The 114,110-nt window shown below is 73.1% G+C and carries 99 protein-coding genes (1 of these 99 running past the window's edge); 34 read left to right on the forward strand and 65 right to left on the reverse strand.

Annotated features, from left to right (window positions below; translation table 11 throughout):
- Window positions 1-186 precede the first annotated feature (186 nt).
- From ABGB06_RS25020 to ABGB06_RS25050, 7 genes are all read left to right on the forward strand, one after another.
- The gene (locus ABGB06_RS25020; protein ID WP_347593148.1) at window positions 187-777 is read left to right on the forward strand and encodes a DUF3000 domain-containing protein; all 591 of its coding nucleotides are present in this window, start codon (window positions 187-189) and stop codon (window positions 775-777) included.
- A gap of 226 nt (window positions 778-1,003) precedes the next feature.
- On the forward strand, window positions 1,004-1,666 hold the full coding sequence (locus ABGB06_RS25025) for a response regulator transcription factor (protein ID WP_347593150.1): 663 nt from the start codon (window positions 1,004-1,006) through the stop codon (window positions 1,664-1,666).
- 229 nt (window positions 1,667-1,895) lie between these two features.
- A complete protein-coding gene (locus ABGB06_RS25030; protein ID WP_347593152.1) occupies window positions 1,896-3,158 on the forward strand; it encodes an HRDC domain-containing protein in 1,263 nt (420 codons plus the stop codon).
- 135 nt (window positions 3,159-3,293) lie between these two features.
- Window positions 3,294-4,508, forward strand: coding sequence for an acetyl-CoA C-acyltransferase (locus ABGB06_RS25035; RefSeq protein WP_347593154.1), 1,215 nt, complete (start codon window positions 3,294-3,296; stop codon window positions 4,506-4,508).
- A gap of 187 nt (window positions 4,509-4,695) precedes the next feature.
- A complete protein-coding gene (locus tag ABGB06_RS25040) occupies window positions 4,696-6,831 on the forward strand; it encodes a 3-hydroxyacyl-CoA dehydrogenase NAD-binding domain-containing protein (RefSeq protein WP_347593156.1) in 2,136 nt (711 codons plus the stop codon).
- A gap of 74 nt (window positions 6,832-6,905) precedes the next feature.
- Complete coding sequence (locus ABGB06_RS25045; protein ID WP_347593377.1) at window positions 6,906-7,262, forward strand: NTP pyrophosphohydrolase; 357 nt, start codon at window positions 6,906-6,908, stop codon at window positions 7,260-7,262.
- A 119-nt stretch (window positions 7,263-7,381) separates the two neighbouring features.
- Window positions 7,382-7,795, forward strand: a complete 414-nt coding sequence (locus tag ABGB06_RS25050; RefSeq protein ID WP_347593158.1) for a VOC family protein — start codon at window positions 7,382-7,384, stop codon at window positions 7,793-7,795.
- Between the two features lie 89 nt (window positions 7,796-7,884).
- Here the strand turns inward: ABGB06_RS25050 and dxs are convergent, their stop codons facing one another.
- The 9 genes from dxs to acnA all read right to left on the reverse strand — a co-directional run bounded on the left by dxs (window position 7,885) and on the right by acnA (window position 21,315).
- On the reverse strand, window positions 7,885-9,801 hold the full coding sequence (gene dxs, locus ABGB06_RS25055; RefSeq protein ID WP_347593160.1) for a 1-deoxy-D-xylulose-5-phosphate synthase: 1,917 nt from the start codon (window positions 9,799-9,801) through the stop codon (window positions 7,885-7,887).
- 177 nt (window positions 9,802-9,978) lie between these two features.
- Window positions 9,979-11,178, reverse strand: coding sequence for a sugar ABC transporter permease (locus tag ABGB06_RS25060; protein WP_347593379.1), 1,200 nt, complete (start codon window positions 11,176-11,178; stop codon window positions 9,979-9,981).
- Between the two features lie 116 nt (window positions 11,179-11,294).
- Complete coding sequence (locus ABGB06_RS25065; RefSeq protein ID WP_347593162.1) at window positions 11,295-12,110, reverse strand: ATP-binding cassette domain-containing protein; 816 nt, start codon at window positions 12,108-12,110, stop codon at window positions 11,295-11,297.
- Between the two features lie 106 nt (window positions 12,111-12,216).
- Complete coding sequence (locus ABGB06_RS25070; protein WP_347593164.1) at window positions 12,217-13,317, reverse strand: substrate-binding domain-containing protein; 1,101 nt, start codon at window positions 13,315-13,317, stop codon at window positions 12,217-12,219.
- 223 nt (window positions 13,318-13,540) lie between these two features.
- Window positions 13,541-14,728, reverse strand: coding sequence for an ROK family transcriptional regulator (locus tag ABGB06_RS25075; protein WP_347593166.1), 1,188 nt, complete (start codon window positions 14,726-14,728; stop codon window positions 13,541-13,543).
- Window positions 14,729-14,886: 158 nt separating this feature from the next.
- Window positions 14,887-15,813: a carbohydrate ABC transporter permease gene (locus ABGB06_RS25080; RefSeq protein ID WP_347593168.1), complete on the reverse strand. Its 927-nt coding sequence runs from the start codon at window positions 15,811-15,813 to the stop codon at window positions 14,887-14,889.
- A gap of 42 nt (window positions 15,814-15,855) precedes the next feature.
- Window positions 15,856-16,944, reverse strand: coding sequence for a sugar ABC transporter permease (locus ABGB06_RS25085; RefSeq protein ID WP_347593170.1), 1,089 nt, complete (start codon window positions 16,942-16,944; stop codon window positions 15,856-15,858).
- 40 nt (window positions 16,945-16,984) lie between these two features.
- Complete coding sequence (ngcE, locus tag ABGB06_RS25090) at window positions 16,985-18,397, reverse strand: N-acetylglucosamine/diacetylchitobiose ABC transporter substrate-binding protein (protein WP_347593172.1); 1,413 nt, start codon at window positions 18,395-18,397, stop codon at window positions 16,985-16,987.
- A 197-nt stretch (window positions 18,398-18,594) separates the two neighbouring features.
- Entirely contained in the window at window positions 18,595-21,315 is a 2,721-nt protein-coding gene (gene acnA, locus ABGB06_RS25095; protein WP_347593174.1) for an aconitate hydratase AcnA, read from the reverse strand.
- Between the two features lie 329 nt (window positions 21,316-21,644).
- On the opposite strand from acnA, the gene ABGB06_RS25100 reads away from it, so the two are divergent.
- Complete coding sequence (locus ABGB06_RS25100; RefSeq protein WP_347593176.1) at window positions 21,645-23,174, forward strand: UDP-N-acetylglucosamine 1-carboxyvinyltransferase; 1,530 nt, start codon at window positions 21,645-21,647, stop codon at window positions 23,172-23,174.
- A gap of 110 nt (window positions 23,175-23,284) precedes the next feature.
- Here ABGB06_RS25100 and ABGB06_RS25105 read toward each other — a convergent pair whose 3' ends face one another.
- The 3 genes from ABGB06_RS25105 to ABGB06_RS25115 are packed head-to-tail and all read right to left on the reverse strand — an operon-like array spanning window position 23,285 to window position 25,339.
- Window positions 23,285-24,208 (reverse strand): MauE/DoxX family redox-associated membrane protein, encoded by a 924-nt coding sequence (locus ABGB06_RS25105; protein ID WP_347593178.1) that lies wholly within the window; start codon window positions 24,206-24,208, stop codon window positions 23,285-23,287.
- Between the two features lie 17 nt (window positions 24,209-24,225).
- The gene (locus ABGB06_RS25110; RefSeq protein ID WP_347593179.1) at window positions 24,226-24,843 is read right to left on the reverse strand and encodes a cell wall protein; all 618 of its coding nucleotides are present in this window, start codon (window positions 24,841-24,843) and stop codon (window positions 24,226-24,228) included.
- A 22-nt stretch (window positions 24,844-24,865) separates the two neighbouring features.
- Window positions 24,866-25,339 carry a hypothetical protein gene (locus ABGB06_RS25115; protein ID WP_347593181.1) on the reverse strand — a complete coding sequence of 158 codons (474 nt, stop codon included), beginning with the start codon at window positions 25,337-25,339 and terminating at the stop codon, window positions 24,866-24,868.
- A gap of 349 nt (window positions 25,340-25,688) precedes the next feature.
- Between ABGB06_RS25115 and ABGB06_RS25120 the strand changes: the two genes are divergently transcribed.
- On the forward strand, window positions 25,689-25,964 hold the full coding sequence (locus tag ABGB06_RS25120; protein WP_347593183.1) for a hypothetical protein: 276 nt from the start codon (window positions 25,689-25,691) through the stop codon (window positions 25,962-25,964).
- A 31-nt stretch (window positions 25,965-25,995) separates the two neighbouring features.
- On the opposite strand, the gene ABGB06_RS25125 is transcribed toward ABGB06_RS25120, so the two are convergent.
- Window positions 25,996-26,853: a GNAT family N-acetyltransferase gene (locus ABGB06_RS25125; RefSeq protein WP_347593185.1), complete on the reverse strand. Its 858-nt coding sequence runs from the start codon at window positions 26,851-26,853 to the stop codon at window positions 25,996-25,998.
- A gap of 154 nt (window positions 26,854-27,007) precedes the next feature.
- On the opposite strand from ABGB06_RS25125, the gene ABGB06_RS25130 reads away from it, so the two are divergent.
- Window positions 27,008-27,583 (forward strand): Uma2 family endonuclease, encoded by a 576-nt coding sequence (locus ABGB06_RS25130; RefSeq protein ID WP_347593187.1) that lies wholly within the window; start codon window positions 27,008-27,010, stop codon window positions 27,581-27,583.
- 34 nt (window positions 27,584-27,617) lie between these two features.
- Window positions 27,618-27,818 carry a DUF3099 domain-containing protein gene (locus ABGB06_RS25135; RefSeq protein ID WP_347593189.1) on the forward strand — a complete coding sequence of 67 codons (201 nt, stop codon included), beginning with the start codon at window positions 27,618-27,620 and terminating at the stop codon, window positions 27,816-27,818.
- A gap of 10 nt (window positions 27,819-27,828) precedes the next feature.
- Here ABGB06_RS25135 and ABGB06_RS25140 read toward each other — a convergent pair whose 3' ends face one another.
- Complete coding sequence (locus tag ABGB06_RS25140; RefSeq protein ID WP_347593191.1) at window positions 27,829-29,121, reverse strand: Nramp family divalent metal transporter; 1,293 nt, start codon at window positions 29,119-29,121, stop codon at window positions 27,829-27,831.
- A gap of 116 nt (window positions 29,122-29,237) precedes the next feature.
- Between ABGB06_RS25140 and ABGB06_RS25145 the strand changes: the two genes are divergently transcribed.
- Window positions 29,238-30,119, forward strand: coding sequence for an isocitrate lyase/phosphoenolpyruvate mutase family protein (locus ABGB06_RS25145; protein ID WP_347593192.1), 882 nt, complete (start codon window positions 29,238-29,240; stop codon window positions 30,117-30,119).
- A 133-nt stretch (window positions 30,120-30,252) separates the two neighbouring features.
- On the opposite strand, the gene ABGB06_RS25150 is transcribed toward ABGB06_RS25145, so the two are convergent.
- Window positions 30,253-30,624 (reverse strand): SH3 domain-containing protein, encoded by a 372-nt coding sequence (locus ABGB06_RS25150; RefSeq protein ID WP_347593193.1) that lies wholly within the window; start codon window positions 30,622-30,624, stop codon window positions 30,253-30,255.
- A 311-nt stretch (window positions 30,625-30,935) separates the two neighbouring features.
- On the opposite strand from ABGB06_RS25150, the gene ABGB06_RS25155 reads away from it, so the two are divergent.
- From ABGB06_RS25155 to chrA, 5 genes are all read left to right on the forward strand, one after another.
- Window positions 30,936-32,492 carry a 3' terminal RNA ribose 2'-O-methyltransferase Hen1 gene (locus ABGB06_RS25155; RefSeq protein WP_347593195.1) on the forward strand — a complete coding sequence of 519 codons (1,557 nt, stop codon included), beginning with the start codon at window positions 30,936-30,938 and terminating at the stop codon, window positions 32,490-32,492.
- Window positions 32,489-35,116 carry a polynucleotide kinase-phosphatase gene (locus tag ABGB06_RS25160; RefSeq protein ID WP_347593196.1) on the forward strand — a complete coding sequence of 876 codons (2,628 nt, stop codon included), beginning with the start codon at window positions 32,489-32,491 and terminating at the stop codon, window positions 35,114-35,116. Before ABGB06_RS25155 ends, ABGB06_RS25160 begins: the two co-directional genes overlap by 4 nt.
- A 72-nt stretch (window positions 35,117-35,188) precedes the next feature.
- Entirely contained in the window at window positions 35,189-36,427 is a 1,239-nt protein-coding gene (locus ABGB06_RS25165) for an arginine deiminase (RefSeq protein WP_347593198.1), read from the forward strand.
- A gap of 115 nt (window positions 36,428-36,542) precedes the next feature.
- The gene (gene argF, locus ABGB06_RS25170) at window positions 36,543-37,541 is read left to right on the forward strand and encodes an ornithine carbamoyltransferase (RefSeq protein ID WP_347593200.1); all 999 of its coding nucleotides are present in this window, start codon (window positions 36,543-36,545) and stop codon (window positions 37,539-37,541) included.
- A gap of 109 nt (window positions 37,542-37,650) precedes the next feature.
- On the forward strand, window positions 37,651-38,913 hold the full coding sequence (gene chrA / locus ABGB06_RS25175) for a chromate efflux transporter (protein WP_347593202.1): 1,263 nt from the start codon (window positions 37,651-37,653) through the stop codon (window positions 38,911-38,913).
- Window positions 38,914-38,950: 37 nt separating this feature from the next.
- Here the strand turns inward: chrA and ABGB06_RS25180 are convergent, their stop codons facing one another.
- Window positions 38,951-39,619, reverse strand: coding sequence for a TetR/AcrR family transcriptional regulator (locus ABGB06_RS25180; RefSeq protein ID WP_347593204.1), 669 nt, complete (start codon window positions 39,617-39,619; stop codon window positions 38,951-38,953).
- Window positions 39,620-39,687: 68 nt separating this feature from the next.
- On the opposite strand from ABGB06_RS25180, the gene ABGB06_RS25185 reads away from it, so the two are divergent.
- Window positions 39,688-40,398, forward strand: coding sequence for an SGNH/GDSL hydrolase family protein (locus ABGB06_RS25185; RefSeq protein WP_347593206.1), 711 nt, complete (start codon window positions 39,688-39,690; stop codon window positions 40,396-40,398).
- Window positions 40,399-40,402: 4 nt separating this feature from the next.
- On the opposite strand, the gene ABGB06_RS25190 is transcribed toward ABGB06_RS25185, so the two are convergent.
- From ABGB06_RS25190 to ABGB06_RS25205, 4 genes are all read right to left on the reverse strand, one after another.
- Window positions 40,403-40,921, reverse strand: a complete 519-nt coding sequence (locus ABGB06_RS25190; RefSeq protein ID WP_347593208.1) for an isochorismatase family protein — start codon at window positions 40,919-40,921, stop codon at window positions 40,403-40,405.
- A 76-nt stretch (window positions 40,922-40,997) separates the two neighbouring features.
- The gene (locus tag ABGB06_RS25195; RefSeq protein ID WP_347593381.1) at window positions 40,998-41,723 is read right to left on the reverse strand and encodes a response regulator transcription factor; all 726 of its coding nucleotides are present in this window, start codon (window positions 41,721-41,723) and stop codon (window positions 40,998-41,000) included.
- Entirely contained in the window at window positions 41,720-42,925 is a 1,206-nt protein-coding gene (locus tag ABGB06_RS25200; RefSeq protein WP_347593210.1) for a histidine kinase, read from the reverse strand. The genes ABGB06_RS25195 and ABGB06_RS25200 overlap by 4 nt, the downstream gene beginning before the upstream one ends.
- Window positions 42,922-43,647 carry a hypothetical protein gene (locus ABGB06_RS25205; protein ID WP_347593212.1) on the reverse strand — a complete coding sequence of 242 codons (726 nt, stop codon included), beginning with the start codon at window positions 43,645-43,647 and terminating at the stop codon, window positions 42,922-42,924. Before ABGB06_RS25205 ends, ABGB06_RS25200 begins: the two co-directional genes overlap by 4 nt.
- Before the next feature lie 193 nt (window positions 43,648-43,840).
- Here ABGB06_RS25205 and ABGB06_RS25210 point away from each other — a divergent pair, with 193 nt between their 5' ends.
- Together ABGB06_RS25210 and ABGB06_RS25215 are read left to right on the forward strand one after the other, a co-directional pair.
- Window positions 43,841-44,656, forward strand: a complete 816-nt coding sequence (locus ABGB06_RS25210; protein ID WP_347593214.1) for a glycoside hydrolase — start codon at window positions 43,841-43,843, stop codon at window positions 44,654-44,656.
- 108 nt (window positions 44,657-44,764) lie between these two features.
- A complete protein-coding gene (locus ABGB06_RS25215; RefSeq protein WP_347593216.1) occupies window positions 44,765-45,268 on the forward strand; it encodes an RICIN domain-containing protein in 504 nt (167 codons plus the stop codon).
- Window positions 45,269-45,319: 51 nt separating this feature from the next.
- On the opposite strand, the gene ABGB06_RS25220 is transcribed toward ABGB06_RS25215, so the two are convergent.
- The 6 genes from ABGB06_RS25220 to ABGB06_RS25245 all read right to left on the reverse strand — a co-directional run bounded on the left by ABGB06_RS25220 (window position 45,320) and on the right by ABGB06_RS25245 (window position 56,763).
- Complete coding sequence (locus ABGB06_RS25220) at window positions 45,320-47,593, reverse strand: terpene synthase family protein (protein ID WP_347593218.1); 2,274 nt, start codon at window positions 47,591-47,593, stop codon at window positions 45,320-45,322.
- Window positions 47,594-48,080: 487 nt separating this feature from the next.
- The gene (mmuM, locus tag ABGB06_RS25225) at window positions 48,081-48,983 is read right to left on the reverse strand and encodes a homocysteine S-methyltransferase (protein WP_347593220.1); all 903 of its coding nucleotides are present in this window, start codon (window positions 48,981-48,983) and stop codon (window positions 48,081-48,083) included.
- Window positions 48,980-49,900: an LLM class F420-dependent oxidoreductase gene (locus tag ABGB06_RS25230; RefSeq protein ID WP_347593222.1), complete on the reverse strand. Its 921-nt coding sequence runs from the start codon at window positions 49,898-49,900 to the stop codon at window positions 48,980-48,982. Before ABGB06_RS25230 ends, mmuM begins: the two co-directional genes overlap by 4 nt.
- A 96-nt stretch (window positions 49,901-49,996) precedes the next feature.
- Complete coding sequence (locus ABGB06_RS25235; RefSeq protein ID WP_347593224.1) at window positions 49,997-52,858, reverse strand: BTAD domain-containing putative transcriptional regulator; 2,862 nt, start codon at window positions 52,856-52,858, stop codon at window positions 49,997-49,999.
- 213 nt (window positions 52,859-53,071) lie between these two features.
- On the reverse strand, window positions 53,072-54,424 hold the full coding sequence (locus ABGB06_RS25240) for a class I SAM-dependent RNA methyltransferase (protein WP_347593226.1): 1,353 nt from the start codon (window positions 54,422-54,424) through the stop codon (window positions 53,072-53,074).
- Window positions 54,425-54,717: 293 nt separating this feature from the next.
- The gene (locus tag ABGB06_RS25245; protein WP_347593228.1) at window positions 54,718-56,763 is read right to left on the reverse strand and encodes an APC family permease; all 2,046 of its coding nucleotides are present in this window, start codon (window positions 56,761-56,763) and stop codon (window positions 54,718-54,720) included.
- Between the two features lie 139 nt (window positions 56,764-56,902).
- Here ABGB06_RS25245 and ABGB06_RS25250 point away from each other — a divergent pair, with 139 nt between their 5' ends.
- Window positions 56,903-57,568: a TrkA family potassium uptake protein gene (locus tag ABGB06_RS25250; protein ID WP_347593230.1), complete on the forward strand. Its 666-nt coding sequence runs from the start codon at window positions 56,903-56,905 to the stop codon at window positions 57,566-57,568.
- 37 nt (window positions 57,569-57,605) lie between these two features.
- A complete protein-coding gene (locus tag ABGB06_RS25255; RefSeq protein WP_347593232.1) occupies window positions 57,606-58,274 on the forward strand; it encodes a TrkA family potassium uptake protein in 669 nt (222 codons plus the stop codon).
- A gap of 147 nt (window positions 58,275-58,421) precedes the next feature.
- Here ABGB06_RS25255 and ABGB06_RS25260 read toward each other — a convergent pair whose 3' ends face one another.
- The 7 genes from ABGB06_RS25260 to dut all read right to left on the reverse strand — a co-directional run bounded on the left by ABGB06_RS25260 (window position 58,422) and on the right by dut (window position 64,771).
- Window positions 58,422-59,210, reverse strand: coding sequence for a DUF3159 domain-containing protein (locus ABGB06_RS25260; RefSeq protein WP_347593234.1), 789 nt, complete (start codon window positions 59,208-59,210; stop codon window positions 58,422-58,424).
- Complete coding sequence (locus ABGB06_RS25265; protein WP_347593236.1) at window positions 59,207-59,641, reverse strand: OB-fold nucleic acid binding domain-containing protein; 435 nt, start codon at window positions 59,639-59,641, stop codon at window positions 59,207-59,209. Before ABGB06_RS25265 ends, ABGB06_RS25260 begins: the two co-directional genes overlap by 4 nt.
- Before the next feature lie 30 nt (window positions 59,642-59,671).
- Complete coding sequence (locus tag ABGB06_RS25270; RefSeq protein ID WP_347593238.1) at window positions 59,672-60,352, reverse strand: response regulator; 681 nt, start codon at window positions 60,350-60,352, stop codon at window positions 59,672-59,674.
- The gene (locus ABGB06_RS25275) at window positions 60,327-62,921 is read right to left on the reverse strand and encodes an ATP-binding protein (protein ID WP_347593240.1); all 2,595 of its coding nucleotides are present in this window, start codon (window positions 62,919-62,921) and stop codon (window positions 60,327-60,329) included. The genes ABGB06_RS25270 and ABGB06_RS25275 overlap by 26 nt, the downstream gene beginning before the upstream one ends.
- Before the next feature lie 133 nt (window positions 62,922-63,054).
- Window positions 63,055-63,363 (reverse strand): DUF6343 family protein, encoded by a 309-nt coding sequence (locus ABGB06_RS25280; RefSeq protein WP_347593242.1) that lies wholly within the window; start codon window positions 63,361-63,363, stop codon window positions 63,055-63,057.
- A gap of 84 nt (window positions 63,364-63,447) precedes the next feature.
- Window positions 63,448-64,212: a DUF3710 domain-containing protein gene (locus ABGB06_RS25285; RefSeq protein WP_347593244.1), complete on the reverse strand. Its 765-nt coding sequence runs from the start codon at window positions 64,210-64,212 to the stop codon at window positions 63,448-63,450.
- Window position 64,213: 1 nt separating this feature from the next.
- Window positions 64,214-64,771 (reverse strand): dUTP diphosphatase, encoded by a 558-nt coding sequence (dut, locus tag ABGB06_RS25290; protein WP_347593383.1) that lies wholly within the window; start codon window positions 64,769-64,771, stop codon window positions 64,214-64,216.
- An 85-nt stretch (window positions 64,772-64,856) separates the two neighbouring features.
- On the opposite strand from dut, the gene ABGB06_RS25295 reads away from it, so the two are divergent.
- Window positions 64,857-65,342 (forward strand): DUF3093 domain-containing protein, encoded by a 486-nt coding sequence (locus tag ABGB06_RS25295; protein WP_347593246.1) that lies wholly within the window; start codon window positions 64,857-64,859, stop codon window positions 65,340-65,342.
- A 20-nt stretch (window positions 65,343-65,362) separates the two neighbouring features.
- On the opposite strand, the gene ABGB06_RS25300 is transcribed toward ABGB06_RS25295, so the two are convergent.
- The 3 genes from ABGB06_RS25300 to ABGB06_RS25310 form a co-directional block, all read right to left on the reverse strand.
- Window positions 65,363-65,662, reverse strand: a complete 300-nt coding sequence (locus tag ABGB06_RS25300; RefSeq protein ID WP_049571160.1) for a DUF4193 domain-containing protein — start codon at window positions 65,660-65,662, stop codon at window positions 65,363-65,365.
- Between the two features lie 316 nt (window positions 65,663-65,978).
- Entirely contained in the window at window positions 65,979-67,190 is a 1,212-nt protein-coding gene (locus ABGB06_RS25305; RefSeq protein ID WP_347593248.1) for a HAMP domain-containing sensor histidine kinase, read from the reverse strand.
- A 115-nt stretch (window positions 67,191-67,305) separates the two neighbouring features.
- A complete protein-coding gene (locus ABGB06_RS25310; protein WP_347593250.1) occupies window positions 67,306-67,959 on the reverse strand; it encodes a response regulator transcription factor in 654 nt (217 codons plus the stop codon).
- A gap of 325 nt (window positions 67,960-68,284) precedes the next feature.
- Here ABGB06_RS25310 and ABGB06_RS25315 point away from each other — a divergent pair, with 325 nt between their 5' ends.
- Window positions 68,285-68,467: a hypothetical protein gene (locus ABGB06_RS25315; protein ID WP_347593252.1), complete on the forward strand. Its 183-nt coding sequence runs from the start codon at window positions 68,285-68,287 to the stop codon at window positions 68,465-68,467.
- Between the two features lie 81 nt (window positions 68,468-68,548).
- On the opposite strand, the gene ABGB06_RS25320 is transcribed toward ABGB06_RS25315, so the two are convergent.
- Window positions 68,549-69,376 (reverse strand): inositol monophosphatase family protein, encoded by an 828-nt coding sequence (locus ABGB06_RS25320; RefSeq protein WP_347593254.1) that lies wholly within the window; start codon window positions 69,374-69,376, stop codon window positions 68,549-68,551.
- Window positions 69,377-69,450: 74 nt separating this feature from the next.
- Window positions 69,451-70,578 carry a ferrochelatase gene (locus ABGB06_RS25325; protein WP_347593256.1) on the reverse strand — a complete coding sequence of 376 codons (1,128 nt, stop codon included), beginning with the start codon at window positions 70,576-70,578 and terminating at the stop codon, window positions 69,451-69,453.
- Between the two features lie 487 nt (window positions 70,579-71,065).
- Here ABGB06_RS25325 and sepH point away from each other — a divergent pair, with 487 nt between their 5' ends.
- The gene (gene sepH / locus ABGB06_RS25330) at window positions 71,066-72,142 is read left to right on the forward strand and encodes a septation protein SepH (protein ID WP_347593258.1); all 1,077 of its coding nucleotides are present in this window, start codon (window positions 71,066-71,068) and stop codon (window positions 72,140-72,142) included.
- 61 nt (window positions 72,143-72,203) lie between these two features.
- Here the strand turns inward: sepH and ABGB06_RS25335 are convergent, their stop codons facing one another.
- Complete coding sequence (locus ABGB06_RS25335) at window positions 72,204-73,034, reverse strand: sulfurtransferase (RefSeq protein ID WP_347593260.1); 831 nt, start codon at window positions 73,032-73,034, stop codon at window positions 72,204-72,206.
- A gap of 67 nt (window positions 73,035-73,101) precedes the next feature.
- Here ABGB06_RS25335 and ABGB06_RS25340 point away from each other — a divergent pair, with 67 nt between their 5' ends.
- Window positions 73,102-73,878, forward strand: a complete 777-nt coding sequence (locus ABGB06_RS25340; protein ID WP_347593262.1) for a VOC family protein — start codon at window positions 73,102-73,104, stop codon at window positions 73,876-73,878.
- A gap of 8 nt (window positions 73,879-73,886) precedes the next feature.
- Here the strand turns inward: ABGB06_RS25340 and ABGB06_RS25345 are convergent, their stop codons facing one another.
- The gene (locus tag ABGB06_RS25345; protein WP_347593264.1) at window positions 73,887-74,255 is read right to left on the reverse strand and encodes a DUF488 family protein; all 369 of its coding nucleotides are present in this window, start codon (window positions 74,253-74,255) and stop codon (window positions 73,887-73,889) included.
- A gap of 321 nt (window positions 74,256-74,576) precedes the next feature.
- On the opposite strand from ABGB06_RS25345, the gene ABGB06_RS25350 reads away from it, so the two are divergent.
- Window positions 74,577-75,311, forward strand: coding sequence for a uracil-DNA glycosylase (locus ABGB06_RS25350; protein ID WP_347593386.1), 735 nt, complete (start codon window positions 74,577-74,579; stop codon window positions 75,309-75,311).
- Window positions 75,312-75,463: 152 nt separating this feature from the next.
- On the opposite strand, the gene ABGB06_RS25355 is transcribed toward ABGB06_RS25350, so the two are convergent.
- Window positions 75,464-75,781, reverse strand: coding sequence for a MerR family transcriptional regulator (locus ABGB06_RS25355; protein WP_347593266.1), 318 nt, complete (start codon window positions 75,779-75,781; stop codon window positions 75,464-75,466).
- Between the two features lie 663 nt (window positions 75,782-76,444).
- On the opposite strand from ABGB06_RS25355, the gene ABGB06_RS25360 reads away from it, so the two are divergent.
- Both ABGB06_RS25360 and ABGB06_RS25365 read left to right on the forward strand, forming a co-directional pair.
- The gene (locus tag ABGB06_RS25360) at window positions 76,445-76,867 is read left to right on the forward strand and encodes an ATP-binding protein (RefSeq protein WP_347593268.1); all 423 of its coding nucleotides are present in this window, start codon (window positions 76,445-76,447) and stop codon (window positions 76,865-76,867) included.
- A gap of 77 nt (window positions 76,868-76,944) precedes the next feature.
- On the forward strand, window positions 76,945-77,121 hold the full coding sequence (locus tag ABGB06_RS25365; protein WP_347593270.1) for a type II toxin-antitoxin system Phd/YefM family antitoxin: 177 nt from the start codon (window positions 76,945-76,947) through the stop codon (window positions 77,119-77,121).
- A 62-nt stretch (window positions 77,122-77,183) separates the two neighbouring features.
- Here the strand turns inward: ABGB06_RS25365 and ABGB06_RS25370 are convergent, their stop codons facing one another.
- From ABGB06_RS25370 to ABGB06_RS25385, 4 genes are all read right to left on the reverse strand, one after another.
- Window positions 77,184-77,882, reverse strand: a complete 699-nt coding sequence (locus ABGB06_RS25370) for a thymidine kinase (protein ID WP_347593272.1) — start codon at window positions 77,880-77,882, stop codon at window positions 77,184-77,186.
- Between the two features lie 16 nt (window positions 77,883-77,898).
- Window positions 77,899-79,134: a nucleotide pyrophosphatase/phosphodiesterase family protein gene (locus ABGB06_RS25375; protein WP_347593388.1), complete on the reverse strand. Its 1,236-nt coding sequence runs from the start codon at window positions 79,132-79,134 to the stop codon at window positions 77,899-77,901.
- A gap of 62 nt (window positions 79,135-79,196) precedes the next feature.
- Complete coding sequence (locus ABGB06_RS25380; RefSeq protein WP_347593274.1) at window positions 79,197-79,787, reverse strand: DUF5998 family protein; 591 nt, start codon at window positions 79,785-79,787, stop codon at window positions 79,197-79,199.
- A gap of 109 nt (window positions 79,788-79,896) precedes the next feature.
- On the reverse strand, window positions 79,897-82,725 hold the full coding sequence (locus ABGB06_RS25385) for a GNAT family N-acetyltransferase (protein WP_347593276.1): 2,829 nt from the start codon (window positions 82,723-82,725) through the stop codon (window positions 79,897-79,899).
- Window positions 82,726-82,832: 107 nt separating this feature from the next.
- On the opposite strand from ABGB06_RS25385, the gene ABGB06_RS25390 reads away from it, so the two are divergent.
- Window positions 82,833-83,114 (forward strand): HPr family phosphocarrier protein, encoded by a 282-nt coding sequence (locus ABGB06_RS25390; RefSeq protein WP_347593278.1) that lies wholly within the window; start codon window positions 82,833-82,835, stop codon window positions 83,112-83,114.
- Between the two features lie 125 nt (window positions 83,115-83,239).
- Here ABGB06_RS25390 and ABGB06_RS25395 read toward each other — a convergent pair whose 3' ends face one another.
- The 3 genes from ABGB06_RS25395 to ABGB06_RS25405 form a co-directional block, all read right to left on the reverse strand.
- Complete coding sequence (locus tag ABGB06_RS25395; protein WP_347593280.1) at window positions 83,240-83,917, reverse strand: GntR family transcriptional regulator; 678 nt, start codon at window positions 83,915-83,917, stop codon at window positions 83,240-83,242.
- Window positions 83,918-84,107: 190 nt separating this feature from the next.
- Window positions 84,108-85,475, reverse strand: a complete 1,368-nt coding sequence (locus tag ABGB06_RS25400) for a pitrilysin family protein (RefSeq protein WP_347593390.1) — start codon at window positions 85,473-85,475, stop codon at window positions 84,108-84,110.
- Between the two features lie 80 nt (window positions 85,476-85,555).
- Complete coding sequence (locus ABGB06_RS25405) at window positions 85,556-86,935, reverse strand: pitrilysin family protein (RefSeq protein WP_347593282.1); 1,380 nt, start codon at window positions 86,933-86,935, stop codon at window positions 85,556-85,558.
- Between the two features lie 219 nt (window positions 86,936-87,154).
- On the opposite strand from ABGB06_RS25405, the gene ABGB06_RS25410 reads away from it, so the two are divergent.
- Entirely contained in the window at window positions 87,155-89,602 is a 2,448-nt protein-coding gene (locus ABGB06_RS25410; protein WP_347593284.1) for a DNA topoisomerase IV subunit A, read from the forward strand.
- Between the two features lie 113 nt (window positions 89,603-89,715).
- Here ABGB06_RS25410 and ABGB06_RS25415 read toward each other — a convergent pair whose 3' ends face one another.
- From ABGB06_RS25415 to ABGB06_RS25445, 7 genes are all read right to left on the reverse strand, one after another.
- Complete coding sequence (locus ABGB06_RS25415) at window positions 89,716-91,524, reverse strand: glycosyl hydrolase family 28-related protein (protein WP_347593286.1); 1,809 nt, start codon at window positions 91,522-91,524, stop codon at window positions 89,716-89,718.
- A gap of 52 nt (window positions 91,525-91,576) precedes the next feature.
- The gene (locus ABGB06_RS25420; protein ID WP_347593288.1) at window positions 91,577-93,220 is read right to left on the reverse strand and encodes a glycoside hydrolase family 13 protein; all 1,644 of its coding nucleotides are present in this window, start codon (window positions 93,218-93,220) and stop codon (window positions 91,577-91,579) included.
- Window positions 93,221-93,258: 38 nt separating this feature from the next.
- Entirely contained in the window at window positions 93,259-94,128 is an 870-nt protein-coding gene (locus tag ABGB06_RS25425) for a carbohydrate ABC transporter permease (protein WP_347593290.1), read from the reverse strand.
- Window positions 94,129-94,138: 10 nt separating this feature from the next.
- Window positions 94,139-95,095 carry a sugar ABC transporter permease gene (locus ABGB06_RS25430; protein WP_347593292.1) on the reverse strand — a complete coding sequence of 319 codons (957 nt, stop codon included), beginning with the start codon at window positions 95,093-95,095 and terminating at the stop codon, window positions 94,139-94,141.
- 1 nt (window position 95,096) lies between these two features.
- Window positions 95,097-96,461: an extracellular solute-binding protein gene (locus tag ABGB06_RS25435; RefSeq protein WP_347593294.1), complete on the reverse strand. Its 1,365-nt coding sequence runs from the start codon at window positions 96,459-96,461 to the stop codon at window positions 95,097-95,099.
- 93 nt (window positions 96,462-96,554) lie between these two features.
- On the reverse strand, window positions 96,555-97,592 hold the full coding sequence (locus tag ABGB06_RS25440) for a LacI family DNA-binding transcriptional regulator (RefSeq protein ID WP_347593296.1): 1,038 nt from the start codon (window positions 97,590-97,592) through the stop codon (window positions 96,555-96,557).
- 75 nt (window positions 97,593-97,667) lie between these two features.
- Window positions 97,668-99,785, reverse strand: coding sequence for a DNA topoisomerase IV subunit B (locus ABGB06_RS25445; protein WP_347593298.1), 2,118 nt, complete (start codon window positions 99,783-99,785; stop codon window positions 97,668-97,670).
- 456 nt (window positions 99,786-100,241) lie between these two features.
- On the opposite strand from ABGB06_RS25445, the gene ABGB06_RS25450 reads away from it, so the two are divergent.
- Window positions 100,242-100,472 (forward strand): hypothetical protein, encoded by a 231-nt coding sequence (locus tag ABGB06_RS25450; protein WP_347593300.1) that lies wholly within the window; start codon window positions 100,242-100,244, stop codon window positions 100,470-100,472.
- A gap of 189 nt (window positions 100,473-100,661) precedes the next feature.
- On the opposite strand, the gene ABGB06_RS25455 is transcribed toward ABGB06_RS25450, so the two are convergent.
- The 5 genes from ABGB06_RS25455 to ABGB06_RS25475 form a co-directional block, all read right to left on the reverse strand.
- On the reverse strand, window positions 100,662-102,293 hold the full coding sequence (locus tag ABGB06_RS25455) for an RNA polymerase sigma factor (RefSeq protein ID WP_347593302.1): 1,632 nt from the start codon (window positions 102,291-102,293) through the stop codon (window positions 100,662-100,664).
- Between the two features lie 276 nt (window positions 102,294-102,569).
- Window positions 102,570-103,550, reverse strand: coding sequence for a FadR/GntR family transcriptional regulator (locus ABGB06_RS25460; protein ID WP_347593304.1), 981 nt, complete (start codon window positions 103,548-103,550; stop codon window positions 102,570-102,572).
- A 109-nt stretch (window positions 103,551-103,659) separates the two neighbouring features.
- Complete coding sequence (locus ABGB06_RS25465) at window positions 103,660-105,813, reverse strand: ATP-binding cassette domain-containing protein (RefSeq protein ID WP_347593306.1); 2,154 nt, start codon at window positions 105,811-105,813, stop codon at window positions 103,660-103,662.
- 81 nt (window positions 105,814-105,894) lie between these two features.
- Window positions 105,895-106,635 (reverse strand): NUDIX domain-containing protein, encoded by a 741-nt coding sequence (locus tag ABGB06_RS25470; protein WP_347593308.1) that lies wholly within the window; start codon window positions 106,633-106,635, stop codon window positions 105,895-105,897.
- A 31-nt stretch (window positions 106,636-106,666) separates the two neighbouring features.
- Window positions 106,667-107,818, reverse strand: a complete 1,152-nt coding sequence (locus tag ABGB06_RS25475; RefSeq protein WP_347593310.1) for a DUF4192 domain-containing protein — start codon at window positions 107,816-107,818, stop codon at window positions 106,667-106,669.
- A 140-nt stretch (window positions 107,819-107,958) separates the two neighbouring features.
- On the opposite strand from ABGB06_RS25475, the gene ABGB06_RS25480 reads away from it, so the two are divergent.
- On the forward strand, window positions 107,959-110,157 hold the full coding sequence (locus ABGB06_RS25480; protein ID WP_347593312.1) for a RecQ family ATP-dependent DNA helicase: 2,199 nt from the start codon (window positions 107,959-107,961) through the stop codon (window positions 110,155-110,157).
- A gap of 49 nt (window positions 110,158-110,206) precedes the next feature.
- Here ABGB06_RS25480 and ABGB06_RS25485 read toward each other — a convergent pair whose 3' ends face one another.
- The 4 genes from ABGB06_RS25485 to ABGB06_RS25500 are packed head-to-tail and all read right to left on the reverse strand — an operon-like array spanning window position 110,207 to window position 113,163.
- Window positions 110,207-110,911, reverse strand: a complete 705-nt coding sequence (locus ABGB06_RS25485; protein ID WP_347593314.1) for a ribonuclease HII — start codon at window positions 110,909-110,911, stop codon at window positions 110,207-110,209.
- Between the two features lie 53 nt (window positions 110,912-110,964).
- Window positions 110,965-111,684 carry a histidine phosphatase family protein gene (locus ABGB06_RS25490; RefSeq protein ID WP_347593316.1) on the reverse strand — a complete coding sequence of 240 codons (720 nt, stop codon included), beginning with the start codon at window positions 111,682-111,684 and terminating at the stop codon, window positions 110,965-110,967.
- Between the two features lie 40 nt (window positions 111,685-111,724).
- Window positions 111,725-112,333: a YdbC family protein gene (locus tag ABGB06_RS25495; protein ID WP_347593318.1), complete on the reverse strand. Its 609-nt coding sequence runs from the start codon at window positions 112,331-112,333 to the stop codon at window positions 111,725-111,727.
- Window positions 112,334-112,380: 47 nt separating this feature from the next.
- Window positions 112,381-113,163, reverse strand: coding sequence for an NAD(P)H-binding protein (locus ABGB06_RS25500; RefSeq protein ID WP_347593320.1), 783 nt, complete (start codon window positions 113,161-113,163; stop codon window positions 112,381-112,383).
- A 60-nt stretch (window positions 113,164-113,223) separates the two neighbouring features.
- Here ABGB06_RS25500 and ABGB06_RS25505 point away from each other — a divergent pair, with 60 nt between their 5' ends.
- Complete coding sequence (locus ABGB06_RS25505; RefSeq protein WP_347593322.1) at window positions 113,224-113,655, forward strand: pyridoxamine 5'-phosphate oxidase family protein; 432 nt, start codon at window positions 113,224-113,226, stop codon at window positions 113,653-113,655.
- 80 nt (window positions 113,656-113,735) lie between these two features.
- Here ABGB06_RS25505 and ABGB06_RS25510 read toward each other — a convergent pair whose 3' ends face one another.
- A protein-coding gene (locus tag ABGB06_RS25510) for a vitamin B12-dependent ribonucleotide reductase (RefSeq protein WP_347593324.1) crosses the window boundary here: on the reverse strand, window positions 113,736-114,110 show its end. Its footprint extends 2,523 nt past the window's final position; 375 of the gene's 2,898 nt are visible here — the last part of the coding sequence; its start codon lies beyond the right edge, outside the window — the gene reads right to left on this strand; its stop codon occupies window positions 113,736-113,738.

The raw sequence follows: 114,110 nt of genomic DNA on the forward strand, positions 1-114,110 counted from the left end.
ACCCGGGGGCCCGCTGGGCACCCCCACGGCGCGGCCCCGGCAACCCCGCGCCCCGGTCACGGTCCGGCGCTCGCCCGGTCACGGTCCGGCCTCGCTGGTGTGGCTACCGTCGCGCGGCCGGATGGGCGCCTAGGGTTACCCGCCATGGCAGCGTCTCGTACCCCCACGGCGGAGGAGTCCGGAGATATGCACGACCCCGCGTCCGGGGCACCGCGCGCGTTCCGGCAGGCGGTGGCGGCGCTGGAGGCGGCCAGGCCCCGCCCCGAGGTGCGGATCGGGCCGCTGCCGGCGCCGCGGCGGATGGCGCCGTTCGCGTTCGCCCTCCAGGCGACGGTCGGCCTGGACGGCGAGGAACTGGCCGACGGCCGCTTCGTGTTGCTGCACGAGCCGGCCGGCGAGACGAGCTGGCAGGGCGACTTCCGGATGGTCACGCTGGCCAGGGCGGAGCTGGAGCCGGAGCTGGGTGCCGACCCGCTGCTGCCCGAGGTGGCCTGGTCCTGGCTGACCGAGGCGCTGGACGCCCGCGGGCTGGAGCGGTGGGAGCCGAGCGGCACGGTGACCCACGCCGGTTCCTCGTTCTTCGGCGGCCTGGCCGGCCGGCCGCCGAGCGCCGAGCTGGAGCTGCGCGCCTCCTGGACGCCCGCCGACCCGGCCGCCGCCGGGGCGCACCTGCTGGCCTGGTGTGGCCTGCTGGCGCAGTGCGCGGGGCTGCCGCCGGAGAGCGGCAGCCCCGCGGTGACGGCGCTCCCCCGCCGGCGCGGGCCGCGCCGGGTGTAGCGCGGACGGGGCGGTCCGGACGTCAGCACGGGGTGTGGTGGCCGGCCGGCCGGGATGACGAATCACCGGTTCGTGATCATTTCCTAAAGCCGCGGCCGGCTCCTGCCGAAGGATTCAGTGACCCTTACCATCCGGATCACACCGACTCATTCAGGAATTTCTGAAATCTTCCGATAAGTCGGCTCACATGGATCCTGTCCCCACCCCCCACCGTCCAGGAGGCCCGGTGTCTGTTCTTCTTGAGCACCCCACAAGCCTGGTCGCCTACCGCCCGAACAAGCCGACCGCCATGGTCGTCGTGGCCGACCCTCGTGTCCGCTCCACCGTGACCCGCCATCTGTGGGCCCTCGGCGTGCGGGATGTGATCGAGGCGTCGTCCATCGCGGAGGCCCGCCCCCGAGTCGCCAATCCCCGCGACATCTGCGTCGCCGACGTTCACCTCCCGGACGGGTCCGGGCTCACCCTGCTGTCCGAGACCCGGGCCGCCGGCTGGCCGAACGGGCTCGCCCTGTCCGCCGCCGACGACATCGGCGCGGTGCGCAACGCGCTGGCCGGCGGCGTGAAGTGCTACGTCGTCACCGGCACCCGGAACAACCTCGGCCCGCCCGTGCGGCACGGGGCGGCGCACATCGGCGCGGCGGCGGCCCGGATGCACCGTCGACAGCCCGGCGGGCCACGGCACCAGGGCGGCTATCGCGAGCTGTCGGGACGCGAGGTCGAGGTGCTGCGGCTGGTGGCGGAGGGTCAGTCGAACAAGGCCATCGGCGTCTCCATGGGGCTGTCCGCGCTGACCGTGAAGAGCCACCTGGCCCGCATCGCCAGGAAGCTCGGCACGGGCGACCGGGCCGGCATGGTGGCGGTCGCGCTGCGCACCGGCATCATCCACTAGGGCGGCCGCCGGGCGGGCGTCCGGCGCGTCCGCCGGCCGCGCGCCGGTATCCGGGCTCGCGCACGTGTTCGCCCAGAGTTCACACCGGGTTCGTCGCGACACCCGCCCGACCCCCCTGCCATGACCGTTTCCGCAGGTCATCGGCCGGTCCGGCGGGCGGTTGCCACGCCCCGCCACCGGTCCTACGGGGAGACGTTGTGCACCGTACGCACACAGTTACCCTTGACAGGTGACCGACGCTCAGCAAACCGCCGAAGCCTCCCCTGATCTCTCCACGCGTGAGCCGTCAGGACCGGCGCCGGTACCGCTGCTGACCCCCCGGGAGGGAGTGCCCCCGGTCACCGCCGACACCGACACGCTCGACCGCGTCGTGGCCGCCTTCGCGGCCGGCGACGGCCCGGTCGCCGTCGACGCGGAGCGCGCCTCCGGATACCGGTACGGGCAGCGCGCCTATCTGGTCCAGCTGCGCCGGGCGGGCGCCGGCACCGCTCTGGTCGACCCGGCCGCCTGTCCTGACCTCTCCTCGCTCGGCGATGTGCTGGCCCCCACCGAATGGGTGCTGCACGCGGCCTCCCAGGACCTTCCGTGCCTGCGCGACATAGGCATGGTCCCCACCCGGCTGTTCGACACCGAGCTCGCCGGACGGCTGGCGGGCTTCGCCCGCGTCGGGCTCGGGGTGATGGTGGAGACCGTGCTGGGCTACAGCCTGGAGAAGGGGCACTCGGCCGTCGACTGGTCGAGCCGGCCGCTGCCCGAGCCGTGGCTGCGGTACGCGGCCCTGGACGTGGAGCTGCTGGTCGACCTGCGCGACGCGCTGGAGGAGGAGCTGCGCCGGCAGGGCAAGCTGGACTGGGCCCTGGAGGAGTTCGCGGCCATCGCCGCCGCGCCCCCGCCCCCGCCGCGCAAGGACCCCTGGCGCCGCACCTCGGGACTGCACAAGGTGCGGCGACGCCGGCAGCTGGCCGTGGTCAGGGAGCTGTGGACGGCGCGCGACCGGATGGCGCAGCGCCGCGACCTGTCGCCCGGCAAGGTGCTGTCGGACGCGGCGATCGTCGCCGCCGCCCAGGCCATGCCCTCGGACGTCCGCACGCTGGCCGGGCTGCACGGCTTCGGGCACCGGATGGGCCGCCGCCAGCTGCAGCAGTGGCAGACGGCGATCGACCAGGCCAAGAGCCTGCCGGAGAACGAGCTGCCGCAGCCGGGGCAGCCGGCCGAGGGTCCGCCGCCGCCGCGGGCCTGGGCGGACCGGGACCCGGCGGCCGCGGCCCGGTTGACCGCGGCGCGGGCCGGGGTGACCGCGCACGCCGAGGCGCTGCGGCTGCCGCAGGAGAACCTGCTGGCCCCCGACGTGGTGCGGCGGCTGTGCTGGGAGCCGCCGGCCGAGCGCTCCCGCGAGGCGGTGACGACGGCGCTCCGCCAGCTCGGCGCCCGGGAGTGGCAGATCGAGCAGACCGCCGAGGTGCTGGTCGAGGCCCTCGGCGCCGACGCCTGACGCGGCCCCCACCGGCCCGAAGCGACTCCCTCCCTGGGTGGGCTTGCCACCCGGTTACCCGCGAGTAGCATGGGGGGTGGACATCGGGACTCCCCCTCCGTCCGGAGGGACCCCTCGTCGTGGAGGAGAGCCATCGTGCCGCGTAGCGTCAGGGACGTCGTCTTCGTCGACGGTGTCCGCACCCCGTTCGGCAAGGCGGGTCCGAAGGGCCTCTATCACGAGACCCGCGCCGACGACCTGGTCATCAAGTGCATCCGCGAGCTGCTGCGGCGCAACCCCCAGCTGCCGCCCGAGCGGGTCGACGACGTGGCGGTGGCGGCCACCACCCAGACCGGGGACCAGGGCCTGACCATCGGCCGCACCGCGGCGATCCTGGCCGGCCTGCCGAGCAGCGTCCCCGGCTACGCCATCGACCGCATGTGCGCGGGCGCGATGACCGCCGTGACCACGGTTTCGGGCGCGATCGCCTTCGGCGCCGCCGACCTCGCCGTCGCCGGCGGCGTCGAGCACATGGGCCGGCACCCGATGGGCGAGGGCGTGGACCCGAACCCGCGGTTCGTCTCCGAGAAGCTGGTGGACGAGTCCGCCATGTTCATGGGCATGACCGCGGAGAACCTGCACGACCGCTTCCCCCACCTGACCAGGGAGCGCGCCGACGAGTACGCGGTGCGCAGCCAGGAGAAGGCCGCCAAGGCGTACGCCGACGGCAGGATTCAGTCCGACCTGGTGCCGGTCGCGGTGCGCCGCACCTCCGAGGAGGGCGGCGAGACCGGCTGGGGCCTGGCCACCGCCGACGAGCCGATGCGCCCCGGCACCACGCTGGACGCGCTGACCGGGCTGCGGACGCCGTTCCGCCCGCACGGCCGGGTCACCGCGGGGAACGCGGCGGGCCTGAACGACGGCGCGACCGCGTCGGTCATCGCCGCCGAGGAGGTGGCCAGGGAGCTGGAGCTCCCGGTGAAGATGCGCCTGGTGTCGTTCGCCTTCGCCGGCGTCGAGCCGGAGGTGATGGGCATCGGCCCGGTGCCGGCGACGGAGAAGGCGCTGGCCAAGGCCGGTCTGACGATGGACGACATCGGCCTGTTGGAGATCAACGAGGCGTTCGCCGTGCAGGTGCTCGCGCTGCTCGACCACTACGGCATCGCCGACGACGACCCGCGGGTCAACCAGTACGGCGGCGCCATCGCCTTCGGCCACCCGCTGGCCTCGTCCGGCGTGCGGCTGATGACCCAGCTGGCCCGCCAGTTCGAGGACCAGCCGCACGTCCGCTACGGGCTCACGACGATGTGCGTGGGCTTCGGGATGGGCGGCACCGTCGTCTGGGAGAACCCGCACTGGGAGGGCCGGTGAGCGACGTTCCCGGTACCCCCGGCGCGGCCACCTGGCCGCGGACGACGACAGCCGCACGCGGCCGCGCGGGCGGAGAAGCGAACAGGGAGACGCCGGTGAGCGACGCACGCGCGGCTGCCGGGTCGCGGACGACGACGACAGCCGCACGCGGCCGCGCGGGCGGAGAAGCGAACAGGGAGACGCCAGCGTGAGCGACAGGACAACCGCGGAGACGCTGCGGGAGGCGGCCGAGCTGTTCCCGGGCGAGGTGGTCACGCTGGCGCAGGTGCGCCATCTGGACCTGCCGGGGGGTGGCGGCCGGTTCGCGCTGATCACCCTGGACAACGGCTTCGACCACACCAAGCCGACCACGTTCGGCCCGCGCTCGCTGGCCAACCTGGCGGCGGCGCTGGACCAGGTCGAGGCCGAGGCGGACGCGGGCGAGATCGTCGGCGTGGGGCTGACCGGCAAGCCGTTCATCTTCGCCGTCGGCGCCGATCTGAAGGGCGTCGGGATGCTGCGGCACCGGGAGGACGCGCTGGCCATCGGCCTCGGCGGCCACGAGGTGTTCCGGCGCCTGTCGGCGCTGGCGGTGCCGACCTTCGCCTACTACAACGGCGCCGCGATGGGCGGCGGCGTGGAGGTGGGGTTGCACTGCACCTACCGCACCGTCTCGCGTTCGGTCGGGGCGTTCGCGCTGCCCGAGGTGTTCCTGGGTCTGGTGCCGGGCTGGGGCGGCTGCACGCTGCTGCCGCAGCTGATCGGCGCGGACCGCGCGGTCACCGTCATCATCGAGAACGCGCTCAGCCAGAATCGCATGCTCAGGGGCCCGCAGGTGCACGAGCTGGGCATCGCGGACGCGCTGTTCGAGGCGGCGGACTTCCTGGAGCAGTCGCTGATCTGGACTTCGGCCGTGCTGCGCGGCGAGATCGAGGTGGCCAGGCAGGAGCCGGACCGCGGCGAGGCGTGGGACGCGGCGGTGGCGAGGGGCCGGTCCGTCGCCGACGAGAAGGTGCACGGCGCGGCGCCGGCCGCCTACCGGGCCCTGGACATCATCGCCCAGGTCCGCGACGGCGATCTGCCGGCCGGCCTCGCCGCCGAGCGGAACGTGCTGGCCGACCTGATCATGGGCGAGGAGCTGCGCGCCGGACTGTACGCGTTCAACCTGGTCCAGCGGCGCGCCAAGCGGCCCGTCGGGGCGCCGGACAAGCAGCTGGCCCGCCAGGTCACCAAGGTCGGCGTGGTGGGCGCGGGCCTGATGGCCTCGCAGCTCGCGCTGCTCTTCGCGCGCCGCCTCGAGGTGCCGGTGGTGCTCACCGACATCGACCAGGAGCGGGTGGACAAGGGCGTGGCCTGGGTCCACGAGCAGCTGGACATGCTGCTGCTGAAGGGCCGGCTCTCCCAGGACAAGGCGAACCGGCTGAAGGCGTCGGTGACCGGCAGCCTGGACCGGGCGGCCGCGTTCGCGGACGCGGACTTCGTCATCGAGGCCGTGTTCGAGGAGATGGGCGTCAAGCAGCAGGTCTTCGCCGAGCTGGAGGCGGTGGTGCCCGAGCACGCGGTGCTGGCCACCAACACCTCCTCGCTCTCGGTGACGGAGATGGCCTCCCAGCTCAAGCGCCCGGAGCGGGTGGTGGGCTTCCACTTCTTCAACCCGGTCGCGGTGCTGCCGCTTCTGGAGGTGGTGAAGGCCGAGCGGACCGACGACGAGTCGCTGGCCACCGCCTTCGCCGTGGCGAAGAAGCTGAAGAAGACCGCCGTGCTGGTGAAGGACGCCCCGGCGTTCGTGGTCAACCGGATCCTGACCCGCTTCATGGGCGAGGTGCTGCGGGCCATCGACGAGGGCACCCCGGCGACCACCGCGGACCGGGCGCTGGCCCCGCTGGGGCTGCCGATGTCGCCGATCGTGCTGCTGGAGCTCGTCGGCCCGGCGGTTGCCCACCATGTGGCGGGCACCCTGCACGCCGCGTTCCCCGACCGGTTCGGCGTCTCCGCCAACCTCGGCCGGGTGGTGGCGGCCGGCAGGTCAGGACTGTACGTGTACGACTCCGGCACGCCCGAGCTGGACCCGGAGGTCGCGGCGCTCTTCGAGGTCGGGGACACGGTGCTGACGGAGGAGCAGGTGCGGCGGCGGGCGCTGGAGGCGATCGCCGAGGAGATCGGGCTGATGCTCGACGAGGGCGTGGTGGCCGAGGCGCAGGACATCGACCTCTGCCTGATCACCGGCGCGGGCTGGCCGTTCCACCTGGGCGGCATCACCCCGTACCTGGATCGCGAGGGCATCTCCGAGCGGGTGGTGGGCCGCCGCTTCCTGGCCCAGGGCGAGGCCAGCGTCCCCCGGTGACGCCTCCCCACGAGCGGGCACACGATCCGGAAGCGCCTCCCGGTCCGCCGGCGGCGGACCGGGACCGCCCGCAGCTGGTCGTCGTCGACGGCGCGAACGTCGTCGGGTCGGTGCCGGACGGCTGGTGGCGGGACCGGCGCGGCGCGGCCGAACGGCTGCGGGACCGGCTGGCGCGCTATCCGGACCCGGCCGAGGTGGTGCTGGTGGTCGAGGGCGCGGCCCGCGGCGTGGCGTCGGGCCCCGGGGTCCGGGTGGAGTCCGCGTCCGGCAGCGGCGACGACCGGATCGTGGAGCTGGTCAGGGACGAGGGTCGGGGTCGGCGGTGCCTGGTGGTCACCGCCGACCGCGGCCTGCGGGCCCGGGTGACGGCGTTGGGCGCCGAGGTGGTCGGACCGCGCAGCGTCACCCAGCTCGACCGGGATCCCGGCTGAGCGCTCCGGCCGGGTCGGAGGAATTTTTTTTCGGACGGGCGATGAGTTCCCGTGGGCGGCCCGGTCTACCTCCACAACGGCCCGGAGCGAGCGGCCATGTTGCGAGAGGAAAGACCACCATGTCCCGTCAGATCTTCGTGAACCTTCCGGTCAAGGACCTCGGCCGCGCCAGGGCCTTCTTCACCGAGATCGGCTTCACGATCAACGAGCAGTTCAGCGACGACAACGCCGCCAGCGTGGTCATCGAGGAGAACATCACCGTGATGCTGCTCACCGAGCCGTTCTTCAGGACGTTCACCAAGAAGGACCTGGCGGACACCGCGCGGAGCACCGAGGCGATCCTCGCGCTGAGCGCCGACAGCCGGGAGGACGTCGACGCGCTGGCGGACCGCGCGCTGGCGGCCGGCGGAAAGCCGTCGAACGAGCCGACCGACCACGGCTTCATGTACGGCAGGAGCTTCCAGGACCCGGACGGCCACCTGTGGGAGGTCATGTGGATGGACCCCTCCGCGATGGGCGGGCAGGAGGGCTGAGCGCGCGCCGCCGCCCACGGGGTCGGGAGGCTCGGCGCGCCGGAGGGGCGCGGTGAGCCTCCCGTCGTGCTTCCGGGCGGGTCCCGGGATCAGTCCGTGGTGAGGCGGGCGGTGGGGGCGTCGAGCCGGCCGTCCAGCCGGGCCACGTAGCCGGTGATCTGGCGGGCGATGTCGGGCCCCGTCAGCCCGGCCTCGGCCAGGATCTCCTTGCGGTCGGCGTGCCCCAGGAAGCGGGTGGGCAGCCCGAAGTCGCGCAGCGGCACGTCCACGTCGGCGTCGCGCAGCGCCTGGGCGATGGCGGAGCCGACGCCGCCGGCGCGGCTGTTGTCCTCGACCGTGACGACCACCCGGTGCTCGGCGGCCAGGCCCGGCAGGGCCTCGTCCACCGGCTTCACCCAGCGCGGGTCCACCACGGTCGAGCTGATGCCGTGGCGCTGCATCAGCTCGGCGGCCTCCAGGCAGGCGGGGGCCAGCGCGCCGACGGACACCAGCAGCACGTCGGGGCGGTCGCTGTCGGGTTGGTGGCGGAGCACGTCCATGCCGCCGACGGTGCCGACGGCGGGGACGGCGGGTCCGACCCGGCCCTTGGAGTACCGCACGACGGTGGGGGCGTCGTCGACCCGGACGGCCTCGCGCAGCTGCAGCCGCAGCTGCTCGGCGTCGCGCGGCGCGGCCAGCCGCAGCCCCGGCACGCACTGGAGGATCGACATGTCCCACATGCCGTGGTGTGAGGCCCCGTCGGGGCCGGTGACGCCGGCCCGGTCCAGCACGAAGGTGACGCCGCAGCGGTGCAGCGCGACGTCCATCAGCAGCTGGTCGAACGCCCGGTTGAGGAAGGTCGCGTAGACCGCGAACACCGGGTGCATGCCGCCGGTGGCCAGGCCGGCGGCGGAGACCGCGCCGTGCTGTTCGGCGATGCCGACGTCGAACACCCGATCGGGGAACTCGCGGGCGAAGGCGTGCAGCCCGACCGGCCGGAGCATGGCCGCGGTGATGGCCACGATGTCGTCGCGCTCGCGACCGATCCGGACGATCTCCTCGCCGAAGACCTGGGTCCAGTCCGCGCCCGCGGCGGCGGTCGGCAGGCCGGTGTCGGGGTGGATGACGGGCACCGCGTGGAACTGGTCGGCCTCGTCGTCCCTGGCCGGCTGGTACCCGCGGCCCTTCTCGGTCAGGCAGTGCACGATGACCGGGCCGCCGAACCGCTTGGCCCGGTACAGCGCGGACTCCAGGGCCTGGATGTCGTGACCGTCGATGGGACCGACGTACTTGATGCCCAGGTCCTCGAACATGCCCTGCGGGGCGATGACGTCCTTCAGGCCCTTCTTGGCGCCGTGCAGGGTGTCGAAGAGCGGCTTGCCGACGACCGGGGTGCGGTTCAGCATCTGCTTGCCCCTGGCCAGGAAGCGCTCGTAGCCGTCGGTGGTGCGCAGCGTGGCGAGGTGGTTGGCCAGGCCGCCGATGGTGGGCGCGTAGGAGCGCTCGTTGTCGTTGACGACGATCACCAGCGGCCGGTCCTTGGCGGCGGCGATGTTGTTCAGCGCCTCCCAGGCCATGCCGCCGGTGAGCGCGCCGTCACCGGTGACGGCGACCACGTGGCGGTCGATGCCGCGCAGCTCGTTGGCCTTGGCCAGGCCGTCGGCCCAGCCGAGCACGGTCGAGGCGTGACTGTTCTCGATCACGTCGTGCTCGGACTCGGCGCGGGAGGGGTAGCCGGAGAGGCCGTCCCTGCTCCGCAGCCGGGAGAAGTCGCGACGTCCGGTGAGCAGCTTGTGCACGTATGCCTGGTGTCCGGTGTCCCAGAGGACCCGGTCGGCCGGGGAGTGGAACACCCGGTGCAGCGCGATGGTCAGTTCCACGACACCGAGGTTGGGGCCCAGATGCCCGCCGGTCTTTGCGACGGAGGTGATGAGGAAGGCGCGGATCTCCTCCGCCAGCTGCTCGAGCTGCTGCGGGGTGAGCCTGTCCAGGTCGCGCGGTCCCGAGATGCGGGTCAGCAACGGCACCGTTCCTCCTCGCTGTCGATTGCGTCGATCGCTCCGCCGGTGGTTCGTCGAGTTTAGTGTTCCCCCGGTCGGGGGTGCAGGGCCGGGTTGAGGGATACGTCACCCGCACGGGGCGGCCCGGGCCACTGTCCGCAACCCGGGCCGCTCTTCGATCGACCATGTCGATCTCGATGCTGTTTACGTTCGTCCTGCGGTCCGTTGGGTCTGCCGAGAGACCGAGTCGAGAACGACGGCGATCAGGAGTACGGCGCCGGTGATCATGTACTGGATCTCGCTGGACATGTTCATCAGGTTCAGGCCGGTGGTGATCGACTGGATGACCAGGGTGCCCAGCAGGGCCGACCACACCCAGCCTCGGCCGCCGAAGAGGCTGGTGCCGCCGATCACCGCGGCCGCGATGACGTTCATCAGCAGGTTGCCCGAGCCCAGCGACTTCGAGGCGCCGCCCGCCTCGGCCGCCTGGAAGAGCCCACCCAGCGCGGCCAGGGTGGAGGCGAGGGCGAACACCGTGATGCGGACGCGCTCCACGTTGATGCCGGCGCGGCGGGCGGCCTCGGCGTTGCCGCCGACCGCGAAGATCTGCCGGCCGTAGGTGGTGCGCCGGACCACGAAGTCGACGATCAGCAGCACGCCCAGGAAGATGACCAGGGCCAGCGGAAGGCCGCGGTGCTGGTTGAGGGTGTAGGCGGCGACGAACGCGGCGACGGCGACCAGCGCGACGCGCACCACGATCTCGCCGCGGGTGCGGGTGGGCAGGCCGGCGGCCCGGCGGCGGCGCTCCTGCCGGACCAGCGCCAGCAGGTAGCCGATGCTGAGTACCGCGGCGAGGGAGTAGGCCGCGGATATGTCGGTGAAGTAGAAGTTGGAGAAGTCCCGCACCAGGCTGTCGGAGGGGATGTTGATCGTGCCCTCCTCGCCCATCACCCAGATCTGCGCGCCGGACCAGCCGAGGAAGCCGGCGAGGGTGACGACGAAGGCGGGCACGCCGACGCGGGCGAAGAAGAACCCGTGGACCAGGCCCACGCAGGCGCCGGCGCAGATGGCCAACAGGATGGCGAGCAGGTCGTTGACTCCGTGGCTGACCGAGAGCACGGCCCACAGCGCGGCGGACAGGCCGGCCATGGACCCGACCGAGAGGTCGATCTCGCCCAGCAGCAGGACCAGCACGATGCCGACGGCCATGATGCCGGGTCCCGCGATGTAGACGGAGATGTTGGACAGGGTGCGCGGGGTCATGAAATGACCCGTCTCGGCCTCGAACACGACGGCGATGATGATCAGGCCGATCACGACCGGCAGCGAGCCGAGCTCGCCGCCCCTGATCCGGCGGGTGAAGTCCCGCAGGTAGCCGCCCAGGCCCGCCTCCCGCCCCAGCATCCGCGGGTCCACCGCCAGCGGGCCGCCGTTCCCCCCGCCGTTGCCTCCGTCGCTCTCGTTGCCCCCGCCGTCGGCGGCGGGGGTGTTGTCGTCCTTGCGCAGCGAGGGCTCGGTGCTCATCGGGCCTTCTCCGTTCCGTCCGACCCGTCCGCGTCGTCCGTGGCGGGGGGTTTGCGGGTGGCGCGTCGGGAGGCGGCGTTGTCCGCGGCGCCGGTGATCGCGGCGATGATGGTCTCGCCGGACGTGTCCGCGACGCGGAAGCGGCCGTTGTTGCGGCCCAGCCGCAGCACCGCGACGTCGTCGGCCACGGCCTGCACGTCGGCCATGTTGTGGCTGATGAGGATGACCGCGAGTCCCCGGTCCCGCAGCCGCTCGACCAGGTCGAGCACCTGGGCGGTCTGCTCCACGCCCAGCGCCGCGGTCGGCTCGTCCAGGATCACCACCTCGGGCGATCCGACCAGGGCCCGGGCGATGGCCACCACCTGGCGCTGCCCGCCCGAGAGCGACGCCACCGGGATGCGCACGTTGGGGATGCGGATGGACAGGGTGTCCAGCAGCTCCCGGGCGCGGCGCTCCATGGTGACGGAGTCCAGGACGTGGCGTCGGCGGATCTCGCGCCCCAGGAAGAGATTGGCGACCACGTCCAGGTTGTCGCACAGCGCCAGGTCCTGGTAGACGGTGGCGATCCCGAGGTCCTGGGCGTCGTGCGGCCGGCTGATGCGCACCGGCCTGCCCTTGAAGGAGATGCTCCCGGCGTCGATCGGGTGCACCCCGGCGATCGTCTTGATCAGGGTGGACTTCCCGGCGCCGTTGTCGCCCACCAGGGCGGTCACCTCGCCGGAACGTATCTCCAGGTCCACGTCGGTCAACGCCTGCACGGCGCCGAACCGTTTGGAGACACCACGCAACGCCAGAACTGGGGCGGCGGTCATGCTCGAGCTCAACTCCTCGAACTGCCTCGAACTACGGAAAACCGCCCGGGGCCGACCCGACACGTGGGTGGCGCGGCCCCGGGCGACGGGGTGGATGGGGCGTCGGTCAGCCGATCCCGGCGTCCTGGCACGCCTGCGCGTACTCCTCGGTGCAGATCTCGTCGACCGTGTAGTAGCCACCGTCGATCAGGTTCTCCGCGATGTTGTCCACCGTGACGGCGACCGGGTCGAGGATGGCGCTGGGGATGGCGTCGTCCGTCGGGCTGTCCACCGTGTCGGGGGCGACGTCGCCGAGCTCCTCGCCGCGCATCAGGTTCACCGCCATCTCGGCCGCGGCCTCGGCCTGGGGCTTGTAACCCTTGAAGATGGTGAACGTCTGGTCGCCGGCGATGATCCGCTGGAGGGCGGCCAGTTCGGCGTCCTGGCCGCCGACCGGCACGTCGGTGACGCCGGCGGACTGGAGCGCGTTGACGACGCCCGCCGCCATGCCGTCGTTGGCCACGTAGACGCCGTCGAAGCCGTCGGCGCCCAGGGAGTCGATGGCGGCACCCATCTCCTGGTTGGCGATCGACGCCTCCCAGCCCTCGACGTCCTGCTCGAAGACGATCTCGGTGGTGCCCTCCAGCACCGAAAGCGCACCGGACTTGAACAGGGCGGCGTTCGGGTCGGTGGGCGAACCGTTGATCATCACGACCCGGGCGCCGTCGGCGTCGTCGCCCAGCGAGTCGAGCAGGGTCTCGCCCTGGAGCTCGCCGACCCGCTCGTTGTCGTAGGACACGTAGGAGGCGATGGGCCCCTCGGCCAGCCGGTCGTAGGCGACCACGGGCACGTCCTCGGCGGCGGCGTCCTCCACCCACGTCGCGGTGGCCGAGGCGTCCACCGGGTCCAGCACGATGACGTCCGCGCCCTCGGCGAGCAGGGCGTCGAACTGCTGCTTCTGCTGGTTGGTGTCGTTGGACGCGTTGCTGTACTCGACCGTGCAGTCCGGGCAGAGCTCGGCCACCTTCTCCTCGAAGAAGGGGTAGTCGAAGGTGTCGTAACGGGTCGTGACGTCGTCGGGCAGCAGAATGCCGATGGTCCCCGACTGCGCGCCGCCGCCCCCCTCCTCCTCGTCGTCTCCGCCGCCGGCCTCGCCGCAGGCGGCCAGCGCGCTGGCGAGCGCTATGGCGGTGACTCCTGTGGCGGCAATTCGCAAGTATCGACGCATAGTGGGCTTGGCCTCCGGGTCGGGCCGCAACTCCGCGGCCATCGTCGGAGGCGAGCTAACCCCCCGAGCAATGTTGGCGTCAATACTTAAAACAAGCCTCAATCAAACTGATACGTTCCTGTCGCCCCCGCCACAAACGTTTCATTCTCGATGATGGGGTCAAGGAACCGCGTTCAGGCAATAGCCTGTTCGGAAGTGGGGTTTTTCAATCTTTTTCGCGGATTTACTTCCTGGTGGCCGAGGGTCCGCCCAGCAGCATTCCGTCGCCCATCTCGCGCAGCGCCAGGGCGAGCGCGCCGAGCACCTCCGCCCGGCCGCCCAACGCGCCGGGCACCAGGGTCAGCTGCCGGGCCGCGCTGGGGATCGCGTAGCGGCCGACCGAGTCGCGGATCGGCCCGAGCGCCAGCTCGCCGGCCTCGGCGAGATCGCCGCCCAGCACCACCCGGCTCGGGTTCAGCAGGTTGCACAGCTGCGCGACGCCGCTGCCGATATGGCGGCCGATGTCGGCGATCACCCGGCGGCAGCCCGGATCGCCCTCCCTGGCCAGCTGCACCACCCGGCGCATGGTGAGCTCGTGGCCGTGGCTGGCGTGCAGCAGCGGCAGCACGTGCCGGGCGGCGGTGAAGGTCTCCAGGCAGCCACGGTTGCCGCAGCGGCAGACCGGGCCCGACTCGTCGAGGGTGATGTGCCCGATCTCGCCCGCGGTGCCGCCGGGCCCGCGGTAGATGTGTCCGTCGATCACCAGGCCGGCGCCCACGCCGCTGGCCACCTTGATGTAGGCCAGGTCGCGCGAGCCGCGCCCGCTGCCCCAGACCAGCTCGCCGAGCGCGCCGAGGTTGGCGTCGTTGTCCACGTGGACCCGCACGCCGATCCGGGCGGCCAACTCCTCGCGCGGGTTGGTGCCGCGCCAGCCCGGCAGGATCGCGGTGGAGCCGAGCGCGCCGGTGGCCACGTCGATCGGGCCCGGCACCCCCAGGCCGACGCCGATGATCTTGTGGCGGTCCACGCCGGCGATGCCGAGCAGCCGGCCCACCAGCTTCTCCGCGCGGTCGAACCCCTCGTCGGCCGACGCGTCCACGTCGAACGGTTCGGCCTCCTCGGCCAGCACCTGGTGCGCCAGGTTCCCGACGGCCACCCGGAGGTGCGAGTGGCCGAAGTCGACGCCGACCACGATGCCGGCATCGGAGGAGAGCGAGACGCTGCGGGCCCGTCGCCCGCTGGCCGAGACGGTCCGCACCTCGACCGTGCCCAGCTCCTTCAACTCCCGAACGATGTTCGACACCGTGGCGGCGGACAGCCCGGTGGTGCGGGCGATGTCGGCCTGGGTCAGCGACCCCGCGGCGCGCACGGCGCGCACCACGCGTTCCAGATTGGCCCGATGCAGCGAGGACTGCGACCCCGGAGTCTCCACGGCTCACTCCACTTCGGTGTACCGGACGCACACGGCTCGGCAGCGACCCGACGGCGCCCGGCGACGGGGGCGCCGCGCCTACTATATGAACTCGGGCGGGAGCGCGGGAGAACGGGAGAGAAACCGCTTACCCCGGTGGTGCGTCCCGGGGCCTCTGGTCAGCGCACGGCCCCGGCGGTCAGACCGGTCTGCACCTGCCGCTGGAAGGTCACGTAGACCACCAGCACCGGCAGCATGGCCATGGTGACGCCGGCGTAGAGGGCGCCCCAGTCGCCCTCGTAGCCCTGCTGGACCATCAGCGCGGCCAGCCCCTGCGGCAGCACCGCGTCGTCCTCGCTGCCCACGTTGAGCACCCGGGGCAGCACGAACTGGTTCCACTGGCCGAGGAAGTTGAAGATCCCGACGCTGATCAGGCCCGGACTGGCCATGGGCAGCATGATCTGGAAGAACGTCCGGGTGTGCGAGGCGCCGTCCAGGGTGGCCGCCTCCTGCACGGCGCCGGGCAGCGTGCGGAAGAAGGCCGCCAGGAAGAAGATGGTGAACGGCAGCGAGTAGGCGATGTAGACGATGATCAGGCCCTGCCGGGTGTTGAGCAGGCCCATGTTGTTCAGGATGAAGAACAGCGGCACCAGGGCCAGGAACACCGGGAACATCATGCCGCCGGTGAAGAGCAGGTAGATCGACCGGTTGCAGGGAAACTCGAACCGGGCCAGCACGTAGGCCGCCATCGCGCCGAGCAGCATCGTGCCGGTCAGCGATCCGGACAGGATGATCAGCGAGTTCACCGTGTACCGGCCGATGTCCGCGTTGGACCAGGCGTTGGTGAAGTTCTCCCACTCGATCGCCGTGGGCAGGCCGAACGGGTCGGACACCAGATCCGCGTGCGGGCGGAGGCTGGAGAGCACCACCCACAGCAGCGGGCCGGCCGCCAGCAGCGTCCACGCCACCAGGAAGGAGTGCGCGAAGACGTTGAGCACCCGGCCCTCGGACGGTCCGCCCGCGCCGGCGCGCCGCCCCGACGGCGGACGCGGCGGCGCGGCGCCGTCGGAGTCCTCCGGCTTCTCGACGGACTGGGTGACGCTCATGTGTTTCCGCTCCCCACGGCTCGTCCCACGGCTCATCGGTCCTCAGTACTCGATCCGTTCGCGCCTGCCGAGGCGCAACATCAGGGCGGCGAACACCAGGGTGACCAGGAAGAGCGCGACGCCGACGGTGGTGGCGTAGCCGGCCTGGCCGTCCCTGACCATCTTCTCGTAGAGGTAGGTGGGCACGATGTCCATGCCGTGGTCCGGGATCATGACGTTCACCAGTGCGAATGCGTCGAGGGCCGCGATGCCCATGTAGATCCAGCCGGTCTGGATGGTGTCCCAGGCCAGCGGGAAGGTGATGCGGAAGAACGTGACCGGCCGGCTGGCCCCGTCCAGCAGCGCGGCCTCGTAGATGTCCCGCGGGATCGAGCTCATCGCGGCGGAGAACAGCACCACGTAGAACCCGACGAAGGACCAGCACAGCACGGCCAGCACGCACCAGATGGCGATGTCGCCGCCCAGCCAGTCGTTCTGCCGCAGCGAGCCCAGGCCCACCCGGTCCAGGCCCTCGTTGAGCGCGCCGCTGCGCGGGCTGAAGATGCGGGTCCAGATCACGGCGATGATCGCCAGCGACAGCACCTGGGGGAAGAAGTAGAAGATCTTGTAGAACCTCGTCCCGGTGACGCCGGAGATCACCTCGTTCTTCCGGTGCCGGCCGCCGGCGTTCAGCATGAAGGCGAAGAACAGGCCAAGGCCGAGGGTGATCAGCGGGGCCAGGACGAGCAACAGCAGGCTGTTGCGCATCGCCTTCCAGAACAGCTCGTCGTTCCAGAGCCGTTCGTAGTTCTCCAGTCCGGTGAAGTTGTACTCGCTGCTGAATCCGGTCCAGTCCGTCATCGAGTAGTAGAAGGCCTGGACGAACGGCGAGACGACGAAGAAGGCGTAGATCAGCAGCGGAACGAGCAGGAACCAGGCCACGAACCGGTACTGGTCGAGCTTCCGGTAGCGCCGGTCCCCCCGCACCCGCTCGGGCGTCAGCCCGGGCGGCAGGACGAACGCCAGCGCCAGCAGCGCCCGGGGCGCGGGCGGGGTCGCCGCCCGTCGGGCCGGCGTGGACGAGGGCTCGGACGCGGGCCTGGGACCCGGCGTGCGCCGGGTGCCCTGGTCCGTCGCGGCCTGATCGTTCATGCTCTGCTCTCCGTGACTGGGAACGGCTGGGGCGCGGCGGTCAGGCGTGCTGGAACTTCTCGATGGAGTCGTCGGCCGCCGTGTCGTCGGCCGCCTGCTGGCAGCGGTTGAGGGCCTCGTCGACGCCGATCTCGCCGGCCATCATGGACGCGACGGCGCCGCCGATGCCCTCGTCGTTGAGCTGCTTGTACCAGTCGGGGAGCCGGGACAGGATCAGGTTGTCGCCGGCGGCCTCGATGGCCGCGACGGCGCTGGCCAGGCCGGGGCCGAGCTCCAGACCCTGTTCGGCGCCGCGCACGCAGGTCAGCGAGGAGACGAGGCGGGTGAAGTTCTGCGCGGACTCCTTGCCCAGCATGACCCGCATGAACTCCATGCCGCCGGCCACGTTGGGCGCCTGGGAGGGCACGATGTACGGCTCGCCCGGCGAGGCCCACAGGGTCTCGAAGGGCAGGGCGTCCGAGCTGTCCAGCGGGGTGGGCGGGCCGACGGCCATGTCGAAGTCGGGCGGGGTGGTGGAGGCGGCCTCGTTCTCCACCCAGGAGCCGTTGGGGATGAACAGCGCGTGGCCCTCGGTCCATTCGGCCTGCGCGTCCTCGTGGGTCATGCCCGGGGTGCCCTGCAGGATCAGGTCGCGCGCGACGAGCTCGTGGTACGCCTCGAACGCGGCGCGCACCGCGTCGTGCTTCCAGGCGTTCGGCTCCAGGTTGTCCATGGCCTGCAGGACCTCCAGGCCACCGATCTTGGCGATGAACGGGTAGAGCGTGAAGTTGAGGTAGTACGGATAGACGCCGGGGTACGTCCAGCCCGCGATGCCCTGGCCCTTGGCGCGCTCGCAGAGGCTGATCATCTCGTCCCAGGTGCGCGGGTACTCCGCGTCCAGCCGCTCCAGGGCGCTGGCCGAGTACCACTGGCCGTAGACGTGGTAGGCGTAGCACAGCCGGAACACCGAGTCCGAGCCGAACTGGCCCATCTCGACCGTGCCGGGCATCAGGGTGTCCCGGACGGTGACGCCCTTGTCGTCCAGGCTGGGCGCGTCGAGCAGTTGGGTGAGGTCGGCCACCTGGTCGTTGCGGATCAGCGCGGCGATGTCCATGGCGTTGGCACCGGAGTTGTCGATCACGTCCGGCGGATCGCCCTGCACCATGCGCGGTTGGAGCCGGGACTGGATCTCCTGGGTCTTGGTGTGGTCGACCGCGCCGTAGGTCTCCTCGTAGATCTTCTCGGCGTCGACGGCGTACTGGTCGCCGAAGCCGCCGTCGAAGATCACGACTTCGAGCTCCGCGTCGGGGTTGACGCCGAAGGGGTTGGCGTCGGTCTTCGCGACGCCCTCGACGGCGTCGTTCTCTCCGCCCCCGCTGGCACACGAGGTGAGGGCACCGAGCGCGGGTGCGGCCAACAGGCCCGCCGCGGTCGTCCGGATCAGGGTGCGACGGTTGACGTGCGGACTGGGCATGGTCAGGTCCTCGCCTTCGATGGATCCCGGATCCCGACAGGTATAGTCCACTCCCGCCGGTGGCGGAAGATCGCGTACATGACCAACGAAAGCTTTTCCGAGTCGAGATCTCCACGTCACACGCCGCGGGCGGCCTCCGTCCTGGGAGGCCGCCCGCGGGTGGGTCGGGGCGCCGGCCGGTGGCCGGCGCCGGTGGGTCACTTGCGCAGCAACGAGCGCAGCACGTACTGCATGATCCCGCCGTTGCGGTAGTAGTCCGCCTCGCCGGGGGTGTCGATCCGGACCGTGGCGTCGAACTCCACGCCGGTCTCCGTGCTGACCCGCACGGTCGCCGGGACGTCGCCGTCGTTCAGGGCGGTGATGCCGGTGATCCGGTAGGTCTCCTCGCCGGTCAGGCCGAGCGAGACCGCGCTCTGTCCGTTGGGGAACTGCAGCGGCAGCACGCCCATGCCGATCAGGTTGGAGCGGTGGATGCGCTCGTAGGACTCCGCGATCACGGCGCGGACGCCGAGCAGCGCGGTGCCCTTCGCGGCCCAGTCCCGGGAGGACCCCGAGCCGTACTCCTTGCCCGCCAGCACCACCAACGGGGTGCCCTGGGCCTGGTAGTTCTGCGCGGCGTCGTAGATGAAGCTCACCGGGCCGCCCTCCTGGGTGAAGTCCCGGGTGTAGCCGCCCTCGGTGCCCGGCGCGATCTGGTTGCGCAGCCGGATGTTGGCGAAGGTGCCGCGGATCATCACCTCGTGGTTGCCGCGACGCGAGCCGTAGGAGTTGAAGTCGCGGCGCTCGACGCCGTGTTCGGTGAGGTACTGGCCGGCCGGGGTGTCGGCCTTGATGGCGCCGGCCGGCGAGATGTGGTCGGTGGTGACCGAGTCGCCGAGCCGGGCCAGCACCCGGGCGCCCTCGATGTCGCTCACCGGCTGCGGGTCCGGGGTCATGCCGTCGAAGTACGGGGGCCGGCGGACGTAGGTGGAGTCCGCGTCCCATTCGAAGGTGTCGCCGGTGGGGATGGACAGCGCGTTCCACTGGGCGTCGCCGGCGAAGACGTCGGCGTAGCTCTGGCCGAACATCTCCTGGCCGATGGCGGAGGCCACGACCTCCTCGACCTCCTGCTCGGAGGGCCAGACGTCGCGCAGGTACACCGGCTGGCCCTCGGAGTCGGTGCCGAGCGGCTCCCGGGTGATGTCCACCTTCATCGAGCCGGCGAGCGCGTAGGCGACCACCAGCGGCGGGGAGGCCAGGTAGTTCATCTTGACGTCGGGGTTGATCCGGCCCTCGAAGTTGCGGTTCCCGGAGAGCACCGAGACCACGGCGAGGTCGTGCTCGTTGACGGCCTGGGAGATCTCCTCGGGCAGCGGTCCCGAGTTGCCGATGCAGGTGGTGCAGCCGTACCCGACGAGGTTGAAGCCGAGCTTGTCGAGGTACGGGGTGAGGCCGGCGCGGTCGTAGTAGTCCATGACCACCTTGGAGCCCGGCGCCAGCGTGGTCTTGACCCACGGCTTGCGGGTCAGGCCGCGCTCCACCGCCTTCTTGGCCAGCAGCGCCGCGCCCACCATCACCGAGGGGTTGGAGGTGTTGGTGCAGGAGGTGATGGCCGCCACGGTCACCGCGCCGTGGTCGATCTCGAACTCGGTGCCGTCGGCGCCGGTGACCGAGACGGGGCTGCTGGGCACGCCGTTGGACACCGCCGGGGCGTCGGAGGCCGGGAAGGACTCCATGCTGGCCTCGTCCTCGCCCACCACGGCCACGTGGTCACGGACGTCGTGCGAGAACTGGCCCTTGGCGTCGGCCAGCGCGATCCGGTCCTGCGGGCGCTTCGGGCCGGCCAGCGACGGCACCACCGAGCCCAGGTCGAGCTCCAGGTACTCGGAGAACTCCGGCTCGCGCGCCGGGTCGTGCCACAGGCCCTGCTCCTTGGTGTACGCCTCGACCAGGGCGATCTGCTCCTCGTCCCGGCCGGTGAGCCTGAGGTAGGAGATGGTCTCGTCGTCGATCGGGAAGATCGCGGCCGTGGAGCCGAACTCCGGCGACATGTTGCCGATGGTGGCCCGGTTGGCCAGCGGCACCGCGGCCACGCCCTCGCCGTAGAACTCCACGAACTTGCCGACCACGCCGTGCTTCCTGAGCATCTCGGTGATGGTCAGCACGAGGTCGGTGGCGGTGGTGCCGGTGGGCAGTTCCCCGGTGAGCTTGAAGCCGACCACCCGCGGGATGAGCATGGAGACCGGCTGGCCCAGCATCGCGGCCTCGGCCTCGATGCCGCCGACGCCCCAGCCGAGCACGCCGAGGCCGTTGACCATGGTGGTGTGCGAGTCGGTGCCGACCAGGGTGTCGGGGTACGCCTGTCCCTCGCGGACCATGACCACCCGGGCCAGGTGCTCGATGTTCACCTGGTGCACGATGCCGGTGCCCGGCGGGACGACCTTGAACTCGTCGAACGCGGACTGGCCCCAGCGCAGGAACTGGTAACGCTCGCGGTTGCGGCCGTACTCCAGCTCGACGTTGTGCTGGAAGGAGTCCGGCGTGCCGAACTTGTCGGCGATCACCGAGTGGTCGATGACCAGCTCGGCCGGCGCCAGCGGGTTGACCCGGGACGCGTCGCCGCCCAGGTCGCGGATCGCCTCCCGCATGGTGGCCAGGTCCACGACGCAGGGCACGCCGGTGAAGTCCTGCATGATCACCCGGGCCGGGGTGAACTGGATCTCCTGGGCGGGCTGGGCGTTCGGATCCCACTCCCCCAACGCCCGGATGTGATCGGCGGTGATGTTCGCCCCGTCCTCGGTGCGGAGCAGGTTCTCCAGCAGCACCTTCAGGCTGTACGGCAGGCGGGCGGAGCCGTCCACCGTGGCAAGCCGGAAGATCTCGTACGACTTCTCGCCCACCCGCAGGGTGCCACGGGCGTCGAAGCTGTTCGCCGACACGACTGTCTCCTTCAGTGCAGATTCGCGCGCTACTACGGCAATCCTGCCGCCGGCGCCGCCGGGCGGCCCGCTCAGGTGAACCTCAGCGCGTCGCGACGGCCGCCCACCGTCAAGTATCTCGATATCGAGATAACTCTAGTACATCCCGACGGCGGAGGTCATGCCGCCCCGGGTACCTCGGACCGCGCGCCGCGACACGCCGAGCCGACCCGGTCGGACGACACCGCGTTCGGTGTCCCGGCGGGTGAACGAGTAGCCTGGTCACTCGAACGGCGGCACAGAAGCTGCCCAACAGGCGTTCATCTCATATGTGAGATAGGGTCGTGCGTATGACCGACGACTACCTCGCCCGCATCGGACAGCTCATCCGGGACGCACGTCAGCATCGAGGCTGGACACAACTCCAGCTGGCGGAAGCCCTGGCCACCAGCCAGAGCGCCATCAACCGCATCGAGCGCGGGAATCAGAACATCAGCCTTGAGATGATCGCCCGCATCGGGGAGGCCCTGGACAGCGAGATCGTCTCCCTCGGCTATGCCGGGCCGATGCATCTGCGGGTGGTCGGCGGGCGGCGGCTGTCCGGCAGCATCGACGTCAAGACGAGCAAGAACGCGGCGGTCGCCCTGTTGTGCGCGTCGCTGCTCAACTCCGGCCGCACGGTGCTGCGCCGGGTCGCCAGGATCGAGGAGGTCTTCCGGATCCTGGAGGTGCTCAACTCGGTGGGCGTGCGCAGCCGCTGGATCAACGACGGCGCCGACCTGGAGATCGTGCCCCCGGCCGAGCTGGACCTGGACGCCATCGACCAGGAGGCGGCGCGCCGCACCCGCAGCATCATCATGTTCCTCGGGCCGCTGCTGCACCGCATGGACCAGTTCCGGATCCCGTACGCCGGCGGCTGCGACCTCGGCACCCGGACCGTCGAACCGCACATGATGGCGCTGCGCCGGTTCGGCCTCGACGTGACGGCCACCGAGGGCATGTACCACGCCACGGTGAACCGGCGGATCACGCCCGAGCGGCCGATCGTGCTGACCGAGCGCGGGGACACGGTCACGGAGAACGCGCTGCTCGCCGCCGCCCGGCACGACGGCGTCACGGTGATCAGGAACGCCTCGTCCAACTACATGGTCCAGGACCTGTGCTTCTTCCTGGAGCAGTTGGGCGTGCGGGTGGACGGCGTGGGCACCACCACGCTCACCGTGCACGGCGTGCCGGACATCGACCGGGACGTGGACTACTCCCCCTCGGAGGACCCGGTCGAGGCGATGAGCCTGATCGCCGCCGCCCTGGTCACCGAGTCGGAGCTGACCATCCGCCGGGTGCCGGTGGAGTTCCTGGAGATCGAGCTCGCGGTGCTGGAGGGCATGGGCCTGGACCACGACCTGGGCCCCGAGTACCCGGCGGACAACGGGCGCACCCGGCTGGCCGACCTCACGGTCCGGCCGTCCAAGCTGGAGGCGCCGATCGACAAGATCCACCCGATGCCGTTCCCGGGCCTCAACATCGACAACGCCCCGTTCTTCGCGGCCATCGCCGCCTCGGCGCACGGCTCGACCCTGATCCACGACTGGGTCTACGACAACCGCGCCATCTACCTCACCGACCTCAACCGCCTCGGCGGTCGGCTGCAGCTGCTCGACCCGCACCGGGTGCTGGTGGAGGGCCCGACCCGCTGGCGGGCGGCCGAGATGATGTGCCCGCCGGCGCTGCGCCCGGCCGTGGTGGTGCTGCTGGCCATGATGGCCGCGGAGGGCACCTCGGTGCTGCGCAACGTCTACGTCATCAACCGCGGCTACGAGGACCTGGCCGAGCGGCTGAACTCGGTCGGCGCGCAGATCGAGACGTTCCGCGACATCTGAGCCGCCAGGCAGATGTGACGGTTCCGCGAGCCGGACCCGACCAGGCCCGAGCGGACCGGGCAGCGGGTGCGGAGAGCCCCCCGTGGCGGCTCTCCGCACCCGCACACCCGTCAGCCGGCCATGGGCAGCGGCGTCCGGCCGGCGCCGGAGCCCGGACCGGTCAGCCGCTCGCCCAGCAGCTCGGTCGTCCTCACCTCCTCGGTCTCCTGATCCACGACGCTCACCCGCACCACGTGGCCCCGTGCGTCGTCGAGCGTCGCGTCGGCGGCGACGGCGAAGACCACGGAGAGCGGCCGGTCGCGGCCGTCCTGGTGGTGCGCGCCGGTGTAGTGCAGGATCCGCCAGCCGTCCTCGTCCCAGTGCTCCAGCAGCCCGGAACGGATCAGCCCGGACGCCGACTGGAAGGCCAGCGAACGTTCGAGCAGTTCCACCGAGGCCGCCACCGGGACCTCGCCGTCCGTGCCGCGCATCGGGTTTCCGGTCAGCCGCAGCCGGAGCCGGCGCAGCCTCGGCTGCCAGGTGCGCTCTGGGCCGGCCGACAGGAACGCCAGCCCGCCGGCGCCGATCGCCCACAGCAGCACCGCGAGCGCCGGTCGGTCACCCAGCGCCCGCCACCAGGGCCCGGCCGCCGTCGCGGCCAGCACGCCGCCGGCCGCCACCGCGCCGGCCCGGACGAACGAGTGCCAGGTCACCGGCGTCTCGGTACGCGCCGAGCAGCCGCAGTCGGACTCCGGGGCCACCGCCCTGGCGTATCCGAGATAGCCGAGGAAGCCCGCGCCGAGCAGCGCCACGCCGGCGCCGACCGCCGCCGACCCCGGCGCCACGAGCAGCCCGGCGGCCAGCGCCACCTCGGCCGCGCCCGTGGCCCGCAGCACCAGCGCCGACCGGTCGGGGCCGCGGACCAGCCGGGGCAGCGCCGTCCGCGCCGCCTGGGCGCGCAGCTCGCGGCTCACCAGCTTGCCGACGCCGGTCCAGACCAGGAGCCCGGCCAGCAGGGGCGGCAGCAGGCTCGCCAGGAAAGTCGTGAAGGTCACATCCGCTCCCTGAACGCTCAGTGCCCGACCGTGACGCGGACCAGGTCGATGGAGTCGTCGGCCGGCCGCCAGGCGCCCAGCACCTGGGCGGGCTGGCCGATGCGCAGCCGCGACAGATCGGAGGTGAGCGCGCTACCCGCGTAGGTGGCCGACGTCTCCGCCGAGGTGCGGCCGACCAGCTCGTGGTTGTGGTGCGCGAGGTACAGCCGGTCCTTCTGGATGCCGCGGATGGTGGTGTAGAGGTTGACGATGTTGACCCACACCGCGTCGGCCGCGATGGAGCCGTCCGGCATCCGCACGCCCCTGGCGTAGAGGCCGTCGCCGACCTCGACCGCGTCGATGGTGGTGGGGCGGACCTTCCACACGCTGGTCGCGTTGGTCAGCTGGAGCTGGTGCCGCCGCCCGTCGGAGCCGGCGACGTGCAGCAGGCTGCCTCTGATGCCGCTGACCCGGCCCTCGGCGAACTCTGTCTGGGTGACGGCCGGGTCCAGGGAGGGGGTGGGGGCGGCGAAGGCCGCGTCCGCGTCGAACGCGCCCAGTGCGGAGGCGCCGGCGATGGTGGCCCCACCGACGGCGGCGGAGGTGAGGAAGCCGCGGCGGCCGAAGCGGTCCGAGGCTGAGGTCATTCCGGTCATGCTGGTCTCCTCCTGGGCTCGCTCACTCGGTGATGACGACGGGCAGAATGCCGGAGCTGAGGCTGCCGATGGCCGAGAAGGCCGCGGGCGTCAGGTCGAGGACCCGGTTGACGCGGCAGGTGCTGCCGCAGCACGACTGCTCGCCGCAGAAGCTCCTGGTACGCGGACCGCAGTCGGTGATGGTGACGCAGACGGTGGCGCCGGAACACTGGTGACTGATGTTCATCACCGAGCCGCAGCCGCGGCGGACGATGCCGGACTCGCCGCAGAGGTCGGGCCGCGTGATGTCCCAGCACGCCTGCGAGGCGTTGGGCCAGGCGGCGTGGTTGGACCCGGAGCTGCAGTTGCCGCAGGCGCCGCCGCCCGCGGAACCGCAGGGGCCCCAGGCGGCGCCGCAGCAGAACCAGGTGGTCGTGCCGGCCCACAGCGGGGTGGAGGAGCAGGCCACGGTGAACTCCCTTCGAGAGGTGCCGATGAGCTCATGCCTGACCTGCACATGACATCCTGCGCGCAAGACGTGTGCCTGTCTACGCGCGTCGCCGAGACGCCCGTTCGGCCCGGGCGCGGGGCGAGGGGGTGGGGGACTTCCTCCTGGTGCCGGTGAGATGTGGGGGGACGTCATGGCAGTACAGGCGGAGCGTCGAACGCGCTCATCATCCACGCTCGGCCGCACGAGCACCAGAGGGCGACACGAACGAACGGCTACCGGGCGGACAACAAACGGACAAGAACCGATCTCATCTCACCCTCAATTCGATTACTTCGCGGGGCATGAGCGGGCGTCCGCCTGGGGACATAGATGCCAGGACCGTTCAACCACCCGGCTGCTGCTGAGGAGTTCCGCGATGGACCAAGCGCTGGACAACAGGCTGGACGAGAGGCTGGACAAGGGAACGGCCCAGCGGACGCTGGTGCTCTTCGCCGTGACGTGTGCGCTCGCCGTGCTGGCCTCGCCGATCCTGGTCATCTACGAGCTGCTGTTCGGCACGCTGGGGCTGGTCGCCATGGGGGCGCTCTCCCGGTTCCTGCCCAGTGGCGTCGCGATGACCGGCACCGTGGTCGCCGCCGGCGTGCTGGCCGGCAGTCTGCCCTATCTCTTCGCCGCCGCCTTCGTGGTCTGACGCGGCCGCCTCCCTCCACGCCGGGTCGCCGTCACCCCGCGTCCAACCGCAGACCGAGCCGGTCGAGCACCGGCCGGTAGCCGATGCGTTGGTACACGCCGTTGCTGGTCGGGTTGGCGACGTCGGTGAACAGCAGCACCTCGTCCGCGCCGGCCTCCCCCGCCCGCCGACTGGCGGCGGCGGTCACCGCCGCCGCGTAGCCCCGCCGCCGGTGCTCGGGCGGGGTGTAGACCGCGCAGATCCGCGTCTGGCCGGCGACCCGGGGCGTGGTCGCGGCCATGGACACCGGCACCCCGTCGCGCTCCCAGAGCACCACGGCGTCGCGGTCGAGCCAGTCGGCGACCCGGTCGCGCGGCGGGGCGACGTGGTCGTCGGTCCCCCGGGAGAACTCCGCCACCCAGTCGGTCAGTCGTCCCAGGTCCGCCGCCGTGCCCGGCCGGGCCCGCCCCGGGGGCACGGGGTCCGGCGGGGCGAGTTCGGCGAGTCGGTAGAGCCGGGTGCGCCGGCCCGGCGTGTCTCCGCCGCCCGTGTGCCGGCGCCAAGCCGCGCGGAACGGCTCGACCGCCGCCCACTCCAGGTCCACCCGCGTCACCGGACGCCCCTCGTCCGCCCGGCTCAGCAGCCCGGCCAGCGGCTCCACCGCGTCCGGCGGCACCGGACTCACGTGCACGGGCCGCGGCGGCGTCCACAGGAGCGCCCCGGCCACCTCGCCGGAACCGTCCCGCCACCATCCGGCCCGCGGGCCGCCGTCGCCGTAGTAGCCGGGGCCCCGGCGGCGGAGCATGGTGGAGACCGTCAGCAGCACGGTGTTCGCCACCGGCCGCCCGCGGAGGAACTCCCCCGCCTCGGCCTGCCACTCCTCCAGATCACGCGTCAGGGTCCAGACCATGCCGCCCATGATGGCCGCGTCCCGACTCCGCCGGCACCCGATATTTCGGTCCCGAAGGAGTGAACATCCGCGGGGAAGAACGTTCCTGTGGTCGCCGTCGCAGTAAACATGGGACCGTCGTCATGCTGCCCTGGACCCGCTCCGTGGAGGACGGATGAGCACCGAACCCGCTCCCTATGCGGCGCCTGACTCGATCGCGGCCGCTGACCCCGAATCGGCACTGAAGTACGCCATCCAGCACATCCGGGGGGACCGGGTGGAGATCATCGAAGGGGTGATCACGCCGGTGTCTCCCACCTGGGATCACGAGCACGCCGCGGCTCTCGTCAGGGAGCAGCTCGAGCCGGTCCTGCGCGAGCTCGGGTGCTTCGCCGGCTCAGGCAGTCTCGACCTGCCCGGATCGAGCAACTGGTACGTGCCGGATCTCGCCGTGGTACCCCGTTCCCTGGCCAAGAGCGCGGGCTCCCTGGTCCCGAGCCAGACTCTGCTGATCGTCGAGGTCACCTCGGACTCCAACGCGGACACCGACCGCATCGTGAAGCGGAGGCGCTACGGAGAGTACGGCGCACCGCTGTATCTGCTGGTGGACCGGCAGGAGAGGGCCTGTTCGCTATTCAGCCAGCCGGGCGAGCTGGGGTTCACGCGGGTGGACGGGCCGCACGCGTTCGGCACGCCGCTTCGGCTGCCCAAGCCGTTCGACGTGGAGCTCGACACGAAGGACTTCGGCTAGGCGTCGCCGGCCGAGCGGCGCCTAGGCTGGACTCATGTACACGCGGCGGCGTCGGCGTTACTTCGTTCTGATGACGGTCTGCCTGGTCCTGTTCGTCAGCGCCTGGGGCGTGGTGCGGCTGTGGTCGGTGCCGCTGGCGATCGCGATGTGCCTGGTGGCGGCCGCGATTCCGCCGATCGCGGCGTTCGCCGCGAACCGTCGCGAGCCGGACGACCGCTGGTGGGACGAGCGCTAGCGAGTCGTGCTCACCAGGGCAGATCCTGGATCTCGTGGACGCAGACCACCAGGAACAGCACCGCGGCGCCCACCAGCATCACGTTGCTGACCGGCCCGTTGCGCCACTCGCGCGGCGCCCGGTCGCTGTTCAGCAGCCACAGCAGGGTGATCGCGAGGAAGGGCATGAAGACCGCGCCGAGCACGCCGTAGGTCAGCGTGAGCTCGACCGGTCGGTCCTGGTAGACGAGGATCATCGGCGGGAACGTCAGCCACAGCAGGTAGGCGCGGAACGGCCAGGTACGCTCCGGCGTCCCCTCGGCGAGCGCCCGCGCGCCCGTCTCGGAGGCCGTCCCACGGCCCTCCCGGTCGGCCCGCAGCCGGGCCACGAAGGCTGTGAACAGCAGGCTCACGCCGTGCCAGACGCCGATCACCGAGGTGAAGGCCGTCGCGAAGAAGCCGATCAGGAAGAGGTCGCTGGTGACGGCGTCGAAGCGCTGCTCCAGCACGTTCCCGATGTCCAGCAGCCCCTGGTCGCCCTCGCTGATCGCGTCCGAACCGGCGTGCAACAACTCGGCGCCGACGACCATCATCGAGATCACGAAGATGCCGGTCATCACGTAGGCGACCCGGTTGTCCAGCCGCATGACGGACATCCACCGCGGCGTGGCCCAGCCCTTCGCGTTCACCCAGAAGCCGTACGCCGCGAGCGTGATCGAACCGCCGACCCCGCCCATCAGGCCGAGGGTGTAGAAGATCGAGTCGTCGGGGAGCGTGGGCCACAGCCCGGCGCCCATGTCGCCCAGGTCCGGGGTGACCCGGACGGCGATGGTGACCACCACGACGAACATCACGAGGATCAGCGCCATCATGATCTTCTCGATGACGGCGTAGCGGTTGAACCAGACGCAGACCAGCCCGAGCAGGCCGCACAGCAGGCCCCAGGTCTGGTAGCTCGGGCCGCCCTCCCACAGCGCCTCCAGCGGCAGCCCGCTGGCCGACATCGCGACGCCCCCGTAGACGAAGCCCCAGATCACGACGTAGACGCCGAAGTACCAGGTGGTCCAGGGGCCGAGGGAACGCCAGCCCTCGAAAATGGTGGTGCCGGTGGACAGATGCCAGCGTCCGGTGGCCTCGGCGAGGGAGATCTTGATGACGCAGCCGAGGACCGCGGCCCACAGCAGGGTGTAGCCGAAGCGTTCGCCGGCGACGCTGGTGGCGACGAGGTCGCCCGCGCCCACGCCGGTCGCCGCGACGACCAGTCCGGGACCTATGTACCGCCATCGGGACTTGGGGAGTTGAGCCTCCTCGCGCGTCTTCGCCACGAGGGGCTTCTGCCCAACGCCGACTGATCCACACCAACGCCCGCGCGCGACGCGGCCGTCCGTCGGTGTCCGTTCCCCGCCAGCCGGCCCTCCGGCGCGGCTGATGTACTGCGGGTATGAACGACTCGATCCCCCTCTCCGCCGACGCCGCCGAACGCCTGGTCGCCCGGGCCCGCCGGTTCCACGAACTGCACCGGTCAGGCGCCCCGTTGGTGCTGCCCAACGCCTGGGACGCGGCCAGCGCCGCGCTGGTGGCCGAGGCCGGCGCGACGGCCGTCGCCACCACGAGCTCCGGCGTGGCCTGGGGCCTGGGTGCCGCCGACGGTGAGCGCGTCGACCGCGACCTGGCGCTGGCGCTCACCGCCCGGGTGGCCGCCGCCGTGGACCTGCCGGTGACCGCGGACGTCGAGGCCGGTTTCGCGTCGGACCCGGACGGGGTCGCGGCGACGGTGCGCGGCGTGCTGGCGGCCGGTGCGGTGGGGGCGAACCTGGAGGACAGCCACCACGGCGGTCCGGAGCCTCTGCGCGCGGTCGCCGACCAGGCCGAGCGGCTCGCCGCCGCGCGGGACGCGGCCGACGAGGCGGGCGTGCCGCTGTTCCTCAACGCCCGGGTGGACACCTTCCTGCGCGGCGGTCCCGGCGCCGATGCGCGGGAGTTGCTGGCCGTGACCCTGGAACGGGCGGCGGCGTACCTCGCGGCCGGGGCGGACGGTGTCTTCGTGCCGGGGGTCACGGACCCGGAGCTGGTGTCCGCGCTGGCCGGCGGCGTGGCGGCGCCGCTGAACGTGCTGGCCGGCCCCGGCGCGCCGCCGATCGCCGAACTGGCCGCCGCCGGCGCGGCGCGGATCAGCGTCGGCTCGGCCCTGGCCCAGGCCGCCTACGCGCTGGCCGCACGGGGAGCCCGCGAGCTCCTGGCCCAGGGCACCTACGACGCGCTGACGAGCGACCTGGACTACGCGCGGCTCAACTCCCTCCTGGGCGACGGCCGCCGGCTCTGAACCGGGCGGACCGCCTTGGGGGTGAGGCGCGCGCCTCACCCCCGAGGCGGATCGGGTCAACGAGGGCCGGACCGGATGTCCGCCTCGCCGATCCTGGTGTTCCCCCCCGCCGCCGGGTGCGCGGAGACGGGGCTCAGAAGCCGCAGTACACGTTGCTGCCCTGGTCCGTGAGGAGATCGTGCCGGATCCAGCCGCTGACACCCGTCGTGGCGTTCCGCGCGTAGGTCCAGGAGTAGCCCTCGGTGCCCGTGTAGCAGTGGTAGTCGAGGTTGTGCGACGGGTAGGCGACCCCGTTGCTCGGGCAGTTCGCGCTGCTCGTCCCGCTCCGCATGTTCACCCCGCCCGAGACGGCGGTGTTGTCCAACGGGCTGCTGTCGCGGTCGGGTGCCGTCTTCCCGCAGGCCGCTTCCGCCACGGCCGGCGTGGCGGCACCCACGACGACGACCGGCGTGACGAGCGCCGCGACGGCGGCCGAGGCCAGCAGGGCGCGCTTGCGCATGGACATGGTGATTCCCCTCCCCCACGACCCCCCGGTCGTGGACTGTGCCTCAGTCTCTTGATCGCCAGGGGTGGTCTGAAGAGGCATTCGAGCCAATTCCGACGAAGCCGCCGCATGCGCACCGAGGGGACGGACCCGGCGGGGCGGCGGACGACGTGCGGCGGCTCCGGCGGGAGGGCGAGGAGCGCCCCCGGGCCATCGTCGAGCGGCCGGAGCCGCCGGAGCGGCCGCAGCGACGGGTGGGGGCGTCGTGGCGGGGAGCCACCCGAGGTAAAAGCGGTGGTCGGACGCATGGCAGGCGAGTGATACTCGGCCGGGTGTTCCTGACGATCTCCACCACCGGCAGCGCCGAGCATCCGGCGACCGACCTCGGCTTCCTGCTGCACAAGCACCCCGAGAAGGCGCACGAGTTCGGCGTCTCCGCCGGCACCGCGCATGTCTTCTACCCCGAGGCGCACGCCGATCGCTGCACCGCGGCGCTGCTGCTCGACGTCGACCCCGTCGCGCTGGTGCGCGGCCGGGGCCAGCTGACCCAGTACGTCAACGACCGCCCGTACGCGGCCTCGTCGCTGCTGGCCGTGGCGCTCGGCAAGGTGTTCCGCACCGCGCTCCGCGGGCAGTGCGCCGCGCGGCCCGAGCTGGCCGAGGCGCCGCTGCCGCTGCGGATCGAGGTGCCCGCGCTGCCGGCGCGCGGCGGGCCGGAGACGGTGCAGCGGCTGTTCGCGCCGCTGGGCTGGCGGGTGACGGCCGAACCCGTGCCGCTGGACCCGGAGTTCCCCGACTGGGGCGACTCGCGCTATCTGCGGCTCACCCTGGAGGGCAGCGCCCGGCTGGCCGCGACGCTGCGTCAGCTGTACGTGCTGCTGCCGGTGCTGGACGCGGCCAAGCACTACTGGATCACGGCCGAGGAGGTCGACAAGCTGCTGCGGGCCGGCGAGGGCTGGTTGGAGCGCCACCCCGAACAGCGGCTGATCACCGACCGGTACCTGGCCCACCGGCACGCGCTGACCCGGGCCGCGCTGGAACGGCTCGAACTGGCCCGGCTGGCGGAGTCCGACGACGCCCGGGCCGAGGACCTGGACAACGCCGTCGCCGATCCGGCCGAGCCCGACGCCGTGGAGCCCGCTGCCGCGGGGACCGATGCCGCGGGGACCGTCCGGGAGCCCGCGGGGACGACCGACCCGGACCGCCCCGCCTCGCTGGCGGAGCTGCGGCGCGAGGCCGTCGTCGCGGCGCTGCGCGAGCACGGCGCGGCGCGGGTGCTCGACCTGGGCTGCGGCGGCGGTCAGCTCGTCGGCGCGCTGCTGGCGGACCGCCGGTTCACCGAGGTGGTCGGCATGGACGTCTCGGTGCGCGCGCTGCAGGCCGCCCACCGGCGACTGCGCGTCGACCGGATGCCCGAGCGGCAGCGGGCCCGGCTCACGCTGCTGCAGGGCTCGTTGATGTACACCGACGCCCGGCTCGCCGGCTACGACGCCGCCGTGCTCAGCGAGGTGATCGAGCATGTGGACCCGCCCCGGCTGCCCACCCTGGAGTACGCCGTGTTCGGCGCCGCGCGGCCCACGACGGTCGTGCTGACCACGCCGAACGCGGAGTACAACGTGCGCTGGGAGTCGCTGCCGGCCGGCCAGGTCCGGCACGCCGACCACCGGTTCGAGTGGACGCGGGCGGAGTTCCGCGCCTGGGCCACGGGGGTGGCCGACCGGCACGGCTACGCGGCGGCGTTCCGGCCGGTGGGCCCGGAGGACCCGGAGGTCGGGCCGCCCACCCAGCTCGCGGTGTTCACCCGCGACGACGACACCGACCGGAGCACGGACCGGAACATGGACCGGAACACCGAGAACAGCGACGAGAACAGGAGGGCCGCGGCATGACGGAGCTCGCCCTACCCGACCTGTGCCTGGTGGTGCTCGTCGGCACCACCGGATCCGGCAAGTCCACCTTCGCGGCGCGGAACTTCCTGCCCACCCAGGTCGTCTCCTCCGACGCCTGCCGCGCCATGGTGGCCGACGACGAGAACGACCAGAGCGCCACCCCCGAGGCGTTCGAACTGCTGAACTTCGTCGTCGGCAAGCGGCTGGCCGCCGGCCGGCTGACCGTGGTGGACGCCACCAGCGTGCAGCGCGACTCCCGCCGCCGGCTGGTGGAGCTGGCCAGGGAGCACGACGTGCTGCCGGTCGCCGTGGTGCTCGACGTGCCCGAGGGGGTCTGCGCGCGCCGGAACGCGGCCCGGCCCGAACGGGCCACGCTCCCGGACCACGTCATACCGCGGCAGCGACGCGAGCTGCGCCGCTCGCTGCGCGGCCTGTCCCGCGAGGGCTTCCGCACCGTGCACACGCTGCACGGCGAGGCGGAGGTGGCGGCGGCGACGGTCACGCTCGAGCGGCGGTACAACGACCTCCGGCACCTGGCCGGTCCCTTCGACCTGATCGGCGACGTGCACGGCTGCCGCCGGGAGCTGGAGACGCTGCTCACCGGCCCGCTGGGCTACGTTCTGGAGCGCGACGGGGCCGGCCGGGCCGTCGGCGCCCGGCCCCCGGAGGGCCGCACCGCCGTCTTCCTGGGCGATCTGGTGGACCGCGGCCCGGACTCGCCGGGCGTGCTCCGGCTGGTGATGGGCATGGTCGCCGCCGGCACCGCGCTGTGCGTGCCCGGCAACCACGAGAACAAGCTTGGCCGCCAGCTGAAGGGCCGCAACGTCCAGCTCACCCACGGGCTGGCCGAGACGGTGGCCCAGCTCGAACGGGAGGAGGCCGCGGACCCCGGCTTCCGGGACCGGGTGCGCGCCTTCGTGGACGGGCTGATCAGCCACTACGTGCTGGACGGCGGCCGGCTCGTGGTCTGCCACGCCGGGCTGCCCGAGCGCTACCATCTGCGGACCTCGGGCCGGGTGCGCTCGCACGCGCTGTACGGGGACACCACCGGCGAGACCGACGAGTTCGGGCTGCCGGTCCGCTATCCGTGGGCCGAGGACTACCGGGGCCGGGCCGCCGTGGTCTACGGCCACACGCCGGTACCCGAGGCGACCTGGGTCAACAACACCCTCTGCCTGGACACCGGCTGCGTCTTCGGCGGCTCCCTCTCCGCGCTGCGCTGGCCGGAGCGCGAGCTGGTCGATACCCCGGCCGAGCGCGTCTGGTACGAGCCGGTGCGGCCGCTGGCGCCGCCCCCGGACGCGCCGGACCCGGCCGCGGCCCGCCCGCTCGACCTCGACGACGTGACCGGGCGGCGCGTCGTGGCCACCCGGCACGCCGGCCGGATATCGGTCAGGGAGGAGAACGCGGCCGCCGCGCTGGAGGTGATGAGCCGGTTCGCCGTCGACCCGCGGCTGCTGGTGTACCTGCCGCCGACCATGGCGCCGTGCGCCACCGCCCCCGCCACCGGCGGGGACGAGCACGGGGACGAGGGATACCTGGAGCACCCGGCCGAGGCGTTCGCGGCCTACCGGGACGCCGGGGTGCGCGAGGTGGTGTGTGAGGAGAAGCACATGGGCTCCCGGGTGGTGGCCCTGGTCTGCCGGGACGAGCGGGCCGCGGCCCGGCGCTTCGCGGCGCCCGACGGCGTGCGGGGCGCGCTGCACACCCGCACCGGACGGCCGTTCTTCGACGATCCGGCGCTCACCGCCCGCGTGCTGGACCGGCTCGCCGCGCGGATCGCGGACGCCGGGCTGTGGGCCGAGCTGGACACCGACTGGCTGCTGCTCGACGCGGAGCTGATGCCCTGGTCGCTGAAGGCCGGCGGGCTGCTGCGCGAGCAGTACGCGGCGGTGGGCGCGGCGGCCGGCGCGGCGTTTCCCGGGGTGCTGGACGCGCTGGACGCCGCGCGCCGGCGCGGCGTGTCCGTGGACGGGCTGCTGGCCCGGCAGCGCGGGCGGGCGGCGGACGCGGCGGCGTTCACCGCCGCGTACCGCAGGTACTGCTGGACCACCGGCGGCCCGGACGGTCTCGCCGGGGTCAGGCTGGCGCCGTTCCAGCTGCTGGCCGCCGAGGGGCGCGGCCTCGCGACGTCCCTGCCGCACGACGAGCAGCTGGCGCTGATCGACCGCCTGGTCGCGGCCGACGCCGACGCGGGGGACGGCGCCGGCGGGCTGCTGGCACCGACCCGGCGGCTGTTCGTGGACACCGCGGACGAGTCCTCCGTGATCGCCGGCACCGCGTGGTGGCTGGAGCTGACCGGGGCCGGTGGCGAGGGCATGGTGGTCAAGCCGCGCGCGGCGTACGTGCGGGACGCGAACGGCCGGCTGGTCCAGCCGGGCATCAAGTGCCGCGGCCGGGAGTACCTGCGGATCATCTACGGGCCCGAGTACACCCGGCCGGAGAACCTGTCCCGGCTGCGGCAGCGCCAGCTCGGCCACAAGCGGTCCCTGGCGCTGCGCGAGTACGCGCTGGGCCTGGAGGCGCTGGACCGGCTGGCCGGGGGCGAGTCGCTGTGGCGGGTGCACGAGGCGGTGTTCGCGGTGCTGGCCCTGGAGTCCGAGCCGGTCGACCCGCGGCTGTGACCGGGGCTGTCGCCCGGGGGCGTCCCCCGTCCTGGCCGCGAGCCGCGCGCGGCCATGGGCCAGGATGGGGGAATGACGTACCACGTTGCCTCCGAGACCGGCCGGCTCCGTCAGGTGATCCTGCACCGCCCCGGTCTCGAACTGAAGCGGCTCACCCCGAGCAACCGCTCGGAACTGCTCTTCGACGACGTGCTCTGGGTGCGCCGGGCGCAGCAGGAGCACGACACCTTCGCCGAGCTCCTGCGCGGCCGGGGGGTCACGGTGCACCTCTTCGGCGAGCTGCTCGCCGAGAGCCTGAACGTGCCGGCGGCGCGCTCCCTGGTGCTGGACCGGGTCTTCGACGAGCGCGAGTACGGCCCGCTGGCCACCGACCAGCTGCGCGCGGTGTTCGACGCGCTGCCCACGCCCGAACTGGCCGAGGCGCTGATCGGCGGCATGACCAAACGGGAGTACCTGGCGCGGTTCGCCGAGCCGATGTCGGTGCGCTTCCACGTGATGTCGCCCGACGACTTCCTGCTCGCGCCGCTGCCGAACCACCTCTTCACCCGGGACACCTCGGCGTGGGTGTACGACGGGGTGGCCATCAACGCGATGCGCTGGCCCGCCCGGCAGCGGGAGAGCGTGCACTTCGCGGCGATCTACGGCCACCACCCGCGGTTCGCCGCGGCCCGGGAGACGGGCGGGTTCCACGTCTGGTCGGCGGGCGAGGGCGACCACCCCTCCACCATCGAGGGCGGCGACGTGCTGGTCATCGGCAACGGCGCGGTGCTGGTCGGGATGAGCGAGCGCACCACCCCGCAGGCCGTGGAGTTCCTGGCCCGGCGGCTGTTCGCGGCCGGTTCCGCCCGCACCATCGTGGCGCTCGACCTGCCCAAGCGCCGGGCGTTCATGCATCTGGACACGGTGCTGACCATGGTGGACGGGGAGACGTTCACGCAGTACGCGGGCCTCGGCATGCTGCGCTCGTACACCATCGAGCCCGGCGCGGGCGAGAAGGAGCTGAAGGTCACCGACCACCCGCCGGAGCACATGCACCGGGCGATCGCCGCCGCCCTGGGCCTGGACCGGATCCGGGTGCTGACGCCCACCCAGGACGTGCACTCGGCGGAGCGCGAGCAGTGGGACGACGGCTGCAACGTGCTCGCCGTCGAACCGGGCGTCGTGGTGACCTACGAGCGCAACGTCACGACCAACGCGCACCTGCGCGGCCAGGGATTCGAGGTGCTGGAGATCCCCGGCAGCGAGCTGGGCCGGGGGCGCGGCGGTCCGCGCTGTATGAGCTGCCCGGTGGAACGCGAGCCGGTGGGTTGACGGCGCGATAACGGTGGCATAGCCATGCCGTTGGATGTATAGAATTCCAATCAGACCGCTGGCCACCGCATCGTCGCACCTGGCCGACCGACCGAGACACGGATGGAGCCTGCCCATGGCGACGGACCTCACGGGGCGCCACCTGCTCAAGGAGCTCGACCTGTCGCCCGAGGAGTTCCGGGCCCTGCTCGACCTGGCCGCCGAGCTCAAGGCCGCCCGGCGGCTGGGCACCGAACGGCCACGGCTGGCCGGCCGACACGTCGCCCTGGTCTTCGAGAAGAGCTCCACCCGCACCCGGTGCGCGTTCGAGGTGGCCGCCGCCGAACAGGGGGCGGCCACCACCTACCTGGATCCCTCGGGCACGCATATCGGCTACAAGGAGTCGGCCCGGGACACCGCCCGGGTGCTCGGCCGGATGTTCGATGCCATCCAGTACCGGGGCAGCGCCCAGCGCACCGTGGAGGAGCTGGCCGCCCACGCCAGGGTCCCGGTCTACAACGGGCTGACCGACGAGTGGCACCCGACCCAGATGCTCGCCGACGTGCTCACCATGACCGAGCACACCCAGAAGCCGCTGACCGAGATCGGCTACGCCTACCTCGGCGACGCCCGCAACAACATGGGCAATTCCTATCTGGTGACCGGCGCCCTGCTCGGCATGGACGTGCGTGTCGTGGCACCCCGCGACCTGTGGCCCGACGAGCGGGTGCGCGCCGAGGCGCGGGTGCTCGCCGAGGGCACCGGAGCCCGGCTGACCCTGACCGAGGACGTCTCCGAGGGCGTCGCGGGCGTGGACTTCGTGGCCACCGACGTGTGGGTCTCGCTCGGCGAGCCCAAGGAGGTGTGGGACGAGCGGATCGCGCTGCTGCGCCCGTACGCCGTCACCATGGACGTGCTGAGCGCCACCGGAAACCCCGACGTGCGATTCCTGCACTGCCTGCCCGCCTTCCACGACCTCGGCACCGAGGTGGGCCGGGAGATCCACGCCCGGCACGGCCTCGAGTACCTGGAGGTCAGCGACGAGGTGTTCGAGTCGGCCCATTCGGTGGTCTTCGACGAGGCGGAGAACCGGATGCACACCATCAAGGCGCTGCTGGTCGCGACCCTGAGCTGAGCGGCGCGGCGGCAGCGTTCGGGAGTCGCCCGCCGTTCACCTGGACGGGATAGGGTCCGCGACGCCGGAACCGTCGCCACTCGCAGACCTTCTCGCCTCGGAGCCCCACGTGCCGCGCCCGACCCACGAACCCCGTGTCTCGCTGTCCACCATCGCCAGGGAGTGGGGGCGGATCGGGGTGCTCGGGTTCGGCGGGCCGCCCGCCCATATCGCCCTGCTGCGCGAGCTGTGCGTGGACCGCCGCCGCTGGCTGGACGCCCGGTCGTTCGAGGACGGCATCGCCGCCACCAACCTGGTGCCGGGCCCGGCCTCGACGCAGCTGGCCATCCTCTGCGCCTGGCGGCTGCGCGGCGCGGCCGGGGCGGTGCTCGGCGGCGTCTGCTTCATCGTGCCGGGACTCGCGCTGATCCTGCTGCTGGCCGCGGTCTTCCTGGCCGGGGACCCGCCGCGCTGGGTGCTCGGTGCGGCGGCCGGGGCCGGTGCGGCGGTCGCGGCCGTCGCGGTGCAGGCCGGGCTCTCCCTGGTGCCGGACAGCCTGCGCCGCGCGGAGGGCCGGGGCGCGCGGGCCCGCTGGGCCGGCTACGTGCTCGCGGGCGGGCTGGCCGCCGTGCTCGTCGGCCCCTGGCTGGTGCTGCTGCTGGTCGCCGCCGGACTGGCCGAGGTGGCGGTGCGCCGCCGCACCGGTCAGCCGCGGCCCGGCGGTCGGCCCGCCGCCGTCGGCTCCGGCGCGGCCCGCCGGAACGAGGCGGGCGACGCCCGCGAGGCCGAGGCCGCCGGGCGGTCCGACCGCCGCCGGCTGTGGCTGCTGGCCGCCGCCGTGCCGGTCACCACCGCGGCCGCCTCGCTGTCCGCGCTGACCTGGGTGGCGTTCAAGGTGGGCGCGCTGTCCTACGGCGGCGGTTTCGTGATCATCCCGCTGATGCAGTCCGACGCCGTCGGCGGCCACGGCTGGATGACGGACGGGGAGTTCCTGAACGCGGTCGCGCTCGGGCAGATCACCCCGGGACCCGTGGTGCAGACCGTCGCCGTGGTCGGCTACGCCGCGGCCGGCGTGTGGGGCGGACTGGTCGCGGCCGCGGTCGCGTTCGGGCCCTCGTTCCTGCTGGTCGTGCTCGGCGCCCGGCATTTCGAGCGGCTGCGGGCCCTGCCCGCGGTGCGGTCCTTCTTCCTCGGCGCCGGGCCCGCGGTGATCGGCGCGATCTGCGGTTCGGCCGTGCCGCTCGCGCTGGCCCTGGGGCACGCCTGGCAGTTCGGGGTGCTGGCGCTGGCGGGATGCTGGCTGCTGCTGCGACGCGGGGGCGTGGTCAGCACGCTGCTCGCGGCCGGTGCCCTCGGCGTGCTGGCCGCGCTGCTGGGCTGGCCCGTCGGCTGACGCCGCCGCGGCCGGCCGGTCGACGCACCGGCGCCGGTCAGCCGGCGGGCGGGACGAGGGCCGCGGCGCGCCGCACGGACGCCGTCGCCGCCGCCAGGTCGTCGCCGGCCCCGACCGCGAAGTCCCGGAGCTGGCCCTCCAGATAGGGGTATCCCTCGGGCACGAAGGGCGGGTCGAAGTATCCGGCGCGCTCCAGCTGGAGCAGCCCGTGCAGCTGGCACCACAACCGGCGGGTGATCACCCACGGTTCGTCGGACCGGAAGCGGCCGGCGGCCACGCACCGCTCGACCGCCTCGTGCAGCAGCCGCAGCGCGTGCCCGCCGATCCGCAGGTCGTCGGTGGTCAGGTGGAAGCCGGCCAGCGACGATCCGCCGAACATCACCGCGTACAGGTGCGGTTCGGCGCGCGCGTAGTCCACCGCGACCCGGCACATCGCCGCCAGGTCGGCCACCGGATCGGCGCCGGTCGGCAGCGCCCGCAGCAGCGCGTCCACCCGGCGGAAGCCCTCGCGGATCACCGCCCGCACCAGGTCGGGCAGGCTCCCGAAGTGCGTGTAGACGGCCATCGTCGAGGTACCGACCTCCCTGGCCAGCCGCCGGGTGGTGAGCGCGGCGGGGCCCTCCTCGGACAGCAGCCTGGCGGCGGCGTCGAGCAGGCGTCGCGCCGTGTCGGACGCGGGAGCGGGACCGGGACCGGGACTTGACACGAGGCGAGCATAACGCTGTTATGAGGCCATAACACTGTTATGGCGGCGGGTCGAGGACCGGAGGCGCGATGAATCCCAGGACGTTGGCGCGCAGAGTGGGCGGTCGCATCCCGCGACTGCCCGAGGCGGCGGGCGAGGACGGCGGCCTGGTGCCGGGCGCCGAACCGGCACTGCGGATGGTGATGCTCGGCGACTCGGCGGCGGCCGGGGTCGGCGCGGCCACCCACGGGGAGGCCCTGTGCGGCCAGATCGCCGCCGGGCTCGGCGCGTTGACCGGCCGCGCGGTCTCCTGGCGGGTGGCCGCGCGGAGCGGGGCCACCACCCGCTCGATCCGGGCCACCCTGCTGCCCGGACTGACCGACCCGCACCTGCGCTGGCATCCCGATCTGGTGCTCGTGGTGACCGGCGCGAACGACGCGCTGCGGCTGCGCCGCCCCGCCGCGTTCGGCCGCGACGTGACCGCCCTGGTCCGCTCGATCAGACACCGGCTGGGCCGGGACGTGCCGGTCCTGCTGGTCGGGCTGCCGCCGGTGCACCGCTTCCCGTCCCTGCCACTGTCGGCGCGGCTGCCGATCGGCGGCTACGCCCGCCTGCTGGACCGGCGACTCGGCCGGGTGGCCCGGACCGAGCCGGCCGTGCACCACCTGCCGGTCGGGGCCCTGCCGATCGGCATCGAGGCCGGACTGGCCGCCGACCGCTTCCACCCGAGCGCGGCCGGCTACCGCGCGTGGGGCCGGGCGCTGGCCGCGGCCGTGGCCACGGTGCTGGAGACGGCCTGACCGGTCAGGCGCGGCGGGCGAAGGTGACGGCCTGGCGGTCCAGCACGGCGACCCCCGCCGCGCGCAGGCCGGCCTCGACCTGACGGGCCAGCACGGCCGCCGGGAGCTCCCCGTCGTACGTCGCGTGCGCCCCGCGCACCAACGTCACATGGTGTCCGCGGCGCTGCGCGGCCAGCGCGGTCGCGCCGACGCAGTACTCGCTCTGCATGCCGGCCAGGACCACGTCGGCGCCGTCCGGGACCAACGAGGCCAGCTCCGTGCCGGCGAACGCGTCCGGGGCCCGCTTGTCCACCACGGGCTCGCCCGCGCGCACCTCGTTCACCAGCTCCCAGCCGGGCGTTCCCGGCACGTCGGGGTCGCCCTCCGCACCGCAGTTGCGGACGTGGACGACGCCGGCGCCGGCCGCCCGGGCCCGGCGGAGCAGGTCGCCGATGGCGGCGGAGACGACGGCGGCGGCGGGCACGGGAGTGGGCGGGAGCAGCATGTTCCGTTGGACATCGACCAGGAGGAGCACCGAACTCATGCCCGCATTTTAGCACAAGCGTTCGATAAAACGGCCTCAATGACGCCCCGTCACCCCTGCCGTCGCCGGGGTCCCGTCAGCTCGCGTCGTCCACCGCCTCGCGCACCAGGATCGCCACCTGGACGCGGTTCTCGCAGCTCAGCTTGGCGAGGATGCGCGAGACGTAGGTCTTCACCGTGGACACGCTCATGTAGAGCTCCTCGCCGATCTGCGCGTTCGAACGGCCCTCGCCGACGGCCAGCGCGACCTCCCGTTCGCGGCCGGTCAGCGCGGTCAGCGCGTCCCTGGCCCGGTCCGCCCGGCGGCGGCGCTCGCCCGACCGGTCGCCGCGCACCACGTTCTCGATCAGCCGGGTGGTGACCTGCGGCGACAGCATCGACTCGCCCTCGGCGACCTCCCGCACCGCGCGCAGGAAGTCGGTCGGCGGCACGTCCTTGACCAGGAAGCCGTTGGCGCCGGCGCGCAGCGCGCGCAGCACGTAGTCGTCGGTGTTGAAGGTGGTCAGCACGATGATCGCGGGCCCGTCGCCCTCGGCCCGCAGCGCCTCGGTGGCAGCCAGGCCGTCCATCCGCGGCATCCTGATGTCCATCAGCACCACGTCGGGCCGCAGCCGCCGCGCGGCCTCGACGGCGGCCACGCCGTCCCCGGCCTCGGCCACCACCTCGATGCCCGGATCGGCGCCCAGGATCAGCGTCAGCCCGGCCCGCACCAGCGCGTCGTCGTCGGCCACCAGCACCCGGACCGGCCCCTCGGACTCGGCCCGCCCACCGCTCGGGGTCCCCACGGTCTCCTCCTCCGTCACGTCGGCCACGGCAGCCAGGCTTCCAGAGAGAAGTCGACCGCTCCGCCGTCGGCGCCGCGCCGCGCCCCGTAGTCGATCCGCCCGCCGGCCAGCGAGACCCGCTCCGACAGGCCGAGCAGGCCCGAACGGGAACCGGGGACCGCGTCGGCCGGCGCGGTCCGCGCGCCGGTCAGCGGGTTCCGCACCCGGACGTGCAGCTCACCCTCGGACGACCGCGCCAGGCAGACGCGCACCCTGCGTCCCGGCGCGTGTTTGCGGGCGTTGGTCAGCCCCTCCTGCACCACCCGGTAGGCGGTGCGGCTGACCGGCGCCGGCAACGAGGCGACGTCCGGCAGCCGGCTTACGAGCTCCACCGCGACGCCGGCCGCGCGGCACTCCCCCACCAGCTCGTCGATGTCGCCCACCCCGAGCTGCGGCCGCACCGCGACCGCGCCGTCCGCGCCCGCGCGCAGCAGGCCGAGGATCTCCCGCAGGTCCTCCAGCGCCTCGTGCGCCGTGGACCTGATCGTGCCGGCCACCGTGGCGACCTCGCCCGCCCCCATGTCGGGGCGCACCTCCAGCGCGCCCGCGTGCAGGCTCACCAGCGTGATCCGGTGCGCCAGCACGTCGTGCATCTCCCGCGCGATGCGCGCCCGCTCCCGGTCCCTGATCCGCTCGGCCGCCGCCGCGGCCTCGGCCTCGGCGCGCTCGGCGCGCTCCCGCAACCCGTCGAGCTTCCGGCGCCTGGCCCGCACCGAGGCGCCCCAGCCGACGAGCGGCAGCACCAGCACCAGCGTCAGCACGATGCCCATCAGCGACAGCCCGGCCGCGTCGGCGCCGCGCTCCTCCATCGCCGGGTCCGGACGCAGGATGGAGTACGGGATGGAGGCCACGCAGCCCGCCGCGACCAGCGCCCAGGTGACCCGGGCCGGGCGGTGCACGGCGACCGTGAACACGGAGATCAGCGAGGCGCCGGCCGCGAACTCGGTGTAGGCGCCGATCGGGAGGAGCAGCAGGGCGACGCCGAGGGGCCAGCGGCGGCGCCACCAGATGGCCACGCAGCCGACCGCGGTGAGCAGCACCGACGAGACGAGGTAGGCGCCGCTGGCGCTCTGCACGTCCATGGCGCCGGCCACGAACAGCAGCGCCACCAGCACCGAGATCGTCACGCAGCTGACGTCCACCACGCGGTCGCGCAGCCGGGCGCGGGACGGTCGGCTCATGGGCGGACCAGCGGGCGCCAGTACTGCTTGGCCGCGTCGTCACGGACCACGAAGCCGAGCTTCTGCACCTCGTCGCGCAGTTCGGCGATGTCGTCCCCGGCCTTCTTCTTCAACGCCGCCTCGCGGGCCTTCAGCAGGGCGTTGACCGCGCCCGGCAGGTCCGGGGTGTCCGGCACCCAGCGGCGGTACAGCTCCTCGTACGGGTCGGCCTTCGCCCAGGGATAGCCGTGCGCGACGAACGCCCGCGCGATGTCCTCGGCGCGGGCCTCGCTCGTCTCCCGCAACAGCTGGCGTGAGTCGCGGTCGAGGATCACCAGCTTCTTGCCCTCGACGAAGACCGTGTCCACGTCCGGCCGGGCGATGGTGCGTTTCCGGTCGTTCTGCTCGATCCGGATCCAGGAGTCGGTGAGCGTGACCTTCATGCAGGTCAGCACGGCCAGATAGGCCAGGACCAGGGCGAGCAGCAGGCCCGCCGCGCTGAGCCCGGCGGCGGCCCAGGGCCCCTCGAAGGAGTCGATCAGCTCCAGCGGGCCGCGCATCGGCACCCACCGCAGGCTGACCAGCCAGCCGGCCAGGCTGGGCAGGAAGAAGCCGAGCAGGGCGCCGGCGACGGGTCCGCCGACGAGGAGCACCAGCCGGTCGGTGAACGAGAGCCCGAGCTCCGTGCTCTTCCCGGGACCGGGGGCGGACTCCGGGTCGGCGTCGTGTGGTTGTGGCGTCATCAGGGACGACCGTATGCGGCGCGGGGTGCGGAGCACAGTCGCCGAAGGTCCCTGACCCGGCCGGCGTGACCATCAACTTTCGTCGGATGACGGGCACTCTTGACATGACCTCGCCATCGATCGATAGTGACGGGGCCTGGGAGGTGCTGTTCGCTTCTGCTCGAAAACTTTCGTGTGCCAGGAGGCATCACCCATGGACGGACACACCACTCGCCGCACCCTGCTCACCGGCGCCGCCGCACTGGCCGCCGGGGCCACGGCATCGCTCGCGGGGGCCCGCGCCGCGCGGGCGGCGGCCTGGGAGACCGTGCTGGACGGCACGTTCGCCAGCTACTCCACGCTGGAGTCGAACTGGAACTACCTGTACCCGTGGGGCTCCGACCACAACGGCACCGCCCGGATGTACGGCAGTTCCAGCGACCACAACCACATCTACCTCGAGGGCAGCACGCTGACGCTGCTGGCCACCCGGATCAACTGGGACGAGGGCAACAGCGGCGCCGACCCACACCTGCCGATCCGCTACCACTCGGGCGCGGTGCACGCCAGGCACCAGGTGCTGGTGAACGACACCTTCCCCAACTACGAGGTGCGGGGCGAGTTCCAGGCGCCGAGCTCGGCCGGGACCTGGCCGGCCTTCTGGCTGACCGGCGTCAACAGCTGGCCGCCGGAGAGCGACATCGTCGAGTTCAAGGGTGACGCCCGGAACTGGTTCAACACCTACCGGAACGAGAACGGCGCCTGGTCCAACACCATCGTCCCGGTGTCCTCCCCGGGGAGCTGGCACGAGTACCGGGCGTGGATCACCAAGGTCAACGCGACGGACGTGGACATCCACTACTACCTGGACGACGTCTGGAAGGGCGCGCACCGCGGCGCGGGCTTCGTGGGCCAGCCGATGTGGATCATCTACAACCTCCAGATGGAGGGCTCCTCGGGCGGTTCGGGCCCCACCACCAACACCTACTTCCGGGCCCGGAACGTCTACGTGGGCCGCAGTCGCGCCTGACCGCCTCATGACACGTCGTCATGGACATGACGTGTACGCCGGTGGCAGACTCGCGACGGCGCGGGGCTGACCACGACAACGTCACGTTGTCCACGGAGAAGGAGCGACATGTCACGCAAGCTTCTCGGCATCGCCTCGGCCGCCCTGGTGGCCGGGGCGACCCTGGTGGCCGGGCCGTCCGCGCAGGCCCAGGACGACCCCCAGATACCGATCCTCCTCGGCGACCTCGACCTGAGCACCTACGTCACGGTCGGCACCCCCGTCGGATCCGCCGACGACCGGTACGTCCGGATGCTGCCGCTGCAGTCCGTCGCCGACCAGACCTGGGAGTTCCGCGACAGCAGCGGTGGCGGCACGGCGGTCGTCAACACCGACACCGGCGGCTGCCTCCAGACCGACCCGACCGGCGCGGAAGAGTACGTCACCGTGGGCGGCTGCCTGCGGGCGCCCAGCGAGAGCTGGGAGGTCGTGTTCGGCGAGACCGGCCTCACGTTCGTGCACCAGGAGACCAAGGAGTGCCTGACCCGGCCCGACGGCACGAGCGCGGACCCGCGCCTCACCGTCGCTCCGTGCGACGGCGGCGAGAACCAGACGTTCTCCATCGTCTGGTGACCGGCTGACCCCGTACCACGCGGGCCCACACCGGCCCGCGTGGTATCCGCCTCACATCACGGGCCGGGCGGCCGCCGACCAGGCGCGGGGCGGCCAGAGGTGGACGGCCGCGGTGCCCAGTCCGGTGGGCACGCCCAGCGGGTCCGCCGCGGCGCGGTTGCGCAGCAACGTCGGCTCGTCGTACCGCCGGCAGTCGATGTGCCAGTGCCGCGCGCCGACGGTGAAGTTGCGCAGGTCCTGCACGTACGCCTGCACGGCCTCGTGTTCCACGGCGGTCAGCTGGAGGTCGGCGCAGAGCACCGGCAGTTCGTTCGCGGCGACGTGCTCGAACTGGCGCATCCGGGAGGTCAGCAGGTCGTTGACGATGGACACCGCGGTCGGACAGTCGCAGGAGAAGAAGTTCCGCACGACCACCACGGCGTTGTGGAACTCACCCTCGAACTCCACCTCCTTCTGGTACGAGAAGAGGTCGTTGACCAGGCACAGGTAGTCGCCGGCCGAGCACTGCAGCGACCGCAGGGGCCCGCTGGCCAGCACCCGCTCCGGGATCCGCTGCTTCCTGGCCAGCCCGATCAGGGTGCTGACCAAGTCGAAGCCGAAGGTGCGCCGGCGCATCTCGACGTAGTCCACCGGGTCGGGAATCCGGTGCTGCGCCTGGTTGTCCAGTTCCCACAGCCAGGCGTCGAGCATCCGGCAGACCGCGTCGCGGAACGCCCGGCGCTCCGCGAGTTCCATCGGCTCCGCGGTGCGCGCCCAGAGTTCGGCCAGGCCCCGCTCCATCGCGGTGGCCGGGACGACGCCCGCGGTGGCCGGCTCGTCCCCCGGCTCCACCGGCATCAGCGCGCGCAGCCGCTCGGTGGTCGCCCGGGCCGCGGTCAGATCGCGGGCCCGGCCGAACACCGCGGGGTAGTAGTCGTCCGCGTGGGTGCCCCAGCTGAGCCAGTCCGACGTGAGGTTCAGTTCGTCCGGGGTGGCGTCCGGCTGGATGCCGGCGGCGCACAGCGGGAGGTCGATGTCGATGTGCCGCTCCCTGCTCCACACCCCGGACCGCGGAACGCCCGGCTGCGCCTCGTGCAGGCCGATCCCCGCGGCCCATTCGACGGTGTGCCGCCGGGCGGCGTCCAGATGCGGGCTGAGCCGGAGCGGGAACGGCATGTAGGTGTCGGGCACCAGCGAGGGTCCGACCCGCTCGTGGGGCACGAAGGTGTAGCGGTCGGCGCGGGCCCGCAGGTGGGCCGCGGAGACGCCGATGCCGGAGACACTGGACAGGAACGGCAGCACCGTGGACAGGGCGGCGGACGAGGCGCTGGTGGCGGAGTCGGCGGCCGCGGCGCCGCCGCGGTTCATGTACCGGCTGGAGCGCAGGTGCCACTCGTGGCCGCCGGACTGCCAGTCCTGCAGCCCCTTGACGTAGGCCAGCACGCCGGCGACCGCGACCGGGTCGAGACCGGCCTCGGCGCAGAGCGGGGGCACCTCGGTGAGCGCGGTGTGCTCGAACTGCTGGAGGCGGGAGGTGAGCAGGTCGTTCACCGCGTCCGCGGCCTGCTGGGTGGTGCAGTCGAAGAACGTCTCCAGCACCAGCACGCCGTTGCTCAGCTCGCCCTCGTCACCCACCTCGCGCTCGTAGGAGAACAGGTCGTTGCGCAGGTGCACGGAGTCCGCGAACGCGTCCCGCAGCACGCCCATCGGCCGGGCCCCGGCGATCGCGGCCGGGACCTCGGCGCCCGCCGCGTACTCGACCAGACAGGCCGACCAGGGCGCGCCGCCGACCCTGCGCCGCATCTCGATGTACTCGACGGGGTTGGGCACCCGCCCGGCGCCTATGTTGGACAGCTCCCAGAGCGACTCGTTGAGCAGGGCCGCGGTGGCTTCGGCGAACCGTGCCCGCCACGTGAGCGACATGGCGGGCACCGTGCGGGTCCAGAGGTCGGCGAGCCCCGCCTCCACGGGGTTCTCCGGTTCGGGGATGCCGCCGGCCAGGTTCATCGGCATGAACGCGGGCAGCCGGTCCAGGTGGCGTTTGCCCAGCCTCCGGTCGTTGGTGCGCTTGTACCGCTCCAGGAAGTGGTCGTCGAAGAAGAAGACCCACACGTACCAGTCCGTCACCAGGGACAGTGCGGGTCCGTCGCAGTCCGGGTGGGTGTAGGCGCAGAGCAGGGCGTAGTCGTGGGACTCGAGATCGCGCTGCTCCCAGACGTCCGAGCCCTCCAGCATGCCCAGGGAACGGGACCAGTCGAGGGAGTGCGCGCGGGCCTCCTCGAGATGGGGGTTGAGCCGCGCCGGATACGGGACGTAGAAGTCGGGCAGTTCAAATGGTTGTGTCACCTTAGCGAGGATCGACACCGGTCCCGAGCCGCAAACACCCTCCCACGAACGAGTGAAAGCGGGTGAAGGCGTGGCGCCTTCACGGGGGCGCGCGTGGCCTGCGGGGGGCGCGCGAACCCGAACCGCGCGCCGGCAAAGGCGGGGAAGCGAAGACCGGCGCGCGGTTCGGTGCGGAGGCGTCACCTCTACCCTGCACAGCAGAGGTGCGACGCCGTCGGGGCCGAGTCTGCCGGATCGGGCGCCCCCTGCCAGCGCCGCCCACCGGGTTTCGGTCGCCATGCGTGCCAGCTCTGCTACCCAACGTCGCAGCGTTCGGCACCGCCAGGGCCGCCGCCACCTGCCCGCTTGCCGGGCCCGCCGGGCCGCCGGCCGACGCGCGGCCCGGCGCGGCACCGCCGGCTAACTCGGCCGGATTTCACGCCTGATCCACACCGACCGGCATTTCTCCAGGTGAGCGCGTCGTCAACGGCGGGCGTCGGGCGATCGCTCAGCGGCCGAGCGCCGCGGCCAGCCCGGCGATCCGGTCCGGGCCGACCCGGCAGCAGCCGCCGATCAGCCGGGCGCCGGCGCGCCGCCAGTCCAGCGCCCGCTCCGGATCGAACGTCGCGGGCCCGACCCAGCGCCGCGCCGCCGGATCCCATGCCTCGCCGCCGTTCGGGTACGCCACCACGGGCTTGCCGCTGACGGCGGCCGCGCACGCCGCCGCCGCCGTCACCTCCTCCGGCGCGCAGCAGTTGACGCCGACCGCGACCACCTGGTCGTTCCCGGCGGCCAGCGCGAACGCCTCGGCGAGCGGCTGGCCGGCCCGGGTGGCCTGCCCCGCGATCGTGTATGACAGCCACACCGGCAGCCCGCAGCCGGCGACGGCCCTCAGCAGCGCCTCGGCCTCGGTCACGTCCGGCACCGTCTCCAGCGCCAGCAGGTCGGGCCCGGCCTCGGCGAGCGCCGCGACCCGCGGGCGGTGGAAGCGGGTCAGCTCCGCCACGCTCAGCCCGTACCGGCCCCGGTACTCGCCGCCGTCCGCCCGCACCGCGCCGTACGGGCCGACCGAGCCGGCCACCCAGACCTGCTCGCCGTGACCGGCCGCCGCGTCCCTGGCGAGGTCCACGCTGGCCCGGAACAACCCCGCCGCCGCGGCGCGGCCGATGCCGCGCCCCGCGAAGCCCTCGAACGACGCCTGGTAGCTGCCGGTGATGAGCACCCGCGCCCCCGCCCGCAGGTACGCGGCGTGCGCCGCGCGGAGCTGCGCCGGATCCTCCACCAGCAGCCGGGCCGACCACAGCGGATCCGACAGGTCGCAGCCCTGGGCCCGCAGCTGGTTGGACAGGCCGCCGTCCAGCACCAGCGTGCGGTCGCCGAGCGGCGGCGGGCCGGGGCGCGGCACGGTCACAGCCGCGACTTCACCCGGTCCGCGATGAGCTCCAGGTGGTCAAGGTCGTGCAGGTCGAGGATCTGCAGGTAGCAGCGGGACGCGCCGGCCTCCGCCAACTGGCCGATCCGCTCCACCACCTCGTCGGGCGTGCCGGCCAGGCCGTTGCGCCGCAGCTCGTCGGGCGCGCGGCCGATGGCGGCGGCGCGCCGGGCGAACTCGGCCTCGTCCCGGCCCACGCAGGTCACCTGGGCGCTGGAGTAGACGAGGTCGTCGGGCTTGCGCCCGGCCTCCTCGGCCGCCCGGCGCACCCGCTCGAACTGCGCGGCGTTGTCCTCGACCGAGCCGAACGGGACGTTGAACTCGTCCGCGAACCGCGCGGCCAGCCGGGGCGTCTCGACCTTCCCCAGGCCGCCGACCAGCACCGGCACCCGCCGCTGCGCCGGCTTGGGCAGCCCGGGCGAGTCGACGAGCTGGTAGAAGCGCCCGTCGTGGGAGAACGTCTCGCCCTCGGGCGTGGCCCACAGACCCGTGACGATCTCCAACTGCTCCCGCAGCCGCGGGAACTTCTCCTTCGGGAAGGGAATGCCGTACGCGGTGTGCTCGGCCTCGAACCAGCCCGTGCCCAGGCCCAGCTCCACCCGACCACCGGACATCGCGTCGACCTGGGCGACCTGGATGGCGAGCACCCCGGGCCACCGGAAGGTGCCCGCGGTCATCAGGGTGCCGAGGCGGATCCGCCGGGTCTCGCGGGCCAGTCCGGCCAGCGTGATCCAGGCGTCGGTGGGTCCGGGCAGACCGTCCGTGTCCCCCATCTTCAGGTAGTGGTCGGACCGGAAGAAGGCGTCGAAGCCGAGCTCCTCGGTGGCCCTGGCGACGGAGAGCAGGGTGTCGTAGCTGGCGCCCTGCTGTGGTTCGGTGAAGATGCGGAGTTCCATGGACCCCATTCTGCGCCGCCCGCCACCCGGCGGCAGCGGCGCCCACGGCGGACCGTGCCGGAGCTCGCCGCGGCCCGGCCCTCCGGGCGGACGCGGCTAGGTGGTCGAGTACCGCTCCTCGACGCGCACCCGCAGGTGGCTGTTCTCCCGGCTGTTGAGGTCCTCCAGGATCGCCTGCGCCTGCATCTCCTCGGCGCGGGCCCGCCCCTCGCGGCCCAGACCGCGCAGCGCCGCCGCCAGCCAGGTGCGGTGCTGGGCCATCACAAAAGGGTCGAAGGGCTGCTCGGCGGCGTGGCTCAGGCCGCGGTCCGCCCAGCGCGCGGCCTGTTCGAACTCGCCGATCTCCAGGTGGTACTCGGCCAGCACGCCGGCCGCGATGGTCTTCTCGTACGGCAGCTCGGTGGACTCGTAGTTGGCCCGCAGCAGCCGGTGCGCCTCGGCGTGGTTGCCGAGGAAGAGGTGGCAGCGGCCCAGGTTGTTGATGATCTGGACGGCGAGGTCGACCAGGCCCGCCTCCAGCGTCTCCGCGAGCGCCCGTTCCGCCAGCGCCACGGCCTCCGTGAGCCGACCGGCGGAGCCCAGGCACGGCACCATGTTCATGGTCACGGCCAGCGCCTCCTCGCGCTCGCCCAGCGAACGGAACAGGGCGTCGCTGCGGTGCAGCATGGCGGCGCCCGCCATCCCCTGCCCGCGCTGCCCCGCCGCCTTGCCCAGCTGCCCCCACGCCACCGCCTGGGCGAACGGGTCGTCCCGGCGCCGGCCGGCCTCCAGCGCGATCTCGCACAGCCGGGTCTGGGCCCGCCAGCTCAGCCGCATGCCGAAGTACGTCTCCAGGGCGCGGACGGCCTCCAGGGCGAAGGCCGACAGCGGGCGGCCGCCGAGCTCGGTGCCCTCGTCGTGCTCGGGACCGGCGAGCTGGTGGGCCAGGGACAGCACGTCGTCCAGCGCCTCGTCCGCCCAGGGCAACGACTCCGCCACGGAGGTGAACAGCCGCCCCTGCGGGTACCGGTCGGCGCCCTCGCGGTACCGCCTGCGGTACCGCTCGGCCAGCGCCAGGGGGGCGTTCAGCCGGTACAGCGAGCCGAGGTACCAGCGCGCCAGTTCGGTGAGCCGGGCCGCGACCCGGCCCGCCGGCAGCCGGGCCGCCTGCCAGGCCGCGGCGGCCCTGACCAGGTCGTGCAGCGTGTAGACGCCGGGCCGCGGGCTGCAGGTGATCCGGGCGTCGGTCAGTCGTTCCAGGGCCAGTCCGGCGGCCCGCGCCGAGCAGCCGACCAGGGCGGCCACGGAGCCCGCGCCGTAGCACCGCACGGCGGCGGCGCCGAGCAGCGGAAACGTCTCGGCGGCCAGCCGGTCGGCGCGCTCGGAACCGGCGGCCAGCTGGTCGATGCTGACCAGCAGACTGGTGCGGAGGTCGAGGTCGTCCGCGGCGAGCTGGTCCATGCGATCCCGCTCGTCCCGCAGCAGGGCGATCCAGTCCGCCAGCCGCCAGTCGGGCCGGGCGGCCATCCGGGTGGCGAGGATCCGCAGCGCGAGCGGCAGATGCCCGCAGAGCGCCACCAGCTCGGCCCAGTCCGCCGCCGCCTCCGGGGCCCCGTCGCCGACGACGGCCCGCACCAGGGCCACCGCCTCGGCGCTGGAGAGCGTGCTGAGGTGCAGGTGGTGTCCCCGGCCCAGGCCGGTGAGCGTGGCCCGGCTGGTCACCAGCGCGGCGGAGCCGGGCTCGGCGGGCAGCAGCGGCGCCACCTGGTCGACGTCCAGCGCGTTGTCCAGTAAGAGCAGCACCCGCCGCCCGTGGAGCTGCTCCTGGTAGAACGCGGCCGCGGCGGCGGCCTGCTGCGGGATCTCCTTGCCCGGGGTGCCCAGCGAGGCCAGCAGCTGCCGCCCGGCCTCGGCCGTCTCCAGCGGCGGGTTGCGCGGATCGGCGCCGCGCAGGTCGACGTAGAGCAGCCCGTCCGGGAAGCGGTCGGCGACCTCGGTGGCGGCCCGCACCGCGAGGGTGGACTTCCCGACCCCGCCGGGGCCGTCGATCAGGCATATCGCGGGGGCGGCCAGGGCGCCGGTCAACCAGCCGCGGATCCGGGCGAGCTCCACGCCGCGGGCGACGAACGTCGACACGGCCGCGGGAAACGCGGCCCCCAGCGCGGGTCCCTGCGGGGCCTCACCCGCGGCGGGCGCCTCCCGGGGCCGGGTGCGGGCACCCGGCCCGCGACCCTCCGCCACGCCCGACGGACCGTCCGCCCGAGCGGCCGCTCGCTCTCCCCCGGAGGCATCGGCGCCGCGACCGGATCCGCCGTCCCGCTCGCCACCCGGCCCGCGGCCCTCCGTCGCGCCCGACGGCCCGTCCGTCCGAGCGGCCGTTCGATCCCCCGCCGCGGCGCCCGCGACGCGGCCGTCGCCTGGCCCGCGGTCCTCCGTCGCGCCGCGGGCGCGAAGGAGGTGCTCGGCGAGCCGTGGGCGGTCGGGGTGGGCGCGGACCGCGGCGGCCAACTCCGCCGCCAGCGCCGCCGGGTCGCCCAGCGCCAGACGCAGCGCGAAACGCTCCTCCAGAGCCGTGAGGCACAGCTCCCGCAGCCGCGGCCCCTCGGCCGCCCGCAGCGGGCAGTCGCGGAGGTCGCCGAGGGGAGCGCCGCGCCACAGCGCGAGCGCCGCGTCCAGCATCGCGACCGCCTCCGCCGGCGCCGCGGCGGCCCGTTCCCGCGCCCGGCGCAGCGCCTCCTCGAACCGGCCCACGTCGGTCTGCCCCGGGGCCAGCGCCAGCCGGTACCCGCCGGGCACCGTGTGGATCGCCCCGCCGGGCAGGGCGCGTCGCAGCCGCGCCACGTGGCCGCGCAGCGCGACCCGGGCGTCGGCGGGACGATCGGCTCCCCACAGCTGTCCGACCAGCAGATCCGCCGCGACCGGGCGGTCGACGCGCAGCGCCAGCGCGGCCAGCGTCGCCCGCGGCAGAGGGGCGGTCACGGACAGTGGCACCCCGTCGTCGGCGAGCACTTCCAACGGGCCGAGGAGCCGGATGTCCAAGGGAACCCCTAACGACGCGGGTGACTGCTGTGCGGAGGGTCGCCGACGTGATCACAACGGACCGCACGTCGCGATCACCACTCTACTTCCCGAAGCTCCACCGAGACTTGGCGGGATCTTCACAGAACCACGCGTCACGCGGGCCCCGTCGGCTCACCCCCGACTCGGCCGGTGCAGGATCGCGACGCACTCCAGGTGATGGGTCATCGGAAAGAGGTCGAACGCGCGCAGGAAGCGCGGCTCGTAGCCACCCGCGCGGAAGTACGCCAGGTCCCGGGCCAGGGCCGCCGGATCGCACGCCACATAGGCGATGCGGCGGGCGCCCAGGCCGGTCAGCTGGCGCACCACCTGCTCGCCGGCCCCGGACCGCGGCGGGTCGAGGACGACGACGTCCGCCTCGGTGATGCCGGTGCGCGGCAGCACCCGTTCGACCGTGCCGTGCTCGATCCGGACCCGGGGCAGCTCCCCCAGGTTGTGCCGGGCGTCCCGCACCGCGCGCGCCGACGCCTCGATGCCGAGCACCCCGCCCTCCTCGCCGACCCGGTCGGCGAGCGCCCCGGCGAACAGGCCGGCGCCGCAGTACAGGTCGAGCGCGCTGTCGCCGCGGCGCGGAGTGAGGCCGCGCATCACCGCGTCCACGAGCAGGTCGGCGGCCCGCGGGTGCACCTGCCAGAAGCCGCCGGCGCTCACCCGCCAGGTGCGGTCGTCGGCGCGTTCCCGGACGTAGGGACGGCCGTGCACCCGGTGCACCGGCGTCTCGCCGCCCCGGCCCCTGCTCTCCTCGGCGCGGAGCACGGAGACGGGTCGGTCCAGCTCCACCAGCGGCAGCCGGCCGCCGGGGCGCGGGGTGAGCACCACCATCCGGTCGTGGGAGCCGGTGGCGGCCACCGCCTCCAGACCGGCCATGTCCGGCCAGGACCGGCGTTCGATGCCCAGTTCGGTGACGCCCTCGGCGGCGATCAGGCAGCGGTCGATCGGCTCGACCTCGTGCGAACGGTGCCGGCGCAGCCCGGCCCGCCCGTCCGCGTCCACCGCGTACTGCACCCGGGTGCGCCAGGCCGGCACCTCGCCCGGCGCCACCTTGTCGCCCGGCGCCGGCTCCACCGTGCCGTCCCACCCGGCCTGTTCGGGAGTGAGCCCGGCCAGCGTGCGCAGCTGCTCGGTCAGCACCTCGCCCTTCAGTCGGCGCTGCGCCCCCGGCTTCACGTGCTGCCAGTCGCAGCCGCCGCAGCGTCCGGGGCCGGAGAACGGGCAGGGCGCCGGGACCCGGTCGCGGGAGGGCGTCAGCACGTCGACGGCGTCGGCGCGCAGGTAGCGGGAGTCCTCCCGGCCCTCGGTGATCCGGGCGACGACCCGCTCGCCGGGCAGCGCGTGCCGGACGAAGATCACCCGGCCCTCTGCGGTCCTGGCCACGCAGTGCCCGCCGTGCGCCACCGGGCCGACCTCGACCTCGTGTTCCTGGCCGACGAGCGAGGCGGACGTGGGGACGGGACTCTCGGTGGACATCAGAACGTGCTCCAGGGGACGCGGGGAAGGGCGGGGACGGACGCGCCGGGGCGGCGGTCGAGGTCCTGTCCTGTCGATCGATGGGGGCACCTCCCAGTCTTCCAGGCTGGGGGAGGATCAGCCCGCGGCGTCAGATGCGGTCAATCGCAAGGCGCCGGATCGCAGCTCATACTTGGCCGTATTCGCGCGATTCGGTAACGCAGCGAGTGTCCCCCAGGCCCTTCGGGGGCCTGGGAGGTACCCCCATCCGCTGACGTCGCGGGCCCGGCAAGATCGGCAGGACAGGGCCTAGTCTACGGCCGGTGCCCGTGGTTGCCCCGGCCGCGCCGGATCGCCCCCGGGGCCCGCAGCTCGGACCGGCGCCTGACCCGCTCCCGCGCGGCGACCGCGGACTCCAGCTGCCAGGGCACGGAGGTCACGGTCACCCCCGGGGTGAACCGCAGCCGGGTCTTCAGCCGCAGCGCGCTCTGGTTGTGCAGCAGCTCCGCGTACCAGCGGCCGACCACGTACTCCGGGATGATCACGCTCACCATGTCGTGCGGATGCGCCCTGCGGAGCTCCTTCACGAAGTGCAGGAACGGCTGGGTGATCTCCCGGTAGGGGGAGTCGAGGATCTTCAGCGGCACGTCGATGTGCTGCCGGCGCCACTCCGCCTTCACCCGCCGCGCCTCCTCGGGCTCGATGGCGATGGTGACGGCCAGCAGGCTGTCGGCGCGCAGCAGCCGCGCGTAGGACAGCGCCCGCAGCGTCGGCTTGTGGATCTGCGAGACCAGCACCACGGCGTGCACCTGGGAGGGCCGCACGTCGAGCTCCTTGCGCGGCACGTCCACCGCCAGTTCCTCCGCGACCTGGTCGTAGTACCGGCGGATCCTGGTCATCACCGCGTAGAAGCCGGCCATGCCGACCAACGAGACCCAGGCGCCGTGGCTGAACTTCGTGACCAGCACGATCGCCAGCACCAGCAGGCAGAGCGCCGCGCCGAAGCCGTTGAGCAGCCGGGCCCGGTGCATCCGGCGGCGGGCGGCCGGGTCGTCCTCCTCGGCCAGCAGCCGGTTCCAGTGCCGGACCATGCCGGACTGGCTGAAGGTGAACGACACGAAGACGCCGACGATATAGAGCTGGATCAGCGCGTTGACGTCGGCGTCGAAGACCACCACCAGCAGCCCGGCGAGGGTGGTGAGCAGCACGATGCCGTTGCTGAACGCGAGCCGGTCGCCGCGGGTGTGCAGCTGGCGGGGCAGGTAGCGGTCCTGGGCGAGGATCGAGCCCAGCACCGGGAAGCCGTTGTACGCGGTGTTGGCGGCCAGGAAGAGGATCAGCGCGGTGGCGCCGGCCAGCACGACGAACCCGACCGAGCCGTCGCCGAAGACGGCCGCGGCCACCTGGGCGATGACCGGGTCCTGTTGGAACCCGGGGCCGACGGGCTCGCCGTCGCGCAGCAGGTCCCGTCCCGGATGCTGGGCGACCCGGACGTCGGCGTGCAGCGCGAGCGCCATCACGCCGAGGAACATGGTGACCGCGAGCCCGCCCATGATCGCCAGCGTGGCCGCGGCGTTCCGGCTCTTCGGCTCGCGGAACGCCGGCACGCCGTTGCTGATCGCCTCGACGCCGGTCAGCGCGGCGCAGCCGGAGGAGAAGGCGCGAAGCAGCAGGAAGCCCATGGCCAGGGCGGACAGGTTGGTCTGTTCGGGCACGATGTGCAGGTCGGCGCTGGGGGCGCGGAGCGTGTCGTCGAGCGCCAGGGCGCGGAACCCGCCCCAGGCGACCATGACGAGCACCGCCGCGACGAACGCGTAGGTGGGGACGGCGAAGATCCGGCCCGACTCCCGCACCCCGCGCAGGTTCATCAGCATCAGCAGGACGATGACGACCAACGCGCACGCCACCTCGTTGCGCGCCACCGGGCCGGCGGCGGAGCCCAGGTTGTCCACCCCGGCGGCCACCGAGACCGCGACGGTCAGCACGTAGTCCACGAGCAGCGCGCTGCCGACGGTCACCCCGGCGCGACGGCCGAAGTTGCTCGAGACCACCGCGTAGGCCCCGCCGCCACCCGGGTAGGCGTGCACGGTCTGCCGGTAGGAGGCCACCACGGTGATCATCAGCAGCACCACGGCGAGCGTGATCCAGATGCTGGAGCTGTACGCGCTCAGCCCGGCGATGGAGAGGATCAGCAGCACCTCGCCGGGGGCGTAGGCCACCGAGGAGAGCGGGTCGGAGGCGAACACCGGCAACGCGATCCGCTTCCGCAGCAGCGTGTGCCGCAGGGCGTCGCTCCGCAGTGCGCGTCCCAGCAGCAGCCGCTTGTAGAGCGAGATGGCCTCGTCGTCTCCCACGGGCACAAGATCACCGTACCCGGGGGGACGGTCGGGCGCCCCTGGGCCGGACAGCGGGCCGGTGGGCCGGTAGCGTGGTGCGCGGTGCGGAACCCCGGCGGGACGAACCGGCGGAGAACCGGCGGAGTGAGAGCCACGGAGACGTATGCACATCGTGATCATGGGATGCGGCCGAGTCGGCGCGGCCCTCGCTCAGACCTTGGAGGAACGCGGTCACACGGTCGCCGTGATCGACCAGGACCCCACCGCCTTCCGGCGGCTCGGCTCCCGGTTCGGCGGCCGGCGGGTGACCGGCCTCGGCTTCGACCGGGACACGCTGACCGAGGCGGGGCTGCCGGAGGCCGGCGCGTTCGCCGCGGTGAGCAGCGGCGACAACTCGAACATCATCGCCGCCCGGGTGGCCCGCGAGGTGTTCGGCGTGCAGAACGTCACCGCCCGCATCTACGACCCGCGCCGGGCCGAGGTGTACGAGCGGTTCGGCATCCCCACGGTGGCCACCGTGCGGTGGACCGCGGACCAGATGCTGCGTCGGCTGCTGCCGGCCGGCGCCGAACCGCTGTGGCGTGACCCCAGCGGCGGCGTGCAGCTCTCCGAGGTACACGTCAAGGCGAGCTGGGTGGGCCACCGGGTGGCCCGGTTCCAGGAGAGCACCGGGGTCCGGGTGGCGTTCCTGACCCGGCTCGGCGAGGCGATGCTGCCGACCGCGGACACGGTGTTGCAGGAGGGTGACCTGGTGCACGTGATGATGTACGCGAACCAGGTGGCCGAGGTCGAGGCCGCCTGCCTGACCGGTCCCGAGGAGGAGTCGTGAACGCGCTCTCGGCTGGTTCGATCCGGGAGGGCGCGGCATGCGGGTGGTGATCGCCGGGGCCGGGGCGGTGGGGCGGTCGATCGCCGCCGAGCTGCTGGAGGACGGCCACGAGGTGCTGCTGATCGACAAGTCGCCGCACGCCGTGTCGGTGGTGCGGGTGCCCGAGGCCGAGTGGCTGCTGGCCGACGCCTGCGAGATCGCCACGCTGGACGAGGCGGCGCTGGAGCGCTGTCAGGTGGTCATCGCGGCCAGCGGCGACGACAAGGTCAACCTCGTGGTCTCGCTGCTCGCGAAGACGGAGTACGGCGTGCCGCGGGTGGTGGCCCGCGTGAACAACCCGAAGAACGAGTGGCTGTTCAACGACGCCTGGGGCGTGGACGTGGCGGTGTCCACGCCGCGCCTGATGTCGGCCCTGGTCGAGGAGGCGGTCAGCGTCGGCGACCTGGTGCGGCTGATGCGCTTCAGCCAGGGCGAGGCGACCCTGGTGGAGCTGACCCTGCCGGAGGGCGCGCCGCTGGTGGGCACCCGGGTCGGCGAGGTGGCCTGGCCCCAGGACACCGCGCTGGTGACCATCATCCGCGGCGCGCGGGTGATGGTGCCGGATCCCGACGACGCCCTGGCGGCCGGCGACGAGCTGCTGTTCGTCGCCGCGCCGGCCCAGGAGGAGCAGCTGGAGGCGCTGCTCAGCCCGCGCGACGGCGGCTGAGCGACGCGTGCGGCCGCGGTGCGCCTGACCGCGGCTCGTGCGCATGGGGGCGCCTCCCGGATGGCGCCTGGCGGACGTACCCGCGTGGCAACGCGGCAGAGCGGCGCGCCGGGGCACCACCCGGACCCCCGGGCGCCTCGGGGAGGGTCAGGGGGAGCCCGGTGACTCGCCCCGGCCGGGAAGGTGCTCGGCGGCGTGCTCCTCGGCGAGGCGACGCTCCTCCGCCTCCTTCTCCGCCCGCTCGGCGGCCTCGTACTCCGCCTCCATCTCCGCGATGACGTCGATCGGCGGCGGGGCCTTCACCAGGATGATCCAGGTGAGGTAGACCGCGAGCAGGAACGGCGGGATACCGAGCGCCACCCGCAGCCAGCCGAGCTGGGTGGCGTCGCCCCAGAAGTAGATGGGGAAGGTGATCGCCGACTTGCTCAGCAGGATCGCGCCCCACACGTAGCTGGCCTTGACGTAGGCGCGTTTGCGGCCCGGATTGCGGGTGCGCCAGGAGAGGTTCTCCCGGAAGACCGGGCCGAGCAGCAGGCCGAGCAGCGGGAAGCCGGCCAGCGAGGACACCACGTAGCCGACGCCCAGGCCCAGCGTGTACAGCATGCCCGGGAGGTAGAAGTTCTTCGCGTCGCCCGACATCATCGCGAAGACGGCGCCGAACGCCACGCCGAAGACGCCGCTGAAGGCGTGCTTGACCGTGCCGCGCTGGACCAGCCGGGCCACCGCCAGCACGGCGGAGAGGGTGAGCGCGGCGATCGCCGAGATGTTGATGCTGCGGTTGATCGTGAAGCTGAGGACGAAGACGAGCCCCGGCACGGTGGTCTCCACCATGCCGCGCACCCCGCCGAACGCCTCGAAGAACGCCGCCCGCGTCGCCTCCTCGTCGGTGGCCTGCGGAGCCACCTGGGGGGCGGTCTGCCTGTCGGGTGCGGTCACGGAGTCTCCTGTTCGCGGGGTCGCAGCTCGTATCGGGGGTTGAACAGCACGGGGTGACCTCGGGTGATCGAGATCCGCCCCGAGGCGACGAGCACCCGGCCCGTCTCGACGCCGGCGATCGCCCGCTGCCCCAGCCAGATCACCTCCAGCGAGGCGGTGCCGTCGTCCAGCTCGGCCCGGAGGGCGGGCATGCCCGCGACGGTGCGCTCCCGCACGTCCCGCAGCGTGCCGCTCACCCGCACCACCGCGCGGCCCAGCGGGCCCTCGGGTCCCGACGTGCAGTCCCGGATCCGGACGCAGCGCGGCTCCTCGGCGGCGCGGACGGGCTCGGCCAGGACAGCTCCCCGGTCGCTCCCCCCGGCCGGCTCGGACCGGCCCAGCAGGCGCCACCGGCGGCCTCCGCGCCTTTCGGGACGCCCGCCAGCACTCATGCCATCAGCCTAACGTGAGCGGGTCCGCGCTCAGCGCTCAAAGCGGTAGCCCATCCCCGGTTCGGTGATGAAGTGGCGCGGGGCTGACGGGTCGGACTCCAGTTTGCGGCGCAGCTGCGCCATGTAGACCCGGAGGTAGTTGGTCTCCGTGCGGTACGAGGGGCCCCAGACCTCCTGGAGCAGCTGTCGCTGGCTGACCAGGCGGCCCGCGTTGCGGATCAGCACCTCCAGCAGGTGCCATTCGGTGGGGGTGAGCCGGACGTCCCGGCCGCCGCGGTGCACCTTCTTGGCGGCGAGGTCCACGGAGAAGTCGTCGGTCTCCACCACGGCGCCGTCCCCGGACGCCGCCGGCTCGGCGCGGCGGACCGCGGCCCGGAGCCTGGCCAGCAGCTCGTCCATGCCGAACGGCTTGGTGACGTAGTCGTCGGCGCCCGCGTCGAGCGCCTCCACCTTCTCGTCCGAGGTGTGCCGGGCGGACAGCACGATGATCGGCACCCGGGTCCAGCCGCGCACGCCCCTGATCACCTCGACGCCGTCCATGTCGGGCAGGCCGAGGTCCAGGATGATCACGTCGGGATGGCGGTCGGCGGCCAGCCGCAGGGCGGTCGTACCGTCCAGGGCGGTGTCCACCTGGTAGTCACGCGCCCTGAGGTTGATCACCAGGGCGCGCAGCATCTGCGGCTCGTCATCCACGACGAGGACTCGGTGCATGGTCTGCCCTCCGTTCGTTGGTCGGCCGGCTGCTGGCGGACGCGGTCGCGCCCGCCGGGGCGGTGGTGGGCAGCGTGAGCACCATGGTCATGCCGCCGCCGGGGGTGTCCTCGGCGTCCAGGGTGCCGTGCATGGCCTCCACGAAGCCGCGGGCCACGGCGAGGCCCAGACCCACGCCGTCGCCCCGCGGGGTGTCGCCGTAGCGCTGGAACGGCTCGAAGATGCGGCCCTTGTCGCTGTCCGGGACGCCGCGGCCGCGGTCCACCACCCGCAGCTCGACCCGCTCGTCCAGCGCGCTGGCCCGCACCACCACGGGCAGCCCGTCGGCCCCGTACTTCACGGCGTTCTCGACGATGTTGGCGACGCTGCGCTCCAGCAGCCCGGGGTCGGCGGCGACGAACGGCAGCGACTCGGGAACGTCGAGCAGCACGCTGCCCTCGGGCACCCCGCCCAGGGCCCGCGGCACCACCTCGTCCAGGTCCAGCTCCCTGATCAGCGGCTCCACCGTGCCGGTCTGCAGCCGTGACATGTCCAGCAGGTTCCCCACCAGCTGGTCCAGCCGGTCCGCGCCCTGCTCGATGCTCTCCAGCAGGTCGGCCTCGTCCTCCGGGGACCAGGCCACGTCGTCCGAGCGGAGGCTGCTCACGCTCGCCTTGATCGCGGCCAGCGGCGTGCGCAGATCGTGCGAGACGGCCGCCAGCAGGGCGGTGCGGATCCGGTTGCCCTCGGCCAGCTTGTGGGCCCGCTCCGCCTCGTCCTTGAGCCGCTCCCGGTCCACCACGGCCGCCACGTGCGCGGCGAAGGCGCTGAGCACCCGGCGGTCCTCGGCGGGCAGCACCCGGCCGGAGAGCGCCAGCATGGTGTGGTCGCCTATCGGCACGTCCACGTCGGCGTCGTCCGGGGTGCGCAGCGGCCGGGCGTCCCCGACCACCGAGACGCTGCTCACGCAGCTCCACCGGCGGCGTTCGCGGTCCCGCTCCAGCAGCGCGGCGGTGTCCATGCCGAAGGTCTCCCTGGCCCGCTCCAGCAGCGCGGCCAGGGTGTCCTCACCACGCAGCACGCTGCCCGCGAGCAGGGTCAACGTCTCGGACTCCGCCCGCAACCGTGCCGCCTGCTGGGTGCGTCTGGCCGAGCGGTCCACCACCACGGCGACGGCGACGGCTATCGCGACGAAGGTGACGATGGCCACCACGTTGTGGCCGTCGGCGACGGTCCACTCGTGGGTGGGTGGCGCGAAGACGAAGTTCAGCAGGAGCGAGCCGACCGTCGCCGAGGCGAGCCCCGGGTACAGCCCGCCGACCAGCGCGGCGATCACCGCGACGGACAGGAAGAGCAGCACGTCGCTGGCGAACGCGGCGCCCGGGGCCGGTGGGGGCAGCGCGAGGGCCAGCAGGATCGGCCCGAGCAGGCCGACGAGCCAGCCGCTGAGGGTGCGGGAGCGGCCCAGCCGGGCGCCGCGCGCCACCGGCAGGCCCCGCCCCTTGGCCACCTCGTCATGGGTCACGATGTGCACGTCGATGTCGGGCCCCGACTCCCGCGCCACGATCACCCCGACGCCGGGACCGAACACGTACTGCCAGGACTTCCGGCGGCTGGAGCCCAGCACGATCTGGTTGGCGTTGACGCCGCGGGCGAACTCCATCAACGCGCTCGGCACGTCGTCCCCGATCACGTGATGGAACGTGCCACCGAGCTGCTCCACCAGCGTCCGCTGGGCCGCCAGCTCGCGCGGCGAGGCCGACGTGAGGCCGTCGGAGCGGGCGATGTAGACGGCCAGGATCTCCGCCCCCGAGCTCTTGGCGGCCATCCGCGCCGCCCGCCGGATCAGCGTCGACCCCTCGGGCCCCCCGGTCAGGCCCACCACGATCCGCTCCCGGGCGTGCCAGGTGGAACGTATGCCGTGCTCGGCCCGGTACTGCTGGAGGTAGGCGTCCACCCGGTCCGCGGTCCACAGCAGGGCCAGCTCGCGGAGGGCGGTCAGGTTGCCCAGCCGGAAGTAGCGGGACAGGGCGGCGTCCACCTTGTCCGGGGCGTAGATGTTCCCGTGCGCCATGCGCCGGCGCAGCGCCTCCGGCGCCATGTCCACCAGCTCGATCTGCTCCGCCCGGCGCACCACCTCGTCCGGCACGGTCTCCCGCTGCCGCACGCCGGTGATCGACTCCACGACGTCGCCCAGCGACTCCAGGTGCTGGATGTTCACCGTGGAGATGACGTCGATCCCGGCGTCCAGCAGCTCGTCGACGTCCTGCCAGCGCTTCTCGTTCGGCGAGCCCGGCACGTTGGTGTGCGCCAGTTCGTCCACCAGCGCCACCCTCGGGCGGCGCCGCAGCACCGCCGCGGTGTCCATCTCGGAGAAGACGCTCCCCCGGTACTCCAGCTCCCGGCGCGGCACCTCCTCCAGGCCGTGCCGCAGCACCTGGGTGCGCGGCCGGTCGTGGTGCTCGACCAGGGCGACGACGAGGTCGGTGCCGCGCTCCACCCGGCGGTGCGCCTCCGACAGCATGGCGTAGGTCTTGCCCACGCCGGGCGCCGCGCCCAGGTAGATGCGGAGTCTGCCGCGTCGTGCCATGGATCCATTCTCAACCGTCGGCCGGGAAACCCGAGCCGCGGCCGAGCCGGAGTGTGTCAGGGTCCCGTATGAATCCTCACCTGAATCCTCGCCGGTCGGCGCCCCACGGGCCCGGCCGCGGCTGACCGGCCGGTCAGCCGCGGGGTCCACGCTCCTCGGGCCGCTCCGCGCGGCGCAGGCGGCGGGTGACGACGACCAGGTCGACGCACGCGATCACCGCGCAGGCCGCGCAGATCAGCGCGGCCGCCCCGATGGCGCCCCGGCTGGTGAGCATGCCCCCGGACTCGGCGCCGGCCCACCAGATCCCGAGCAGCACCGCGCCCAGCACGAAGAGCGGGGCGAAGACGAGGGACAGCAGCCGGCGCAGCCGCAGGTCGCTGTAGGCGGTGATCGGCTCCGAGCCGGTGCGCCGGAGCCATCCCCCGCGGCGTTTCACGTCCATGGCGGCCTCCTGGTCAGGCCGCTCAGGTACCCGTCGGGGCGCCCGTCACACCCCGCCGCGGGGGCGGGGTGTCGAGTCGACGCGTCAGCGCACCTCGGAGATCTCGGGCCCGCGCCGGAGCTTGTCCAGACCACCTGCGAAGCGCGAGGTGGGGGCGGTGCTGTCGGCCGGGGCCTGCTCCTTCTTGACCCCGTCGGGCACCATCTGGGCATCCTCGGGCAGCTTGAGCACGATGGGGTCCCGGGGGGCCATCGGTCCCTCGCCCCTGACCACCACGGTGTCCCGGAAGATCTGCTCCAGCAGCCCGGCGGCCTGCGGCTGCACGGCGCCCTGGCCGGAGATCACGCCGCGCAGGAACCAGCGCGGGCCGTCCGTGCCGACGAAGCGCACCACCTGCGTGCCACGCTTGCCGTCGGGCAGCTGCACCGGGACCTGCGCGCGCAGCTCCCAGCCCAGCGAGCCCTCCTTCTCGTCGATCACGCCGCCCTGCCCGGTGATGCCGTCGGCGATCTCCTCGCGCACCTCTGCCCAGATGCCCTCGCGCTTCGGCGCCGCGAAGGCCTGCAGCTGGATGGCGCTGTCCTTGAGCACGACGGTCGCGGCCACGATGGAGTCGCCGGCCACCTCGACCCGGAGCTCCATGCCGGGGACGCCGGGAACGAACAGGCCGCCCAAGTCCACCCGGCCGTCGCCCGGCTTGCTGACCTCGCTCAGGTCCCACGGGCCGTCGGGGCGCGGTGCCGGCTCGAGCTTCACCCGGCGCACCTCGGCCTCGTCCGGGGTCTCGTCGGCGGTGGGCTCGACCGCGTCCCCCGGCTCCTCTTTCCGCTTGCGACGACGTCCGAACACGTCACAGTCCTTTCCGGTCGGCGATCCGGTCAGCACTCGCGCCGGAACCGACCGCAGCATAGGGGTTGTGCCCGCCGGCGTGGCCGCCCGTGGAGCCGAAACCCCCCGTGGCCCGCACCGAGTCAGGCAGCTCCGCGACCTCGTGAAAGCGCACCGTCTCCACCCGCTGCACCACGAGCTGGGCGATCCGGTCGAGCGGCTCGAACCGGACGCTCCGTCGCGGATCGAGATTGATCACGATCACCTTGATCTCTCCACGGTACCCGGCGTCGATCGTGCCCGGGGCGTTCACCATCGACACCCCGCACCGGGCGGCCAGCCCGGAACGCGGATGGACGAACGCCGCGTACCCCTCGGGCAGGGCGATGGAAACGCCGGTGGGCAGCACGGCGCGTTCGCCGGGATCCAGCTCGACGGCCTCGGTGGTGACCAGGTCGACCCCCGCGTCGCCCGGGTGCGCGCGGGACGGCACGGGAACCGCGGGATCGGTCCGCCGAATCATGACGTCCAGGGGAGCTCTGGTCGCCGGCTCGCCCGCGGGCGTCGGGTCGGAAGTCACCTCGAACGAGGTCCGTTCGGCACTCACGATGCAGACCCTACCGTCGCCGGGGGTGGCCCGGGACGAGCCTGCCATGCTTGAGGCCATGAATGGCCCTGTGAGCCCCGCGCACGGCCCTGCCGGGGCCTACGACGAACGCCTGACCGTTCCCCGCTCCTGGTGGCTGCTGGCCATGCTGGGCGTGCTTCTACTGGGAATCGCCCTGGTGCCGCTGGGCCCCGTGCCGCTGCTGGTCGGACTGGCGGCCGGCGGGGCCCTGTGCGGGATGGCGCTGAGCGCGTACGGATCCGCGCGGATCCGGGTCGCCGCCGGCTCACTGATCGCCGGCGAGGCCCGGGTCCCGCTCAGCGCCCTGGGTGAGGCCCGGGCGCTCGACGTCGACGAGGCGCGCGCCTGGCGCGCTCACCGTGCGGATGCCCGGGCTCACATGCTGCTGCGGGCCTACATCCCGACGGCCGTGCGGGTCGAGGTGGCCGACCCCGGGGACCCGACGCCGTACCTGTATCTCTCGACCCGGCAGCCGGAGCGGCTTGCCGCGGCGCTCGCCGCGGCCCGCCCGGACACGGCCTGACGCCCGGTCCGGGCGGCACCTCACGCCGCGCAGTCGCGGCAGATCGGTTGGCCGTCCTTCTCCGAGGCCAGCTGCGACCGGTGGTGCACCAGGAAGCAGCTCATGCAGGTGAACTCGTCGGCCTGGCGCGGCAGCACCCGGACGGACAGCTCCTCGTTGGAGAGGTCCGCGCCGGGCAGCTCGAGGCCCTCCGCCTGCTCGAACTCGTCCACGTCGACCGTGGACGCCGACTTGTCGTTGCGCCGGGCCTTGAGCTCCTCGATGCTGTCCTCGTTGACATCATCGTCGGTCTTGCGTGGAGTGTCGTAATCCGTTGCCATTCTGCTCTCCCCCTCCGGGTGTCTGTGGTGTCTCCAGCGCACGTAACGCGCGGGGGGTCGGACTTTGTGCCCGACCCGAGGCGGAGATTTTGCCTCACATCAAGTGGTGTTACTCAATCGACACCCAACCGAACGCCTGAAGAGGTGATCATTCCGGCTGCCGATCAGCCCGCGGCCGCGCAGAAGGGCCGGTCACAGGCGCGTGTCGCCAGCCGTGCGGGCGACAAATATGTGATTGATCACACTCTGCATTCCCTCGGAAGGCGTCCGAATACCGAGACGCGGGACGGACACCCGAGGGTTCAGTCGGGAGCGATCAGATCGGAATCGTCACCCTCATGACCAGCCCTCCACTCTCTCGGGGTTCCGCGGTCACGTGTCCACCATGGGCGCGCGCCACCGAACGAACGATGGAAAGTCCGAGCCCGACGCCCTTGTCGCTGCGGGTGCGCTCGTTGCGCAGCCGCCGGAACGGCTCGAACATACTGTCGATCTCGTAGGCGGGAACCACCGGACCTGTGTTCTCCACCAGGAGGACGGCGTGGCCCGGCCGGGACTCGACGTCCACCCGCACCCAACCGTCCTCCGGAACGTTGTACCTTACGGCGTTCTGCACCAGGTTCAGCGCGATCCGCTCCAGCAGCACGCCATTGCCCTGGACGACCACCGGGGGGCGCTCGCCGCGCAGCTCCACGCCCTGCCGCTGCGCCTCGCCGCGCACCTGCTCGACGGCCTGCCCGGCCACCTCGGCCAGGTCCACCGGCTTGCGGTCCACCAGCTCGTTGTCGCTGCGGGCGAGCAGCAGCAGTCCCTCGACCAGCTGCTCGCTGCGCTCGTTGGTGGCCAGCAGGGTGTTGCCCAGCTGCGTCACCTCGATCGAAGCCTGCGGATCGGACAGCTGGACCTCCAGCAGCGTGCGGTTGATCGCCAGCGGCGTGCGCAGCTCGTGCGAGGCGTTGGCCACGAAGCGCTGCTGCGCGGTGAAGGCGCGGTCCAGCCGGTCCAGCATCTCGTCGAAGGTGTCGGCCAGCTCCTTGAACTCGTCGTCCGGGCCGTCCAGCTCGATCCTGCGGTGCAGGTCGGAGCCGGCCACCCGGCGGGCGGTGCGGGTGATCCGGCCGAGCGGCGAGAGCACCCGACCGGCCATCAGCCACCCGAACGCGAAGGCGGCCACGGCCAGGCCGAGCAGCGCCAGCAGCGAGCGACTCAGCAGTTCGTCCAGCGCGATCGCCCGCTGCCTCTCCGTGCAGTCCTCGAACCACGCCGTGAACTCCGGCCCCTCGACGTTGCCCGTCAGGCGTCCGCAGACCTCCGACACGGTCTCCACCTGGACCGGGATGGGGCTGCTGATCCGGAAGGGCACCTGCAGGCCCCTGGTCAGGCTCTCCGCCGCCAGCAGGTAGATGATCGTCAGCAGCACGATGCCGGCGATCAGGAACATCACGCCGTAGAGCAGGGTGAGCTGGATCCGGATGGTGGGTCGCAGCCAGCTGCGCGGCTGCTCGTCCCGGGGATCCCACTCGGGCATCGGCGGTGGGGTCGCCACACTCCGGTACGTCGGCTGCCTGGCCGGATGGGGCGGCGCCGGGGGCCGGGGAGGGGTGGGGTTCGCCATGATCTAGGTCCGCTTCCCAGGAGTCACGTCAGATCCGGTAGCCCGCGCCGGGCACGGTGGTGATGACGGGAGGGTCACCCAGCTTGCGGCGGAGCGTCATCACGGTGACCCTCACGACGTTCGTGAACGGGTCGGTGTTCTCGTCCCACGCCTTCTCCAGCAGCTGCTCGGCCGAGACGACCGAGCCCGCGCTCCGCATCAGCACCTCGAGGACGGCGAACTCCTTGGGCGCGAGGTGGACCTGCCGGCCCTCGCGGTAGACCTCGCGGCGGTTCGGGTCGAGCCGGATGCCCGACTGCTCCAGCACCGGCGGCAGCGGGGCGGTGGTGCGCCGGCCCAGGGCCCGCACCCGGGCCACCAGCTCGGTGAAGGCGAACGGCTTCGGCAGGTAGTCGTCCGCGCCGAGCTCCAGGCCCTCCACCCGGTCGCTGATGTCGCCCGAGGCGGTCAGCATCAGCACCCGGGTGGCCCGGCCGAGCGCGACGATGTGCCGGCACACGTCGTCGCCGTGCACCACCGGCAGGTCGCGGTCGAGGACGACCACGTCGTAGTCGTTCAGGTCGACGCGTTCGGTGGCCGCCGCCCCGTCGTACACGACGTCGACCGCCATGGCCTCGCGACGCAGCCCGGTGGCCACGGCGTCCGCGAGCAGTTGCTCGTCCTCGACGACGAGTACGCGCACGTCCGGTTCCTTCTCTCGTGTGAAGTGTGAGGTGTTGGTGCAGGTGGTGGGACGCCGACCTGGTCGGGCGACTGGCGCCGCCCCCCAATCCTGCCTGGTGGACAGGTAAGCCGCAGGTAAAACGGCCTCGGACCGGGTCCGACACTTTTCTGTGACACGGAGGTTTCCGGGACTCGTGCGACGGGGAGGAACCACTTCACACCCCGCGATCACCCCTTGTAGGCGGTAAGCCACGAGACGCTGCCGACCAGCTCAGGGGACTGCCGTGGTCGCACCCACCCTCGGCACCCCCCAGTGCCGCCGACAGAAGACGAGGGGGCGCACCTTGGACGCGTTCACCGCTGGAATCCTGCAGCGCATCCAGAACACCGAGTCCGATCTGCACCGCGCTCGTGAAGCCGGCGACGTGTTCACCATGGACGTGGAGCAGGCCGAGCTGGACGACCTGCGCCGGCTGGCCACGGAACATGGCGTTGAGCTCAGCACCGCGAGCGTCCAGACCGTCTGACCCTGACCGCATCGACTGCCGCTCCCGGACGCTCCGGGGGCGGCAGCGCCATTTTCGCGGCCGGGCACCGCGGCGCCGGCGTCAGTCGTGCCAGGCGCCGAGCTCGTCGAGCAGCGGTTGCAGCGCGGCGAAGACGCCGGGGCTCGCTACCACGGCCAGTTCCGGGTCGGGCCGCCGGCCGGGCCGGCCGCCGGTCTCCGCGCCGGCCTCGCGGGCGATCAGCTCCCCCGCGGAGAAGTCCCAGGGGGCCAGGCCCCGCTCGTAGAAGCCGTCCAGACGGCCGCCCGCCACGTCGCAGAGGTCGATGGCCGCCGATCCGGAGCGGCGGATGTCCCGCACCCGGGGAATCAGCCGCTGCGCCACGGCGGCCTGGGCGGTGCGCACGGACGCCACGTAGTTGAAGCCGGTGCCGATCAGGGCCTGGTCCAGCGTCGGCGCGGGACGGCAGCGCATCGGCTCGGGCCGCGCGCCGTCGGCCTGCCGGAACGCTCCCCCGCCGCGCACCGCGCGGTAGGTCTCGCCGCGCATCGGCGCCGCCACCACCCCGGCGACCACCTCGCCGTCCCGCTCCGCGGCGATCGACACCGCCCACTGCGGCAGCCCGTACAGGTAGTTGACCGTGCCGTCGAGCGGGTCCACGATCCAGCGCACGCCGCTGCTGCCGCTCACCGACGCGCCCTCCTCGCCGAGCACGCCGTCGTCCGGGCGGCGTTCGGTGAGGAAGCCGACGATCAGCTTCTCGGCCGCGAGGTCCATCTCCGTGACCACGTCGATGGGGCTCGACTTGGTGGCCGCGACGCCGAGATCGGCCGGGCGGCCGTCGCGCAGCAGCCTCCCGGCCCGGTCGGCGGCCTGCAGGGCGAGGTCGAGCAGCTGCTCGGGCGACGACTCGGCGGTGGTCTCGGACACGGTGCGGCACTCCTCGGAACGGTGTGGCGGGGTGGAAGGGCGGGACTGCGGGACGGCGGGACGGCGGGTCCGGATCAGCGGAACGGGCTGTCGGCGCCCGCGGCCGCGGGCCGCGCGATGCGGGCCGGGCAGCAGCCGACCGGGCAGACGTCGTGGCTCGGGCCGAGGGAGCCCAGGGCTGGGCGGTCCGGCGCGGCGCCGCGCTCGGTGGCGGCGCGCTCCACCACCAGCTCGCGCAGGCCCGCGACGAAACCGGGGGCCGCACCGACCGTGGCCGCCCTGACGGCGGGCAGGCCCAGCTCGCCGGCCGTGGTCAGGGCCTCGGTGTCGAGGTCGAAGCGGACCTCCATGTGGTCCGAGACGAAGCCGATGGGCACCATCACCACCGCCGGGGCCCCGGCGGCGTGCAGCTCCCGCAGATGGTCGCCGATGTCCGGCTCCAGCCACGGGACCTGCGGCGGGCCGCTGCGGGACTGGTACACGAGCTTCCAGGGGCGCGCCACGCCGGTCGCGTCGCGCACCGCGTCGGCCAGGTACTCCGCGACGTCCAGATGCTGCCGCACGTACCCGCCGCCGGCGCCGTGGCCCTCCGGCGGCCCCGAGGTGTCGGCCGCCGTGACGGGGATGGAGTGCGTGGTGAACGCCAGGTGCGCGCCGTCGCGCACCTCCTCGGGCAGCTCGGCCAGCGCCGCCAGCACGCCGGAGGCCATCGGCTCCAGGAACCCCGGGTGGTTGAAGTACAGCCGCAGCTTGTCGACGCGCGGCACCGGGCGCCCCTCCCGCTCCAGCTCGGCGAGCGCGCCGGCCAGGTCCTCGCGGTACTGCCGGCAGCCCGAGTACGAGGCGTAGGCGCTGGTGGCCAGCGTGAGGACGCGGCGGTGGCCGTCGTCGACCAGTTCCCGCAGCGTGTCGACCAGATAGGGCGCCCAGTTGCGGTTGCCCCAGTACACCGGCAGTTCGACGCCCTCCCTGGCGAGGTCGTCGCGCAGCGCGGCGAGCAGTTCGCGGTTCTGGGCATTGATCGGGCTGACCCCGCCGAAGAGGTGGTAGTGCGCGCCGACCTCGGCCAGTCGTTCGCGCGGGATGCCACGCCCACGGGTGACGTTCTCCAGGAACGGAAGCACGTCGTCCGGGCCCTCGGGGCCGCCGAAGGAGAGCAGGAGCAGGGCGTCGTACGGGCGGGCGTCGGTGGCGCGGTCCATGCCTCCAGATCCTGCCATCCGGCGTTCCGGATCCCGCGGCTGGCCGGTGCGTACCGCCGGCTATGCGGCTAGACGAATTCTTTACCCGACTTTCCGCCGTTTGCCGGTTTTCGCGCACTCCTCGCACGGCGCGCACACAAGCGACATATACCGGGGGGTGATTGCCCGATTTCTTCTCCTACGTGACCATTGCCGCACCGTCGGCGTTCGCGATCGCCCGGTCAACTCCCTTGTCCGGCGAGAACTTCCACCGGGTCGCACCCCACCCCGCGAGGGCCCGATGCAGTAGTGTGACGAGTCCTGGCCTTGTCCCCCGTCCGGCCCGCGTGGCTCGCCAAGCCACGCTCCGGTCACCGCGCGTGGCAAAGTGGTGACTGTGCCACAGCGGTGGTTCAAGTCCATGGCCCGACACGCCGGGCAAGTCGGCAAGGTTGTGGCAGGCTGCACCCGGGCAGGTCACACTCGTCTAGCAGGAGCAGCGACGTAGGTGACGTCGGCAGGCACCATCCGGGAGGTCCTCGTGCCCGAACTGCGTGTCGTGGCCGTGAGCAATGACGGCACACGCCTGGTGCTCAAGGCTGCCGACAACACGGAGTACACCCTTCCGATCGACGAGCGGCTGCGCGCGGCCGTGCGCAACGACCGGGCGCGGCTCGGCCAGATCGAGATCGAGGTGGAGAACCACCTCCGCCCGCGCGACATCCAGGCGCGGATACGGGCCGGTGCGTCCGCCGAGGAGGTGGCGCAGTTCGCCGGGATCCCGGTCGACCGGGTGCGGCGCTTCGAGGGCCCCGTGCTGGCCGAGCGCGCCTTCATGGCCGAGCGGGCCCGCAAGACGCCCATCCGGCGCCCCGGCGAGTCGGCGGGCCCGCAGCTCGGCGACGCCGTGGCCGACCGGCTGATGCTGCGCGGCGCCGACAAGGACGCCGTGCGCTGGGACTCGTGGCGGCGCGACGACGGCACCTGGGAGGTGCTGCTGGTCTACCGGGTGGCCGGCGAGACGCACTCGGCGAGTTGGACGTACGACCCGCCGCGGCGGCTGGTGCAGGCCGTGGACGACGAGGCGCGGGCGCTGCTCGGCGAGACCGACGACACGCCCGAGCCGAGCACGCCCTTCGTGCCGCGCATCGCCCGGCTGCCCCGTGAGGGCGACCGTCCCGAACCGGGGCGCGCCGGCCGCCAGGACCGGGACAGCGAGGCGGACTCGCTGACCAGCCTGCTGGAGGCGGTGCCGAGCTTCCGTGGCGACCTGGTGGTGCCGGACCAGCCGGCGACGCCCGCGGCGTCGTCCGGCGCTGGCGCGACCGCCGGGCCGGCGGCGGAGCCGGACGAGGCGGAGGCCGAGCGGGGCGGCGACGCGCCGGACCAGCGTTCGGCCGCGGCCGGCGCCGGCGCGACCTACGCCGACGTGCTGATGCCGCGGTCGGTGGGCGGGCACCGCGAGCGGCTGACCGGCAACACGGACCGCCAGGCCGAGGCCGACGGGGTCCGTCCCGGCCGGCGCGCGGCGGTGCCGAGCTGGGACGAGATCGTCTTCGGCACCCGGCGCAAGAAGAAGGACTGAGGGCGACGCCCTCGGGAGGCACCGCGCCCGGCGCGGTGCCTCCCGCCGTTTCCCGGGGCCGTCAGCCGCGCTCGGGCCCGGTGGCGACCGGGCGCTCCGGATCCGCCGTCCACTCGCTCCAGGAGCCGGGGTAGAGGGCGGCGTCGACCCCGGTGGCGGCGAGCGCGAGCACCGTGTGCGCGGCGGAGACGCCGGAGCCGCAGTACACCCCGACCTCCACCCCCGGCCGCACGCCGAGCCCCGCGAACCGGGCCGCCAGGTCGTCGGCCGGGCGCAGCCGCCCGTCCGCCTCGACGTTCTCGGTGGTCGGCGCCGAGACCGCGCCGGGGATGTGCCCGGCGACCGGGTCGATCGGCTCCACCTCGCCGCGGTACCGCTCGCCGGCCCTGACGTCCAGCAGCAGCCCGCGCCGGGCCAGCGCCGCAGCGGCGTCGGCGTCCAGCACCGGCAACGCGCCCGGCTCGGGCTCGAAGTCGCCCTCGGCCGGTTCGGGCGTCTCCCTGGTCAGCGGTCCCGTCCAGGCGGCCAGGCCGCCGTCCAACACCCGTACCCGTGGGTGTCCGGCCCAGCGCAGCAGCCACCAGGCGCGGGCCGCCGCCCAGCCCTGCCCGCCGTCGTAGGTCACCACCGGGCGGTCCCGGCGGACCCCGGCCCGGCGCATCGCCGCCCCGAAGGCGCCGAGGTCGGGCAGCGGGTGCCGCCCGGCCGGCCCGGGCGGCGCGGCCAGGTCGCGGTCCAGGTCCACGTACACCGCGCCCGGCAGATGGCCCGCGTCGAACTCCGCCCGTCCCGGCGGGCCGCCGAGCCGCCAGCGGACGTCGAGCAGCACCGGCGAGCGCTCCGGATCGGCCAGGGCGTCGGCGAGTTCGGCCGCCGTGATGTGTGGTGTCATGCGGCCATTCTTCCTCCTGGGTGCCGCTCGGGGGACACTGGGAACAGTCGGCCGTCGAGGAGTGGAGATGACCGAGGCAGCGAGTCCGCCCACGCCGGGAGCGCACCGGTGGGTGAGCCTGATGGTGCACGATCTGGCCGCCGGTCGGCGCTTCTACCAGGGGCTCTTCGGCTGGGAGTACCAGGAGGGGCCGCCCCGGCTCGGCCCGTACCTGGTCGCCACGCGCGACGGCCGGCAGGTCGCGGGGCTCGGGGAGATCGCCAGGGACGGACGGCGGGTGGTCGGCTGGCTGCCGTACGTGGCCACCGCCGACGCGGACGTCACGGCGGCCCGGATCCGCGACTGCGGGGGCACCCTCGCGGTCGGGCCGATGGAGCTGGCGGGGGTGGGGCGGCTGGCCGTGGTGGCCGACGTGTGCGGCGCGGCGTTCGGGCTCTGGCAGGGCGGCCGGGCGCGGCGCAGCCCGCTCGCGGAGTCCGTGGGACTTCCGGTGTGGAACGAGCTGATCACCGGGGACGTCTCGCTGGTCAGCAAGTTCTACACGATGGTCTTCGGCTACCAGACGACGCCCGGGCCCGGGCTGCCGGAGGATCGCGACTACCTGCTGCTGCTTCTGGACGGGCGGCGGGTCGCGGCCATCCGCGGCGTGGGCGACGCCCTGCCGTACGACCGCGGGCCGCACTGGCTGCCGTACTTCGCGACGGACGACGTGGCGGCGTCCGTCCGACGGGCGGTCGAGCTGGGCGGCCGGGTGCTGCGGGCGCCGGAGGAGTCGCCGATCGGCCGGCTGGCCTGGATCGGCGATCCGGAGGGCGCGCCGTTCGGCCTGGTGCACCGCGACTAGTACTCCGGTCAGAAAGAGGCGCTGCCGGTGAGCCAGTCCGCCAGTACGGCCGCCTGGCTGTGGTCCACGTCCTTGCTGGCGGTCAGCAGGGTGAGTCTGTCGTGGCCTGCCAGGTCACGCAGACGCGCGGCTGCCTGCTGGTGTCCGGGGTCGCGCAGTTCGGCCAGGTAGCGGCGTCGGAACTCAGGGTAGCGGCTGGGCTCGTGGCGGTACCACTTGCGGAGTTCGGTCGAGGGCGCCACATCGCGCAGCCATTCGTCCAGATGGGCGTCTTCCTTGCGCATGCCCCGCGGCCACACGCGGTCGACGAGTATCCGCTTGCCGTCGTCAGCCGAAGTCTCCTCATAGACTCTGCGGTAGGTGATCTTCCTGGCCATCATCCGCACCTTCCGGGGCAGGTCACCTGCCCTGTGAGCGGGGAGCGCCGTGCCATCCGGTGAGTTCGCGTGAGCGGTGGCCGGTGTGAGCGAGCCACCGGTCGGTGCGGCTTCGGCACCTTTTCCAGTTCATCCACTGTATGGGCGATTGGCCGGGCGGGCACGTCGTCGGCTGACGGCGGCCGTCCGGCGAGGCACGGCCAGGCACGGCGAGAGGGGCTCGTGGGTATGCGGAGCGGCCGACCCGGTAGCGGTGGGCAGGGGCCGCCCCCGTCACCCACGCCGGGGGAACGTGGCTTTCCGGCGGTGACCGCGTCGCGGATGGACGCCGTCTCCCGGCTGGACGCGGCGGTCGTCACCTGCCGGGCGTGCCCACGGCTGGTGGCCTGGCGCGAGGAGGTCGGCCGGGTCAAGCGCAGGGCGTTCCGGGACTGGGAGTACTGGGCCCGGCCGGTGTCCGGCTTCGGCCCTCCGGACGCGCCGCTGGTGATCGTCGGGCTCGCTCCGGCGGCGCACGGCGGCAACCGCACCGGACGCGTCTTCACGGGGGACCCCTCGGGTGACGTGCTCTACCCCGCTCTGCACGCGGTCGGGCTGGCTTCCCGGCCCACCGCCACACACCCCGGCGACGGGATGGAACTCTTCGGTGTGCGGATCACGGTCCCGGTGCACTGCGCACCGCCCGCCAACCGTCCCACCACCACGGAGCGCGACACCTGCCGCCCCTGGCTCGCGCGCGAGTTGCGGTTGCTGCGGCCGGACCTGCGGGCGATCATCGTGCTCGGCGGGTTCGCCTGGCAGGCGCTGCTGCCGGTGCTCCTTGCCGCCGGGTGGCAGCTGCCGCGTCCGCGGCCGGCCTTCGGGCACGGGGCCCACGTCGTGCTCGGCGACGTTCGGGGAGACCGGCGGGTGCATCTGCTGGGGTGCTACCACCCCAGTCAGCGCAACACGTCCACCGGCCGGCTGACCCCTGCCATGCTGCGTGACGTGCTGTGGCACGGCGCCGCGATCGCCGGGCTGCCGCATGGGCAGGGCCGGGGCGGGAGGGCCGGGTGATCCACCGGCCGGAGCGACGTGACACGCGGCCGGGCTCGGCGTAGCCCGCGTACAGGGCACCGTGACACACCGGGGCGCGGCCGTAGGAGCCGGTGCGGCCGGTGTCCACGGTTGGGATTCGGGAGAACGGCACTCAGGACCAGCCGCCGGCGTCAGGCGCTGGGACGCCCGCGCAGTTCTTCGTTGATGCGCTGGGCTTCGGCGAGTTGGTCTTCGAGGATGACGATGCGGCAGGCGGCTTCGACGGGGGTGCCCTGGTCGACGAGTTCGCGAGCCCGACCTGCGATGCGCAGTTGGTAACGGGAGTAGCGGCGGTGTCCGCCTTCGGAACGCAGGGGAGTGATGAGGCGGGCTTCGCCGATGGCGCGGAGGAAGGCAGCGCTGGTGCCGAGTATTTCGGCGGCACGGCCCATGGTGTAGGCGGGGTAGTCGTCGTCGTCGAGACGGTCGAGGGAGTTTCCTGTGGTCATGCACACCTCTGATCGGTCATGTACACCTCTGAACGGGGACGCGTCGAGGGGCCCTGGTGCCGTTGTGGCACCAGGGCCCCGGAGGGGTTGAAAACACCATCTGCCGGCTCAGGGTGATGCTGGCCTGCAGCTTCCGCACCGCCTGGGGGGGATGGGCGGGGAATGCGGGGATCGCGGATATGTGACCGTGTGACCACCTTCCATTCCGGGGCCTGCGGTACCCGGGCTGCTCACCGCCTGGCCCGGGCGATCCTGATGGCGTCTGCCTCCTCCTCATCCTGCTGATCGTTTACCTTCTACCGCGCGTACTGCTCGTGGCTCCTGAAGAGCCACCCGGCCCGGCAGCCAGCGAGGGGACCCCACAAACCTTCCGGCCCCGCCACTCCACTGCCGTGCCACTCCTGCTGGTCCTTCATGCGGGCAGTTCGTCTCTGCCACGCCTTCTCGATCTCCTGGCTACGAGGAAGACGTTAACCCACCCCCGCGCGAATGTCTACTCCGGCCGTGACAGATTTTCTGCGAGGGTGGACAGCGGGCTTCTGTCGTCTCTGACGTCCGAAAGCTGTACCTGCGCACACCTTCCGAGAGTGTGAAGGACGCTGGGAGGGGCACACTGACTGGCACGGCGAAGCGGCACGACCGACGACAGGTGGGGTGCACGCCATGAACAGGACGAAGGTCACCGGAAGCGCCAGCGGCCCGGCCACCGCCCGAACGGTGATGCGGGGTGACAGCCCGAAGAGCGTGCTTCACGCCCGCCGGGCCGCCCGCGCCTTCACCAACCGCCTCACCCCGGCCCTCGACCCCGCCACAGCGGACACCCTGGTCCTGGTGGTCTCCGAACTCGTCACCAACGCGCTGCGCCACGGCGGCGGCCGCTACACACTCGGCCTCACCGCCGACCCGCACGCGATCACCGTCTCGGTCAGCGACCCCAGCCCCACTCCACCACAGGCACGCACACCCGACCTCACCAGCGGCACCGGCGGCCTGGGCTGGCCCATGGTCCGCCACCTCACCAGTCACCTGACCACCGTGCCCGGCCCCGGCCCCGGCAAGACCATCCGCGCCCGACTCCCCCGATAGCAGAGTCGGCTTCGCACCGCCGAAGGGCGTCGCCTCGAACAACCGATCGATGTGCACACTTGTGTGATCCAGTGAGCATGCCAGAGACCAGCTATTCGATCGTGGAAGCCCGCGCCCGGCTCGGCGCGATCGCCCCCGAGGTCAGCGCCGGCCGCGAGCCGGTAGCCATCACCGACCACGGGAACCCGATCGCCGTGCTGGTCAGTCCGGCCGATGCTCTCGAGCTTGAGGAGCTACGGGCTCTGGCCGCCTAGCGGCGCCGCACGAAGAGTCACCTGACCGGACCCGGCGGTTCCCGGCGGGCCGGGGACGGAGATCAGGGGCGGCTCGGCTCGCCGTTCTGCCGGGGCAGACCGGACGACGCCGCGAAACCCTCCGCGGGCAGCACGTCGGGCGACAGCGGCCCCGCCCCGGCCGCGGCGGCGGTCAACCGGCGCCGGTGGTGGCGCCGGCACAGCACCTCGTACCCGGTGTCGCCCCGGTCGCCGCCCACGTCGCCGACGACCACCTGGGCGCCCTCGACGACCATCCGGCCGCCGACGGTGCGGGCGTTGTGCGTGGCCCGGGCGCCGCACCAGCACAGCGACTCGACCTGCAACGACTCGACCCGGTCGGCGAGCTCGATCAGCCGCTGCGATCCCGGGAACAGCCGGGTGCGGAAGTCGGTGGTGATACCGAACGCGAAGACGTCGATGCCCAGGTCGTCGACGATCCGGGCCAACTGGTCCACCTGCTCGGCGGAGAGGAACTGCGCCTCGTCCGCGATCACGTAGTCCACCCGGCCGCCGGCCGTCAGGTGCCGGACCAGATGCGCGTGGAAGTCGAAGTCCTCACCCGCCTCGACGGCCTCGGTGACCAGGCCGAGTCGGGAGGAGATCCTGCCCTCCCCCGCCCGGTCGTTCCGGGTGAAGATCATGCCCGTCAGACCGCGGGCGGAGCGGTTGTGTCGGATCTGCAGGGCGAGCGTGCTCTTCCCGCAGTCCATGGTGCCGGAGAAGAAGGCGAGTTCAGCCAAGGGACCTAGCTCCCGATCAGGTGCGTACTTCGAGAAGCGGCACGAGCTGCTCGGCGGGGGTCACCGAGCCGTGCATGCCGACCAGCGCGGACTCCTTCGGCTCGGTGCTGGTGGCGACGACCGCGGAGGTGCCGGTCATCGCCACCACCACGTCGCCGATCCGCCCGTGCACGCGTGGCTCGACGCCCGCGCCGGGCGGCCCGAACCAGCCGAGCTCGATCGCCTCGTCCCGGGTCACCACCCAGGCGTGGTCGGCCAGCACCTCGCGCCACACCGCGTGCACGTCGGCGGCGGCGCCGGGCACGGCGTACACGTGCCGCGCCCGCCCCTCGCCGCCCAGCCGGGCCACCCCGGCCCGCAACTCCCAGTCCTCGTCGAAGTCGAACCGGGACTCGGGGGACGGCGGCACGTCGACCATGCCGTGGTCGCCGGTGACGTACAGCACCGAGCGGGGCGGAAGCTGCTCGGCGAGCCGCTGGGCGAGCCCGTCCACGTACGTCAGCTCCGCCCGCCACGCCGCGGAGTCCGTGCCGACGCGGTGGCCCGTCGAGTCCAGCTCCGCGTAGTACGTGTACACCAGGGTGCGGTCGCCGGCGGCCAGCCGCCGGGCCGCCTCGTCCATCCGGGCGCCGGCGTCCAGCCGGCCGACGAAGTCGCCGCCGGACAGCGCGATCTGGGTGAGCGGGGTGCGCTCGAAGTGCGGGGCGGAGACCAGCGAGGTCACCACGCCGGCGTCGTTGGCCAGCCGGAACACGGTGGGGTGCGGCTGCCAGGCCCGCGGTTCGGTCCAGGGGTGCCAGCGCAGCTGGTTCATCAGCTCGCCGGTCACCGGGTCGAGCACCGTGTACCCGGCGAGCCCGTGGGCGGCGGGCGGGAGTCCGGTGCCCACGGAGGCCAACGAGGTGGCGGTGGTGGACGGGAAGCCGACGGTGATCGGCCGTCCGGTGCCGCCGCACGAGGTGGGCAGCAGGCCGGCCAGGAACGGGGCCGCCTCGGGATGGGCGCGCAGCGCCTCCCAGCCGAGGCTGTCGACGAGGAAGACGCAGACCCGGTCGGCCGGGGGCAGCCTGAGCCCGGTCGCGGGGACGCCGCTCAGGCCGCGAGGGCCGGGGGGAGGCACGGCCGCCCCGCGCCCGACGCCGAGCCCGGCCACGATGGCGGGTAGCACGTCGGCGAGCGAGCCCGTGCCGTACCGGGGGGCGGGCGCGTCCCGCGGGTCCGGTGGCGGCGGCTCGGGCGCGGAGCCGGGCAGCGGCGGCGCCCCCCGGTCCACCCCGGTCGCCGTCGGGGCCGCCCCCGACGGCCGGGGCGAGGTCACAGGCCGGACACCGCCGTCGTGGCCTCGGAGAGCGCCTGGGCGAACTCCAACGCCTGGCGCACGGTCTCGGGACCGTCGCCGGCCTCGCTGATGCGCAGGCTCAGGTCGTCGGCCGTGGTCGACCCCGTGTACCCGTGGTCGGCCTCGCAGTTGGGGTCGCCGCAACTGAGCGGCTCGATGTCGATGCGGTTCACCGCGCCCCAGCCGACGCTCAGCACGACCTCGCGGGGCAGCGTGCCCGGCTCGTACGACTGAGGGTCGGCGACGACCCGGCTGAGCATCACCGAGGAGATGCGGGAGAGCTTCACGGACTCGGTGTTGGTCGTCGCGTACGGCGCGGGGGACGTGCCGTCGGCGGTCTGCTCGTCGGTGTGGCTGACGATCAGGCGGGTGCCGGTCAACACCAGGACGGAGGCATGCCGACGCACCTCGCTGCTGTCGATGGTGGTCTCCTGGTGCACCAGGTACGAACCGATGGACTCCCGCCCCACCGCCGCCTCCACCGCCTCGGCGACGAGCGCGGGGTAGTAACCGCTGCGCTCGATCGCCTCTCGCAATCCCTGCGACGTGGTACCGGTCTTCGCCATGTGGCCATCCTAAGGGGCGGCACTGACGTGCAGGAGCTGTCGTGGAACTCCCATCCTCCCTTGTCAGTCCGGCGTTCCACCGGCCCGCCGGCGCGGGGCGGCACGGACGTCAGTACGCCGGAAGCCGCCGCGGCCCGAGGTCGGCGCGCGCCGGCGGGGGCCCGACCCGGACCGTGGCGGCCCGCACGCTCACCCCATCGGGGGCGACGGCGACCGGCGCCAGCTCGACTCCGGCCAGCTCGGCGTGGTCCTCGACCAGCCGCCCCAGGCGCAGCAGCAGCTCCTCCAGACCCGCCACGTCGACCGGGCGGGCACCGCGCCAGCCGAACAGCAGGGGCGCCGCGCGGATCGACCGCACCAGCTCGACGGCGTCGCGGTCGGTGAGCGGCAGCAGCCGGTGCGCGACATCGCCCAGCAGCTCGGAGGGGGCGCCGGCCAGGCCGAACGAGAGCGTCGCGCCGACGTCCGGATCGACGGTGGCCCGCACCACGGTGTCCACGCCCTCCTCCGCAGCGCCGCGCGCCTCGGGAACGGGGATGCGGTAGGCGTCGAGCAGGGCCGTGGTCTGCTTGGCGGTGAGGGTGGCGGGGCCGTCCGTGACGGCGGCGGCGAGGATCCGGCGGGCCGCCGCCGCGTCGATGTCGTCGTAGGCCGGGACCCGGCCGGGCGCGGCGGCGTGGCTCAGCCAGCCGGCGTGCCGGACGGCGTGCGCGAGGGCGCGCACGGCGCGTTCCGCCGAGGGGTAGGCGGGGATGCCCCGGGCGTGGAGCTCGTCGGCCAGCCGGTCCACCGCGTGGTGCACCACGAGCACCGGCTTGTCCGCCGCCACCTCGTGCAACGCCGTGGCCAACGCGGCGGCGCTTCCCGCGCCCCCCGCGGCGATGTCCGGCGCCCCGTCTCTCGCCGGCGTGCCGGGCCCCGGACCACCCGACTCCGGCACCGGAGGCGCCGCCCCACCCTCGCCGGGGCCGGGCAGGTGTGGGGCGGAACGCGGATCCGGCCCCCGCGTCCGGGTTCCGGGACCGGACGCGTGGGGCGTCCCCGTGCCGCTCGGCGCGGCGTCCGCCCCCGTGTGCGGCCGGGACGGGGCCGCTACCTCGTGCGACCCCGGCCCGTCGCCGGGCCCGAGTCCGGACGGGCCCGGCGCGGCCCGGAGCGGGCCGCCGGGGTCCGGCGCGGGAAGCGCCACCGCGCTCGGCGCCGGCCCGTCGTCGGGGTCCGGTGCGGGAAGCGCCGTCGTGGGGACGGTGGTGACGATCGCGGCGTGCACGTCGGGGGCGGCGAGCGCCGCGGTGAGGGCCCGGCGGTAGTCCGCGGGCGCGGCGGCCGGGTCGAGGGCGGTGACCGGGAGCGGCGACAGCCCCTGCGCCCGGCAGGAGTCGTGGGCGACCAGGGCGAGCGCCTCGGCGTTCCCGAGGACCGCGACCCGGGGTCCGGCGGGCGGCGGCTGCCAGGCCAGCAGCAGCCCGGTGTCGACGAGTTCGGTCGCGGTGCCGGCCTGGATCACGCCGGCCTGGCCGAGCAGCGCGGAGATGGTGGCCTCCGGCGCGCGGCGCCCACCGGCTGGCACCGCGTGGCCGCCGGGCGACGCGCCCCCGCTGTGCCGGCCGCCGCGCACCACCACGACGGGCGTGCCCGCGGTCGCCGCGCGCCGGGCGAGCCGGGTGAACTTGCGCGGATTGCCCAGCGACTCCAGGTACATCAGCGCGACGCGGGTGTCCCGGTCCTCGTACCAGTACTGGAGGACGTCGTTGCCCGAGACGTCGGCCCGGTTCCCGGCGGAGACGAAGGTGGACAGGCCGGCGCCGCACCGCTCCAGCTCGTCGAGCACGGCGATGCCGATGGCCGCGGACTGGGTGAACAGCCCGATCCGGCCCGTTCTGGGCAGGTGAGGGGCGGGGGAGGCGTTCAGCCGGACCGTGGGCGCGGTGTTGATCAGGCCGAACGCGCCGGGCCCGAGAATCCGCATGCCGAGCGAGCGCGCCCGGTGCACCAGCGCGCGTTGCTCGTCCCTGGTGTGGCCGGTGGCCATCACCACCAGGCCCTGCACCCCGTGCGCCCCGCAGTCCTCCAGCACCGCGCCGACCCGGTCGGCCGGCACGGCGAGCACCGCCAGGTCCACCGGGCCCTCGACGTCGCGGATCGACCGGTGCGCCGGGGCGCCGCCCAACGTCGTCCACCCGGACGGCAGCGCCGCGTTGACCGCGTACACCTGCCCGGGGAAGTCCGCGTCGAGCAGCGCGGCCAGCACCCTGCGGCCGGCGCCGCCGGGCCGGCGCCCCGCGCCGATCACGGCCACGCTGCCGGGGGCCAGCAGCCGCTGCACCGACCGGGCCTCGGCCCGCTGTTCGCGGGCCCGCATCACCGCGACCGACTCGGCGGTGGGCGCCAGGTCGAGGGTCAGCTGGACCGAGCCGTCGGCGAAGCCGCGCCGCTGCGCGTACCCGGCGTCGGTGAACACCTTGATCATCCGGCTGTTGCCCGGCAGCACCTCGGCCACGAAGCGCCTGACGCCTCGTTCGCGGGCCACCGCGGCGATGTGTTCGAGCAGCGCGGCGGCCAGGCCCCGGCGCTGGTGCGCGTCCTGCACCAGGAACGCGACCTCGGCGCGGTCCGCGGGTGCGGCGGCGGCCCGGCCCCGCTCGTCGATCCGGTCGAAGCGCACGGTGGCGATGAAGTCGTCGCCCACGGTCGCGGCGAGGCCGACCCGGTCCACGAAGTCGTGATGGGTGAAACGGTGCACGTCGCGGGCGGAGAGCCGGGGGTAGGGAGCGAAGAAGCGGTGGTACTTGGACTCCTCCGAGACCCGCTCGTAGAAGCCGACCAGCCGGTCCGCGTCGGCCGGCGTGATCGGTCGGATATGCGCCGTGCCGCCGTCCCGCAGCACCACGTCGGCCTCCCAGTGCGCCGGGTAGGGAGGCTGGGCGGTGGTCCGCATGGCATCAGCGTACGGTTGGGCGTGACCGGACGGGAGGCGTCGCGCGCTCGTTCCGCGGGATCCCACCCACGACGTCCGACCAGACCTGGAAATCGAGGGGCGACACCATGGCTGAGCGCCGCGTCATCATCGGCTGGGCGGAAGGGCTGCACGCCCGGCCCGCCTCCATCTTCGTGCGGGCCGCGACCGCCGCCGGTGTCCCCGTGACCATCAGGAGGGGCGGCGGCACCCCGGTGAACGCCGCCTCGATGCTGGCGGTTCTCTCGTTGGGTGCGGAGGGCGGCGAGGAGGTCACCCTGGCGACGGAGGCCGAGGACGCCGACGCGGCGCTCGACCGGTTGGCGAAGCTGGTCGCCGAGGGCCTTGAGGAGCTTCCGGAAACGGTGTGAATCACGGTCCACCGCGCCGGGAAATACCGCGGGCAACGCCCGGGAAATTCCGGGCATGAGAATTCCCCGCCGGTGCGCCGGATGAGAAATTCAAGGTTCTCTGACTCTGGTGTATACGGTCGCCGTTAAATCTGGCCGCGCGCCGTGTTTACGGCAGGTTTCGGAGACCTCACAGTGACCGGACGGAACTGCCGGCGGGCCGGGGTGGAGCGTTCCAGTTGGGCGGCGGTCAGCGCCCTGGCCCGTTCCGCGTCGCCGCGGGCGATGGCGTCCACCAGGGCGCCCCGCTCCTGCCAGACGGCCACGGCCCGGCCGACCGGTTCGCCCGCGTACAGCCAGGTGATCTTGCGTCTGATCTGCACCAGCAGGGCGGTGAGCCCCGGGCTGCAGGTGGCCTGCGCGAGCGTCTCGTGGAACCAGTCGCCCAGCGACCGCAGGTCCGCCTCCTGGCCCTGGCTGGCGCGCTGCCGGCCCAGCCTGACGAGCCCCCGCAGCACCTTCAGATGCGCCTCCGTGCGCCGTTGCGCGGCGCGCGCGGCGCCCAACGGCTCGAGCAGCGCGCGGATGTCGAGCAGGTCAGCCGCCTCCCGGTCCCCCGGCTGGGCCACGCACGCGCCCGCGTGCCGCCGGGAGACGACGAACCCCTCGGACTCCAGGGTGCGCAGCGCCTCCCGCACCGGAACCCGGGAGACGCCGTAGCGCTGGGCGAGCTGCTCCTCGGCGAGCCGGGATCCGGGCGGCAGCACGCCGCCGACAATGTCGTCACGGATCGCCGTGCATACCGTGTGCGCGGAGATGCGCATGAACAAACCCCCACTGCCATGGCCGGCGTCAGCTTCGACACATTACTTCCCGGTCGGATGCACCGAACTGTAAGCCAAAAGCACGGGAATGCCGATAGCGCCCTCGAAAAAGCAGCGGATTTCGGCCGCCGCCGAAGAAGCGACGACGCGGCGGTTCCGGGCGGCCGATGCCCGGAACCGCCGCGCGGGCTCAGCCGTCGACGACGGTGACCTCACCGATGCCGAGCTCCCGCACGGGATCGGCGATCTGCTCGGCGTCGCCGACGAGGACGGTCACCAGCCGGTCCTCGGGGAAGGCCCGCACCGCGGCCACCGAGGCCTCGACGGTGCCGGTCTCCGCGAGCCGGGCGTAGAGCGTCGCCTGGTAGTCGTCGGCCAGCTCCTCCTCGACCTGGTCGGCCAGGGTGCCGGCGACCGCGGCCGCCGTCTCGAAGCGCAGCGGCGCCACGCCGACCAGGTTCTGCACGGCGACGTCCCGCTCGGCGTCGGTCAGGCCCTCCGCCGCCAGGGTGCGCAGCACCTGCCACAGATCGGCCAGCGCGGGCCCGGTCACCTCGGTCGCCACCGAGCCGCGGATGCCGAGCAGCGACAGGCCGGTGCGGTCGGCGCTGGAGCGCAGCACCTGGCCGAAGGCGCGGATGCCGTAGGTGTAGCCCTTCTCCTCGCGCAGCACCCGGTCGAGCCGGGAGGTGATGGTGCCGCCCAGGCAGTAGACGCCCAGGGTCTGGGCGGGCCACACCGGATCGTGCCGGTCGGGGCCGACCCGGCCGATGAGCGCCTGGGTCTGCACGGCGCCCGGGCGGTTGACGATGACCACCCGGCCCGCGTCGTCGGCCGCCACCGGGGTCCAGGCGGGCGGCGTCGCCGCCGGCCCAGTCCAGGCGCCCAGCGTGTCCCGCAGCACCGCGTCCAGGTCGATGCCGGTCAGATCGCCGACCACCACGGCGGTGGCCGCCGCGGGCCTGAGGTGCGCCTCGTAGTAGCCGCGCACCGCCTTGGCGTCGATGCGCTCCACGCTCTCCGTGGTGCCCTGCCGGGGGCGGGACATCCGCGAGTCGGCGGGGAACAGCGCGGCGGACAGCGCCACCGCGGCGCGCCGGGAGGGGTTGGCGAGCTCGTGCGGGATCTCGTCGAGGCGGTTGCGGACCAGCCGCTCCACCTCGCTTTCGGGGAACGCGGGGACGCGCAGCGCGTCGGCGAGCAGCCCGAGCGCCCTGGCCAGCCGGGACGCCGGGACCTCCAGGGAGACCCGCACGCCCGCGTGGTCGGCGTGCGCGTCAAGGGTGGCGCCGCAGCGTTCCAGTTCGGCGGCGAACTCCTCGGCGGAGAGCCGGTCGGTGCCCTCGGACAGGGCCCGCGCCATGATCGTGGCCACGCCCTCCTGGGCGGTGGGCTCGGCGGCCAGCGACGCGGTCAGGTGCACCTCGACGGCGATGACCCGCTGGCCTGGGGCGTGGTGGCGCAGCACGGTCAGCCCGTTGGGCAGGGTGTCGCGGCTGGGTCGGGGGAAGGACCAGGGCGTCGCCTGGCCGGCCGTTGGCTGGGGGTGCAGCCGCATGCCGGGGGGTGGCGGCACGGCCCCGCCGCCCGGGGCGTTCGCGGTGGTCGGCGAGACGGCGCTGGTCGGGCTGGTCTCCGTCACTGGTCGGCTCCCTCCGCGTCACCGCGGGTGGTGTCGTCGTCGGCTTGGTCGTCCTCGGTGGCGCCCTCGTCGTCCGCCGGCTCCAGCGGTTCGTAGACGAGCACGGCGCGGTTGTCGGGGCGCAGCCGGGCCGCGGCGACCTCCCGCACCTCCTCGGGGGTGATCTCCAGGATCCGCTGCACGGCGGTCAGCGCGAGCTGCGGATCGCCGAAGAGCACCGCGTACTTGCACAGCTCGTCGGCCCGGCCGCCCACGGTGGCGAGCCGGTCCAGCCACTCACGCTCCAGCTGGGCCTGGGCGCGCTCCATCTCCTCGTGAGTGGGGCCCTCGGACGCGAACCTGGCCAGCTCCTCGTCGATGGCGGCCTCGATGTCCTCGATCTCCGCGTCGGCGGACGTCTTCACGTCCAACCAGCCGAGCGAGGGCGCGCCGGCCAACCGCAGCAGCCCGAAGCCCGCGGCCACGGCGGTGCGGTCGTGGCGCACCAGGCGGTTGTGCAGCCGGGAGGACTCGCCGCCGCCGAGCGCGGTGAGCGCGAGGTCGGCGGCGTCCGAGGCGCGGGTGCCGTCCTCGGGCAGCCGGTAGGCGGCCATCAGGGCGCGCGCCGGCACCTCCTCGCGGACCAGCTCGCGCAGTTCCTCGCCCAGCACGTCCGGGAGCGAGCCGTCCCGCGGCGGGCGCTTGCCGTCGTGCGCCGGGATGGTGCCGAAGTACTTCTCGATCCAGCCGAGGGTCTGCTCCGGGTCGATGTCGCCGACGACGGACAGCACCGCGTTGTTCGGCGCGTAGTAGGTGCGGAAGAACTCCTGGGCGTCCTCGAGGGACGCGGCGTCCAGGTCGGCCATGGAGCCGATCGGAATGTGGTGATAGGGGTGGCCCGCGGGGTAGACCATCGCGGAGAGCCGCTCGAACGCGGTGCCGTACGGCACGTTGTCGTACCGCTGCCGGCGCTCGTTCTTCACCACGTCGCGCTGGTTGTCCAGCGACTCCTGGTCCAGGGCGGTGAGCAGGGTGCCCATCCGGTCCGCCTCCAGCCACAGCGCGAGTTCGAGCTGGTGGGCGGGCATCGTCTCGAAGTAGTTGGTGCGTTCGAAGCTGGTGGTGCCGTTGAGCGACCCGCCCGCGCCCTGCACCAGCTCGAAGTGGCCGTTACCGCTGATCTGGGCCGAGCCCTGGAACATCAGGTGCTCGAAGAGGTGGGCCAGTCCGGTGCGGCCCCTGACCTCGTGTCGCGAGCCGACGTCGTACCAGAGGCAGACAGCGGCCACCGGGGTGAGATGGTCCTCGGAGAGCACCACGCGCAGACCGTTGTCCAGTCTGTGTTCGGTCGCGGTGAGCCCGCCGGCGGTATCCTGCGGGATGGCCGTGTGGCCCATGAGCATGTGGTCCCTTCGCTCGGACGTGAGATCGCGATCTAGTCACCTTATGCAAGGTGAGCCGTGGTGTGCGAAGTTCCCGCCAGTGCGCGACCAGGGCCGCCGGCGGGACTGCGGTCCGGGTGTCAGCGGCCCGGTCCACAATGGTCACTGCACCAATCCTCAGGCACGCACACCCCGAACACGTATCGAACACGCATCAAAGGAGCGCTCGCCCCGATGGCCCGCCGCAGCACGAAGACCGCGCCACCTGATGACTACGAGGAGCGCATCCTCGACATCGACGTGGTGGACGAGATGCAGGGCTCGTTCCTGGAGTACGCCTACTCGGTGATCTACTCCCGGGCGCTGCCCGACGCCCGGGACGGCATGAAGCCGGTGCAGCGCCGCATCCTCTACCAGATGCACGACATGGGCCTGCGGCCCGACCGTTCGTACGTCAAGTGCGCGCGGGTCGTCGGCGAGGTGATGGGCAAGCTGCACCCGCACGGCGACAGCGCGATCTACGACGCGCTGGTGCGGATGGCGCAGCCCTTCTCGATGCGGCTGCCGCTGGTGGACGGCCACGGGAACTTCGGCTCGTTGGGGAACGACGACCCGCCGGCCGCCATGCGGTACACGGAGTGCCGGTCGGCGTCGGCGGCCGGGCTGATGGTGGAGTCGATCGACGAGGACACCGTCGACTTCGCCGCCAACTACGACGGCAGCGAACAGGAGCCGGTCGCCCTCCCCGCGGCGTATCCCAACCTCCTGGTGAACGGCTCGAGCGGGATCGCGGTGGGCATGGCCACCAACATGCCGCCGCACAACCTGGCCGAGGTGATCGCCGCGGCCCGGCACCTGATCCGGCATCCGGGCGCCGACCTGGCCACCCTGATGCGGCACGTGCCGGGTCCCGACCTGCCGACGGGCGGTCAGATCGTCGGGCTGGAAGGCATCCACGACGCGTACGAGACCGGCCGGGGCACGTTCCGGATCCGGGCCACCGTCGCCGTGGAGAAGGTGACCGCGCGGCGCCGCGGCCTGGTGGTGACGGAACTGCCGTTCACCGTGGGCCCCGAGAAGGTCATCGGGAAGATCAAGGACCTGGTCAACGCGAAGCGGCTGCAGGGCATCGCGGACGTCAAGGACCTGACGGACCGGGAGCACGGGCTGCGCCTGGTCATCGAGGTGAAGAACGGCTTCAACCCCGAGGCGGTGCTGGCCCAGCTGTACAAGCTGACGCCGATGGAGGAGAGCTTCGGCATCAACAACGTGGCGCTGGTGGACGGCCAGCCGCTCACGATGGGGCTGAAGGAGCTGCTGGAGGTCTACGTCGACCACCGCTTCCAGGTGGTGCGGCGGCGCAGCGAGTACCGGCGCGGCAGGCGGCGGGACCGGCTGCACCTGGTCGAGGGCCTGCTGGTGGCGCTCGTGGACATCGACGAGGTCATCCGCATCATCCGCTCCAGCGACAACGCGGCGGAGGCGAAGGAGTCGCTGATGACGCGGTTCTCGCTGTCCGAGACGCAGACGCAGTACATCCTGGACACCCCGCTGCGCCGGCTGACCCGGTTCGACCGCCTGGAGCTGGAGGCGGAGCGGGAGCGGCTGGAGCGGGAGATCGCCGAGCTGAGCCGGATCCTGGAGTCCGACGCGGAGCTGCGCAAGCTGGTCTCCAGCGAGCTGGCCGACATCGCCAGGAAGTACGGCACGCCGCGGCGCAGCAGGCTGGTGGAGTCGGCGGGCGCCGAGGTCGAGGCGGTGCCGCTGGAGGTCGCCGACGATCCCTGCCGGGTGCTGCTGTCCTCCACCGGGCTGCTGGCCCGCACGGCGGACGGGGAGACGACGCTGGAGAGCGGCGGCCGCCGGGTCAAGCACGACGTGATCGTGTCGGCCGTGCCGTCCACCTCGCGGTCCGAGGTCGGGGCCGTGACCTCGACCGGCCGGCTGCTGCGGCTGCCGGTGATCGACCTGCCGCAGCTGCCGCCGACCGCCGCCGCGCCGAACCTGGCGGGTGGCGCGCAGCTTTCGGAGTTCCTCTCGCTGCGGCCCGACGAGCGGGTGGTCTGCCTGACCACGCTGGACGAGTCGTCGCCCGGCCTGGCCATCGGCACCGAGCAGGGCGTGGTGAAGCGGGTGGTGCCCGAGTACCCGGCGAACAAGGAGGAGCTGGAGGTCATCGCGCTCCGCGAGGGCGACCGGATCGTCGGCGCCGCGGAGCTGCGCACCGGCGAGGAGGACCTGGTCTTCGTCACCAGCGACGCGCAGCTGCTGCGGTACCAGGCCGGGCAGGTGCGGCCGCAGGGCCGGCAGGCGGGTGGCATGGCCGGCGTGAAGCTCGCCGAGGGGGTCCGGGTGATCTCCTTCACCGCCGTCGACCCGGCGGTCGAGGCGGTGGTGTTCACGGTGGCCGGCGGCAGTGGGACGTTGGACGACTCGCTGGGCACGGCCAAGCTCACGCCGTTCGACCAGTACCCGCGCAAGGGGCGGGCCACCGGTGGGGTGCGCTGCCAGCGGTTCCTCAAGGGCGAGGACCATCTCCACCTGGCCTGGGCGGGGCCGGCGCCGGCGCGGGCGGCGACCCGGACCGGGGCCCCGGCGGAGCTGCCGGAGCTGGACCCGCGTCGGGACGGTTCCGGAACACCGCTGGCCAAGGCGGTGGCCGTGGTCGGCGGTCCGGCGTAGCGGACGGGGTGGCGCCCCGGCGGCTGGCGTGGGGGAAGTGGTGTGCCGCCGGGGCGCCGGCCGGCCTCAGCCGGCGACTGGGGGCGGGGCGGGCACCGGCCCGCCCCGCGCGGTCACGCCCCGCCCGGTTCGGGCCAGCTCGCGCAGTCCTGCCACTCCGTGTCCCAGCCGGTGTTGCCGCCGCCGTCCCGCAGGGTCATCGGCGGGACGCTGGTCGGGTAGGGGCAGTTGTAGACGCCCGCGGCGCCGACGCCGGTGGCGGTCACGTCGCTGATCGTGGCCTCGCCGGTGGTCTCGGCCTGGACGACCACCGTGCCGACGTTCTCCACCACGGCGCCGTCGATGGTGACGTTGTTCGCCGCCAGTCCCTGGCCGCTGCCGGAGACGAACTGGAAGGCGCTCCACGGGCTGTCGACGATGGTGGTGTCGGTGATCCGGACGTCCGCCTCGATGGGGTGGTTGTAGGGGTCGACCCGCAGGGCGGACATCGGGTGGTTCCAGTTGGGGTTCATGGCCCCGGTGCGCACCAGCGTGTTTCCCTCGACCGTGATGGTGCCGGCGAGCGGGGAGAAGGGCTGGAGGAACGCCTGGTTGGAGATGGCGATGCCGCTGCCCAGGGCGTTGGTGTCCTGGACGAGGTTGTTCCGGACGGTGATGTTCTCCCCGCCGTAGATGGCGATGCCGTTGGCCAGGTTGGGCTGGATCACCGTGTTGTTCTCGAACGTCGAGTCGCGGTTGGGGTTCGGCAGCGACCACATGGCGAGCGAGTCGTCGCCGGTGTTCCTGAGGTAGTTGTCGCGCACCACGATGCCGTTGGCGTCGCCGTTGAGGTTCAGCCCGTCGGCGGCCATGTCGACGATGCGGTTGTCCTCGACCACCAGGCCGTTGTTGGCGCCGGTCAGCCACAGGCCCACCTTGAGGCGTTGCAGCCACATGCCGGAGACCGAGGAGTTGGGGCCGAGGTTGCCGTTGACGAAGTTGTCGGGGTTGCTGTCGACCCGTTCGGTCACGGCGCCGACCACCGCGAAGTCGCTCAGGTGCACGTTGCCCGGCGACTGCCCCTGGTTGATGAACCGTGAGCTGTTGACGACCGAGTACCAGTTGCCCGCGCCCCTGAGGGTGACGTTCTCCACGTAGAGCGGCTGGTTCACCTGGTAGGTGCCCGGCGGGATCCACACGGTGCCGCCCCGGCCCTGGGCGACGGCCTCCACGAACGCCTGGGTGGAGTCCGCCTGTCCGGTGGGGTCGGCGCCCAGCGTGGTCACGTCGAGGGCGCCGGCGGGCGGTTCGGCGGGTACCGCGACCAGTTCGAAGTCAGCGGAGTCGATGGTGTACGGGCCGGCCGCGTCGCCCGCGTCCACCTGGAGGGTGACGGTGTCGCCCGCGGCCAGCTCCTGGCCGAGCAGCAGCCGGGCGTGGTTGAAGAAGTGGTGGGTCCTGGCGCCGGCGATCCAGGGCGCGTCGAAGTACGCGTACCGCGAGGTGACCTGGAGCGGCTCGTCGACCTTCTGTCCGTTGGCGTACACCGAGAGCGTGCCGCTGCTGTTGTCCGGCAGGTTGTAGACGACGGTGACGGCGTTGGCGGGCTCGGTCAGCGTGAACTCCAGGCTCTGGCCCGAGGTCAGCTCCACGGCCTGGCGGCCCGACGCCTCGGAGGCGACGGTGCCCTGGGTGTGATCGGGCCCGATCGGCGTCCCGTCGTGCGCGGCGTCCTCCGCCTCCTGGGTGACGAACGGCAGGTCGGCGCCGGCCGTCGGCGTGGCGTCGGCCGCGGGGGCGGCGGACTCGGCAGGCGCGGCCGTGAGGGCCGCGCCGAAGGCGGGTGCGACCGTTCCGAGGGTGCCGACGACGGCCAGGCAGGCCGCCGCCGTCCAGGCGACGCGCCGTCGCGTCCTCGCCCTGGCGGCGTGTGGTGCGGGCATGGCGTTCCCTTCCATGAGGGTGTGGGGGTGGGTGGCGGCCCGGCCGCGGGGGTCAGCCCCGCAGCCAGGCCGCCGTGTCCGGCGGCAGCAGCCCCGCGTCGTTCAGGGGGCCGCTGCTGAGCAGGACGGCTCGGTGGTCGGGGAGCGGGGCCGGGTCCGCGGCGAGGTTGACCACGCAGACCAGCCCGTCGGGGCGGGCGAAGGCGAGCACGCCCGCCGGGGCGTCGAGCCAGCTCACGGCGGCCCCGACGGCGGCGCCCGCCGCGTCGCCGCCCGCCGCGTCGCCGCCCGCCGCGGACCAGGCGCGGCGCATCCGGAGCGCCGTTCGGTAGAGGCCGAGCAGGGAGCCGGGGTCGCGCTCCTGTCGCTCGGCGGTGTACGGCGCCCAGTCCGCGGGCTGTGGCAGCCAGGTGTCGGCGCCGCCGAAGCCGTAGGGCGGCTCCGTGCCCGTCCAGGGCAGCGGCACCCGGCAGCCGTCCCGCCCCGGGTCGACACGGCCGGAGCGCGCGTGCATCGGGTCGGTGATGCGGTCCAGCGGGATGTCCGCCTCGGGCAGGCCCAGTTCCTCGCCCTGGTAGAGGTAGACCGCGCCGGGCAGGGCGAGGGTGAGCAGCGCGGCGGCGCGCGCCCGGCGGGTGCCGAGCGCCAGGTCGGTGGGCGTGCCGAAGCGCTTCGCGGCGAACTCGAACCCGGTGTCGGCGCGGCCGTACCTGGTCACCGTGCGGGTCACGTCGTGGTTGCAGAGCACCCAGGTGGCGGGGGCGCCGACGCGGGCGTGGGCGGCCAGGGTGGAGTCGATGGAGGCGCGCAGCCGGTCGGGCTCCCAGGGGCAGGAGAGGAAGTCGAAGTTGAAGGCGGTGTGCAGCTCGTCGGGGCGCAGGTAGCGGGTGAACCGCTCGACGTCGGGCAGCCACAGCTCGCCGATCAGCACCCCGTCGTACTCGTCGGCGATGGACCGCCAGGAGCGGTAGACGTCGTGCAGCTCGTCCCGGTCCACGTACGGATGGCGGTCGTGCGCCGGGTCGAAGTCCGGCAGTCCCGGGTCCTTGACGAGCAGGGCCGCCGAGTCGATGCGGATGCCCGCGGCGCCGCGCTCGAACCAGAACCGGAGGATGTCCTCGTGCTCCTGCCTGACCGCGGGATGGGCCCAGTTCAGGTCGGGCTGTCCCGGCGCGAAGAGGTGGAGGTACCACTCCCCCGGGCTGCCGTCCGCGGCCTTGGTGCGGGTCCAGGCCGGGCCGCCGAACTCCGAACGCCAGTCGTTGGGCGGCAGTTCGCCGTCCCGGCCGCGCCCCGGGCGGAAGTGGAACAGCTCCCGCTCCGGGGCGCCTGGCTCGCCGTCCAGCGCGGCGCGGAACCACGCGTGTTCGGCGGAGACGTGGTTGGGCACCACGTCGACGATGGTGCGCAGGCCCAGCTCCCGGGCCTCCGCGATCAGCTTCTCGGCCTCCTGCAGGGTGCCGAGGTCCGGGTCGATGGCCCGGTAGTCCGTGACGTCGTAGCCGCCGTCAGCGAAGGGGGACACGTACCAGGGCGTGAACCACAGGGCCTGCACGCCGAGTTCGGCGAGGTAGGGAAGCCGGGAGCGGACGCCGGCGAGATCGCCGGTGCCGTCCCCGTCGCCGTCGGCGAAGCTGCGGACGTACACCTGGTAGATGGCGGCGGCGCGCCACCATGCGGAGCGGTTCTGCGGCACGAGGGTTTCTGTCCTTTCGGTGATCAACGCTGCGGTGATCAGCCCCGGAGGCTGCCCGCGGTGAGGCCCGCGAGGATGTGGCGCTGGAAGACGAGGAAGATCACCACGAGGGGGAGGCTGGCGAGGACCAGGCCGGCGACGAGCATGTTCAGCGAGGTGGTGTCGGCGATCCGTTGCAGGTAGACGGTGATGGGCTGTTCGGCCGGATCGGGCAGCACCACGAGCGGCCACAGGAAGTCGCGCCACAGCGCGGTGATCGACAGGATCGAGACCACGGCGATGATGGGCCGGGACAGCGGGAGGATGATCCGGCGCATGGTGGTGAACGCCGAGGCGCCGTCGATCCGGGCGGCGTCGAGCAGCTCGTCCGGGATCTGGTCGAAGAAGTTCTTCAGGACGTAGATGTTGAAGGCGTTGGCGGCGGCCGGCAGCCAGACGGCGGCCGGATTGTTGATCAGGTTGAGCCCCAGGACCGGCACGTCGGTGACGGTCAGGTAGGTGGGGATCAGCAGCGTCGTGGCCGGCACCATCAGGGTGACCAGCATCAGGCCGAGCACCACGGTGCCGAAGCGCGGCCGCAGCTTGGACAGGGCGTAGGCGGCCGGCAGCTGGACCGCCAGGCCGAGCAGCCAGGCGCCGCCGATCAGCACGACGGTGTTCCCGAAGTAGCGGGCCAGGTCCAGCTCGTTCCAGGCGTCGGCGTAGTTGCCCGGGTGCCACTCCTCGGGCACGAGGGTGGGTGGGGTCCGGGCCAGCTCGGGCGAGCTCTTCATGCCGCCGGTGACCATCCAGTAGAGCGGGATGACGAAGGCGACCGTGAAGAGCAGCAGCGCCACGGTGAACAGGGACCAGTAGACGAGTCGGCCGCGCGGCGTGCGGAGCACCGCGGGGCGAACCAGGGTACGCACGGCGGTTCCCTCAGATCTGCCGGCTGCGGGTGACCCGCAGGTAGACGGCGGAGAAGACGGCGAGTACGGCGAGGAGCATCAGACTCATGGCGCTGGCCGCGCCGAAGTTGCCGGTGACGAAGGCGTAGCGGTAGACGAGCAGCATCACCGTGACGGTGGAGTCGTCGGGGCCGCCGCCGGTCATCACGAACGGCTCGGTGAACACCTGCATCGTGGCCACCACCTGCAACAGCAGCAGCATCAGGATGACGAACCGGGTCTGCGGGACGGTCACGTGCCACAGCCGCTTCCCGATGCCCGCCCCGTCCAGCTCGGCCGACTCGTAGAGCTCGCCCGGAATGGTCTGCAGGGCGGCCAGGTAGATGAGCGTGGCGCTGCCCATGTTGGCCCAGGTGGAGACGATCACCAGGGACACCAGGGCGGTGCCCGAGGAGTTGGTCCAGTCCGAGGTGGGCAGGTGCGCGGTGCTCAGCACCTCGTTGATCAGCCCGCCCTCCGGCTGGTAGAACCACCGCCACATCAGGGCCACCACCACCGGCGGCAGCATGACCGGGAGGTAGACCAGGACCCGGAAGTAGGCCCTGGCGTGCCGGAACTCGTTGATGAGCACGGCGGTGACGAACGGGACGCCGAAGCCCAGCACCAGCGCGTAGAGGGTGAACAGGGCGCTGTTGCGCCAGGCGGTGGCGAACAGCGGATCGTCGAGTACGAAGCGGAAGTTCTCCAGGCCGACCCAGCTGGACCCGCGGACGAAGTTCACCTCCTGGAAGCTCAGCACCACGTTGCGGACCACCGGGTACCAGGCGAAGACGGCGAAGACGACCAGGGCGGCGCACAGGAACCCGTAGGCGGTGACGGTGTCGGCGAGCCGGCGGCGCCCGACCGGCCGCCGGGCCGCCCGTCGCCGGCCGGGCCGGCGGACCTTCGCGGGGGCGGATGGCGGCGCGTCGGTGACGGGGGCGGCCATCTCAGGAGCTCTCGTAGATCCGGTTGACCTGCTCCTCGGCGTCGGCGAGCAGGGCCGCGACGTCGGAGTCGCGTTCGGTCAGCACCGCCTGCATGACGGTGTCGAGGACGGCGTAGACCTCCTGGGCCTGCGGCGGCTCGATCCTCCCGGGGATCTCGGTGGCCGCGTCCATGAACGGACGCACGTGGTCGACCGGGACGTTGGCGTGCTCCTCCTTGAGCGCCTCCACGTCGTCGCGGATCTGGCCCTCGGCCCAGATGTCGGGGGTGGGCGGCATGGGCAGCCCCACCGGCAGGTCGTCGGCCGCGTAGTCCTGGATGCGGCGCTCGATCTCGCCCGGGTTCACGAACCGCCACTGCAACCAGGTGAGGGCGGCCTCGATCTGTTCCTCCGAGGCGTTGGCGTTGATCATGTAGCCCTCGCCGCCGATCAGCGTGGCCCGGCCGTCGGGTATCGGGCCGAGGCCGAGGTTCTCGTAGCTGCCCTCGTACTGCCGGACCAGGGTGGGCAGGTTGTCGGGCGCGGCCACGTACATCCCGAGCTGGCCCGCGCCCATCTGCACCATCAGGTCCTCACAGGAACGGAGCTGGTCGCTGCCCATGGAGTCGTCCTCCCAGCGCATGGCCTGCAGCGTCTCCAGCAGCTCCCGGGTGGTGTCGTTGTCGAACGCGGCGCGCCAGCCGTCGCCGTCGGGCTCCGCGATCCGGCCGCCCGTGGAGTAGACCTCGGCGGTCAGGTGCCAGCCACCGGTGTTGTCGATGGTGCACTCCCCGTAGCCGTTGACCCCGCCGCCCAGCTCGGCGATGGCGTCGGCGGCGGTGCGCACCTCCGCCCAGGTGGTGGGGGGCGCGTCGGGGTCCAGTCCGGCCTGTTCGAAGAGGTCCCGGTTGTAGAGCAGGCCCATCGAGTAGTTGGCGGTGGGGATGCCGTACTGCCGGCCCTCCTCGTCCTGGAAGACCTCGTGCAGTTCGGGGCGCACCTCGGCGAACTCCGGGTGGTCCGCGAGGTGGTCGGTGATGTCCGCGGCGTAGCCCTGCTCGATGATCTGGGCCGGGTCGGTGAAGTAGACGTAGAAGACGTCCTCCAGCTCGCCGCCGGCGACCCGGGTGTTGAACGTCTCCGGGTCCATGAAGCCCTCGTGCGGAACGATGTCGATGTCCGGATGGGCGTCCTCGAAGGCCGCGATCTCGGCGTTGAACACCCGCAGCTCGCGCTGGTCCGTGCCCGGCGGCTGACCGTTGATGTGGAGCTCGACCCTGCCGTCGTCGCCGCCCTCGTCCTCGGCCGAACAGCCGGTCAGGGCGAGACCGAGGACGGCGCCGGCGACGAGGGAGCGGCGGGCACGCCGGTATGCGGTGGGAGACATCGAGGGCCCCTTCGTGAGCATGGCCTGGAAGTGGGCACACTCAACCACCGATTGCAGGGTCCCGCAATATCCTGCGCGCTGATTGCAAAAAAACTACTGGCTGCTGTCGGCTTCCTCTCGCGGTTCCCGTGGCGCCTGCCCGGTGGACTCCCGGACCACCAGCTCCGGCTCGAACAGCAGCTCCTCCCTGGACACGTCCCGGCCGCCGAACTGCGCCACCAGCACCTCCACGGCGGCCCGACCCATCGCCTCGATGGGCTGCCGGACGGTGCTCAGCGGTGGACTGGTGCAGGTCATCAGGGCGGAGTCGTCGTAGCCCACCACCGAGAAGTCCCCGGGCACCGACAGGCCACGGCGCTTGGCCGCCCGCACCGCGCCGAGCGCTATCACGTCGCTGGCGCAGATGACGCCGGTGACGCCGCGTTCGAGCAGCGTGCTGGTGGCCGCCTGCCCGCCCTCCAGCGTGTACATGGCGCGGGCCACCCGGTCCTCCGGCAGTTCGGCGCCGCCGGCCCGGGCGGCGGCCTGGGCGGCCGCCAGCTTGCGCCGCGAGGGCATGTGGTCCCGCGGGCCCAGCACCAGGCCGATCCGCTCGTGGCCGAGCGAGGCGAGGTGGCGCCAGGCCTGCTCCACGGCGACCGCGTCGTCGCAGGAGACGCCGGGGAACCCGAGCCCGGGCACCGAGGCGTTGATCAGCACCACGGGCAGCCGGCGTTCGGCAAGCACCCGGTAGTGCTCGTGCGAGGCGTCCGCCTGCGCGTAGAGGCCGCCGGCGAAGACCACACCGGACACCTGCTGCTGGAGCAGCAGGTCCACGTAGTCCGTCTCCTGGATGCCGCCCGGGGTCTGGGTGCAGAGCACCGGCACCAGGCCGCGCTGGGCCAGCACGCCGCCGAGCACCTCGGCGAAGGCGGGGAAGATGGGATTGGACAGCTCGGGCACCACCAGGCCGACCAGCCGGCCGCGCTCGCCGCGCAGCTGGGTCGGCCGCTCGTAGCCGAGCACGTCGAGGGCGGTGAGCACGGCCTGGCGGGTCGCCTCGGAGACCCCGGGCTTGCCGTTGAGAACCCGGCTGACCGTGGCCTCGCTGACCCCCACCTTCTGCGCTACCTCGGCAAGTCGTCGTGTCATACACGCAAGACTAGCGCAAGCGACGCAAGCCGCTTGCGTGGGCCCCGGTCGGGCGTCCGGCCGGGGCCCACCGGCTCAGGTGTCGATGCGGGACCGGTCCAGGCTGGCGGCCGAGTTGGCGATGAACTCCCGGCGCGGCGCGACCTCGTTGCCCATCAGCAGGCTGAACGCCTCCTCGGCGGCCTCCAGGTCGCTGATGTTGATCCGACGCAGCGTGCGGTAGCGCGGGTCCATGGTGGTCTCGGCCAGTTGGTCGGCGTCCATCTCGCCGAGCCCCTTGTAGCGCTGGATGGAGTCCTTGTACCGCACCCCGCGCTGCCCGAGGTCCTGCAGGGTCTCGCGCAGCTCGTTGTCCGAGTACGTGTAGAGGTACCGGTCCTGGCCCTTGCGCGGGTTGCTCAGCTCGATGCGGTGCAGCGGCGGCACGGCCGAGAACACGCGGCCCTGCTCGACCATGGGGCGCATGTAGCGCTGGAACAGCGTGAGCAGCAGGCACCGGATGTGGGCCCCGTCCACGTCGGCGTCGGCCAGGAAGATGACCTTGCCGTAGCGCGCCTGGTCGATGTCGAACGTGCGCCCCGAACCAGCTCCTATCACCTGGATGATCGCGCTGCACTCGGCGTTCTTCAGCATGTCGGAGACCGACGACTTCTGGACGTTGAGGATCTTGCCGCGGATCGGCAGCAGCGCCTGGAACTCGGAGTTCCGCGCCAGCTTCGCCGTGCCCAGCGCGCTGTCGCCCTCGACGATGAACAACTCGCTGCGGTCGACGTCGTCACTGCGGCAGTCGGCGAGCTTGGCCGGCAGCGCCGACGACTCCAGCGCGGTCTTCCGCCGCTGGGCCTCCTTGTGCTGGCGGGCGGCGATCCGGGTGCGGGCCGCGGCGACGACCTTCTCCAGCACCGCACGGGCCTGCTGCTTGGCGTCCCGCTTGGTGGACGTCAGGAAGGTCTTCAGCTCCTTCGCCACCACCTGGGAGACGATGCGAGCCGCCGCGGCGGTGCCCAGCACCTCCTTGGTCTGGCCCTCGAACTGCGGCTCCGCCAGGCGCACGGTGACCACCGCGGTCAGGCCCTCGAGCACGTCGTCCTTGGCCACGTCGTCCTCGGCCACCCGCAGCAGCTTGGAGGCGCGCAGCACGTCGTTGACGGTGGTGCGCAGCGCCCGCTCGAAGCCGGCGACGTGGGTGCCGCCCTTGGGGGTGGCGATGATGTTCACGAACGAGCGGAGCGTGCTCTCGTAGCCGACGCCCCAACGCAGCGCGACGTCCACCTCCAGGTCGCGCCTGACCTCGGTGGGGATCATGTGGCCGCGGTCGTCAAGGACCGGGACGGTCTCCTTGAAGGAGCCCTGGCCGGCCAGCCGCAGCACGTCGCAGACGGGCCTGTCGGGCGCCAGGTACTCGCAGAACTCGCTGATGCCCCCGTCGTAGCGGAAGACCTCCTCGGCCGGCTCCGCGCCGTCCTGGGCCCGCTCGTCGCGCACCACGATGGACAGCCCGGGCACCAGGAAGGCCGTCTGCCGGGCGCGCGCGTGCAGGGTCTCCAGGGCGAGCCTGGCGTCCTTCAGGAAGATCTGCCGGTCCGCCCAGTAGCGCACCCGGGTGCCGGTGCGGGTCTTCGGGATCTTGCGGGTCTTGATCAGACCGCCCGACGGGTCGAACGGGGCGTCGGGGCCCGACTCGGTGAAGATGCCGGGAGTGCCGCGGCGGAAGCTGATCCGGTGGGTCCGGCCGCCGCGGTCCACCTCAACGTCCATGCGGGCGGAGAGCGCGTTCACCACGGAGGCGCCGACACCGTGCAGGCCGCCGGAGGCCGCGTACGAGCCCCCGCCGAACTTTCCGCCGGCATGCAGCTTGGTCATCACGACCTCGACCCCGGACAGGCCGGTCTTGGGCTCGATGTCGACCGGGATGCCGCGGCCGTTGTCCCTCACCTCGACCGAGCCGTCGTCGTGCAGCAGGATCTCGATGTGGTCGCCGTGCCCGGCCAGCGCCTCGTCCACGGCGTTGTCGATGATCTCCCACAGGCAGTGCATCAGGCCGCGGCTGTCCGTGGAGCCGATGTACATGCCGGGGCGCTTCCGCACCGCCTCCAGTCCTTCCAGAACCAGAAGGTGCCGCGCGGTGTAGTTGCCTCCGGCGTCTGAGCCGGTGAGCAGTGCGGTCGGTGGCACGGAGGTGTCGGCGGTCACGCAGTTCGCTCCTCGCTGAATTCTGTTCTGGCGGCGGCGCCGGGTGGCGGGGCGCCGCTCAGAGGGTACCGAGGCTGTGTAGAGCCGTTGTGCAGGCACCCAGAGACTATCCAGACTAGCTCAGGTTCGTTCATGTGTTCGATAAATCACGGGCCTGACGCGTACATCACGTTCCCTTCGAGGCATGAACCATTTAAGCTCCGGGCACGTCCTCCTGAACGAAGGCGGAACCCCATACGCCCAAGGGGGAAGCCGGACGACGCAGGACGAGCCCAATCCATCCGACCAGTCCGACCCAGCAAGCACACCCACCACCTACGGCCCATTCGCCCCACCCGGCAGCGACCAGCCACTCGATCGGATTTTTTCGGACGAGAAGCCACGAGCGGGAACGTTTTCGGCCTGGTTGGATGTTGTCCCTGGTACGACAGCTCGTCGAGCTAGAGAAGAGGCGACGTGACTACTGTTCTGACCCCCGCGACTCCGCTGACGGCCGGGGACCGCTGCGACCGCTGTGGTGCCCAGGCGTACCTGCGCGTGGTCCTCACCACGGGTGGGGAGCTGCTGTTCTGCGCCCACCACGGCCGCAAGTTCCAGCCGGAGCTCAAGAAGATCGCCGCGGAGATACAGGACGAGACGGAGAAGCTCACCGCGACTCCCGGCACCGCGCGCGACGACGAACGCTGACCAGACGCGACGCGACGTGACAGCACGTGCGCGTCGCCTCAGACGGGCCACCACAGACGGGCCTGGAGCCGCTCCGCACACCGGCGGAGTCCCGGCCAGGAAAGCCGGCGACGGGCGGCTACCCCTCGATCATCAGGGGTAGCCGCCCGTTCCTCGTTTCGCCGTCCGGACCGGGCCGCCCGCCGCGGCTCAGTCCAGGTAGTCCCGGAGCACCTGCGAGCGGGACGGGTGGCGCAGCTTCGACATGGTCTTCGACTCGATCTGCCGGATGCGCTCCCGGGTCACCCCGTACACCTTGCCGATCTCGTCCAGCGTCTTCGGCTGGCCGTCGGTCAGCCCGAACCGCATCGAGACGACGCCCGCCTCGCGCTCGCTCAGGGTGTCGAGCACCGAGTGCAGCTGCTCCTGCAGCAGCGTGAAGCTCACCGCGTCGGCCGGCACGACGGCCTCGGAGTCCTCGATCAGGTCACCGAACTCGCTGTCGCCGTCCTCGCCGAGCGGCGTGTGCAGCGAGATGGGCTCGCGGCCGTACTTCTGGACCTCGACGACCTTCTCCGGGGTCATGTCGAGCTCCTTGGCCAGCTCCTCCGGGGTCGGCTCGCGGCCGAGGTCCTGGAGCATCTGGCGCTGGACGCGGGCCAGCTTGTTGATCACCTCGACCATGTGGACCGGGATGCGGATGGTCCGCGCCTGGTCGGCCATGGCCCGGGTGATCGCCTGGCGGATCCACCAGGTCGCGTACGTCGAGAACTTGTAACCCTTGGTGTAGTCGAACTTCTCGACGGCCCGGATGAGGCCGAGGTTGCCCTCCTGGATCAGGTCGAGGAAGAGCATGCCGCGACCCGTGTACCGCTTGGCGAGCGACACCACGAGCCGGAGGTTGGCCTCCAGCAGGTGGTTCTTCGCGCGGCGGCCGTCCTCGGAGATGATCTCCAGCTCGCGCCGGAGCTTGGGGGCGATCTTGTCCGAGCTGGCCAGCTTGTCCTCGGCGAACAGGCCCGCCTCGATGCGCTTGGCCAGCTCCACCTCCTGCTCGGCGTTGAGCAGCGGGACCTTGCCGATCTGCTTGAGGTAGTCCTTGACCGGGTCGGCGGTCGCGCCGGCGGCGGCCACCTGCTGGGCGGGGGCGTCGTCCTCGTCCTCGTCGGAGAGCACGAAGCCCTCGTTCTCGGGCTTGCCGGCCTCCGGGCCCTCGGGGCCGCCCTCGCCGCGGGGACCGCGCTCCGGCTCCGGCGGGCCGTCGTCGGCACCGTCGAGGAGCTCGTCGCCGATCTCCTTCCCGGGCTCGGCCTGCTTGCCGGGGGCCTTCTCCGCGGTCTTCCTCGTGGCGGGTCTCTTCGCGGTGGTGGTCTTCTTGGCGGCCGCCTTCTTCGCGGGTGCCTTCTTGGCGGCCTTCTTGGCGGCGGCCTTCTTCGCCCCGGGCTTGCTCACGCTGCCACCCGCCGTCTCGACGCTGCCGAGGTCCGCGGCCGGCCCTTCGGGGCCGGTCGGAGCCTTACTGGCGGAGGTGGCCTGCGCGGCAACCGTCTTGGTCGCGGTGCGCTTGGCCGTCGACTTCGCGGCGACACTCTTCCGGGTGCGCTTGGGCGCCTCGGCGGCACTCACCATCAGCGTCACGCCCTCCTCGTCGAGGATCTGGTTGAGGCTGCGCAGAACGTTCTTCCACTGGGTTGATGGGATCTGGTCAGCCTCGAAGGCCCGGCGCACGTCATCGCCGGCGATCTGCCCCTCAGCCTTTCCCCGTTCGATGAGCGCCATTACAGAATTGGACTCGGCGATCTCCGCAGGGAGAGTACGGGAAGTGCTGGCCGACACGAACAACCTCTCGGAACTCTGGGAACGGCTTGGGCCCGCCAAGGGAAGCGGACCGTGACCACCGGCAGGGGTGAGCCAGCGGCGTCGGCGGAGCGGGTCCGGACTCCTGGTCCGGCCACCGCGGCCACCTCTTGAATCATCGCGCTGCTTCCCGAAGCGTTACGCAACATTCGCGTGTCCCGAGTCACACCGCACGCTCGACTGTAGCGGGCCGGAGCGCATGCGTCGCCGGAGCCCTGCCCGGACCGGCTCCGGCGACGCGCCGTTAACGTGCCGTGCCGTTCAGTGCTCGCGCGGGGCGGGAACGACGTGGTCCGCGCCCGCGGCGGCGGTCCCGCCGGCGGCCGTGCCGGCCGCCTCGGACGGCGCCAGCAGCTGTCGCATGACGGTCTCGGCGGTGATCGGCTCGCCGGAGCCCATGGCGTCCACGATGCGCTGGTGCAGGGCGATCGAGGCCTCGGTGGGCTGCTCGCACGCGGAGAGCGCGCCACCGGAGACCTGCAGGGCCGAGGCGACGATGCCGGAGAGGTGCTCCAGCATGCGGTTGCCGGCGGCCTGGAGGAGCAGCGCGTGGAACTCGCCGTCGGCCCGCGAGAAGGTGAGGGCGTCGCCCTGGCCGAGCGCGTGCGTCATGATGTCGACCATGTCGCCGAGGCGCTGCCGGATCTCCTCGCGACCGTCGGCCGCCGCCAGGCGCGCGGCGAGCGGCTCGATGGTCAGGCGCAGCTCGCACAGCTCGCGACGCTGGTCCTCGCGCTGCGGTCCGAACGCGCGCCATTCGATGATGTCGGGATCCAGCAGGTTCCAGTCGCCCACGGGGCGGACCCGGGTGCCCACGTTGGGCCGGGCGCTGACGAGGCCCTTGGCCTCGAGGACGCGGAGCGACTCCCGGACGACGGTGCGGGAGACCTCGAAGCGCTGACCGATCTCCTCGGGGACCAGCGGGCGGTCGGCGCCCAGATCGCCGGAGACGATCATCTGGCCGAGCTGTTGGACGAGCTGACCGTGCAGACCCCGCCCGCGGTTGCCCGCGGCCCGGCGGCCGACCCGGCTCATGTCGGGCTCCGCACTGTCCCACGCGGGAGCGTTGGTGGTGCGGGCCGCGCCGGAGGATTCGGCGTAGGAATAGCGGTCAAGCTCGCCGGAGCCGGAGGAGCCGGACTCGGCGGAGCGTGTGGCGGTCATCATGGAGTGCGCAAGCGTAGTCACGCCTCCTTTGTCGGCGGGGGCAGAAGGCACCTTGAGGTCTTTGGTGAAAAGCACACGAAAGGGTGATCGGCGACTCCCGCATAATTGACGTCTAACCGGACGGAAATGGACTTCTCGCAGGCAAGGCCGAGGCAGGGGAGGGTAGTCGGGGGGCACGCCGGGCTCACCGCAGGCCGCCCCGCAGGCCGACGAGGGCGTATCCGCAGAGCAGCACGCCGAGCGAGAGCGCCAGCGCCCAGCCGACCGGCTGCGATGCCAGCTGCACCGACGCGGACACCCAACGGTCCACTCCGGACGGGAAGGGAAGCTCGGCCGGTGCGGGCAGCCGGCCGGGGAGTGCGTCGAACACGCGACCGACCGGCCCTTCGACCAGGATCCGCAGGACCGGGGCGAGCAGCAGCGGCACCGCGGCGACGGCGACCAGACCCGCCAGGGTCGAGCGGAAGAGTCCGGCGGCCAGCAACCCGGCCCAGGCACAGCCCACGGACAGCGCGGCCACGGCCTGCAGGGCGGAGCCCCACGAGGCGTCGGCCGGCCGGGCGGGTCCGAACAACAGGGAGACCGCAGCCGAGTTGAGGGTGACGGCCACGCAGCAGAGCGCCAGTGCGACGGCCCCGGAAACGAGCACCTTGCCGGCCAGCAGCGACAGCCGCCGGGGCACCGCCACCCGGTCGGGGGCGAGCGCGGGATACCGGAACTCCTGGCCGAAGGAGAGCGCGCCGAGCATCCCGGCGGCGAGCGCCACCGGCGGCAGCGGCAGGTGGTGGGGCCAGCCGGCGAGGGCCCGCTCGCCGGACCGCGCGTCGAGGGCCGACAGCACGACCGCGGCCACCACCCCGGCGACGAGGGCGACCGCCTCGATCCACCAGGTGCTGCGCAGCCCGGACCAGCGGCGCAGCTCGTAGCGCAACGGCCAGCTCGGGCTGGGCGGCGGGAGCGCGGGCAGCCGGGGTGGCAGCGCCGCCGCGACCGGCCGGCGCGCCGGTGCCGCGCGGCCGGCCGAGGCGGCGGAGACGCCCGACGGGATCCGGACGGCCGAACTCGGCGCGATCCGGGGACCGGGCTGGGTGGCGGGGGCGCCCGCCCCGGCCGCGGAGGTCGCGGCGGCGGCCGCGCACGAGGACGGAGCCGGAGTGGGGGTCGGGGCGTCCGGGACGCTCGGGGACGGCGCCGTGGGCGACGTCGCCGGGGTCGAGTGGGCCGCGGTCGAGGGTGGGGTGGACGCGGGGAACCGAGCCGGCTGCGGCGGCGACGCGGTCGGCGTGGCGGAGGCGGTCGCGCCGGCGGCGGGGGCCGGGCCGGCCGAGGTGACGGCCACGGTCGGGGCGCCCGACGCCATCCGGGTGGCCGGCACGTGGGTGGCGATGGCGGGCGCGGGGACCCGCTCCGCGTCCCGGCCGTCGGCGCGCCGCAGCGGGCCGGCCGGCGAACGGTCGCCGGCCGGGCCGACCGCGTTGGCCAGGCCGTGCACCACGACCCGGTTCCGGTAGGCCACCTCCCCCACGGCGGCGCAGTCGCTGCCGAAGACCGCGAGGCTGCTGCCGGCCTCCCTGACCACCTCCACGGCGGGCCCGCGCGCCGTGGTCGGCCGGCACTCCCGGGCGAGCGCCGCGGCGAGCCGGTCGGCGTGCGGGGTGCGGACCACCACCCGCGGCCGCAGCCGGGTGCGGGAGTAGTCCGCGATCGTCTGGTCCGCGACCAGCCGTCCGCCGTCGAGGCTGACCACCCGGTCGGCGAAGCCCGCCGTGGCCTTCTCGTCGCGCGAGGTCACCAGGACCGTGCCGCCCTGGTCCGCGTAGCCGCGGAGCAGGCCGTGGACCCAGGCGGCCTCGCGCGGGGACAGGCCCCTGGTGGGTTCGTCGAGCACCAGCGTGTGCGGATCGCCGAGCAGTGCGACCGCCAGCCCCAGCCTGCGGTCCATGCCTCGGGAGAAGGCCCCGAGCCGTTGGTCCGCGAGGCCGCTCAGCCCGACCACCTCCAGCACGTCGCCGGCACGGGCCGCGGGCACGCCGGCCACCGCGGCCAGCATCCGCAGATGGCTCCGCGCGGTGCGTCGTGGATGCGCCGGCACGTCGCCGAGCAGCGTCCCGATCTCCCGGGCGGGGTGGGGCACCCGGGACAGCGGCCGGCCGCGAAAGAGCGCGACCCCGCGCCCCGGTTCGAGTTGGAGCATCAGCCGCAGCGCTGCGGTCTTGCCGGCGCCCGCAGGGCCGAGCAGTGCGGTGACGTCGCCCGGACGCGCCTCGAAGGTGAGGTCGTCGACGGCGAAGGGCTCGCCGCGTCGGAGCGTGCTGGTGAGTCCGATGGCCTGGATCATCGATTCTCCCGCTGACGGTGGACGCTCACACGATAACGGGACATATCGGATTTTCCAGTCGACGCCTCGCGGCGTCCGCGCCTATACCTCCGGCCGCAGCATCGGCGGGTTGAGCTCGGTGGCCCCGCCGGCCCGGAACAGCTGGGCGGGCCGGCCCCCCTGACGGGTCGTCGTGCCGCCGAGCGGCACCAGGAAGCCCGGGGTGCCGGTCACCTTGCGGTGGAAGTTCCGCGGGTCGAGCGCCACCCCCCACACCGCCTCGTACACCCGGCGCAGCTCGCCCACCGTGAACTCCGCCGGACAGAAGGCGGTGGCCAGGGAGGAGTACTCGATCTTGGAGCGGGCCCGCTCCACCCCGTCGGTGAGGACCCTCGCGTGGTCGAAGGCCAGCCGGTCGGCGGCGGCGCCATCGGCGCCGACCAGCAGACGGGACACCGGCGTCCACCGCGCGCCGCCCGCGTCACCGCCGGGCGTGGGCGCGGGCAGGTCGGGGGCGAGCACCAGATGGGCGACGCTGACCACCCGCATCCGTGGGTCCCGGTCCGGGTCCCCGTAGGTGGCGAGCTGCTCCAGGTGGGCCCCCGTCGGCCCGCTGTCCGCGTCGTGCACCCGGAGCCCCGTCTCCTCCGCCAACTCCCGTGCCGCGGCGGACGACAGGTCCTCGTCGGCGCGCACGAACCCGCCCGGCAACGCCCACTCCCCCTGGAAGGGCTCCTCGCCCCGACGCACCGTGAGCGCGCACAGGGCATCCCGACGGACGGTGAGCACGACCAGATCGACGGTGACGGCGAACGGCGGGAAGTCCGACGGGTCGTAGGGCATGCCGTGATCATAGGGTGCCGGGAGACCGCCATCAGAGCGTTCTGGCGGCCCGCTGCTGCCGCATGCAGCGGCGCAACGGCTCCGGATCCAGTCCCTCGTTGAGCGCCTGGTGCAGCAGGGTGGCGAAGACATACTCCGGGTCGGCCTCCAGGGCGAGGCCGAGCGCCACCCGGGCGCCGGTCTCGTCCCCCGAGGACCAGGACACCCAGCCGGCCAGGGTGAGCGGGGCCGCCGCGTGCTCCCGGTACGCGGCAACGCAGCGACGGGCCAGCGCGCGCCACAGCCGCAGGGCCACGGGTGCCTCGCCGCCCTCCATCCACTCGGCGGCGCGGTCCCGCGCCTCCCGGTCCTGGAGTCCCAGCACGAGGCGCGCGGCGTCCTCCGCGGTGAGCAGGGCGTCGTCGCGGGCGTCCGCCGCCGCCTCGTCGGGGCGCTCCGGCGGCGGCTCCTCGCGGAGCCGGCCCAGCAGCAGCTCGGCCAGGTCCAGCGTCTGGTCACGCGCCGCCTCGCCGGCCGCGGGCGAGCCGAGCAGGCGCGGGACCAGCCGCGCCGCCGTCCGGTCCAGGGCCCGGGCCTGCCGGCTGGCGACCGGCTCGCCGAGCGGTGCGAACCGCCGTCGCAGCTGCCCGAGCGAGCCCTGGACGCGCAGGCCCGCGTAGGCGGCGGCCGCGGCCATCGGCGAGGTGCCCGCCCGGGGCAGCTCGCCACCCTCGCCGGAACAGCACGCACCGTCCGGACAGCAGTACGACCAGTAGTGAGTCCGGGAGAGATAGAGCGCCTCGAACACGGGGACGTCGAGTGCGCCGCAGGCGGTGCGCAGGCGCTGCGCCAAGGGCCGCAGCCGCTCCATCACGGCCCTGGCCGAGCCGCCGTCGCGCGGCTCCTGGCAGAGATAGAGGACCGCGGCGTCGGGCTTGCCGCCACGGGCCCGGCTCCCCTCGACGAGACAGGAGGCGAGCTGCTCGGCCGCCTCGGTCCAGCTGCCCGGATCCTCCGGGATACCCGTGCGGATCCGGCCGCCCAGCCGGCCGCGGGCGCCGTGCAGGCCGATCAGCACCACGGAGTCGTCCGGGTGATACCCCAGCAGATACGGCAGGGCGTCGGCGAGGTCGGCCGGGCCGCGCAGGGTGACGCGGTGGTCGACGAGGGTCAGGTCTCGTGCGGTGTCGCTGTGTCGAGTCATGCCACGACGGTGCCGTGGGCGAGCCACCCCGTGAACTGACTTGTCCACAGACATCGTCGATGATCATATTCTTCACATTTAAGACGGTTCATCCACAGCCCGGTTGGCGAAAACCGCCGCCGGTCGGCTTGCATGGGGGGATGCGAGAGCCTGACGCGGGCCACGCCCCGCCGTCCGACGAGGAGCGAGCGCGCCTGCGCGCCGAGGCCGACGCGGTGCTCGCCCGGCTCGTCGGTGACCAAAGCGGAGCCGCCAGGCTCCGGGAGGACCAGTGGCGGGCCGTCGAGGCACTGGTCGCCGAGCGACGCCGGGCCCTGGTCGTGCAGCGCACCGGCTGGGGCAAGTCCGCGGTGTACTTCGTGGCCACCGCGCTGCTCAGGGAGCGGGGCAGCGGGCCGACGGTGATCGTCTCCCCGCTGCTCGCGCTCATGCGCAACCAGATCGAGGCGGCCCGACGCGCCGGCATCCGCGCCCACACGATCAACTCGGCCAACACCGAGGAGTGGCGGGCGGTCAGCGACGACGTCGCGGCCGGCGCCGTGGACGTGCTCCTCATCAGCCCCGAGCGGCTGAACAGCCTCGACTTCCGCGACGAGGTGCTGCCCCGGCTGGCGGAGACGACGGGACTGCTGGTGGTGGACGAGGCGCACTGCGTCTCGGACTGGGGTCACGACTTCCGCCCGGACTACCGCCGGCTGCGCACCATGCTCGCGCGGCTGCCGGCCGGGGTGCCCGTGCTCGCCACCACCGCGACGGCGAACGCGCGGGTCACGGCCGACGTTGCCGAGCAGTTGGGCACGGGCGGGGACGCAGCCGAGGCCCTGGTGCTGCGCGGGCCGCTGGACCGGGACAGCCTGCGGCTGTCCGTGCTGCGCCTGCCGGGCGCGGCGGAGCGGCTGGCCTGGCTCGACTCCCATCTCGACCAGCTGCCGGGGTCCGGCATCATCTACACCCTGACGGTGGCCGCGGCCGAGGAGGTGGCGAGCTATCTCGGCGACCGGGGTCACGTGGTGGCCGCATACACCGGACGCACGGAGAACGCGGACCGCGAGGCGGCGGAGGCCGACCTCCTGGCGAACAAGGTGAAGGCGCTGGTCGCCACCTCGGCGCTCGGCATGGGCTTCGACAAGCCGGACCTCGGGTTCGTGGTGCACGTCGGCTCGCCCTCCTCCCCCATCGCCTACTACCAGCAGATCGGCCGTGCCGGCCGGGGCGTCGCGCACGCCGAGGTGCTGCTGCTCCCGGGCCCGGAGGACGAGGCGATCTGGAGATACTTCGCGTCGCTCGCCTTTCCTCCCGAGGAGCAGGTGCGGCAGACGCTTCGGGCACTGACCGAGGCGGGCCGGCCGCTGTCCCTCCCCGCGTTGGAGCCGCTGGTCGAACTGCGCCGCACCCGACTGGAGATGATGCTCAAGGTGCTCGACGTGGACGGCGCCGTGCGACGCGAGCGGGGCGGCTGGGCGGCCACCGGCGCCGGCTGGGAGTACGACGCCGAGCGGTACGCGCGGGTGGCCCGGCAGCGGGCGGCGGAGCAGCAGGCCATGCGGGACTACCTCAGCACCGACCAGTGCCGGATGGAGTTCCTGCGCCGGCAGCTCGACGACCCCGAGGCGACTCCCTGCGGGCGGTGCGACATCTGCGCGGGTGGCCGGTTCGAGTCGCGGGTGGCGGACGCTTCCCTCGCCGCGGCCCGCCGGGAGCTCGACCGTCCCGGCGTCACGGTGGAGCCACGCCGCATGTGGCCCACCGGGCTGGCGGCGATCGGGGTCGAGCTCAAGGGCCGGATCCCGGCCGGGGAGCAGGCCGCGCCGGGCCGGGCGCTGGGGCGCCTCTCCGACCTGGGCTGGGGGAATCGGCTGCGCCCCCTGCTGGCCGCGGGCGGGACCGACGGCCCGGTGCCCGACGACGTGCTGCGGGCGCTGGTCACGGTGGTCGCCGAGTGGAGCACCGCCCCTGGCGGCTGGGCCTCGGGAGGGCCGGACGCGCTGCGCCGTCCGGTCGGTGTGGTCACCGTCGGCTCGCGGAGCCGGCCGCGGCTGGTCGCCTCGCTCGGCGAGCGGATCGCCGCCATCGGTCGGCTGCCGCTGCTGGGGACGCTGCCGCCGGCGGACCGGAGCGCGCCGGCGGGCCGGAGCAACGGCGCCCAGCGGGTCCGGGCGCTGCACGACTCGCTGACGCTGCCCGAGCCGCTGGCCGAGGCGGTGCGGGCCGCCGTGGGACCGCTCCTGCTGGTCGACGACGTCACCGAGTCCGGCTGGACCCTGGCCATGGCGGCCCGGCTGCTGCGCCGCGCGGGCGCCGGGGAGGTACTGCCGCTGGTGCTCGCGGTGCAGGGCTGACAGGGCGTCGGCCCGGACGGCCGGGGCGGCGGGGGTCGGGCGGGAGCGCTCAGAAGATGCCGAGCTGTTCCGCGTCGTCCTCGGCCGCGACGCCGCCGGCCCCGCCCCGCGGCGGCAGCCTGAGGTGCCGCCACCGCGGCAGCCCGTCCAGATACGCCCAGGACAGCCGGTGGTGCGGTGTGGGACCCCATTCGGCGAGCGCCGCCTGGTGTACGGGCGACGGATAGCCCGCATTGCTGTCGAAGCCGAACTGCGGGTGGTCCGGGGCCAGTTCGGCGAGCATCGCATCGCGCCTGACCTTGGCGAGCACCGAGGCGGCGGCGACCGAGACGCACGACTGGTCGCCCTTGATCACCGTCCGGACCCGCCACGGACCGCCCAGGTAGTCGTACTTGCCGTCGAGAATCACCGCGTCGGGTGGCTCCGGCAGCCCCTGCAGCGCGCGCACCGCGGCCAAGCGCAGCGCGGCGGTCATGCCGAGCGCGTCGATCTCCTGCGGCGAGGCGTGCCCGATCGAGTGAGCCGTCACCCAGCCCGTGAGCACCTCGGCGAGCGCCGTCCGGCGCAGCGGCGTCAGCAGCTTCGAGTCGGTCAGCCCGTCGGGCGGGCGGCGCAGTCCCGTGACGGCGGCGCACACCGTGACCGGACCGGCCCAGGCGCCCCGGCCGACCTCGTCGATCCCGGCGACCAGCCGCGCGCCGGTCGTCGCGCGAATCGACCGCTCGGTCCGGTGAGTAGGAGGCTCGTAGGGCATGACACTCTCCACCCTACGCCGGGCACCGCCGGCCGGAAACGCCACCCCGACGGTCAACGGGCGTCGTTGCCGGTGCGCTCGTAGCGGCCGACGAAGGTGCTCGACGCCGGGGCGCCCCAGTCCTCGAACGGCCGCTCCGGCGTGTGCCAGTGCTCGAACGGACGGTCGAGGTGGTAAAGGCCGTCGCCGCCGAGCAGCAGCTCCCTGGTCTCGCCGTTGCCCGGGTTCGACAGCGACTCGAACTCGGCGACCGTCCAGTGCAGCCAGCGCATGCAGAACAGCCGCATCGTCAGCCCGTGCGTCACCAGCAGCACGTTCGGCGGGTGGTCGGGCTTCTCGAAGCTGCGCCACAGGCTCTCCAGGAAGGCGCCGACCCGGTCGTAGACGTCCGCCCCCGACTCGCCCTGGGCGAAGCGGTAGAAGAAGTGCCCGTAGGCGTCGCGGGACCGCTTCTGCCGGAGCACGTCGGCGCGGTCCTGCCAGTTCCCCCAGTCCTGCTCGCGCAGCCGCGGCTCCTCCCGAACCCGCACCAGAGACGGGTCGAGGCCCAGCGCGTTGAACGTCTGGTGGGTGCGCACGTACGGGGAGACGTAGGCGGAGACCCGCTCCCGCCCGAAGACCTCGTGCAGCCGCTCCCCCGCGAGCCTCGCCTGCCGGCGGCCCTTCTCGGTCAGCGCCAGCGCGTGGTCGGGGACCCGCTCGTACACCGAGTCGTCGTGGTTCCCCTGTGACTCCCCGTGCCGGAGAAGGACGATGCGTCGCGGTCGTGCCATGTGACCAGCGTAGTTCGGTGGTGGAGCGTGGCGGGGCCGATCACACCGTCCAGGACGACTCCATGTCGATCACGTCGCCGGCGATCGCCGCCACGTCGGCGCCCGTCTGCGCCCGCAGCGCCAGCCGTTCGACGCGCTCGGTGCGGTACTTGGCCCGTTCGGCCGACGAGTTCCACATGGAGAGCACCAGGAACTCGCTCTCCGGCTCGGCCTCGGCGAAGACCCCGCGCAACATCCCGGGCGAGCCGGCCATCGCCGGGTTCCACACCTTCTCCTGCATCAGCGCGAAGTGCTCGGCGCGCTCCCTGTGCACCCGGCAGTGCGCCACCCGCAGCAGGTCGGCGTCCGCGAACTGGGGCTGGAAGCCCATCTTCACGTCGAAGCGGTACTGGAAGAGCCGCACCCGCATCTCCTGGTAGGTGCCGGCCTGGGAGGCTGCGAGGCGGTCGTGGGAGCGAGCCATGAAGGAGTCGTAGAAGGCGCGACTCTCCCAGAAGCCAAAGAGGTGCATCACCCCCGGACGGGTCCGACTCCAGCCCCCGCCCTGCCCCCGGAACCCGGGTTCGCCGAGCAGGCCCGCCCACTTGCGCTGTCCGCGCTCGAAGCCGGCTCGGTCCACCACGGTGCAGCGCATCCACTTGACCAGCACCGCGCCATCGTACGGCCAACCGGGGTAGCGCAAGCGCGGCCGGGTGGTCAGGCGGCGGTGCGGCTCTCCTCCGCGAGGAACTCCTCGAAGGTGACCCGGCCCACCGCGTGCTCCGGTGCCAGCAGCGCGCCCTGCCGAACCTCGCGGAACGATCGGCCAGGCAGTCGCAGCGGCACGACGGCGCGGCGCCGGTGGTCCGCCGCCAGCACCGCCCTGACCAGGCCCGCCGCCTCGCGGACCTCGGGACCGCCCAGGTCGGGAACGCGGCCCGCCGGCGCGCCGGTCACCAGCTCCGCAATCCGCTCGCCCACCTCCCGGGCCGCCACCGGTTGGATGCTGACGCCGCCGCCCGGGGCCAGCGCCACCGGGAGCCAGCGCTGGGCGCGCGTCATCTCGAGCACCAGCTCGTGGAACTGCGTCGCCCGCAGCAGCGTCCAGGGCAGGCCCGACTCCTCGACGATCCGCTCGCACTCACGTTTGACCCGGTAGTACGGGAAACCCGGGACCCGGTCGATGCCCACGATCGAGACGAAGACCAGATGGGGCCGGCCCGCCCGCCGTGCCGCCTCGACCAGCCGCCGCGTCGCCGCGACGTCGTGACGCCCCCGCGTGGTGGCGCAGTGCGCGATCGCGCGGACGCCGTCCAGCGCCGCGTCGAGCCCGCGCCCGGTCCGCAGGTCACCGCGCCGCCACTTGGTCGGCGTGCGATCGCTCGCCGGCCGGCCGTGCCTGCTGAACACCCGCACGTCGTGCTCGTCCTCCAGCAGCCGCCACACCACGTGGTGGCCCAGGGCGCCCGTGCCGCCGGTGACCAGGATGCCGCTGTCCACGGTCTGCCTCCCTTCCGGGCCCCTGTGCCGCTTCTGCCACGGTAACGGCATGATCGGCGCATGGCAGAGCACGCGTTCGACGTCACCGCCTTCCTGGCCCAGCCGCTGACCGCGCGCGTGGCCACCAACGGACCGACCGTGCGACCCACGTGGTTCCTCTGGGAGGACGAGGCCTTCTGGATCTTGTCGGGACCGTGGGGCCGGCTCCACGACCGGGTCCGCGCGGATCCGGCGATCGCCCTGGTCGTCGACGTCTGCGACGTCTCGACGGGGCTGGTCAGGCAGGTCATCGCCCGCGGGCGGGCGGAGATCCTGCCGTTCGACGTGGCACGCGGACACCGGAAGCTCAGCCGATACCTCGGCGCGGACGAGCGGACGTGGGACGACCGCTTCCGGCGCTACCTGCACGACGATCCCGCCGAACGGGGGACGGTCTGGCTCCGGCTGCGCCCGAGCTCGCTGCGCACCCAGGACCTGAGCTACAGCGTGTGACCGCTCCCCCACCGCCGGCACCACACGACCGGCCGCCCGCCGGCGTCGTGACGACGCGGGCGGACGGCCGGTGCGGACGGTCAGCTGCAGCCGCTGGTGGAGCCGCAGCCCTCGCAGACATAGCAGCTGCCGGCGCGGCGCATCTTGGTGCCGCAGGAGAAGCACAGCGGGGCGTCCGCGTTCAGGCCGAGCTGCATCTCCAGCAGCTCGGTCGAGTTGTGCGCCTCCTTCGGCGCCGGCCGCTCCCGCGCCTCCTCGACCGGGGCCACCGCCCCCGGGGCGGCGGGCCGGCCCGAGTCCGTCTGGCGCGGCGCGGACTGGGAGAGCCCTTCGACGTCCATCTCGTCGTCGGCCGGCTCGTACGAGCCGGTCTCCAGGTGGCGCTGCCGCTCGGCCGCCGTGTGGATGCCCAGCGCCGAACGGGTCTCGAAGGGCAGGAAGTCCAACGCCAGCCG

This window comes from Streptomyces sp. B6B3 (assembly GCF_039871525.1).
Taxonomy (GTDB): Bacteria; Actinomycetota; Actinomycetes; order Streptomycetales; family Streptomycetaceae; genus Streptomyces.

Bases quoted from the DNA above. Each gene is read 5' to 3' on its own strand.
- ABGB06_RS25020 (WP_347593148.1), top strand. From the start codon at position 187: ATGCACGACCCCGCGTCCGGGGCACCGCGCGCGTTCCGGCAGGCGGTG.
- ABGB06_RS25050 (WP_347593158.1), top strand. From the start codon at position 7,382: ATGTCCCGTCAGATCTTCGTGAACCTTCCGGTCAAGGACCTCGGCCGC.
- ABGB06_RS25060 (WP_347593379.1), bottom strand. From the start codon at position 11,178: ATGCTGGGGCGGGAGGCGGGCCTGGGCGGCTACCTGCGGGACTTCACC.
- ABGB06_RS25065 (WP_347593162.1), bottom strand. From the start codon at position 12,110: ATGACCGCCGCCCCAGTTCTGGCGTTGCGTGGTGTCTCCAAACGGTTC.
- ABGB06_RS25070 (WP_347593164.1), bottom strand. From the start codon at position 13,317: ATGCGTCGATACTTGCGAATTGCCGCCACAGGAGTCACCGCCATAGCG.
- ABGB06_RS25080 (WP_347593168.1), bottom strand. From the start codon at position 15,813: ATGAGCGTCACCCAGTCCGTCGAGAAGCCGGAGGACTCCGACGGCGCC.
- ABGB06_RS25085 (WP_347593170.1), bottom strand. From the start codon at position 16,944: ATGAACGATCAGGCCGCGACGGACCAGGGCACCCGGCGCACGCCGGGT.
- ngcE (WP_347593172.1), bottom strand. From the start codon at position 18,397: ATGCCCAGTCCGCACGTCAACCGTCGCACCCTGATCCGGACGACCGCG.
- ABGB06_RS25100 (WP_347593176.1), top strand. From the start codon at position 21,645: ATGACCGACGACTACCTCGCCCGCATCGGACAGCTCATCCGGGACGCA.
- ABGB06_RS25110 (WP_347593179.1), bottom strand. From the start codon at position 24,843: ATGACCGGAATGACCTCAGCCTCGGACCGCTTCGGCCGCCGCGGCTTC.
- ABGB06_RS25120 (WP_347593183.1), top strand. From the start codon at position 25,689: ATGGACCAAGCGCTGGACAACAGGCTGGACGAGAGGCTGGACAAGGGA.
- ABGB06_RS25125 (WP_347593185.1), bottom strand. From the start codon at position 26,853: ATGGTCTGGACCCTGACGCGTGATCTGGAGGAGTGGCAGGCCGAGGCG.
- ABGB06_RS25130 (WP_347593187.1), top strand. From the start codon at position 27,008: ATGAGCACCGAACCCGCTCCCTATGCGGCGCCTGACTCGATCGCGGCC.
- ABGB06_RS25135 (WP_347593189.1), top strand. From the start codon at position 27,618: ATGTACACGCGGCGGCGTCGGCGTTACTTCGTTCTGATGACGGTCTGC.
- ABGB06_RS25145 (WP_347593192.1), top strand. From the start codon at position 29,238: ATGAACGACTCGATCCCCCTCTCCGCCGACGCCGCCGAACGCCTGGTC.
- ABGB06_RS25150 (WP_347593193.1), bottom strand. From the start codon at position 30,624: ATGTCCATGCGCAAGCGCGCCCTGCTGGCCTCGGCCGCCGTCGCGGCG.
- ABGB06_RS25160 (WP_347593196.1), top strand. From the start codon at position 32,489: ATGACGGAGCTCGCCCTACCCGACCTGTGCCTGGTGGTGCTCGTCGGC.
- ABGB06_RS25165 (WP_347593198.1), top strand. From the start codon at position 35,189: ATGACGTACCACGTTGCCTCCGAGACCGGCCGGCTCCGTCAGGTGATC.
- argF (WP_347593200.1), top strand. From the start codon at position 36,543: ATGGCGACGGACCTCACGGGGCGCCACCTGCTCAAGGAGCTCGACCTG.
- ABGB06_RS25185 (WP_347593206.1), top strand. From the start codon at position 39,688: ATGAATCCCAGGACGTTGGCGCGCAGAGTGGGCGGTCGCATCCCGCGA.
- ABGB06_RS25190 (WP_347593208.1), bottom strand. From the start codon at position 40,921: ATGAGTTCGGTGCTCCTCCTGGTCGATGTCCAACGGAACATGCTGCTC.
- ABGB06_RS25200 (WP_347593210.1), bottom strand. From the start codon at position 42,925: ATGAGCCGACCGTCCCGCGCCCGGCTGCGCGACCGCGTGGTGGACGTC.
- ABGB06_RS25205 (WP_347593212.1), bottom strand. From the start codon at position 43,647: ATGACGCCACAACCACACGACGCCGACCCGGAGTCCGCCCCCGGTCCC.
- ABGB06_RS25210 (WP_347593214.1), top strand. From the start codon at position 43,841: ATGGACGGACACACCACTCGCCGCACCCTGCTCACCGGCGCCGCCGCA.
- ABGB06_RS25215 (WP_347593216.1), top strand. From the start codon at position 44,765: ATGTCACGCAAGCTTCTCGGCATCGCCTCGGCCGCCCTGGTGGCCGGG.
- ABGB06_RS25230 (WP_347593222.1), bottom strand. From the start codon at position 49,900: ATGGAACTCCGCATCTTCACCGAACCACAGCAGGGCGCCAGCTACGAC.
- ABGB06_RS25240 (WP_347593226.1), bottom strand. From the start codon at position 54,424: ATGTCCACCGAGAGTCCCGTCCCCACGTCCGCCTCGCTCGTCGGCCAG.
- ABGB06_RS25250 (WP_347593230.1), top strand. From the start codon at position 56,903: ATGCACATCGTGATCATGGGATGCGGCCGAGTCGGCGCGGCCCTCGCT.
- ABGB06_RS25255 (WP_347593232.1), top strand. From the start codon at position 57,606: ATGCGGGTGGTGATCGCCGGGGCCGGGGCGGTGGGGCGGTCGATCGCC.
- ABGB06_RS25265 (WP_347593236.1), bottom strand. From the start codon at position 59,641: ATGAGTGCTGGCGGGCGTCCCGAAAGGCGCGGAGGCCGCCGGTGGCGC.
- ABGB06_RS25270 (WP_347593238.1), bottom strand. From the start codon at position 60,352: ATGCACCGAGTCCTCGTCGTGGATGACGAGCCGCAGATGCTGCGCGCC.
- ABGB06_RS25275 (WP_347593240.1), bottom strand. From the start codon at position 62,921: ATGGCACGACGCGGCAGACTCCGCATCTACCTGGGCGCGGCGCCCGGC.
- ABGB06_RS25280 (WP_347593242.1), bottom strand. From the start codon at position 63,363: ATGGACGTGAAACGCCGCGGGGGATGGCTCCGGCGCACCGGCTCGGAG.
- ABGB06_RS25295 (WP_347593246.1), top strand. From the start codon at position 64,857: ATGAATGGCCCTGTGAGCCCCGCGCACGGCCCTGCCGGGGCCTACGAC.
- ABGB06_RS25300 (WP_049571160.1), bottom strand. From the start codon at position 65,662: ATGGCAACGGATTACGACACTCCACGCAAGACCGACGATGATGTCAAC.
- ABGB06_RS25305 (WP_347593248.1), bottom strand. From the start codon at position 67,190: ATGCCCGAGTGGGATCCCCGGGACGAGCAGCCGCGCAGCTGGCTGCGA.
- ABGB06_RS25325 (WP_347593256.1), bottom strand. From the start codon at position 70,578: ATGGACCGCGCCACCGACGCCCGCCCGTACGACGCCCTGCTCCTGCTC.
- ABGB06_RS25335 (WP_347593260.1), bottom strand. From the start codon at position 73,034: ATGACACCACACATCACGGCGGCCGAACTCGCCGACGCCCTGGCCGAT.
- ABGB06_RS25340 (WP_347593262.1), top strand. From the start codon at position 73,102: ATGACCGAGGCAGCGAGTCCGCCCACGCCGGGAGCGCACCGGTGGGTG.
- ABGB06_RS25345 (WP_347593264.1), bottom strand. From the start codon at position 74,255: ATGGCCAGGAAGATCACCTACCGCAGAGTCTATGAGGAGACTTCGGCT.
- ABGB06_RS25350 (WP_347593386.1), top strand. From the start codon at position 74,577: ATGGACGCCGTCTCCCGGCTGGACGCGGCGGTCGTCACCTGCCGGGCG.
- ABGB06_RS25355 (WP_347593266.1), bottom strand. From the start codon at position 75,781: ATGACCACAGGAAACTCCCTCGACCGTCTCGACGACGACGACTACCCC.
- ABGB06_RS25360 (WP_347593268.1), top strand. From the start codon at position 76,445: ATGAACAGGACGAAGGTCACCGGAAGCGCCAGCGGCCCGGCCACCGCC.
- ABGB06_RS25365 (WP_347593270.1), top strand. From the start codon at position 76,945: ATGCCAGAGACCAGCTATTCGATCGTGGAAGCCCGCGCCCGGCTCGGC.
- ABGB06_RS25380 (WP_347593274.1), bottom strand. From the start codon at position 79,787: ATGGCGAAGACCGGTACCACGTCGCAGGGATTGCGAGAGGCGATCGAG.
- ABGB06_RS25385 (WP_347593276.1), bottom strand. From the start codon at position 82,725: ATGCGGACCACCGCCCAGCCTCCCTACCCGGCGCACTGGGAGGCCGAC.
- ABGB06_RS25390 (WP_347593278.1), top strand. From the start codon at position 82,833: ATGGCTGAGCGCCGCGTCATCATCGGCTGGGCGGAAGGGCTGCACGCC.
- ABGB06_RS25395 (WP_347593280.1), bottom strand. From the start codon at position 83,917: ATGCGCATCTCCGCGCACACGGTATGCACGGCGATCCGTGACGACATT.
- ABGB06_RS25400 (WP_347593390.1), bottom strand. From the start codon at position 85,475: ATGCGGCTGCACCCCCAGCCAACGGCCGGCCAGGCGACGCCCTGGTCC.
- ABGB06_RS25405 (WP_347593282.1), bottom strand. From the start codon at position 86,935: ATGGGCCACACGGCCATCCCGCAGGATACCGCCGGCGGGCTCACCGCG.
- ABGB06_RS25410 (WP_347593284.1), top strand. From the start codon at position 87,155: ATGGCCCGCCGCAGCACGAAGACCGCGCCACCTGATGACTACGAGGAG.
- ABGB06_RS25415 (WP_347593286.1), bottom strand. From the start codon at position 91,524: ATGCCCGCACCACACGCCGCCAGGGCGAGGACGCGACGGCGCGTCGCC.
- ABGB06_RS25430 (WP_347593292.1), bottom strand. From the start codon at position 95,095: ATGGCCGCCCCCGTCACCGACGCGCCGCCATCCGCCCCCGCGAAGGTC.
- ABGB06_RS25435 (WP_347593294.1), bottom strand. From the start codon at position 96,461: ATGTCTCCCACCGCATACCGGCGTGCCCGCCGCTCCCTCGTCGCCGGC.
- ABGB06_RS25440 (WP_347593296.1), bottom strand. From the start codon at position 97,592: ATGACACGACGACTTGCCGAGGTAGCGCAGAAGGTGGGGGTCAGCGAG.
- ABGB06_RS25465 (WP_347593306.1), bottom strand. From the start codon at position 105,813: ATGATCCAGGCCATCGGACTCACCAGCACGCTCCGACGCGGCGAGCCC.
- ABGB06_RS25470 (WP_347593308.1), bottom strand. From the start codon at position 106,635: ATGCCCTACGACCCGTCGGACTTCCCGCCGTTCGCCGTCACCGTCGAT.
- ABGB06_RS25475 (WP_347593310.1), bottom strand. From the start codon at position 107,818: ATGACTCGACACAGCGACACCGCACGAGACCTGACCCTCGTCGACCAC.
- ABGB06_RS25480 (WP_347593312.1), top strand. From the start codon at position 107,959: ATGCGAGAGCCTGACGCGGGCCACGCCCCGCCGTCCGACGAGGAGCGA.
- ABGB06_RS25485 (WP_347593314.1), bottom strand. From the start codon at position 110,911: ATGCCCTACGAGCCTCCTACTCACCGGACCGAGCGGTCGATTCGCGCG.
- ABGB06_RS25490 (WP_347593316.1), bottom strand. From the start codon at position 111,684: ATGGCACGACCGCGACGCATCGTCCTTCTCCGGCACGGGGAGTCACAG.
- ABGB06_RS25505 (WP_347593322.1), top strand. From the start codon at position 113,224: ATGGCAGAGCACGCGTTCGACGTCACCGCCTTCCTGGCCCAGCCGCTG.